Raw genomic sequence first — 109,591 nt, 5'->3', positions numbered from 1 at the left:
ATGGTGAAAGCGAGCCGAAAGTAAACTGTGGTGAGAATTGCACCGAAGAGGAATATGCGAAAAACAGAAGATCCGAATTCTTAATTGTTAAGAAATAAGATTCCTTCTTCATCAAATAAGAAAAGGGCGGTCATCTGGCCGCCCTTTTTATTGGATTAAAGCTGTTTTCCGGTAAAGGTGGGTAAATCTGTGGTCTTTTAAAAAAGCAGCCGTAAAAACGCTTAAAATAAAGCGCAGGCTTTGAAGGCCTGCCCGGTTAACTTTGTGCTGACCGTTGCGTTACGGCAATAAAAAAAGGGGCATTGTACAATGCCCCTTTTTGGTATCATTAAGATGCCTGCTTATTGCTGTGCACCGTAAACTTTAATGTTGTCAATCTGGTATGTTGAATTAATACCGGTTGATGAACCAACATAGCGGAAGGCGATATGAACGTTTCCGTTATATGACGAAATGTCTACCGGTCCTGAACTAACGAAGTCTGTTGGATAAGACTGCGTTTGTGGAGCCATAGTTGGATTCAATGGCGTCCATGTTGCCGCGTTAACAGCAGCAGCAGTTCCTGAACCATCATAGTTGGTCGAAATTAATACTGTAACCGCTACACCATTTGCAAAACCAATTTTAGAACCAAAAAGTAAAAGCTCATTAGTGGTGTTGTCCATGTTGATTGCCGGTGTGATTAACCAGGTATTCATGTTTGTTTCTCCGGAACCAAAAGCAGAAAGTTGTGCGTATTTGTTACTGCTGAAAATACGGGCTTCCCATTTTTTAGCACCATTGTTTAAAGAAACGTTAGACCATCCCGGTAAGTTGATGAACTGGTTAGCACCAGTAGCTGTGATGCTTTCGAAATCCTGGCTAAAGAAAGCCTGTAATCTTGGATTCTCGATTTTAACATCATTGATTGTTCTGATCATGAACTGGAAATCGTTGTTATATTTTGTCATAACACCTCTGATTTTTCCACTTCCTCTAGGAGTTACATCTGCAGCAAAAGTAGCAAATGAACTTACTCTAAGGATCAAAGAGTTTCCGTTGATATCAGTGATGTTGTGGTTAGTAGCACCACCTAAGCTGTTTAAGCTGGCATCATAATACATTTTCCCGTTTGAAGCATCCGAAAACTGAACACCATCCAACTCGATCAGCATGTTAAGATACTGATTGCTTTTTGCCTCATTAATCGTAAGGTGTTTTACAATCTGATCCTCGTTAACTTTAGTACAAGAAGCTTTCAGGATATTTTTATAGTCATTAGCAGAAATTCTACCTACTTTATCATCACTTGGATTATCAGGAGTATCATTGTTAAATAAAGAACCAATGATTGTAGAATTGAATTCCGTTGCATAATAACGGTCTTTCATGTTAACAAAAACTTTTCTTCCCGGTTCGTATCTGTTGTAAAGATTGTAGGCATCAATTGGCATACTGAATCCAACAGTTCCGTCTGTAGAAACCAATGAAATTGATTTGTAGAAGTTACCACCTTCGTCACTTGATGTTACATAAGCTTCGATAATATCGGCATCTTCATATTTTTTGTAGGCTGCTGTAGCATTTGAAGTAACAGCTGTAACGGGTTTTGTTGCTGTAAGATTAGAGCAATCTCCCGATAAATCCGGAGCAGAATAATGATCACCGTTCACGCAGCTTGTAGCAACTGCGAAAAGAACAGGGATAATAAAAATGCTTTTTATATTAAAATTTTTCATACGTATTAGTTTTCGTAAATTTTCACATTGTCAAGTTGAACGGTAGTTGTAATTCCATTTCGGCTTCCAACATATTTGAAAGCAACTCTAACATTAGAGTTACCAACATAAGAGCTTAAGTCCACAGGACCACTTGAAAGGAATACATCCGCCTGAGTACTACCTGGTAAAGTCGGGTTCAACTCTGTCCATGTAGCAGTAGCGATACCTGCCTGAGTACCGTCAAAATCTTTGGATACTAAAACAGTTAATGCAGCACCTTGCCAGAATCTTATTTTTGTTTCAAAGGCTAAAAAAGCAGCCGGAGAACTTGATAAGTCAATAGCCGGAGTAACTAACCAGATTTCATCATTCGGGTCTGTTGCCGCATTTGAATAGAAAGAAGAGAATTCAGCATATTTGTTACCGCTGAAAGCTCTGCTGTGCCATTTTCTTGATCCGTGAACAGCAAAATTTCCCCAACCTGGAAGAGCGATTGCATTTTCAACAGAACCACTACCCGGAGTAGTGCTTTCAAAGCTTTCGTAGAATAAAACCTCTTTTAAAGTAGGGATGTCAAACTCGTCATCTTTTACACAACTTGTGAAAACCCCTAAAAGAATAGTTAAAAACAATAATTGTTTGATTTTTATATTTTTCATATACTATTTTTTAGAAATTAAGATATACGTTTAAGAAATAAGTTCTTCCGTAACCGTAGAAATATTTAGAACCGAAAGAACGGATACCGCTTGCCATATCTTGTTGTTGGTCTGGGTAAGTAGCTTTTCTTGATTGCTCGAAACCACCAGTGATGTAGGTAACATCAAAAAGGTTGTTAACACTAGCAAAGAAACCTAAAGTGTTTCTGTTCTTTTTGCTGATTCTCCATGATTTTCCACCTGTTAAGTTAACCAATGTGAAATCATTGAATTTTTCCTGTTGTAACGCTTTTCTAACCGTTTCTTCGTTAGCACCAACATAAGATAAACCAGTAGAAGGATCAATTGTAAAGTTGTCTGTTCTTAAAACATTAGATACATCCATGTAGTTGTCTGCTAAGTAGTTTACGTTAGCACCAATCCACCAGAAATGAGGATCTCTATATTCTAAACCGAAAGAGTAAGCTTGTTGCGGCATACCCGGTTGTCTGTAATTTTTAAGATATGCTTTTCCGAAGTTAGTAACAGGGAAAGTGTTTGAAACAGAAGCCTGTGCATCGTCGTTAATTTTTACGTTAGGATTGTTATCATACGTATATTGACCGTAAGAAGCAGAAGCTGTTGCTTTAATTGTAGGCGTGATCTGGTACTCGATACCTAACTCCGCTCCGATGTTCTTTTTCGTTAATCCGGTTACGATTTCACTTACGAAAGAATCCTCATCTCCTTCTGCATCAGAAATGTTCTCAGCATAGTAAAATGATAATTCTGTTACGTTTTGAATTTTAGACATAAAACCGGTTAAACGTGCTTTTAATTTTGGTGTTCTTAAGATATAACTTGCATCAGCACTGAAAACTCTTTCACTCTCTAAATCAGGAGTAATGTTGTTGTTGTTACGGGCATTGGCAAAAGTATTTCTTAAGTTAGGCGCTTTAGTCATATAAGCTCCGTTAAAGTTCAGGGAATGTGCACCTGTTACACGGTATGTTAAACCTCCTTTGAAACCGAAGTTTTCAAAAGTTACTTTCTCACTTCTTCCGAAAGAGTTAGTCGAGTAGTTACCATTTTTGAATAAACCTTCTCTTTGGTATTCAGAACGGGAGAACGATTGTGCTAAGTAGAAATCAGCTTTTTTATAGTTGAATTTGAATTGTGTAAATCCGTCAACAACATTCGCTAATAATTTATAGTTGTAACCAAAGATACCACCTTCAGTAATGTGAGCATCCGGGTTGTTCAAGTCAAACTGACCTCTTGAACCAGGGTAGAATTTATCCACATTTAAAAGGTAATCACCACCTAATAAATCTACAACAGTAGCAAAATTATGAGACGTTAATTTTTTGAAATTAACGGCAGCGTTAAGGCTGATGTTTTCTGATAATTCTGAAGTTAAAATAGAGTTTGCTGTAAACTGTTTGTCATCTGTACGTTGCTCAGAAAGCGCGTAAGCACTTCTTCCGTCGGATGTATTCTGGTTAGCAGTATACATATCGTTCCAGTTGATCTGGCTGTTGTTCAGGAAGTTTTCTCTTGCAGCAGCTGCTTCAGTTCTGTTTGGTAACCATTGACCTGCTGAAGTGTGGTAATTTAAATAATAACTAGGTAAATTTCTGTAATACGTTGGATCTGGATTATTTCCACCCGGATATTCTAATCTGGTATTACCGATAGAACCCGATTGGTACGCTACGTTAGTGTTTAAAGTATTTTTGGAGTTAATTTTCCAATAGTGGCTTAACATCATCATTGGCTCATCAACATTTTTATCTCTGGAATTTCTTCTTTTTCCATTTTGCCATCCCCAGTATGAGTTATATTTATAACCCATTAAATCTGTAACTTCCTGAGTGTTAGGAGAGTTTTTTCCTCTGCTGTTTTGTGCATATATAGAGGTAAAGTTCAAACTGTGTTTTTCGTTGAATTTTTTCTCAACACTAACAAATAATGAGTTTGCAGCATAGTCAGTTCCTTCGAAAAAACCTTCTTTAGCCCATCTTCTTGAACCGGAAACCACAAATGCCCATCCGTCTTTTGTTAAACCGGAAGCATAAGTACCCATGGTTCTCCAGGAGTAGTTTGTGTTTGTTCCTGAGAAAGAGATTCTTGTTCCCGGACGGTAGAAAGAAGCTCTGGTATTGATTTCCTGAGTTCCTAAGATCCCTCCGAAAGTATAGTCAGAAGGGCCTGAACCCATCGTGAATTCTTGATTTCTTGTTGCATCGTTTAATCCACCCCAGTTACTCCATTGTGGTCTTCCGTCATATAGTTTATTCATAACGATACCATTAATCATTGTAGTACCGTACTCATTGTCTAAACCTCTGATTCTGAAACGTGCAAGTCCCCAGTTGAAAGCCGCAGCCTGTTGGTAAACGTCACGTGATGCCTGTAATAAACCTGAAGTACTTTCAGATCCACTGTTGTCATCACCCAAATCATTTTCTGTAATAGTGATTAAACTCAATTGTTGCTCAGAAGTAATGTCTTCTTCTAATACAACCATACCCATGTCAACGGTCTGGCCTTTAACAATTTCAATAGCAAAAGTTTGAGGAGTGTACCCCGTACTTGTTACCGATAGTGTTTGTTGTCCTTCTGCAAGAACTGGAAACTGGAATACACCTTCTGCGTTGGTGATAACAGATTGGTTGGTACTTTGGATAGTAGCAACAACATTTCGTAGTGGTTTTTGCGATTTCGAATCAACAACTTTTCCCCTTAGTGACGGGTTTTGTTGAGCCCAAACAAAAACTACTTGCAGTACAAATAAAATACTAAATACAAGTTTTTTCATAAATAAAATTAAGTTAATTTTTTGTTTGCGAAGTCTTAATAAAAACTTAACAGCCTGCAAATGTACATTTTTTAAGAATATTATTTACTTTTGACCCAGAGTTTGTATCAAACTTGATGTTAATTTAATATTCCATACATGAAAATTAGAAATTTCATTGCTCTGTTACTTTTATGTTTTACAGCTAACGGAGTTACCGCACAGAACAAAAAATTCAAAGTGCACACAATTGCTTTTTATAACCTCGAAAACCTTTTCGATACTATAAAAGGGCCGAATAATGATGAGGAATGGTTACCAAAAGGAGCCCAAAGCTGGACAAGACAGAAATACCAAAAAAAATTAGATAATCTGAGCCGTGTTCTTCCTGAAATCGGAACAGGCGAAAACCCGAATGCCCCTGTAATTATCGGTTGTGCCGAAGTAGAAAACAGAGGGGTACTGGAAGATTTGGTGAAACAGCCAAGAATGTTGGAAAAAGGATATGGCGTTATTCATTTTGATTCTCCGGACAAAAGGGGTATTGATGTGGGATTCCTGTATCAGAAAAAACACTTCCAGCCAACAAGCTATAAAAACATACCGTTATACATTTATGAAAATGAAGAAGGCCTGAACAAAAAAACAAAAAGTGACGGCGATGACAAGGCAGACGACAACGTAAATGTAGATGCTAAAACCAAAAGAGTTTATACCCGTGATCAGTTATTGGTAACCGGATTATTGGATGGTGAAGAGATCAGTGTTATTGTAAACCACTGGCCGTCACGTTCAGGCGGTGAGAAAAAAAGCAGCCCGTTCCGTGAAGCGGCAGGAGCGCTGAACAAAAAAATTATTGACTCGTTATACAAAATCAACCCGAATGCGAAAGTAATCACTATGGGAGATTTAAATGACGGACCTTATAATAAGAGCATTAAAGTGGCTTTAGGTGCAAAAGGTAAAAAAGAAGATGTAAAAGAGTTTGGCATGTTCAACCCTATGGAACAAATGTCTAAAGACGGATTGGGAACACTGGCTTATCGTGATGCCTGGGATATCTTTGACCAGATCATCGTTAGCGAACCGTTAATCCGTAAAGATTACTCTTCATTACGTTTTTGGAAAGCCGGTATTTTTAACAAACCGTATCTTATCCAGAAAACGGGTCAGTACCAGGGTTATCCTTTAAGAAATTCAAACGGAGAACCGGGCTTTAGTGACCACTTTCCGGTATACATCTACTTAATCAAAGAAGTGAAGTAATAATAAAAGGCAGGTTTTTTTACCTGCCTTTTTCATTTTTTGTACTTTAGTAAAAACATTTATTATGGCTGTCCAGAAACCTTTTAATCTCAACCAGTGGATTGATGAAAACCGGCATTTGTTAAAACCGCCGGTGGGTAATAAAAATATTTATGTAGATGCAGATGATTTTATTGTGATGATCGTTGCCGGACCCAATGCCCGAAAAGATTATCATTACAATGAAACGGAAGAACTTTTTTATCAGCTGGAAGGCGATATAAAAATTGTCATTCAGGAAGAAGGCGAACGCAAAGAAATGGCATTGAAAGCCGGTGACATGTATCTGCATCCTGCGCGTATGCCGCATTCGCCGGTTCGCAGTGAAGGATCCATCGGACTGGTTATAGAACGCAAAAGAGCCGGACGCGGATTTACAGACGGACTGCTTTGGCATTGTGACAACTGCAACCATAAACTATATGAAGTTTATTTTGAACTGCACGACATCGAAAAAGATTTCCTGCCGCATTTTCAGCACTTCTATAATTCGGAAGATTTGAGAACCTGCTCGAGCTGCGGCACCGTAATGGAATCAGATCCAAGATTTACCGCAAAAAAATAACCACACAATACGGGCATCATTGCTGTTTGGGTAAAGAAATCATAACATGCTAAAAAGTTAATGATTAAAAACCTTAAACAAAAAACAGTAACTTTGTGAAAAATAAAAACACAAGAAAATAACTTAGAATAATGGCAACAGTAATTGACCAATTCGGTATTCAGGAAGCACTGCAACAATTAGGGCTTAAAGAAATAAACGAAGGAACATCTACAGGTTCGAACTGGTTTTCAAACGGAAAAATCATCGAATCGTATTCTCCGGCTACCGGAGAGTTAATCGGAAAAGTGAAATCTTCAACAAAAGAAGACTACGAAACAGCAATGAAAGCTGCTGAAGAAGCATTCAAAGTTTGGAGACTGATCCCGGCACCAAAAAGAGGTGAGATTGTTCGTCAAATGGGAGAAGAACTAAGAAAATATAAAGAACCTCTTGGGAAACTTGTTTCTTACGAAATGGGAAAAAGCCTTCAGGAAGGTTTGGGAGAAGTTCAGGAAATGATCGACATCTGTGACTTTGCAGTAGGATTGTCCCGTCAGTTATACGGATTAACAATGCACTCCGAAAGACCAATGCACAGAATGTATGAGCAATGGCATCCGTTTGGAACTGTTGGGATCATTTCGGCATTTAACTTCCCGGTTGCTGTTTGGAGCTGGAACTCCATGCTGGCTTGGGTTTGTGGAGACGTTTGTATCTGGAAACCAAGTTCAAAAACACCTTTGTGTGCAGTAGCTTGTCAAAACATCATCACGACAGTACTTAAAAACAACAACGTTCCGGAAGGTGTAAGCTGTCTGGTTGTTGGAAACGAGTCTGGTGATTTAATCAACAATGACAAACGTATTCCTTTAGTATCGTTCACAGGTTCTACAAGAATCGGACGTCACGTATCGAAAACGGTTGCAGAACGTTTCGGAAATACCATCCTGGAATTGGGAGGAAACAACGCGATCATCGTTTCAGAACATGCTGATATCAGTATGGTATTGGTTGGAGCGGTATTCGGAGCGGTTGGAACAGCCGGACAACGTTGTACTTCTACAAGACGTTTAATCGTTCACGAAAGTGTTTACGACAAAACGATCAGTGTATTGCAAAACGCTTACGGACAATTGAAAATTGGTAACCCGTTGGATGCTAACAACCACGTAGGGCCGCTTATCGATAAAGGTGCCGTAAACGATTACTTAAACGCAATCGAAAAAGCCAAACAGGAAGGTGGGAAAATCCTTGTTGAAGGTGGTGTTTTAGAAGGAGAAGGATACGAAAGCGGATGTTATGTGAAACCATGTATCATTGAAGCTAAAAACGAATTCCATATCGTTCAGGAAGAAACTTTTGCACCAATCCTTTACGTAATGAAATACAGCACTATCGAAGAAGCAATCGCAATGCAAAACGGAGTGCCTCAGGGATTATCATCATCTATCTTCACGAACAGCATGAGAGAAATGGAATTATTCCTTTCACATGCTGGTTCTGACTGTGGAATTGCAAACGTAAACATCGGAACTTCAGGAGCTGAAATCGGTGGTGCATTTGGTGGTGAGAAAGAAACAGGAGGCGGACGTGAATCAGGTTCTGATGCATGGAAAGCTTACATGAGAAGACAAACCAATACCATCAACTACGGAAATGCGTTACCATTAGCGCAGGGAATCAAATTTGATTTATAGTAGTTGGTTATATCCAAATAAAAAACCCGATTCCTGCGAATCGGGTTTTTTTATATGTTTTTTTACGTTTTAGAAACGGTAACCGATGCTAACACCGGCATTCACTTCAACAGCACTAAAACGGTCGTTTACTTCCTCGCTGAAGTTTCTTGCAATATTAACATAAGGAGCAATGGCAAATTTGTCATTCCATGCCCATTTATAACCGGTACCCAAACCAACGATAAAACTGTTCATATCTGTTGTTTTGGTGATCTCAACATCGTTAACGGTTTCTTTTTCATTAAAATCACCGAAACGGTATTTTAAAAACGGAGAAACATAATAACCGGAATTACTTTGTCCGTCAGAACCGAAATAAAAATTATAAGAAGCTAAAATACTATTAGTTTTAAATTCTTTAGCACCGTTTTTCTTTTCTGTAGTGTATGAAAAACGATCATTGATCAGAAATTCAACACCAATGGACTGATCTTTATCAATGAAATGCTCATAACCCAATTCTACTGATGCCAGTACTATGGTGTTAAGGATATTCACTTTAACTTCGTTTTTAGTTTGTGCCTTTACAAACAAGCTGCATAATAATAAGCTAAAAAGAAAGATATGTTTTTTCATATTAAAAAAATTTTTGCAAAAGTATGCATTTGAAAATTATAAACTAATTCCGGCCTCTTTCATCGATATAAAGCTCATTTAACGGGTCGCTCTGCCAGAAATCTTTGGAATCGACATCCATAATGGTTAAACGGCCTTTAAACGCCGCTCCGGTATCTACATTCCACAGGTTGGCTTTGTTGACCGGCACAGTCGACCCGATTCGGGTTACCGGCGTGTGGCCAATGAATATTTCCGTGTACAATGTGAGCCGTTTGGGGTAAAACTGATCTTCCGGCGAAAGCGCTGGATTCAGCGACAGGGCTGTTTCCCAAAGCGTTCTGTCCCAGCAGAACATTCCGCGGAAGAACTCATAGTGCACCCCTTTCTGATTGGTAAAGCCGGCATGGATAAACAAACGGTTCTGTTCGTCTATATAAAAATCATTCAGGCGGTCCAGGAACGCAATGTGGCGGTCTTTGGTATGAATGTCCAGATCCCGGTAAGCATCCACTGTCGACTGTCCGCCATGAAAACGCCATTCGGCATTGTCATCCCCTGCGGATAACCAGCGGAAAACCATTTCTTCATGATTTCCCCGGATAAAAAAACACTGGTGGGATTGTTCCAGTTCAATCAGAAAGTCAATAACCTTCGGAGAATCGCTCCAGCCATCGACATAATCCCCTAAAAAAATCAATTTATCGTCCGGGCTGACTTTTGCTTTTTCAAGAACCTGATGCAAAGCTCTTAGTCCGCCGTGTATATCTCCAATAACTAATGTTCTACTCATTACTCATTCCGTATTTCATTTTTCTTAAAATGCGCATCGCTTCCTTGAACGAGATGTATACCGTTGGGTTCTCGTGTGCTTTTAAAAGAAGTTTTGCGTCAATCAATTTTTGTTTTGCCTCTTCAAATCCGTTTAAATAACAGATCATCAAGGTAGAAGGCAGGTTTTCCAGATCTTTGTTTTCCCTGTCGGACAAATGTAAACCTTTTTGCAATTTACTGATTAATGACAAATTGGAATTATAAATGTGATACAACATTTTCCGGTTAAATTCCGGCGGTTCAAAAAGCATCTGCGTATCCATTTTGTAATAACCGTTGTCATAAAAACTAATGCACATCCGTTCAAGCGGATAGTAGCTGGTTTTGTCATTTAACCCCAAAGGAAGGTATTCGGTAATGGTAAAACTATCGTCGGAATATTCCACCGTAACTTCGTCTAAAGCAGAATAAAACAATTTGACCTGTTCGTTGATCAGTTCAATATCAACCCTTGAAAAAAATGTTTTGTCGCGCACCTTCTTTTTGTTGCCGGCCCAGCAAACCACAAACAGCTCTTTGAAAACTTTATATTTGGGCGTCATGTCTTTATGACGGTTATTCATAAAATCGATCACGCCTTCCAGTGTGTGTTCAATGCTGTTCCGGGAATTGTTCTCGATGCTGATGACCGTTTCGGTATTGGAATAATTAAATTCCATATCGGTCGGGACATAATCCTGTTCTTCAACGGGAATGGAATTGCTGCCGCGCCTTACGAAGATCGTTTTGGCAGGAATCGTATAAATTCCCTTCTTAAAAGAAGAAACCTTATGTGCCGGTTTTATCGTCACCAGTCCGATAACCTTATCTTTAGGCAGATTCGGAAACGGAACATTTTCATACTGGATCCGGGGCGGATTATTCAGAAAAGCATTGACCAGATTCTGGATCCTGCTGTCGTCAAAAAAATCATCGCCCACAATTTCATTATCCTGGTCTTCCACACCCACAACAATATATGAATTGTTGGTCGGGTTTGAATTGGACAAAGCACAAATATGTTTTAAAAACTTCGCTTTGCCTTCTTTGGTATGCAGATTCAGTTGCCGTTTTTTATCATAAAAACTGCTCTCATCATTGTGAGCCAAAAGGTTTTTTACAAGCAGTCGTTTGTTAATCATCGGTTCAGAATCGCTATAAAAGGATTATAAATTTTTGTTTACAATGGTAGCCGAAGCCTGAGCGGTAGGCATCACGATCAGATCGGCAATATTCACATGATAGGGTCTTGAAACCACAAAGTGAATGATGTCGGCAATATCTTCGGCTAATAAAGGCTGGAAACCCTTATAAACATTCGCGGCACGTTCGGCATCACCTTTAAAACGGACTTCCGAAAAAGCGGTGTGTACCATGCCGGGATGAATACCGCCCACACGGATTCCGTAGGCATTCAAATCCATCCGCATACCCTGAGTGAGTGCGTCAACCGCATGTTTGCTGGCACAGTAAACATTGCCGTTAGGATAAACCTCTTTGGCAGCAGTAGAACCAATATTGATAATATGCCCTGATTTTCGGGCGATCATTTGCGGTATTATGGCTTTGGAAACATACAAAAGCCCTTTAACGTTAATGTCCAGCATCGCATCCCAATCGTCGGTATTGCCGTTTTGAATCGGATCCAGTCCGTGGGCATTTCCGGCATTGTTGATTAAAATGTCAATCGTTGAAAAGGCTTCCGGTAAAGAAGCAATCGCTTTAAAAACGTCTTCCCTGTTGATTACATCGAAGTTTAAAGTGGCAATTTGTGTATGTTTTGCTAAATCTCTTTTTAAATCGTCAAGAATTTCTTTTCTTCGCCCGCAAAGAATTAAACGGTAATTATGCTGTGCTAAAAGCTCGGCTGTAGCTTTCCCGATACCACTTGTGGCGCCGGTAATTAAGGCAGTTTTCATGATAATTAAATTTCAGTTCTTAAAAATATAAAAACAAAATCATAATTCAGGCTTAAAATGAAAGTGTTACCAAGACTTTTAACCAATTATTAACAACAAAACACTAAATAAATTTTCAATTTGCAGTGTTAAAATAACTTATTAATTTCACGGCTCAAAAAAATACACAAATGGAAGACACCACAACTACTTTAGACATTAGAGCAATTAATGAAAAAATAGAGAGAGAAAGTGCTTTTATTGACCTACTGACAATGGAGATGAACAAGGTGATTGTAGGTCAGAAACACATGGTTGAAAGATTATTGATCGGACTTTTAGGACAAGGACATATTTTATTGGAAGGGGTTCCCGGTTTAGCAAAAACGCTGGCCATTAATACCCTGTCGCAGGCGGTTCAGGGTTCTTTCAGCAGAATTCAGTTTACACCGGATTTATTACCTGCCGATGTTGTGGGAACCATGATTTACAATATCAAACAAAATGATTTCTCGATAAAAAAAGGACCTATTTTTGCCAACTTTGTACTGGCAGATGAGATTAACCGTGCTCCGGCGAAAGTACAATCGGCTTTACTGGAAGCGATGCAGGAAAAACAGGTAACCATTGGCGACGAGACTTTCAAACTGGACAAACCGTTTTTAGTAATGGCAACCCAAAACCCGGTAGAACAGGAAGGAACCTATCCGTTACCGGAAGCACAGGTAGACCGTTTTATGCTGAAAACCGTGATCGACTATCCGAAAATGGAAGACGAGCGCCTGGTAATCCGTCAAAACCTGAAAGGATCTTACGAAAAAGTAAACGCAGTAGTATCCGTAGAACAGATCAAACGCGCTCAGGAAGCCGTTCGTGAAGTTTACATGGATGAAAAAATTGAAAAATATATTCTGGATATCATCTTCGCAACCCGTTATCCGGAGAAATATAAATTAGCAGACCTGAAACCGTTGATCAGCTTTGGCGCTTCTCCGCGTGGAAGTATCAATCTGGCAACTGCTGCAAAATGTTATGCTTTTATCAAACGCCGCGGTTATGTAATTCCGGAAGATGTACGGGCTGTAGTACACGATGTATTGCGCCACAGAATCGGGATTACCTACGAAGCCGAAGCGGAAAACATCACTTCTGTAGAGATCATCAATAAAATTGTTAACGAAGTAGAAGTGCCTTAGTATATAGATTTCTGACTTCAGACTTGATTGAATCGAATCAAATTCCGGATCATTATTCTATAAGCAACAATCAGAATGGATACCAAAGAACTCTTAAAAAAAGTACGAAAAATAGAAATTAAAACCCGAAGATTGAGCGATCACATCTTTTCGGGAGAATATCACACGTCTTTTAAAGGAAGAGGAATGACTTTTTCGGAAGTGCGTCAATACCAGTTTGGTGATGATGTCCGTGCGATCGACTGGAATGTTACGGCACGTTACAACGAACCGTATATTAAAGTTTTTGAAGAAGAACGCGAACTGACCATGATGCTGATGGTGGATATAAGCGGCTCGGAAAGCTTCGGAACCAAAAACCAGCTCAAAAGCGATGTGGTTACCGAAATAGCGGCAACCCTGGCTTTTTCGGCAACCCAGAACAACGATAAGATAGGACTGATTTTATTCTCGGACCAGATCGAATTGTTTATTCCGCCCAAAAAAGGAAAATCACACGTGCTGCGCATTATCCGTGAACTCATTGAATTCACACCCAAAAGCAGGAAAACCGACTTTTCCCAGGCGCTGAAATTCCTTTCCGGGGTCATGAAAAAGAAAGCCATCGTTTTTGTTATTTCCGATTTTATGACTTCCGATTATGAACAGACCCTCAGAATAGCCGGTAAAAAACACGATGTTACCGGAATCCGGGTCTATGATATTCGTGAAGAAAAAATGCCTAACATCGGAATGGTACACATGGAAGATGCCGAAACGGGCGAAACACTATTAGTGAACACAAACGCAAAATCGGTTCGGATGGAATATGAAAAACACTATCAGGACAATGTGAAATATTTTAAAGAAACATTCTCCCGTTGTGGATCAGGAACGGTCAATACCCGTGTAGACGAATCGTATGTAACCAAATTACTGGGTTATTTTAAAGCAAGAACCTAAAAATGACAAAAAACAAATTTTACATAGTACTGTTTTTACTTTTCGGAGCGGTTGTTTTTGGTCAGCAAAAACCGGTACAGGTAACCGTTGATTCTACCAAAATTAAAATAGGATCACAGTTTAAACTGACGTTAAAAACCACTGTCGACAGTAGTGCACACGTCTTTTTTCCGGATAGTAAAACCTTTGGATTGTTTGAAGTACTGGAATCATATCCGGTTGATACCATTAAAAAAGATGCCCGGTACGAACTGATTAAAAGATACGGACTGACCCAGTTTGATTCCGGAAAATATGCCATACCGCAATTACCGGTAATCATCAACGGGCGCCAGTTCATTACCGATTCACTGCCTCCGGTAACGGTCACAAATGTTGTGGTAGATACGACCAAACAACAAATGTATGACATCAAAACCATCGTTACCGTAGATAAACCCATTAGTAACGTTTGGAAATACAGCCTGATACTGCTGCTGATTATCGGCATTGGCTTTTTGGTAAACTGGCTGCTTAAACGATACCAGAACAGGGATAAAAAAGAAGAAATTATCTATGCTTCTCCGATAGAAAAAGCAACCAGCCTGTTGCAAAATCTGGAGAAAAAAGAACTTTGGCAAAAAGGAGAAGTAAAAGACTATTACTCCGAAATGACCGATATTACCCGTACCTATATTGAAGAAACCATTCAGGTTCCGGCAATGGAAAGTACAACGGCCGAATTATTGACAGCACTGAAAGCCGCTGTGATTAAAAAGAAAATGGGGATTAAAAAAGATACTTTCGAAACCTTTGAAAGAATCCTGAAAAATGCCGATTTAGTGAAGTTTGCGAAATCAAAACCACTGGATTTTGAAATTGCAGACGACAGAAAGAACATCGAAAAAATTATATTCACAATAGAAAAGTCCATTCCGAAAGAAGTGGAGCAATCCATAGAAGACGAAAGACTGAAAAGAGAAAAACTGATTAAAAATCAGAAAGTACGACGTATCCTGATAGCTGTTGCAACCAGCGTTGTCCTGTTTATCGGAACATTTATGTACTACCTGTCTACAGACGGACTGGATTTTATAAAAGATAAATTTATAGGACACAGTACAAAAGACCTGCTAAATGGCGAATGGGTAAAAAGTGAATATGGAGAACCGTCCATTATTCTTGAAACACCAAAAGTGCTGAAACGTTTTCAGGAAGAAAAAATTCAGAACAACCTGCCGCCGAATGTCAGATCATCGCAGAAGTTTATCTACGGAAGCCTGATCGACAATTTCAATATTGTAATTAATACAACGGCATTTAAAGACTCTGTTGCGGCTAATAATGATGTCATCCTGAACGAGAACCTGGCGCGGTTTGAAAAAACGGTAGGAGCCAAAGGAATTATCGTTAAAACCGATGATTTTGAAATTAAAGATGGCTTTACCGGCAAGAGAGGTTACGGATCGATGACGATTTTTAACCCGGTAAAAAATGAAGACCAGCGAATGGCTTACCAGATGATTGTTTTCTCCCAGAAATTCGGAGTTCAGGAAATCGTTCTGGTATATCGCGACGAAGATGAAAAAGCAAAAGAAATAGCCGAAAGAATAATTAACTCTATTGAACTCAGAAAACTAGGCGAATAATGAAGAATGTTACGTTTTTACATCCCGAATTTTTTTGGCTGTTTTTGGCATTGCCAATAGCAATAGCCTGGTATTTCTGGAAAAGAAATAAGCAGACCGCAACATTAAAGATAAGTTCTGTAAAAGGATTTAAAGCGGCACCCTCGGTTTTGCCAAAGCTAAAACCGGTATTGTTTGTTTTGAGAATGCTGGCATTAAGCGCGATGATCGTAGCATTGGCAAGACCGCAGTCGACAGATGTGACCAATAAAACAAGAACCTCAAGAGGTATTGATATTGTTATGGCGATTGACGTTTCCGGAAGTATGCTGGCCAAAGATTTAAAGCCCAACCGTATGGAAGCGTTAAAACGGGTGGCTTCGGAATTTGTTGAAGAAAGACCAAACGACAGAATCGGACTGGTGGTTTATGCTGCCGAAAGTTATACCAAAACACCGGTAACGAGCGATAAAGCAGTGGTTTTAGAAGCGTTGAAAGGCGTTAAGTATGATAACGTTTTACAGGACGGTACCGGAATCGGTGTCGGACTGGCCACGGCGGTAAACCGTTTAAAAGACAGTAAAGCCAAAAGTAAAGTGGTGATCTTGCTGACAGACGGTGTGAACAATGCCGGATTTATTGATCCGAGAATGGCTTCTGAAATTGCAAAAGAATACGGAATCAGAGTTTATACTATCGGAATCGGGACAAACGGCATGGCCGAATTCCCGTATGCAATTGCACCAAACGGGCAATTCCTTTTCCGGATGATGCAGGTGGAAATTGACGAAAAGCTGATGAAAGAAATTGCCGCGACAACAAACGGGAAATATTTCAGAGCAACCAGCAATAAAAGCCTGGAGAATATTTATAATGAAATCAATAAATTGGAAAAAACCGAAATTGAAGAAATGAAATACTTCAACTACGACGAAAAATACAGACCGTTTGTATTCTTCGCACTGGGACTTCTGGTTTTGGAGATCTTATTGAGAAAAACTGTTTTTAGAAGCTTTATCTAGTTATGTGGGAATTTGAAGAACCGAAATATTTTTATCTGCTGGCAATATTACCCATATTGGTTTTGCTCTTTCTGATCAATCTGTATTGGAAACGAAAAAAACAAAAGCAGTTTGGCGACCTGGAACTAATTAAAAAACTGAGTCCGGAAAAATCGATATTCAAACCGGTTTTAAAACTGGTGGTGGTATTATTGGCTTTAGCCGGAATTGTACTCGCTTTGGTCAACCCGAAAATTGGAACCAAAATGGAAACCGTAAAACGTCAGGGAGTGGATATTGTTTTTGCAGTGGATATCTCTAAAAGTATGCTGGCGGAAGATATTGCACCTAACCGGCTTGAAAAAAGCAAACAGATCGTTTCCCAGATCATCAATCAGCTGGGGTCGGACAGAATCGGGATTGTAGGCTATGCAGGAAGTGCCTATCCGGTACTGCCGATAACAACAGACTACAGCGTTGCCAAAATGTACCTGCAAAGCATGAATACTGATATGGTCTCTTCGCAGGGAACCGCTTTGTCTGAAGCAATTAAACTGGCAACCTCTTATTTTGATGACCCGCAAACCAGCAAACTGATTGTACTGATCTCGGATGGTGAAGATCATGGTGAAGGATTTGAAGAAGCGGTAGAAGAAGCCAAAGAAAAAAGAATTAAGATACTGACAATAGGAGTAGGTACCGAAAAAGGAGGGCCGATTCCATTGAGAAGAAACGGGACTATTGAAGGATTTAAAAAAGATTCAAAAGGAGAAACGGTTGTAACCAAGCTTTATCCGGAAACCTTAAAAACCATCGCTAAAAACGCCAATGGCGGCTATGTGTTTGGAGGAAATACGAAAGAAGTGATCGAGTTTGTTAAAAACGGGCTGGACAATCTGGAAAAAACAGATTTTGAAAGCCAGCAAATGGCCGATTTCCAATCGCAATACCAATGGTTTTTAGGCATTGCTTTTGTATTGTTACTACTGGATGTGTTCTTCCTGGAAAGAAAAACCGCCTGGGTTAAGAAGTTGAATTTATTTAATGAAAAAGAATAATGAAGAAGTTGTTTAGCTATTATTTTTTACTATTCTCTTTTGCAGTACTGGGCCAGATTAAAGACCGGAACCTGCCAAGAGGGAATGAAGCCTTTGAAGAGAAAAGTTATTCCGAAGCGGAAGCAGATTACCGTATTTCTCATTCAAAAGTACCGGCAAGAGCAACGGCTTCTTACAATTTAGGAAACGCGATTTACAGACAAAACCAGCCTGGTGAAGCCAAATTTGCCTATATGAAAGCAATTGAAACGGCAAAAGGCAAAAGACAGAAACACAAAGCATTTCACAATATCGGAAATGTATTCATGCTGGAAAAAAACTATGAAGCGGCTGTGGAAGCCTATAAAAATGCGTTGCGAAACAACCCGTTTGATGAAGAAACGCGTTACAATTATGCTTTGGCAAAGAAAAAACTGAAAGAGAATCCGCCGAAGAAAAACGATAAAAACAAAGACAAGAATAAAGATAAAGACAAAAACAAGGATCAGCAGGATAAGGACAACAAAGGAAAAGGAGACGATAAGAAAGATCAGAACAAAGACAAAGGTCAGGATAAAAAAGATGATAAAGGCGATCCTAAAAATAAAGACAACAAAGACGGGAAAGGCGATAAAGACAAACAAAATGCCCCGCCACAGTCAGGCGGTGCTTCCAGACAAAGAATGGAAAACCTGCTGGATGCGGTAAATAATGAAGAGAAGAAAATACAGGACAAGGTAAAAGCCAGAGAAGTAAAAGGCAGTCCGGTTAAAAATGAAAAAGACTGGTAAGGGATTATAGAAATTAAGGGATTGACACACAGAAAAACATTGGGATTATAAAAAAATGAAGAAATATATTTTTCTACTATTATTAAGTTTTCAGGGATTACTCGCTCAGGTACAATTTGACGCCAGTGTGAGCAAAACTTCTTTGGGAATCAACGAGCGTTTACGGGTTGATTTTACGATGAATGAAGATGGTGATAATTTTAGTCCGCCTGCTTTTGAAGGCTTCAGAGTAGTGGGCGGCCCGAATCAGGCAGTGAGCTACTCCTGGATGAACGGAAAAAAATCCTTCAACAAATCCTTTTCGTATTTTTTGATGCCGCTAAAAAAAGGAACGCTGGTTATCAAACAGGCCTCCATTGAAATTGAAGGTAAAATTTACAAAACGGCACCCATTAAAGTAACGATCACCAATGCAGTTCAGGAAGAAGTAAACCCATACAACCCACAGCAAAAAATGGGTGAGGGAATCCATTTGGTGGCAGAAATATCCAAAACCAATCCGTACATAAACGAACCGATTACGGTTGTGTACAAGCTCTATGTGAGCAATACAGCCAGCGTGCGGAACTGGAGAGAAATGGCAAGTCCGAAATACAATGATTTCTGGAGCCAGAACATCGATATTAAAAAGCTGGTTGTCGAAAACGGAAAATACAACGGAGAAGATTATCGCTATGTGGTATTGCGCAAAACAGTGCTGTATCCGCAAAAAGCCGGAAAACTGGAAATAGAACCGCTTTCTCTGGACATCGAAGTTGATTTGCCTACAGGACGCCGCGATTTCTTCGGACGAATGGAATATGCCAGCGGGAATAAAACCGTTTCTGCCGGAGCAAAATCCATTAGTGTGCGATCCTTGCCCGAAGCCGGAAAACCGGTTGATTTCTCCGGAGCTGTTGGTGACTTTGACTTTAAAGTAACCCCATCGAAAACAACCTTAAAATCCGGGGAATCGCTGGATTTAGTAGTAAGTGTTTCCGGAAAAGGAAACCTGAAACTCTTTAACCTGCCCAAACCGGTAGTGCCAAGTGCGCTGGAAATGTATGATCCGGAACACAAGGAAAAAGTAAACACGCCGCTTTCCGGTATGCAGGGTGAAATTACCGATACCTATACGATTATACCGCAATACAAAGGAAATTACCAGATCAAACCAATGGTATTCTCCTATTTTGATTTGAGTGCCAATGCCTATAAAACCATTACGTCAAAAGAAATTATGGTAAATGTGCTGGACGGACCAATGCCAACATCGGGTGATCCTCAGGTTGCTTCGGCAGAAGGCAAACAAAATGTGGTGGCAAACGACCAGTTCCAGTTTATTAAACTGAAAACCAACCTTACGGCTGTTGCCCAAAAAGACTTTTTAGGCTCCGGGCTTTTCTATTCGCTTTTGCTGGCGCCGTTTTTAATCATCCCGGTAATCGTTCTGGCGAAGAAGAAAAAAGAAGCGATAGACGGTGATGTAGCCGGTAATAAAATCCGTCAGTCAAACAAACTGGCTAAGAAATTCCTGTCGGAAGCAAACAAACAACTGGGCAGTAAGGAAGCCTTTTATGTGGCAATGGAAAAAGCCTTACACAACTTCCTGAAAGCCAAACTGCACATTGAAACCTCCGAAATGAGTAAAGAAAACATCCGGGAATTACTGCTCTCTAAAAAAGCAGCACCGGATACTGTTCAAAACTTTATCGCCTTGATGGACAGCTGCGAATTTGCCCGTTATACTCCGGCATCTGTAGGAACCATGCAGCAGGATTATGACAAAGCAGTAACCGTAATTTCCGGATTGGAAAAACAAATCAATAATTAATCGCCATGAAAAAGTTATTATATATACTACTGTTGGTAACTCAGGTATTTTGGGGACAGTCTGCTTTTGAAAAAGGAAATGATAGTTATAAAAAAGAAAAATACGAAGAGGCGGTTGCACAGTATGATCAGGTGTTAAAATCCGGTAAACAATCGGCAGAACTGTATTTTAATCTGGCAAATTCCTATTATAAAATGCATCAGGTAGCACCGGCGATTTACAACTATGAAAAAGCGCTGCTGTTAAATCCTGACGATACAGACGTTCAGACCAATTTGAAGTTTGCTCAGAAAATGACGATTGATGAAATTAAAGTCGTTCCTAAAGTGGGCTTTTCTAAAATGATAGACGACTTGTTGGATGTGTTTCATTATGAAAGCTGGGCATGGCTTGCTGTTGGGGCATCCGTATTGTTCCTGCTGTTTTTTATAGGCTATTATTTTGCCCGTATCACCGTAGTGAAAAGAATCTTTTTCTTCGGGATGTTTGTTGTGCTGCTGGGCATGTTTATCAGCATTGCTGCTGCAATAGCAGAAAGAGATCACTATAAAAACGAAAGACCTGCCATTGTTTTTGCAGAAGTAGCTCCGGTGAAAAGCGAACCGAAAACGACGGCTTCCGATGCTTTTGTACTACACGAAGGAACCAAAGTTTTTGTGATCGAATCATTGGACAATTGGAGAAAAATTCAGCTGACCGATGATACCGAAGGCTGGATCGAAAAAGACGCGATTAAAGAACTGAAATAAATTATTGCGGCGCTGAAGAAACCGGTTCTTCCGGAGTATCCATGGTCTTAAAATCGTCATACCATTCTTTTACACTTGGAAAAATAAGCTTTGAAGTTTCCTGTATCGGATTGTAAAATAAAGATTTATCCATGGTTTCCTGAGAAAGGAAATAATGGTCAATATTGACCTTCTGGAAAAGATTTAGAAGAATACTCAGGATCAGTGCCATTTTCAGCGTACCAAAAACACCGCCGGCAATAGTGTTTAACCAGCCCATCTGGGCAAAACTGGCAATTCCGGTAAAGAGCTTTGCCAGTAAAATAATACCGACAACAACCAGGATAAAAGTGAGCCCGAAAGCAATCACTTCGATATATCTGGGATTCCACGAAACATGATTCTCAATAACGGAGCGTACCAGATGGGAACATTTTATAGCCAGAATAATACCGATAATTAGGGAAACGAATGAAGCTAGAGCTACAAAAAGACCCTGGCGGAAACCCTGGATAAAACCGTATACTAAAATGGCAGCTAAAATGATATCAAAGAAAGACATGTTATGCGGGCTTGAATTTGTTACTTTTGCAAAAAAATAAAAAAATAACTATAAAATGATGAAAAAAATACTTTTTGCGCTTTTACTGATTAATATTGTTGGATGTTCCAGTGATAACGAGGGGACAAATACAGATGGTTCTGGAGCAGGAATGAAAATAAAAAGCATTTCAGAAGTAGTTTATTACGGATCTTCAACCAGTACAAAAATTGGCAATTTTGCTTATGAAGGCAATAAACTGGTAAGTTTAACCGATCCGACAGCCAATGTTGTAACAAAATTCGTATACGCTAATAATAAGATCACGCAATTTAATGTATATCAGAACAATACTTTAGTAGCCACTCAGAATGTAAGCTATGATGGCGATAACTTAAAAACAGTTATTACCGGTTCCGGAAACACAAAAACCGAATATTTTTATGAAAATGGGATCCTGAAAGCAAAAAAAGAATCCACTTTATATGGCAATACCTGGACGGAAAATGCAGGAGAAGAATATCGTTTTGATCAAAATGGAAATGTGACGCAGGTGTTGAGTACTTCGCAATATTCCACATCGACGCTAAAGAGTAAATATTTTCACGATAACAGGAATAATCCGTTTAAAGGACAAAATCCGTATCTGAAATATTTACTGGATTTTGAATCTTTTAATGTGTTTGATGCCAATAATATACTTACACAGGAAAGATACAGCAATGCAGAAAGTACGGAACCTTATGGTACAACAACCTATGAAATACAATATAACGCCAATAATTATCCTGTTGAGATTAAAAAAATCAACAGTAGCAATAATGCATTGATTGCCAAAACGACAATAGTATACAACTAGTATAAACGATTGCTAATAATCAAAATATGTCAAGAGACGAACAACTAAAAGAGCGTTGGGAAACGCTGGTCAACATACTTTCAAACCGTTTTGCCGATGGCGAAATACTGGATTTGGATGCCATCATCTATTTAATCGGAGTACAAGAACTCGGACAGCTGAAAAGAAAATTCAAAAAAGACGAAAAGCTAAACCTGATGCATATCGCTATTTGTCGTTTGCTGGAACCATACGGCTATTATGAATTTGCTTTTTTTGACGAAGACGGATGGCCGCATTATAATGTAAAAGAACAATTACCGCCTTTAAAAGCCGGAGAACAATCGGTACTGATGAAAGAAGCGATTGTAAATTATTTCCTTGAAAAGGAATTGATAGATTAAAAATCACAGCGGCAAAAACATACAGAACGGACCTTTTGAAAAGAAATTTATATGCGAAAAGCTGTGGAATCTGATTTCAAAATCCGTAAATTTGCCCTTTATTGAAAGACCGATGATTGATAAGATAAAAGAATACATAGGCGAAGCGCAGGCTTTTACTACAGATAATAAAGAAACCCTCGAAACATTTCGAATCAAATTTTTAGGAAGCAAAGGACTTCTTAAAGATTTATTTGCGGAATTCAAAAACGTGCCAAACGACCAGAAAAAAGAATTTGGACAGGTGATCAACTTATTAAAGACTACTGCAGAGGATAAAGTAAAATCCATTCAGGACGCTTTGGAAAGTAAAGAAGAAGCAAAAGGAATGTATGGGGATTTATCACGTCCGGGAGAACCTTTGGTTATCGGATCGCGTCACCCTATTTCAATTGTAAAAAATCAAATCGTTGATATTTTCTCCAATATCGGATTCAATGTTTCCGAAGGACCGGAAATTGAAGACGACTGGCATAACTTTACCGCATTGAACCTTCCGGAATACCATCCGGCAAGAGACATGCAGGATACCTTCTTTATCCAGACAAACCCTGATATTTTGCTGCGCACGCACACCTCATCTGTTCAGGTACGTTATATGGAAGAAAACAAACCGCCGATCCGTACGATTTCACCGGGAAGAGTTTTCCGTAATGAAGCGGTTTCCTCCCGTTCCCACTGTATTTTTCACCAGGTGGAAGGATTGTATATTGACCAGAATGTATCTTTTGCCGATTTAAAGCAAACCTTGCTGTATTTCACAAAAGAGATGTTCGGAAAATCAAAGATCCGTTTGCGTCCGTCGTATTTCCCGTTTACCGAGCCAAGTGCTGAGGTGGATATTTACTGGGGACTGAAAACGGAAACCGATTACCGTATTACAAAAGGAACCGGATGGCTGGAAATTATGGGCTGCGGAATGGTAGACCCTAACGTATTGAAAAATTGCGGCATCGATGCCGATAAATATAACGGATTTGCTTTCGGTATGGGAATAGAACGTATTGCCATGTTGTTATACCAAATCGGAGATATTCGTATGTTCTATGAAAATGACGTACGATTCTTGGAGCAGTTTAAATCCAGTATTTAAAACACCATAATGACGAACAGCCTGTATTGCGGGCTGTTCGTTTTATTTTTTATTCACGTTCTTCTGACGCTCAGAAGCCTTTTATAGTATCCTTGCAATGAAAAAAGACATCACAATCCCAAAAGTAGAAAACGTTTATGTAGCCGCTATTCAGGAGTGGAATGACGACTTTATGGAAAATTCCTGGTATGCCTATTTAATCAATGACGGTGAGGCAACTTTAGAAATGGCAATAGTTGTTTCCAAAGCATACGGGCTGATCGATGGGGAAGAACGAAAAACAGGAACGTTTCGCCATGCTTTTAAGGAAGTATTGCCCAACTCGGCTGTAAAAATAGAATTGCTGGAAAACAACGTTTTGCAGCTCAACAATGAATTCATGCTTACCTTCTTTATCGGAGGTACACTTTACGATAAAAACTACGTTTTTAGAGCCAATACCATCGATAAAAGTGCTTTAACGGAATTGCCGGTGTTGACAAAACAAGGGATTTTAGGGAAGTAAATTGTTTTTATAATTGGTCTGTTCAGGAAAATTTCACAACTTTATAGAAATTTTACAGCACCATTATAATGAAAAAGCACGCTTTACTTTTCCTCTTTTTACTACAAACGCTTACCACTTTTTCTCAGAAAAACGATTACGCACAGTATGTGAATCCGTTTATAGGAACCGGCGGGCACGGACATTCCTTTCCCGGAGCAACTGTTCCGTTCGGAATGGTGCAGCTATCACCCGATACCCGTATTGACGGAAGCTGGGACGGCTGCGGCGGTTATCATTATTCCGATCCGGTGATCTACGGCTTTTCGCATACCCACCTTAACGGTACCGGAGTGTCCGATTTTGGCGATATCATGCTGATGCCTACGATGGGCGAACCGGCTTTGGAAAACAAAGATTATGCGTCGGCATTTTCACATAAAAACGAAAAAGCAACTGCCGGTTTTTATGCCGTAAAATTAGACAAACACAACATCAATGTGAGCCTGACCGCTGCGACTAGAGTCGGTTTCCATGAATACACCTTCAATCAGGCCGGTAAAGCCAATGTTATCCTGGACCTGAATCACCGCGACAAACTGCTGATGGGTGATGTCCGGATCATCAACAGCCATACGGTTGAGGTTTTGCGAAGAAGCGAAGCCTGGGCGACAGACCAATATGTTTTTGCGCGTATTGAATTCAGCCAGCCGATGCAGATTACCAAAGTCCGCAACAATGCCTTTGCTCCGGCAAAAATTACCGATACCTTTTTCGCCGGAAGCCAACTGGCGATCAGCTTTAGTAAAGACGTTAAAAAAGGAGAAAAAATATTGGTAAAAGTGGCGCTTTCGCCCACAAGCTACGAAGGTGCTGCCAAAAACATGACGGCAGAAATTCCGGACTGGGATTTCGGGAAAGTAAAAAAACAGGCAGAACAGCTCTGGAATAAAGAACTGTCCCGGATTGAAATAAGTACTTCCGACAAGGAAAAACAAACCATTTTCTATACGGCATTGTACCACACGATGATGCAGCCCAACATTGCGATGGACGTGGACGGCATGTACCGCGGACGTGACAATAAAATCCATAAAGCCGACGGCTTCGACTATTATACCGTTTTCTCCCTTTGGGATACCTTCCGCGGAGCGCATCCGTTGTATACCCTGATCGATAAAAAAAGAACCTCCGATTATATCAATACGTTCCTGAAACAATATGAACAGGGCGGACGGCTGCCGGTTTGGGAACTTGCTTCCAATGAAACCGACTGTATGATCGGATACCATTCCGTTTCGGTAATTGCCGATGCGATGGCAAAAGGAATAAGCGGTTTTGATTACAACAAAGCCTTTGAAGCGGCAAAACACAGCGCGATGCTCGACCATTTAGGACTGGATGCCTACAAGAAAAACGGATTTATCAGTATAGATGACGAACACGAAAGCGTTTCCAAAACACTGGAGTATGCCTACGACGACTGGTGTATTGCCCAAATGGCCATGCAGCTGAACAAACCGGATGACTACCGGTATTTTATGAAACGTTCCCAAAACTGGAAAAATATTTTTGACAGCCAGACAGGATTTATGCGTCCGAAGAAAAATGGCGGCTGGGACAAACCGTTTGACCCGAGGGAAGTGAATAACAATTTTACCGAAGGCAATAGCTGGCAGTACTCCTTTTTTGTGCCTCAGGACATCAGCGGTATGATTGAAGCTTATGGCGGAAAAGAAAAATTTGAAGCCAAACTCGATGAAATGTTTACCGCTCCGTCAGCAACTACCGGAAGAGAACAGGCCGATATTACCGGGCTTATCGGGCAGTATGCACACGGAAACGAACCGAGTCACCACATGGCCTATCTGTATAACTACATTGGCAAACCGGAAAAGACACAGCAAAAAGTACACTACATCCTGGATGAATTTTATAAGAACACACCGGACGGACTGATCGGGAATGAAGACTGCGGACAAATGAGTGCGTGGTATGTGCTGAGCAGTATGGGAATTTATGCGGTAACACCGGGAATGCCTTTGTGGAGTACGACCAGGCCGTATTTTGACAAAATCAAAATTAATTTTGAAGACGGAACGTCCAAAACAATTACGAAGGATACTCCGGCGGAAACATTAAAAAACATAGGACTAAACAAGGAAATTGTGGTGCTGAACTTAAATCCGAAAGATAAAATTGTTCCGGTTCCGGCAATTGAGGCAGAAGGTAAGGCCTTTAAAGACAAACTCACGATTGCCATAACCGCAGGCAGTAAAGATGCTAAAATATATTATTCCGACAGTTCTAAGCCGGGTACAGGCTTTAGTGTTTACACAAAACCGTTTGTCATTGAAAAATCGGCGGTGATCAAAGCCTATGCAGAAATTAAAGGACAAAAAAGCAATGTAGTGACCGCTTCCTATTTTAAAAAAGACAACAATTGGACAATAGCCCTTACATCAAAATACAATCCGCAATACCATGCCGGCGGACCGGAAGGACTGATCGATGGGATTTTAGGAACTGAAAACTGGCGAAAAGGCGACTGGCAGGGATATCAGGGACAGGATTTTGAAGCGGTTATCGATTTGAAAAAACAAAGACCGGTTTCTGCAATAACCGCCCGTTTTCTGCAGGACAGCCGCGCCTGGATTGTAATGCCTGTTAAAGTGGAATTCTATTTATCGGACGATAATGTAAACTTTAAACTGGCGGCAACGGTTGAAAATACGTTAAATCCAAAAGTAACCGACAATACGATCATTCCTTTTAAAGCGAACACAAAACAGGCAAAAGCCCGCTATGTGAAAATCATCGCCTACAATTATGGTAAACTGCCGGAATGGCATCAGGGAGCCGGAGGGGATGCCTATATTTTTATTGATGAAATACAAATACAATAATCAGCCTTAGGGTAAAAAAAAAGCAAGTCTTAAACGGACTTGCTTTTTTTATAGGCGGTTATTCTTTGACCGGGAATAAGAGCGATGCAATTACCGAAAGAATCAAAATACTGCCCACAATGAGCAGGGATACCGGTGACGATATGTGAAAGATCGGAGCGATAAGCATCTTGATACCGATAAAACTCAATATAATCGCTAATCCGTACTTCAAACGGCTAAACATATACATGAAGTTGGCTAAAAGAAAATAAAGCGCTCTAAGGCCTAAAATAGCGAATATGTTCGACGTGTAAAGGATAAACGGATCGTTTGGCGCAATGGCAAAAATGGCCGGAATACTGTCCACGGCAAAAATCAGGTCGGTAAACTCAATAACAGCCACAACAACCAGTAAAGGCGTTGCCATTTTAATACCGTTTTTAACGGTAAAGAATTTATCGCCGTCATAGTTTTCGCTTACTTTAAAAAAGCGGTGTATCAGTCTTGCACCCGGACTTTTGGTAAAATCTTTATCACCGTCGTCACTGTCTTCTGCAAACCAGGATTTGATTCCCGCATAAATAAGGAAAATACCAAAAACGGTCAGGATAACATTAATTTTTGCCGCATGTCCGAAAAGGATCATTTCCGGTAAATACGTCATGTTGATCAGCTCCACACCGGTGAAGATAAAGATAGCACGGAAAACCAATGCCCCGATAATCCCCCAAAACAGTACTTTGTGATGCAGTTCTTTGGGAACATTAAAAAATCCGAAAACGAGTATGAATACAAAGAGGTTGTCCACCGAAAGCGCTTTTTCAATCCAGTATGCCGACTGGAACTGGGTAAACTGCTCCAATCCCATATAGTAATAAATGACCCCACTGAATCCCATCGCGAGTGAAATCCATACGATGGACCATGCTAAAGCCTCTCTGTTAGAAACCACATGGCTGTTTTTGTTAAAAACGCCCAGGTCAAGTAAGAGCATTACAAGGATAATAATCGAAAAGGCGGTAAGAATTCCCGGATGGTTAATTAAGTGGTCCATAATGTTGTCTTTAATTTTGTGCGAAAATAAAACTTCTTTTTTTCTCCAAGGGAAAAGATTGTAAATATCTTGTAATCAGTATTTTGTAGTGCTGTTTTGATGAGGCTGTCAAAAAAGTACAGCACAAAAAAAAAGAATTTAATACATTGTAATCCAGTGTTTTAAATTCTTTTTTGGGGTCCGGAAACGGTAAAATCTCCGGTAACGTGAAAAATGAAAAAAATTAATCTAATTTTTCCGTTAGCTTTTTAAATACTTTTTTAGGCTCTTTTCCTTCATATAAAATGTCGTAAACCGCATCTATTATTGGGGTTTTGGCCTTATATTCCTCATTCAGCTTATACGCGCTTTTAGTGGCATAATAGCCTTCGGCTACCATGCTCATTTCCATCTGGGCAGATTTTACAGTATAGCCTTTCCCGATCATGTTCCCAAACATTCTGTTACGCGAGAAAACGGAATAACCGGTAACCAGCAAGTCACCCAGGTAAGCAGAATCGTTGATGTTGCGTTTCATTTTGTGAACCTTCTTGATGAATTTCTTCATCTCGCGGATAGCGTTGCTCATCAGTAACGCCTGGAAATTATCGCCATAGCCCAGACCATGTGCAATACCGGCAGCGATAGAATAGATATTTTTAAGCATTGCGGCATATTCCGTACCGACAATATCATCAGAAATTTTAGTTTTGATATAATGGCTGTTCAGGTTTTTAGCCATTACTTTTGCCGTTTTGGTATCTCCGCAGGCAATCGTTAAATAGGAAAGACGCTCCAATGCCACTTCTTCTGCATGGCAGGGACCGGTAATAACGCCAATATTATCATAAGGAATATCGTACACACTGTGAAAGTGTTCGCCAACGATTAAACTCGTTTCCGGTACGATACCTTTAATGGCCGAAAAAATAACTTTATCCTGCAGGCTAACCGTTAGTTTTTCCAGTTCACCGCTCAAAAAAGCCGATGGAATGGCAAAAATCACATAATCGGCATAGGCAACCGCCTCGTTAATATCGTCTGTTAAGATTAGTTTATTGGTATCGAATTCAACGGAACTCAAGTAATTCGGATTGTGTCTGTTTTGTTTGATATGTTCAATAGCATAGGTACTTCTCATGTACCAGGCTATTTCTGAAAGATTTACGCACAACATCTTTGCAATGGCCGTAGCCCAACTTCCCCCGCCTATTACTGCAAATTTCGGATTGTCACTCATTATCATTTTTGTTTGTGAATCCAAATGTACTTAAAAACATAGGAACAACAAAGTATCGATTGTAAAGAAATCAGAACGGAAAGAGAAAGCTAAAAAAATCAAAACCAAAAAAGTGGCACGCAAATTGGATATCGTTACTTAAATTAAAAAAGGAGACTTATGAAAACGATAAAATTACTCTTAGCCCTGCTAATGATACCGCTCACATTTTCATCTTGTACAGTGGCAGAATATGGTGATGATTATGTAGATGACGGTGCGACTTTACCGCAGTTAATGCAGCGATATGAATTGTGGTATGTGGATTATGAAAGAACAACAGGCCCCGGTGATATTCCTTTTTTATCAAGAGCGTTTACCCTTTCGCTGGTAAACGGAACCCTGTTTGCAAACAATAACCTTGTGGGGATCGGTTCCACCGGAAACGGCTTTGGTATCAATGTGGGATATTATGATTTTTATCCGGGTGAAGTGCGTTTCTTTCACAACGTTTACGGACAGTATAACTTAGAGGTTACCCGTTTGAGTGCCAATGAAATCCGGCTGTACAACCGCAACCTGAATACATCCTATTATCTGGTAGGCTATCAGCGCAACAGCTTTGATTACAACCGTTTGTTTTATGATAATATTACCTATTTCCTGCAGGAATATAAAGCCTGGGAAAAAGTATATACCAGTAACGTAGGGGCGCTGAACGATTTTGACCACGAAAACTTCGTACAGTTTTTATCCGGCGGGAATAATTTCCGTTCTTCACAGGATGCTCCCGGTACTCCGGTTAATAATATCTATTGGGATTTTACAGGGCTTTACGGGATTCAGCAAGTGCCCGGTAACCCGTATCAGAAAATTTTAACATTAGATTATGATTTCTGGGGCAATGAAGGCTTTAGATTGACCGTTATTAATGACAGCAGGATTCGATTGTTTCACCAGGCATCCGGTACTACTTATGAATTTCAGGGAAGAGGATTTATTCAATACCTGAAAGAAGGCGGGATGAAGAGAGTGAAGCAGCAGGACCTCAAGTTAAGTTAATTAAAATAGTTACTATTTTTTGTTTTTGGTGAAGAAAGGCGCTCTGAATATAATTCAGGAGCGCCTTTCGTTTTTAAGTCGTGTTATAAAAAAGCTTTAGTAGCTCATTTCCACAATTTCGCGGACTTTATCTAAAGTGATGTTCTGGCGTTCTCCCATGGCTTTCCAGCCTCTCTGGTCAAAACGTTCCACAATAAAATCGGCTGTTTTTTTATAATCCGGGGTATAATTGGAAATCTTGGTTTCCATACCCATTATATGGAAAAACTGAACTGTTTTTTCAATTGCCTGTAAGGCTTTTTCTTCAACGGTAGTACCGGTAACATTCCAGATGCGTTCGCCGTACTGTGCTAATTTTTCTTTTTTGGTTTCAAATAAGGCACGGTACAGATTCGGGCCAATGATGGCCAGTGTTCTGGCATGGTCAATTTCGTATAAAGCGGTTAACTCATGTCCGATCATGTGTGTGGCCCAGTCGGTTGGAACACCTTTCTGGATCAGACCGTTTAAAGCCATCGTACAGCTCCACATAAAATTGGAAGCCAGTTTGTAATCTGTCGGATTGTCCGCCACACCCGGACCAATTTCAATTAAAGTCTGCAGGATACCTTCGGCAATGCGGTCCTGTAAAAGCGCATCATGAGGATAGGTAAGGTATTGCTCCATCACGTGGGTATAGGCATCAATCACTCCGTTCTGCAATTGTCTTTTCGGTAAAGAAGCAATAACGGTAGGATCACAGATGGAAAATTTCGGAAACAGTGCCGAACCGCCAAACGACAGTTTTTCCTGTGTTTCATTGATCGTGATAACGGCTCCGGAATTCATTTCGCTTCCTGTTGCCGGTAAGGTCAATACCGTTCCAAACGGCATGGCGTTTTCCTTGATTAAAAGTCTTTTGTGAAGAATTTCCATAGGATTGCCTTCGAAGTTAACGGCTGCCGAAATGAATTTAACACCGTCAATCACAGATCCGCCGCCAACAGCCAGGATAAAATCCAGCTTCTGCTCTTTAATAACCGCAACAGCTTTCATTAATGTTTCATAACGGGGATTTGGTTCAATACCTCCGAATTCTACGATTTCAAAACCGCTTAAAGCCGTTTTTACCTGATCGTAAACACCGTTTTTGAAAATGCTGCCACCACCGTAAGCCAGTAATATTTTACTGTTTTGCGGAACCAGCTGGGCTAATTTTTCAGTTTGTCCTTTTCCAAAGACTAAATTGGTAGGATTATATAGTTCAAAATTTAACATAGCGATTTTGATTTGAATTATTTACAGTTCAAATTTAGGGAAGATTATTCCAATCACTTTTAAAACTATGTTAATAGAAAATAAAAAAATAACGCTGATTGTCAGCGTGTAAAGGTTATTTTTTATAGAAAATATTGTGGTCGATATACTCCCAAACCTTGCCGGGCAGCATGGGGGTAATGTTTTTTCCTTTTTTGATGTTCTCCCGGATAAAGGTAGAGGAAAGCTCAATGACCGGAGCACCGACTCTGTGGATTTTCGGGTGATTGATGAACTCGCCGGAAACAATTTCGGACGAAATTCTCGGATAGACATAAATGTTGTGATTGTTCAGGATCACTTCATAGTTTTTCCATTTGTGCAGCGAATTCAGATTGTCTTCACCCATAATCAGTGAAAATTCGTGCTGCGGATATTTTTCCTGCAAATGTGCCAGCGTATTAACCGTATAATTGGGCTGAGAGAGCTTAAACTCAATGTCGGAAGGCTTTATTTTGGGATATTCGGATGTTGCTAAAAAGACCATTTGCAGCCGATGGTGATCGTCCAGTAAGGTGTTTTTCTTTTTGTGGGGATTGTGTGGTGTTACAATCATCCAGATCTGATCCATATCGGTATTTTCTGCCATGTGATTGGCAATAATCAGGTGGCCGATATGGATGGGGTTGAACGTTCCGAAATAAAGCCCTATTTTCATTTGCAGCGTTATTTTATGAATGTATTCCGATAATAAAGGGAAACTATTTTACAAAATCTCTAACCAGTTCGTATGCTTCCTGTTTGGCAGTGTCCAGATCATAGTTTTTTATGATTTTGTCAAACTGCGGCGCTGTAGCCAGCTCAACAGATGCCTTGGCGATACGCATGTTGATCTTGTCTTCACTTTCGGTAGAACGTTTTTTCAAACGGATCTTTAATTCGTCAATACTCGGAGGTTTCACAAAAACCGCTAAGGTTTCGTCTGGAAACTTTTTCTTGATACGCAATCCGCCGGCAACGTCAATGTCGAAAATAACATTTTTGCCTTTGGCCCAGATGCGTTCCACTTCGGTTTTTAAAGTACCGTAAAAATTATCGCGGTAAACTTCTTCCCACTCTAAAAAATCTTCGGCTTTAATGTGTTGTTTGAAGCTTTCCAGCGAAATGAAATAATAATCGGTTCCGTTTATTTCTTCACCTCTTGGGGCGCGGGAAGTAGCCGAAATTGAAAATTCAAGGTTCAGATCTTCTTTGCCCAATAAGTGTCTTACAATTGTTGTTTTTCCGGAACCGGACGGTGCTGAAAAAACAATTAGTTTTCCTCCTGTATTCATGCTGTTGTATTGTGAAGTTTTAGCTGTTATAAAACATTTAAAACCTGTTCTTTAATTTTTTCTAATTCGTCTTTCATCTGAACGACCAGTTTCTGCATTCCGGCATGATTCGATTTGGAACCCATAGTGTTGATTTCACGTCCCATTTCCTGAGTGATGAATCCCAGTTTTCTACCGTTTGCTTCCTGCCCGGAAAGGGTTTCCAGGAAATAATCCAGATGGTTGGTCAGGCGGACTTTTTCTTCCGTGACATCTAATTTTTCAAGATAATATATAAGCTCCTGCTCAAATCGGTTTTCGTCAACATTGACCTGCAATTCCGAAATAGCATGCTGCAAACGTTCTTTGATTGCCTGGATTCTTTCCGGATCTAAAACCAGTGCCTGCTCCATAAAACTGCGGATGTTGGCAATTCTCAAACGGAATTCTTTTTCCAGTGAAGCGCCTTCATCTTTTCGGAAATTATTGATGTTAACCAATGCTTCCGTTACCACATTCTGGATGTGTTTCCATTCGTTTTCGTCAATTTCATCCCGTTCTGTTTTTAAGGCATCCGGCATCCGAACCGCCATTTTCATCAATTCGGTAATGTCGGCATCCGGAAGGATATCGCGCATCTGATTCATATACGCTTTTACAATCGGGGCGTTAACTTTTGTTGACGTTTCTTCTCCGGTAACTTCAATGTATAGGGAGAAATCAACTTTTCCGCGTTCCAGCTGTTGTGCAATCTGATTGCGAAGTCCCAATTCCATTTCGCGAAAAACAGAAGGCATACGAACGTTAAGGTCGAGCCCTTTACTGTTTAAAGACTTAATTTCTATAGTAATTTTTTTGGTTGGCAATTGCAAAGAAGCCTTGCCGAAACCAGTCATCGATTGTATCATATAAAAATGTAATAGCTACAAATGTACTAAAAAGAGTTCAGTATGTTAAAAAAGTTAAGTAATCCCTTTTTTGTCAGCTTGTTTCTCCTTTTTCTGCGTAACCAGATAAACGCCTAAAAAGATTAAAAGGGAGGAGCCTATTTTTACCCAGCTCAACTCGTCTTTGCCCAGGCTTATTGCAAAAATGGAAGCGAAAAAAGGCTGCAGGTAAATAAAAACCGCAACGGTTGTGGGTTTTAACTCTTTCATGGATAGCAAGTTGAGTAAATACGTCAGGAAGGTGGAAACCACAATCACAAAACCGATTTTCCAATAGACGCTAAGCGGCATACTGTGCCATTCGATTTGCTGGAACTCCTCCCATCCGAAAGGAATTACCATTATAAAACCAAAAAGATAAATCCATTTCACAAAGGTGTACGGACTGTATTTGTCCATTAATTTTTTAACCAGGATAAGGTAAAAACCATAAGAAACGGCATTTACAAAGACTAAAAAGTTACCCAGGGCGGCATTTGGGGCGTTAATCATCGACTTTCCGTAAAGAATCAAAAGTACCGTTCCGGCAAGTCCCAGGAAAATACCGGCTACTTTTTGCCGCTGCATGCGTTCCCGCATAATAATAGCCGACAAAACCAGAACGATCATGGGCGTGGTGACCATTAAAACGGCACCCATAATGGGAGAAGTATAGCTTAATCCCTTAAAAAAAGTAAGCATGTTAAACGCCACGCCAAAAAAGGCGGCAGCAATAATCCGGAAGAAATCCTTTTTGTCGATTTTTTGTTTTTTGGCAGGGTTGAGCCGGTTAATTCCTATCGAAGCCAGCCAGAACAATAAGGTTGAACCGCCTACGCGCATAAAAATAAAACCGAAAGCATCCACATAAGCAGGCATGACATCCTTGGCAATCGTAAAGGTCACCCCATAAATGATCGCTACCGTCCAGGCAGCCATCAAGGCATAAGTACGTTTGCTCATTTAGCCCAGGAATGCAATAGCTGCGGCAACCACTTTAGGGCTGTTTCCCACAAAAGCTTTTCCGTCAATAAGAATAACCGGACGGCTTAAAAAAGTATAATGCTCTAAAATATACCGTTTGTAATCGGCCTCTGTCAGGACTTCATCTTTTAAACCCATTTCTTTATACAGTTTGGCTCTTTTGCTGAAAAGCACTTCATAATTACCGGTAATGGTATGGATTTCTTCCAGTTGTTTTACCGTCATAGGAGCTTCTTTAATGTCCTGTAATTCGAAAGTGTCCAGATTTGGAAGGGATTTTAAAATGCGTTTGCAGGTATCGCAGGTTTTTAAATGGTATATTTTTCTCATGATAATTGTCAAAAAAATGTTGCTGCAAAAATAGTAAGAAACTTAACGAATATAAGCGAATCGGATTCATTTTTAGTTTCTGGAGAAACCGGCTCTTTTTTGAATTTATCTTTTGACTACATTAGCGGAAAAGAAAAGTATGAAAACAAGTTTTGATATTTCAAGAAACAGCAGGGATAAACTTTTAGCTGTTTTGGAAAGCCATTCTCTGGAACAACTCAATAAAGTACCGGCCGGATTTAGTAATAACCTGATCTGGAATATTGCCCATATTGTGGTGGTACAGCAAATGCTGGTATATAAATTATCCGGATTGCAGATGCAGGTATCGGATGAAATGGTGGAAAAATACAAACGCGGCACAAAACCGGAAGCAGATGTTACTGCGGCAGAAGTGGAAGCGGTTAAAAAACTGCTGCACACCACTATCGATACCACCGAAAAGGATTATAATACCGGGCTGTTTCAGGAGTATACCGAATTTAAAACGATGTCAGGTTTTGTGATTAAAAACGCTGCAGAAGCGATTGAATTCAATAATTACCATGAAGGTATTCATACGGGTATTATCATGAGCATCCGCAAGTTTATTTAAGGATCAGATAAGGTTCCAGCTCATCATAGGATAAGAGCAGTTCCCGCGGGCCGTCAACATAAGGAGCGATTTCGTAAGTGTTGTAGTAAAGGATCAGGCCTTTATCGGAGAAAACATACGTTTGCGGCAATTGAAAAACCTCGTCTTCAAACATCAGTCCGCCTTCGTTAATAGGTTTGTTTGCCGGTATTTTGAATTTCTCGCGGAACTTTTTCTCTGCAAAAGCGGTTAGTCCTTTTTTATCTTTTAAAAAGTCTTTTTCTGTAATGGTCTTTCCGGTTTCGGCATGAACAAGAATGGAGCGTAAACCGCTATATCCGTGGGCACCGCCGGTAAAGGTGTAATGTTTTAAAGTGATGTTGATAACCTTGTCCGAATGATAGGCTATTTGTCCGTCAATACTGGCTTCCCATACCGGCATGTGGTCATCCGGGAATTGGGTGGTCACATCCGTATACGATTTGATGAATAAATCCATCAGCTGGGTGTAGTTGGAAGCATTGTATGGTTTTTCGCCAAAATAGATAATCTCCCGTACCGTATTGAATACGGCATTGTTGATGCTGTCCTCAACTACAGGACTGTTTTCGGCTATAGGAACATTGATTTTTACCTGAGTACAGGAGGAATCACAAGGTGTTTTACTCTGTTTTTCATATACGATATTCTCGAATTGTATTTCTTTTTTTTGGCAGCTGACTGTTAAAAGTCCGATTAGAAGAAAATAAGCGATATGTTTCATGGTAAAAATGTGTTAATAATTCATAAAGGTACAATTTTCTATATTGTCAACAGAAAATAAAGGGTAAATTTGCTTAGTTTATTTGGTAAATAAAGAACAGATTTATGAGATTTAATACAAAAGCTATACATGGTGGTCAGCACCATGATCCCAGTACAGGGGCTGTAATGCCGCCTGTATATCAGACCTCTACGTATGTACAGACAAGTCCTGGTGTGCCTTTGAATGAGTACGAATACAGCCGTGCGGCGAATCCTACAAGAACGGCTTTGGAAAATGCCTTAGCCAGTATTGAAAACGGAACACGCGGTTTGGCTTTTTCTTCAGGTCTTGCGGCTACCGATTGCGTTTTGAGATCGTTAAAAGCAGGTGATGAGGTAATTGCAATGGACGATTTATACGGTGGAACATACAGAATGTTTACCCGTATCTATAAAGATTCCGGAATTGTTTTCCATTTTGTGGATATGAATGATCTGGAAAAATTCGAATCGTTGATTAATGCCAATACCAAATTGGTTTGGGTGGAAACACCAACGAATCCTTTGATGAAACTGGCCGATATTGCAGCTATTGCAACCATTACGCAAAAACATAAAATCATTTTTGCAGTCGATAATACGTTTGCAACACCTTATCTTCAAAAACCATTGGATCTGGGAGCGGATATTGTAATGCACTCGGCTACAAAATATTTAGGAGGACACTCCGATGTGATTGCCGGAGCGTTGATTGTGAAAGATAAAGCATTGGGTGACCAATTGCATTTTCAGCAATTTGCAACCGGAGCCACATTAGGACCACAGGATTCGTTCCTGGTACTAAGAGGAATTAAAACCCTGCATTTAAGAGTACAGAGACATTGTGAAAACGGTGCTAAAGTAGCGGAATTTTTAGTGAACCATCCTAAGGTTGAAAAAGTGTATTACCCTGGACTGGAATCACATCCTTTTCATGAAATTGCTAAAAAACAAATGATTGGCGGTTTTGGCGGAATGGTAACATTTACGTTCAAGTCCGGCAAGAAAGAAGATGCGATTGACTTCCTTGAAAAAGTGGCAGTATTCACTTTGGCGGAATCATTAGGCGGAGTAGAATCGTTAGCGAACCATCCGGCCTTAATGACGCATGCTTCGATACCGGAAGACAAACGTAAGGAAATTGGTATTTCGGATGATCTGGTACGTTTGAGCGTTGGGGTAGAGGATATCGATGATCTTATCGAAGACTTAAAACAGGCTTTAGCATAAGCGCCATTAAAATACAAGCACAAAAAAACCGGGAATCTCTCCCGGTTTTTTTATTGTTATCGTGTACTGTTAATTCAGGTAGTAGATATAACCTACGTTTAACCAGACTAACCAGTCGTTTGCTTTGTTTTCTGTGTAGATGTTCGGATCAGGATTTAAACCGTCAACCCAGTTGGAGAAATAATACTGGAAACGTAAATCAATCATTAAATCCGATAATTCCGTTAGTTTATAACGTGTTCCGACACTGGAAACGATTGACCATGCATTGCCACCGTCATTTTTCACAGCGCCCATATATTTTGTAGGCGTTACATTAGGATTGGTACCCAGGTTTGGCCCTAAAGTAGAATACGCTTCGGTATCGTAAAAGCTGAAATGTGCACCCAGACTCACAAACGGAGCCCATGCACCCGGAGTAACGGAGAAATCACGAATACTCAAAGGGAAATATTCCAGCTGCATTCCAACGTCGGTTACAGCAGTCGAACCTCGCATCCCTCTAAGCTGATTGGCCATAACAGACTGTTTGCTGTCCTGTACCCATTGCCCGAAATGTTTCAGTTTTGTTTTGCTGTATGATAATTCTGTACGAAGTTTGAAGTGATCGTTGAAATATGTTTCAGGAGTATAACAATTACACTCGGCGCGGTATGAAAAGTTGAGATAATGCACAATACCAACTCCAAAACCGGTATTACCGGCATCGGTTTTAAAATCGCTTCTTTCTCCATAATCAGACTGGAAAGCCACAGGACCGGCGATAACCCCAATTTCATGAGAAAAACCAAACTGAGCTTTTACGGAATAACTGGTTCCTAAAGCCAGAGCTAATAGGAGGTTTACAATTTTTCTAGGCATTTTCACTAAAAAATAATAACTTTTCTTGACAAATATATAAAAACATATTTCACCGTAATAAAAAAATGATAATATGTTGAAAATATAATGGATAAAACCAAAATGTTGCTTTGAGGTTAACAAAACAATCCTTCTTTTTAAAGATAGTGAATCTTTGTGATAAGAATTATACAAAAGAGAAAATAATTGCGTTTTAGTCTATATTTGTAAATCAATATTCCGTTAATGAAAAAAACACTTTATATTTTTTTAATACTGATTACCACTGTTAGTTCATTCGCCCAGCAAAATCAATTGTGGAGAGGTTTTTTTTCGTATGCGGAAGTAACTGATATTGCAGCAACTCCAATACGGGTTTTTACGTCTTCTGAAAATGCGGTTTTCTCGAAAAGCCTGATTACAAATGAACTGAAGACCACCACATCAATTAACGGACTTAAAGCCGAAACGATAACGGCTTTGCATTTTAGTGTCACGAAGAATAAAACATTTGTCGGGAATAATAACGGCTTGCTGCTGATTGTCAATGAAGCGGACGGCAGCATTTTTAATGTTGTGGATATTGTGAACAAGCCTTCAATAGCACCCAATAAGAAAAAAATAAACCACCTGTATGAAAGTGACGGAAAGCTTTATATTTCCTGCGATTTCGGAGTATGTGTGTACAATCTTGCCACTTCAGAGTTTGGTGATACCTATTTTATTGGTCCGGCCGGACAGGAAGTGGAAGTTTTGCAAACCACTATATTTAACGGTTTCATCTATGCCGTAACCCGGAATAATGGTATCCGTAGAGCAAGTGTGGGGAATCCCAATTTAGTGGATTTTGCACAATGGCAGGAATTTGATTCCGGAAGCTGGCTGGGAGCGGTGACCTTAAACAATAAATTATTCCTGGCGAATACCAATAACCGTATTTACAGTTATACCAATGCGGCCATCCAGGAAGTTTATACCACCGGACAACAGGCTGTCGATTTTAAGGCTGCCAATGATAAACTGGTGTATACCTCGGCAAATCATGTTTATGTTTTTGATAATGTAATGGTCTTGCAGGCGCATATTACCCAGATTCCGGATGTCGTAACAACCTTTACCTGTGCTGTTGCTGCCGGGAACAATATTTTTATCGGGACAAAAGACAGGGGAATGTTCAGTACAACGGTATTGAACCCGATGAGCTTTGAGAATAACACCCCGAACGGACCTTTTAAAAACAGGATCTTTTCACTGAAAAAAGCGCCGAGTGCTTTATGGGCAGTGTATGGAGATTATACCAGAACCTATAATCCGTATCCGTTGGATTCTTACGGGATCAGTAAGTTTGTGGACAATGTCGGCTGGTCGTTAATTCCCTATGAAAACCTGGCAGAGGCAAAATCACTGAGCCGTATTGCGGTTAACCCGAATAACGAGAACCAGGTTTTTGTAAGTTCCTTTTATTCCGGACTTTTAAAGATAGAAGGCAACAGTTTGTCCGCTCTTTACACCAATTTGAATACCGGAACAAACGGACTGGAATCATTGTTGCCGCCGCCGGTTAATGATGTAAGGGTAAACGGACCGGCTTTTGATAAAAAAGGAAACCTGTGGATGACAAACAGCAGGGTCAACAAAGGCTTAAAAGTTTTAAAGACCGATAACCAATGGGCTTCTTACGATTTGAGCAATGTAACGGTAGCGCCCAAAGACGATAGTTACAGTACTATTGTTGTAGATAAGAACAATACCAAATGGATCCCGTCTTTATATAATGGGGTGATTGCCTTTAATGAAAACTACGGGAACAAATTTATACTGATCAAAACAGGTGCCGATGAGGGAAATCTTCCGGATAATGATGTGAGAGCAGTGGCAATCGATACGAAGAACCAATTGTGGATCGGTACCTATAAAGGGTTGAGAATATTGCCGAGTGTCGATCGGTTTTTAACTGAAACAACACTAACAACAAATGCGATTATCATTCTGGAAGACAATCTGGCTCAGGAGCTTTTCTATCAGCAGAGTATCACGGATATTGCTGTGGACGGGTCCAATAATAAATGGATAGCGATTGCAGATGCCGGTGTTTTTCAGGTTTCTCCAAACGGACAAAGTGTACTGCACAAGTTTACAAAAGAAAACTCACCGTTGCCAAGTAACAATATCAACGATATTGAAATTGACGGCGTCACCGGAGAAGTGTTTTTTGCCACCGATAAAGGGCTGGTTTCTTTTAAAGGAACGGCAACAAAGGCCAATGATGACCTGAACAATGTATATGTGTTTCCTAACCCGGTACGTCCCGGATTTAGCGGCGAAGTAAACATCAGCGGATTGATTGACAAAGCCAATGTGAAAATCACCGATATTGAAGGAAACCTGGTTTTTGAAACCACTTCGCAGGGAGGAACGGTGATGTGGGATACTACGGCATTCGGAAAATATAAAGTAGCCTCCGGTGTTTACATGATTTTTATTGCTTCTGATGACGGTGCCGAAACAAAAGTGAAAAAAGTAATGATTATCCGTTAATGGCTTATTCCAATACAGTAAAAGATGCTTGTTAAAACAAAAGCAATCGTTCTGAGTGCCCTTAAATATCAGGAAAAAAGCCTGATCGTAAAATGCTTTACGGAATCGGACGGACTGAAATCCTATTTTGTGCAAAGTGCCTTTTCCGGTAAAAAGAGCAATCAGAAAATAGCCTATTTTCAGCCGCTGACACTATTGGAAATAGAAGCGAGTCATAAGAACAAAGGAACGTTGGAGCGTTTTAAGGAAATCAAACTTTCAACGCCGTATGCTTCCATTAATATTGATATTGTAAAAAGTACAATTGTCATGTTTCTTTCCGAGATGCTGCACAATACCATCAAGGAAGAAGAAAGAAACGGGAACCTTTTCTCCTTTCTGGAAACAGCCTTGCTATGGCTGGACAATCACGATGAGGTTGCTAACTTCCACCTGATGCTGTTGCTGGAAATGACCAAATTTTTAGGTTTTTATCCGGATACTTCGGATGACGGGCTGCCTTTTTTTGAAATGACCGAAGGCATGTTTGTGCCCTTTCACGGAATAAGCTGTCTTTCCGAACACGAAACCCGGCTTTTCAAAAAGCTCAAAGACCTGAAATTCGACAGCGATCAGAAGGTGTTTAACGGAATGGAAAGGCAAATACTACTTAGAATACTACTCGATTATTATACTTTTCATTTTGACGGTTTTAAAAAACCCCGGTCACTGGATGTGCTCAAAGAAGTTTTTTCCTAAAAAGGCTTTGCAAGCTGCTATTTTCTAATTGTCTTAACTAAGAATTATTCAAAAATCCGTACTTTCGCGAATTGATTAGAAAAAACGACAAAATGAGTACGAAATTTACTGAATACAAAGGACTTGATTTGCCAACAGTAGCATCTGAGGTGCTTGATTTTTGGAAAGAGCAAAACATCTTTGAAAAGAGTATCACTTCGCGTGAAGGAAACCAGCCATTCGTGTTTTTTGAAGGACCGCCTTCAGCAAACGGATTGCCGGGTATTCACCACGTGATGGCACGTTCCATTAAGGATATTTTTTGTCGTTATAAAACTCAAAAAGGATTCCAGGTAAAGCGTAAGGCGGGCTGGGATACTCACGGACTTCCGGTAGAGTTAGGAACGGAAAAAGAACTGGGAATCACGAAAGAAGATATCGGTACCAGGATTACCATTGCAGAATATAACGAAGCGTGTAAAAGAACCGTTATGCGTTATACAGACGTGTGGAATGACCTGACCGAAAAAATGGGCTACTGGGTAGATATGGAAGATCCGTATGTTACCTACAAATCCAAATATATGGAAAGCGTTTGGTGGCTGTTAAAGCAGATCTATGATAAAGAGCTGATGTACAAAGGCTATACCATCCAGCCGTACTCGCCAAAAGCAGGTACCGGACTGAGTTCCCATGAGGTTAACCAGCCGGGAAGTTACCGGGATATTACCGATACAACAATAGTAGCACAGTTTAAAGCAAAAGAAGAAACGTTACCGGACTTTTTAAAAGGTTTCGGAACGATCCATTTCCTGGCATGGACAACTACGCCATGGACGTTACCGTCCAATACCGCTTTAACGGTAGGTCCTAAAATTGATTATGTTTTAGTAAAAACCTTCAACCAGTATACGTTCGAACCGGTAAATGTCATCCTGGCAAAACCGCTGTTGGCAAAACAGTTTGCAGGGAAATATTTCCTGGCAGAAAGTGATGCCGATTTTGAAAACTACAAACAGGAAGATAAAAAGATCCCGTATGCAGTACTGGCAGAAGCAAAAGGAGCAGATTTAGTAGGAACGCAGTACGAACAATTGTTAGCCTATACATTACCGTATCAGCATCCGGAAAACGCTTTCCGCGTCATCCCAGGTGATTTTGTAACCACAGAAGATGGTACCGGTATTGTACATACGGCGCCTACATTTGGTGCGGATGATGCTAAAGTAGCAAAAGAAGCAGTGCCGGAAGTGCCGCCGATGTTAGTATTGGATGATGCCGGAAACCCGGTTCCACTGGTAGATTTACAAGGTAAATTTATCAAACAGATGGGAACCGAGATGGGCGGTAAATATGTAAAGAATGAATATTATAACGATGGTGAAGCTCCGGAACGTTCCGTTGATGTAGAGATTGCCATCATGCTGAAAGAAGCGAATAAAGCTTTTAAGGTAGAAAAATATGTCCATAGTTACCCGCATTGCTGGAGAACGGACAAACCTATTTTATACTATCCGTTGGATTCCTGGTTTATCAAGGTAACCGAAATCAAGGATAGAATGTTTGACCTTAACGAAACGATCAACTGGAAGCCGAAAGCAACCGGAGAAGGACGTTTTGGAAACTGGTTGAAAAATGCAAACGACTGGAACTTATCCCGTTCCCGATATTGGGGAATTCCGTTGCCTATCTGGAGAACGGAAGACAAATCGGAAGAGCTGATAATCGGTTCGGTAGCAGAATTATATGCGGAAATTGAAAAAGCAATAGCTGCAGGATTGCAAACGGAAAACCCGTTTAAAGGATTTGAAATCGATAATATGAGTGAAGAGAACTACGATTTGGTAGACCTTCATAAAAATATCGTGGATACGATCACGCTGGTTTCGCCAAACGGAAAACCGATGCAACGGGAAAGCGATCTTATCGACGTATGGTTCGATAGTGGTTCGATGCCGTATGCACAATGGCATTACCCGTTTGAAAACAAAGAACTGGTGGATAACAATATTGCTTTCCCGGCAGATTTTATTGCTGAGGGAGTAGACCAGACCAGAGGATGGTTTTATACCTTGCATGCCATCGCTACGCTGGTATTTGATAAAGTAGCCTATAAAAACGTAGTTTCTAACGGACTGGTATTGGATAAAAACGGACAGAAAATGTCCAAACGTTTAGGAAATGCCGTTGACCCGTTTGAAACCTTAAAAGAATATGGTCCGGATGCTACGCGTTGGTACATGATCTCGAATGCGAATCCTTGGGATAACCTGAAATTTGATATTGAAGGGGTGGCAGAAGTGCGACGTAAATTCTTCGGAACCCTTTATAATACCTATTCTTTCTTCTCTTTGTATGCGAACATTGACGGTTTCCAATACCAGGAAGCGGAAGTGCCGCTGGAAGAAAGACCGGAAATTGACCGTTGGATCCTGTCGGAACTGAATACATTGGTGAAGAATGTGGATGAGTTTTATGCAGACTATGAGCCTACAAAAGCGGCGCGGGCAATATCCGATTTCGTTCAGGAAAATCTGAGTAACTGGTATGTGCGTTTGTGCAGAAGACGTTTCTGGAAAGGAGAATATGCCCAGGATAAAATCGCGGCCTACCAAACCTTATACAGCTGTTTGTTAACCGTTTCGAAGCTGGGTGCGCCAATTGCTCCTTTCTTTATGGATAAACTTTACAGAGACTTAACGCAGGCAACACAGTCGGAACAATATGATAGTGTACATTTGGCCGAGTTTCCGCAATACGTTGAAAACTTTGTTAATAAATCGTTAGAAAGCAAAATGCAGAAAGCCCAAACGATTTCTTCACTGGTTTTATCCCTGCGTAAAAAGGAAATGATCAAAGTGCGTCAGCCATTGCAAAAGGTAATGATTCCGGTACTTGACGAAGAACAACGTTCTGAAATTGAGGCGGTTTCCGACCTGATTAAAGCGGAAGTAAACGTTAAGGAGATTGAGCTTTTAGACGATGCTTCAGGGGTATTGGTAAAACAAATCAAGCCTAATTTTAAAGTTTTAGGACCGCGCTTTGGTAAAGATATGGGATTGATTTCCAGTGAGATACAAAAATTCACTCAGGAGCAGATCAGTCAATTGGAGAAAGAAGGCAGCCTGGCGCTTGTTATCTCAGAAAAAAGTGTTAATTTAACAACTGAAGATGTAGAGATTTCTTCACAGGATATTGAGGGTTGGTTGGTAGCAAATTCCGGAGGGATTACAGTGGCATTAGATATTACCATATCTGATGAGTTAAGGAAAGAGGGAATCGCCAGAGAGTTAGTTAACCGTATCCAGAATATCAGAAAAGATTCGGGATTTGAAGTAACGGATAAAATTAAAGTTCATCTGCAAAAAAATGTGCAATTAGAAAATGCAATCTTGAGCAATGAGTCCTATATAAAGTCAGAAACGTTAACCGAAGCCTTAATTTTTGAAGAAAACATCAACAATGGTATAGAAATTGAGTTTGATGACATTAAAACAAGAGTATTAATTTCAAAATAAAAGAAATTATGGTGGATGAAAAAATAAGATATTCCGACGCTGATTTAGCTGAGTTCAAAGAATTAATCTTGAAAAAGATGGAAAAAGCAAAAGCGGATTTGGATTTGATTAAAAGCGCCTACATGAATGACCTTAATAATGGTACAGACGATACGTCACCAACCTTTAAAGCATTTGAAGAAGGTAGCGAAACCATGTCTAAAGAAGCGAATTCACAACTGGCTATCCGTCAGGAAAAATTTATCAGAGATTTAAAAAATGCGTTAATCCGTATTGAAAATAAAACGTATGGTATCTGTAAGGTAACCGGAAAATTAATAAACAAGGAAAGATTGAAATTAGTTCCGCATGCTACAATGAGTATTGAAGCGAAGAATTTACAACGTTAATCTTTTCAAAATCTTTTAAAACGCTCCGTATGGAGCGTTTTTTATATCAATAATTCTCTTATTTTTGTGCTCAAATTATAAAAAATGTCCTTAAGAAAATCCTATTTATTAGTCATATTGGTTTTGATCATTGATCAGCTGTCTAAAATCTATATCAAAACAAACTTTGTATTGAATGATGAGGTTTATGTTTTTGAATGGTTTAGAATTCATTTTATTGAAAATGAAGGTATGGCCTGGGGAGCTGAAATTCCGGGAACTTATGGGAAATTATTTCTGACACTTTTTAGAATTGTAGCAGTTTGCGGTATCGGATACTGGTTGTATGATTCTGTGAAAAAGAACAGTTCGAATTACCTGATTGTAGCGGTGGCTTTAATATTAGCCGGAGCTTTCGGGAATATTATTGACTCTGTTTTTTACGGCGTTATCTTTAACGACAGCTTCCATGAACCGGCATCATTATTTGCTTCCAACCCTTACGGAACGTGGTTTCACGGAAAAGTAGTAGACATGCTGTATTTCCCTATCTGGGAAGGTAACCTGCCCAAATGGCTGCCATTGTGGGGCGGTAAGCATTTCACATTCTTCAATGCTATTTTTAATGTAGCCGATATGGCAATATCGGTGGGAGTAGGGATTCTGATCGTATTTAATAAAAAAGCTTTCGGAAAATAGAAAAAAAGTAAGAATTTTATGTTTTATTAGGAGGATTTTTTATTTTTGGCACCTTAAATTTAAAATGAATTATTGTGAAAAAAATAATACTGTTTTCATTGTTTCTCTTAATCTTTATTGGGTGTAGTTCCGATTCTTCTGTAGGAAACCCGGGAAATCCTGAGCCAACGCCTGCTGTACCGCCTGTACTGGTTACATTGGCAACTACATTTCCCAGCGGAAATATTCAGTTTAATGCTACAGTGCAGTCATTAGGTGATGGTTACCACGAAAGAGGATTCTGTTGGGGGTATAATACTAATCCAACCAAGGATTTAACAAACTACATTGCAGCTGATGGATCCGGAACCGGAAATTTCTTTAAAATTACGCCATATACGGATATACTGGATCTTGGCGGACGTGTCTATAATGTGAGAGCCTATGCTGTTACCGGAACCGGAATAGTTTACGGAAATAATCTTACAATGACTACACCGCTCAAATATTCGCTGGCGACAACAGCTGTAAAGGAAATATATACTAACAGAGCTTCTTTTAACGGGAATGTCATTTCGAATGATTCGCATTATGGTAATGTGGCCGAAAAAGGCTTTTGTTACAGTACTTCGCCAAATCCAAGTTTGACAAACGGGACAAGTGTAAATATGACGGGTATGGTGACAGATCCTAATGCTTTGGGTGATTATTCGAGAGTAGTACAGGGATTGATCATGAATACAGTGTACTATGTGAGAAGTTATGGCAAAGATTATAATGGGGAAGTGTTCTATGGAAATGAAGTAAGTTTTAAAACGGCAGGTCAGATAGGTGCTTCAGGAGGTTATGTGTTTTATGATAAAGGAGAGACAACTAATGGATGGCGTTACCTGGAGGCAGCTCCGAATGATCTGACTTATAACGGATCCAATGTTATGGCCTGGGGATGTTATGGATCAATAATAGGACAGACACAGGCAATTGTGGGTTCCGGATTAGAGAATACGCTAAGAATCCTGTCGGTATGTACTAATAACGGTACGGCAGCAAAGGTTTGTGATGCCTATTCGGTAAACGGACTTAATGATTGGTTTTTACCATCTATTGAAGAATTAAAAATCTTTTATTTAAGTTCTGTCGGGGCATATACGATTCCAACGGCTTCACCAAGGGAATATTGGTCGTCTACGGAAAAAAACATGGATCAGGCGCAATCGTATGACACGCAATATTCCAGTATAAATGAGTGGGAGTATAAAAGCTACGGAAAAAAAGTAAGAGCAATCCGCAGGTATTAACGGGTTTGCAGATAATATAAAAAAGGGTGATTAAAGATCACCCTTTTTTATTGAGTATGTCTGATGAGGCGTAACGATATAATCCAGTTGCACATCCTGTGGAATGGTGTCAGGAATGATTGCTTCGGCCTCAAAAAAGGAAAGCCCTACTTTGATGATGTCTGTCCTGCATTCGGCTAAGAAAGTGTCGTAAAAGCCCTTTCCGTAGCCTACGCGGTGCCCGTTTGTGTCAAATGCCAAAAGCGGTACAAAAACCACATCTATTTTGGAAGAAGGCACTTCGATCCCGTCAACCGGTTCCGGAATATTGTACTCGTTTTTCCTGATCCGGGTATTGTCGGTTAGCAGGAAATGTGTCATTTTACGGGTTTCAAAATCCGATTTCGAAATAATGATGTCTTTGTCTTTTCCGGCCAGTATCTGCAGGATAAATTCGGTGTCAACTTCTTTGTGCTCGGTTATCGGCAGGAATAAATGATAATAAGTTTTATCCCAGATGTCCAGTTGCAGCAGCCTGTTGGCAATAGCCAGGCTTTGCTCTTCCACTTCATCCGGCGAAAGCTGCCGGCGTAATTCCTTATATTTTTTTCGAAGCGCTTTTTTATTCATTGCTGAGGGAAGTTGAAATATGATAAATAGCATCTCCCTGGTACACTATGGGAGCATCGTTTACATTGATGATATAGCCCGAATTGGGTGCTTTGAGCCTGTGCTCGATCTTGCCGTACGGATCGGAAATGGTTGCCAGTAAATCACCGCGTTCCACATAACGGCCCACTTTGGTATGACCGTGAAACATTCCGGAATATTTGGCGCGGATCCAGCTGGATTTATTAATGTAAATGCTCTTGTCTTCGGGTATATGCGTTTTCTTTCGTCCGTTGAGCATGTCAAAATGATGTAAAATCCTTTTGGCACCTTCAACGCCCTGTAAAGTAATTTCGTCATTAAAATCATTTGACTTTCCGCCTTCAAACAGTAACATCTTGACCCCTAATTTATGACAGGAATTGCGGAAAGAACCACTGATGTTTTTGGAATACAGCGTGAAAGGAGCATGAAACACATCGGCCAGGTCTTTTAACTCCTTGTTATCCGGAATGATCCGGATCTGTGCGGCATTAAAACGACTGGCGCCGCCGGCATGAAAATCAATAGCATAATCCACATGCGGGATGATCTCCTTTAGCAGGTAATAGGCAAAACGGCTGGCAAGCGAACCCATTTTACTGCCCGGAAATACGCGGTTCAGATCCCGCCCATCCGGAAACTCCCGGGTTTTGTTCACAAATCCGAAAACATTGATAATCGGAATACAGATAACCGTGCCGCTTTTCGGTTTGTTGATTTTCTGTATAATCAACTGCCGGACAATTTCCGTTCCGTTAATTTCATCGCCATGAAGGCCGGCCGTGAATAAAACGGTTGGACCGGGAACTTTGGAGCGTTCAACGATAATCGGGATTTTTAATTTTGTCATCGTGTGAAGTTTGGCAATTTCCATATTGATGGTCTTGCTTTCACCCGGTAAAACAGTCTCTTTTAGGATGGTAATATCCTTATGCTGGTAATTCATAATTGTAATCAAAAGATAAAAATATACAATTATAGCGTACCGGCGCTAAGTTGTGGGTTGTTTTTCGCTTTTCAGAAATGTTATTCGTAATTTTGAATTAAATTCCGATAAAACAGAACCGCATCAATGAGTATTCCTTCTTTAGAACTTCAAATACAAACATTACCCGATAGTCCCGGGGTATATCAATATTATGATAAAGACGGAAAAATATTATATGTCGGGAAGGCTAAAAACTTAAAGAAAAGAGTTTCCTCTTATTTTAATAAAATCCACGATACGGCAAAAACCAATGTACTGGTTAAAAAAATTGTATCGATCAAGCACATCGTTGTGCCTACGGAAACCGATGCGCTTTTATTGGAAAACAACCTGATTAAAAAATTACAGCCGCGGTATAACGTCCTGCTAAAAGACGATAAAACCTATCCCTGGATCTGTATCAAGAAAGAACCTTTTTCGAGAATATTTCCAACCCGTAACATGGTAAAGGACGGCTCGGAATACTTCGGTCCCTATACCAGTTTTAAAACGGTACATACGCTTCTGGAGCTAATCAAGGAATTATACCCGCTGCGAACCTGTAATTACGACCTGAGTAAAGCTAATATTGACAGCGGAAAATTTAAAGTCTGCCTGGAATACCATATCGGTAACTGTAAAGGACCCTGTGAAGGATATGAAACGCTGGAAAATTATCAGAAACATGTCAATGCCATTCGCGAAATTCTAAAAGGGAATTTTAAAGAAAGCTTAAAAGACTTTAAAAAACACATGACCGAACTGGCAATGGACATGCGGTTTGAAGAAGCTCAAAAAATAAAAGAGAAAATCGAAGTGCTGGAAAATTACCAGTCCAGATCGACGATCTTAAATCCGAAAATATCCAATATCGATGTTTTCTCCATCGTTTCCGATGAAAGTATGGCCTATATTAACTTTCTTCAGATTTCGCACGGGGCGATTGTCCGTTCGCACACGATGGAGCTGAAAAAGAAACTGGAAGAAACCGACCAGGAACTGCTGGAACTCGCTGTTGTGGAACTTCGCGAGCGTTTTCACCTCAATTCAAAAGAAATAATAGTGCCTTTTGAAATAGATATGGGCGAGGCCATCCGGGTAACGGTGCCGAAACTGGGCGATAAAAAACAGATTCTGGACCTGTCGGAACGCAACGCGAAATACTATCGTCTGGATCAGCTGAAACAAATTAAAATTGTAGATCCGGACCGCCATACCAACAGGATTATGGCGCAGATGCAGAAAGACCTGCGTTTGCCGGTGGAACCACGGCATATAGAATGTTTTGATAACTCCAATATCCAGGGAACGAATCCCGTTGCCGCCTGTGTGGTGTTTAAAGACGGAAAACCAAGTAAAAAAGATTACCGCCACTTCAATATCAAAACTGTGGAAGGACCCAATGACTTTGCTTCAATGGAAGAGGTGGTATACAGGCGGTATAAGCGCCTTTTGGACGAAAACGAACCGTTGCCGCAGCTAATCATCATTGATGGCGGTAAAGGGCAGCTGTCGTCGGCGTTAAAAAGTCTGGACGATTTGGGACTGAGAGGTAAAATTGCAATTATCGGCATAGCCAAAAGACTGGAAGAGATTTATTATCCGGGTGATTCGGTGCCTTTGTACCTGGATAAAAAGTCGGAAACACTAAAAACGATACAACATCTTAGAAATGAGGCGCATCGTTTCGGAATCACTTTTCACAGGGATAAAAGAAGCAAGAGTGCGCTGCAGACTTCGGTGGAAACCATTCCCGGAATTGGCGAGAAAACGATGATTGCGTTACTAAAACATTTTAAATCTGTTAAAAGATTGACTTTGGCAACGGAAAAAGAAATTTCTGACGTTGTGGGGCTTTCAAAAGCCAAAAAAATTACCGAATTTTACAAGGCAACCAATGCTACTAAGTAACATGAAAAATATATTACTGCTATTTTTAAGCTTTTGTTTAGTACAATCGGTGTTCTCACAGGAAAAAAGACCTAAAGTAGGGGTTGTTTTGAGTGGTGGCGGAGCAAAAGGCCTGGCACATATTGGTGTGTTGAAAGTGTTGGAAGAAGCCGGTGTTCAGGTTGACTATATCGGCGGAACCAGTATGGGGGCCATCATCGGCGGTCTGTATGCTTCCGGATATTCCGCCCGGCAATTGGATTCCATTTTTCGCGAAGTCGATTCCGACGCGCTGTTACAGGATTATATTCCCCGTTCCTCAAAGAGTTTTTTTGAAAAACGAAACGATGAAGTGTATGCTTTAGCCTTGCCCTTTAATAATTTCAAAGTAGGCGTACCGACAGCCCTTTCAAAAGGATTGTATAACTATAACCTCTTAACGCGGTTAACGAACCATGTGCGCCATATCCGGGACTTTAACGAACTGCCGATACCGTTTGTCTGTATCGCCACCGATATTGAAACCGGAGAAAAAATTGTGTTGCGAAAAGGTGTATTGCCGCAGGCTATTCTGGCAAGCGGTGCTTTTCCGTCGTTGTATTCTCCTGTGGAAATAGACGGAAGAATACTCGTAGACGGTGGTGTTGTAGACAATTACCCCGTTGAAGAACTGAAAAAAATGGGCGCCGATGTAATCATCGGAGTTGACGTTCAGGATGGTCTAAAAGACAGAACAACAATAGGCGGTGCCACCGGAGTGCTTTTGCAGATCACCAATTTTTCGATGATTGAAAAAATGGAAGCCAAAAAAAAGGCTACCGATATTTATATCAAGCCTAATATTCACGGGTATTCTGTAATTTCTTTCGATCAGGGAGGTGAGATTATCAAAAAAGGTGAAGAAGCGGCTTTTACCGTTTATGAAGATCTGGTTAAATTGGGCGCCATCGCCAGTAAGTCAAGGCTTTTTGAACCAAGACGATTAACAGATACCTTAAAAGTTGCCGATATACATGTAAAAGGACTGGAAGGCTATACCCGAGCCTATGTTTTAGGAAAACTGCGCTTTCATCCCAATTCAAAAATAACCTATGCCGCATTAGACAAAGGCATCAATACCCTGAATGCTACACAAAACTTTAGTACGATTTCCTATTCTTTTGATGAAGCCGAAAAAGGAGATAACCTGATCCTGACGCTTAAAGAAAATCCGATAAACCGCTATCTGAAATTCGGTCTGCACTATGATGAACTGTTTAAAAGTGCCTTATTGCTGAATGCGACCCAGAAAAAATTCATACTTAAAAATGATGTTATTGCCCTGGATGTTATTTTAGGGGATAATTTCAGGTATAATCTGAATTACTACATAGACAACGGTTTTTACTGGAGTTTCGGAGTGAACTCAAGATACTACAGGTTCAATAAAAATGTGGCCACCGATTTTAGCGACGGTCAGCTGCTTCGGGATCTGGGACTGAAATCGATTAATGTTGATTTTTCGGATTTTACCAATCAGATGTATTTTCAGACCGTTTTTGCGCAGAAGTTTCTGATCGGCGCCGGACTGGAGCACAAACATTTAAAGATCAGATCGTCCACGCTGGAAAATAATTCGCCGATTTTAACAAGTGATAACTATTTTTCCGCTTTTGGAAATTTAAAATACGATTCCTTCGATCAGAAGTACTTTCCGAAAAGAGGATGGTATTTCTTTGGCGATTTCAGAACGATTTTATACTCCGATAAAGGTGAAGACCATTTGAGCCAGTTTTCAATTGCCAAAGCCGATGCCGGAATCGTAAAGACATTCTTTAAAAAGCTTTCGCTGAAATTGCAATCGGAAGCCGGATTTACCATCGGTAACCGTTCCGTTCCGTATTTTGACTTTGTTCTGGGTGGTTACGGATATACGACCATCAATAATTTCAGGCATTTTTTAGGTTACGACTTCCTGAGTATTGCCGGGGATAGTTATATAAAAGGAAGCGGTACGCTCGATTATGAGTTCTATAAAAAGCATCATATTAACTTTACGGCCAACTATGCCAATGTGGGAACAAGGATTTTTCGTACAACTGACTGGTTTTTAAAGGCACAGTACTCCGGATATGCTTTGGGATACGGATTTGAAACCTTAATTGGCCCGATTGAGATAAAACACAGTTGGTCACCGGAAACGAAAGAAAATTACACTTGGTTTAGTGTAGGATTTTGGTTCTAAAATTGCAGGAAACGTTTAAAAAGCGACATTTTTTATATTAAATGGTATTTTATATGTGAATGTTTTTAAAAAATTCTATTTTTGAAAACTAAAAAAAACCAAAAAACTTATAATATGTCAATTTGGAAACGAAAACCTTTAGGACAATTGCTTGAAGAAGCATCCGAGTCTGAGAAGGGATTAAAGAAAACATTAACAGCCCCCGGATTAACTGCATTAGGAGTTGGGGCTATTATCGGAGCAGGACTTTTCTCTATTACAGGATTGGCAGCCGCTACAAATGCCGGCCCGGCCATTACAATTTCCTTTGTGGTAGCCGCTATAGGCTGTCTTTTTGCAGGATTGTGTTATGCTGAATTTTCATCGATGATTCCGGTTGCCGGTAGTGCCTATACGTATTCCTTTGCGACTATGGGTGAGTTTATCGCCTGGATTATCGGATGGGATTTAGTGTTGGAATATGCCGTTGGAGCAGCCACCGTTTCCATTAGCTGGTCGCGTTACCTCATTAAGTTTCTCGACGGTTATGGTATTCACCTCAGTGAGTCGTTAACACATTCCCCTTTTGAAGGCGGAATCATCAATATCCCGGCGGTTTTAATCGTAATGGTAATGTCTTTGGTTTTAATGAGAGGGACAAAAGAGTCTGCTTTGGTTAACGGAATCATTGTTTTACTAAAAGTGACTGTTGTTTTAGTGTTTATCGCATTAGGATGGCAGTATATCCGTCCGGAAAACTATACACCATACATTCCGACTAACACAGGGACATTCGGTGAATTTGGTTTTACGGGAATTATTCGTGCAGCAGCAATTGTATTCTTTGCCTATATTGGTTTTGATGCTGTTTCAACAGCCGCACAGGAAGCTAAAAACCCAAAAAGAGATATGCCAATCGGGATTTTATTATCCTTAACGATTTGTACCGTATTATATATTTTGTTTGCTCACGTAATGACGGGAGTGGTAAATTATTCCGCTTTTGCAGGTGCGGACGGTATTGCTCCGGTAGCAATTGCCATTGACCACATGGGAACAGCAGATGCTTCCGGAATGATTACTCCGGCTTTCCCATGGTTGAACAAAGCGATTATTTTAGCTATTCTTGCCGGATATGCTTCGGTAATTTTAGTAATGTTAATGGGGCAAAGCCGTGTTTTCTTCTCAATGAGTAAAGACGGATTAATGCCAAAAGTGTTTTCGGAAGTACATCCGAAATACAGAACACCAGCAAAAAACAACCTGTTATTCATGTTAATTGTGAGTTTGTTTGCAGCATTCGTACCGGCTAGAGTTGTTGGGGAAATGACGAGTATTGGTACCTTATTTGCCTTTATCCTGGTTTGTCTGGGTGTATTGGTAATGCGTAAAAAAATGCCGGATGCGCCAAGAGCATTTAAAACACCATTAGTGCCGTTAGTACCGATATTGGGGATTTTTGTATGCTTGTTCATGATGGTATTCTTACCATTGGATACCTGGATTCGTTTGATTGTATGGATGATGATTGGTTTTGACCTTTATCTTTTCTACGGAATGAAAAACAGTATTTTGAACAAGGGAACGTTTGATAAGAGCAGCTACAAAGTAGTAAGCCTGTCCGGAATCGGGATGGTTATCGCTTTGGTAATTGTGGCTTTTGTTCACCACTCGAACCCTGAAATTGACGATACCTTCCTTTTTTACTTCTCCCTGGTATTCTCAGCAATACATGCTGTGATATATGCATTGAGTTATAAAAAGAACAAATAAGAACGTTTTAGTTTAAAATTCCCAAAAAAATGTCAGTAATGCTTTTTTTGGGAATTTTTATTTTAAGGGATTGTGATTAATTCCGATATTTGTATGATTATGAGTTTACATTGGGAAGGCTTATTAGGACTGTTAAAATACCTCATTAAGAGAAATCCGGAATGAGTGTATTGGTTTATGCTAAAATATTTCAACAGCGCTGAGCGAAAATCAGGATGCTATAGTTTAAATTTTTTAAATTAAAAAAATATGCCATTTTATCATAAATTAGGACAAATTCCACCAAAAAGACATACGATTTTCCGTAAACCAAACGGAGACTTATACTACGAGCAGCTTTTTGGAACTGTTGGATTTGACGGTATGTCAACCAATATGTATCACGAACATCGTCCGACACAAGTAAAAGAAATCCGCAAGCAATACAATGTTGCTCCTAAGATTGCAAAAGATAATAACATCCAGTCATACCGGCTGAGAGGATTTCAGGTTCAACCTGAAAATGATTATCTGGAAAGCAGAAAGGCCGTTTTAACGAATAGTGACTGTACTATTATACTTGCTGCTCCAAAAGAATCGACTCGTGATTATTTCTATAAGAATACAGATGCGGATGAAATGATTTTTATCCACAGAGGTACCGGGAAATTAAGAACGATGCTGGGGAATCTTGATTTTAAATATGGTGATTACCTGATTGTTCCGCGAGGGATGATTTATAAAATCGATTTCGATACAGACGATAACCGTTTGTTCATTGTAGAGTCAAGAAGACCTATCTATACTCCAAAAAGATACCGCAACTGGTTTGGCCAGCTTTTAGAGCATTCTCCTTTTTGTGAAAGAGACATCCGTCGTCCGGAAGAACTGGAAACGTATAATGAAAAAGGCGACTTTGTAATCAAAGTAAAAAAGAAAGACGAGATTTTTGAAATGGTATATGCTACGCATCCTTTTGATGTAGTGGGATATGACGGATTCAACTATCCGTATGCTTTGTCTATTCATGATTTCGAACCGATTACAGGAAGAATTCACCAGCCGCCACCGGTACACCAGACTTTTGAAACGGATGCTTTCGTGGTTTGCTCTTTTGTACCCCGATTATATGATTATCACCCGGATGCAATACCGGCTCCTTACAATCACAGTAACATTGACAGTGATGAAGTGCTGTATTATGTGGATGGTGACTTTATGAGCCGAAACGATATTGAGGCAGGGCATATTTCATTACACCCGGCAGGAATCCCGCATGGACCGCACCCCGGAGCTGTTGAAAGAAGCATCGGTAAAACCGAAACGCAGGAATTGGCCGTAATGGTCGATACTTTCAAGCCGTTAATGGTTACCGAAGAAGCAATGAAAATTGCAGACGATAAGTACTACCAATCTTGGTTAGAGCACTAATTCTTAGAAATAAAAAACAAACAACAAACATTTGAGCTATTCGTTAATTAATTAAGGAATAGCCGCTTAAAATATTATTACAATGAGTAAAGAAGTAAAATCAGTAGAATACGGATTAGAAAAAATATTTGAGGGCGCTCAGGATTTTCTGCCGCTTTTAGGAACGGATTATGTAGAATTCTATGTAGGGAACGCAAAACAGGCAGCACACTATTATAAAACAGCATTCGGATACCAGTCATTGGCTTATGCAGGATTGGAAACCGGTGTTAGAGACCGAGCTTCTTATGTTTTGAAACAGGACAAAATCAGATTGGTACTGACAACGCCTTTAAATGCCGATTCGCCAATTAACGACCATATCGTTAAACACGGTGACGGAGTGAAAATTGTGGCACTTTGGGTTGAGGATGCAACAAAATCGTTCGAAGAAACTACAAAACGCGGTGCGCGTCCGTTTATGGAGCCAACAGTTGAAAAAGATGAGTTTGGTGAAGTAGTTCGTTCCGGAATCTATACTTATGGTGAAACGGTTCACATTTTTGTGGAACGTAAAAACTACAACGGTGTATTCTTACCGGGTTACAGAGCCTGGGAATCAGACTACAATCCGGAGTCGGTTGGATTAAAATACATCGATCACATGGTAGGAAATGTGGGATGGAATGAAATGAATACCTGGGTAAAATGGTATGAAGATGTGATGGGATTCGTAAACTTCCTTTCTTTCGATGACAAACAGATCCATACAGAATACTCCGCTTTGATGAGTAAAGTGATGTCTAACGGTAACGGACGTATTAAATTCCCGATCAACGAACCGGCTGAAGGTAAAAAACGTTCACAGATTGAAGAATATTTGGATTTTTATAACGGACCGGGTGTACAGCACATCGCTATTGCTACTGACGATATCATTTCGACAGTTTCCCAATTGAAAGCAAGAGGTGTTGAATTTTTATCGGCTCCGCCAAAATCATATTATGATGCTATTCCGGCAAGATTGGGTGAGCACATGGAAATGATGAAAGAAGATATTGCAGAACTGGAGAAGTTAGCCATCATGGTTGACGCGGATGAAGAAGGATATTTATTGCAGATCTTTACGAAGCCTGTTGAAGACAGACCAACGCTGTTTTATGAAATAATTCAGCGAATGGGAGCCAGAGGATTCGGTGCCGGTAACTTCAAAGCATTGTTCGAATCTATCGAAAGAGAGCAGGAATTAAGAGGAACTTTGTAAAAAAGGACTTTTAACTGAGAATATTTCAAAAACAACGCTTCAAAAAGGCTGTTTTTTGCTAATATTGTGTTAAAGTTAAAAATTGATTTGTAAATCAACAAAAACTGTATACCTTTGCACTCGCAAAAATGAGGCGTCATAATCCTCAGATTTGTGAAATAAATTTTCATAATTTATAGTTTTTTGGTTGGTTAATAGCATAAAAACTCAGTCATTCTTTTGGCTGAGTTTTTTTGTTTCTTATTTTTGGAACAGAAATTGTAACTTGTTATTTCGAATGTTAAAAAATGAGCCTCATGAAAAAAACGGTAATATTATTTTTCCTCCTGATAACGGCAGTTACTTTTGCTCAAAAAGACAGTGCTTACGCCGCCGGTGAATGGTTTAAGTTTAGGATTCATTACGGGATCGTAAATGCAGGTTATGCCACCATGGAAGTTCAGGAAGCAGTAAGAAATAATAAAAAAGTTTTCCATATTCTGGGAAATGGCTACACTACAGGAATGACAAAATTCTTCTTCAAGGTTGAAGACGATTATCAAAGTTATATAGACAAAGAAACCGGGAGACCGTACCAGTTTATTCGGAAAATAGACGAAGGCGGCTATAAGAAAAACCAGGAAGGCTTTTTTAATCAAACAAAAAAAACAGTTTTTGTTAAAGATTATGAAAAGAACACTGAAAAAACATTTTCAGTGCCGGAAAACGTGCAAGATATTGTATCTTCATTCTATTATTTGAGAAATCATCCCAAAATAGACAAGTTAAAAGAAGGCGAAGCCATCGTGATCGACATGTTTTTTGATGATGAAACATTTAAATTTAAGCTAAAATTTATCGGTAGAGAAGATATAAAAACTAAATTTGGGACCATTTCCACGATGGTATTCCGACCTTATGTTCAAGCTGGACGCGTTTTTAAAGAGCAGGAGAGTTTAACAGTTTGGATATCAGACGATGACAATCGTTTGCCGATCAGAGTGAAGGCGAGCTTGGCAGTGGGTTCACTCAAAGCGGATTTGGATGGATTCAAAGGACTTAAAAATTCTTTCAAAATTAAAGTTAACCAATAATGAAAATTACCCCGGAGATTCAAAATAAAATTGATGAAATAGATGCGAAATATCAGGCTATAAACCAAAAGACCGAAACCCATTTGGAAGGGATGCTTTGGTCTAAGCCGATAACGTATTGGGATTATATACAAACAGACCCGCTTTTGAGTCTGCAGGTTCAAAGAACCACGCTGCCTGATGAGATGGTTTTTATCATGTACCACCAGGTAAACGAATTGCTTTTCAAAATGATCCTATGGGAAATCAACCAGGTATCCCACTGCGAAAAGCTTACTACTTCGCTGTTTACAGACAAACTGATGCGCATTAGCCGTTATTTTGATATGTTAACCACTTCTTTCGATATCATGAAAGAAGGTATGGCAGTCGAACAATATTTAAAATTCAGAAACACCCTGACGCCGGCCAGCGGTTTTCAGAGTGCACAATACCGTTTGATAGAATTTGCTTCAACAGATCTGATAAACCTTATCGATCACCGTTTCAGAGCAACAATAGACCGAAACACGCCATACGAGCATGCTTTTGAGCATTTGTACTGGCAGGCTGCCGGAAAAGACTATAAAACAGGTGAAAAGTCCTATCTGATCAAAGAGTTTGAAAAGAAATACAAAAAGAGTTTCCTGGAACATATGGAGGAATTCAACACCATTAACCTTTGGAAAAAATTCAAACAGCTGCCGGAAAAAGACCAGCAAAACGAAGAACTGATACAGGCAATGCGTCATTATGACAAAACCGTAAACATTACCTGGGTAATGGGTCACTATAATGCCGCTGTTAAATATATTGAGAGTGTGCCGGGAACGCAGGAAGCTACCGGAGGAAGTGATTGGAAAAAATATATGTTGCCAAAATATCAAAGAAGGATATTTTTCCCGGAACTTTGGTCGAATATAGAATTGGAAAAATGGGGAGAATAAAAGAATAACCACAAAACCTACAAGAATTGAAGTATATTGCCATCATATTATTATTAACAACATTATTCGCCTGTAATAAAAAAGAGGAAAAGCAAGTTAAAGAAACAAAAGTAAAAAAAGAGAAAATCCTGGTAGAATACGGTTTTACTCTTAATGATTTTAAAGTCGTAAACGATACGATAAAATCAGGAGACAGTTTCGGAAAGATTTTGGGTGCCCAAAACTTTGACGCCGCTAAGATTCATGAAATTACAGAAAAAGTAAAAGACAGCTTTAATGTTCGCGATATTAGAATTGGGAAGCCATATACGCTACTGCAAAACAAAACGGCTCCGCATGATTTAAAGGTTTTTATCTATCAGCCGGATAGAATGACCTATTATGTGGTGGATCTGCGGGATTCTATTGCTGTGCACAAAAAACAACGTCCGGTTACGATAAAACGAAGAACGATTGCTGCGGCAATAGACGGATCGGTGTCCGAAACCTTGAAAAGAGCAGGAGTGGACGCTTCACTGGCACCACAGTTATCCCGGATTTATGCCTGGTCTATTGACTTCTTTAAAATTCAGAAAGGCGATAAATTTGCAGTAACCATTAACGAAAAATACATCAGCGATACCATTTATGCCGGAGTAGAAAGCATTGATGCTTCCTATTTTGAATACAAAGGAAAAAAAGTATATGCCTTTCCGTTTAAGCAGGACCCGAATTCAAAGCGGGTGGACTATTTTGATGAAGAAGGAAAAGTGCTGAAAAATATGTTTTTGAAAGCGCCTTTGAAATTCGTGAATATTACCTCGCGTTTTACCAAAAGCCGTTTTCATCCGGTGCAGTTAAAATGGAAAGCCCATAACGGAACGGATTATGCAGCACCTACCGGAACACCAATCATGACAACCGCTTCCGGAGTGGTGGAACGAACAGGATATACGGCAGGAAACGGTAACTTTGTAAAAGTAAAACACAACGGAACCTTTGCCACACAATATTTACACATGTCGAAAATTTTAGTACGACAGGGACAACGGGTACAGCAGGGAGATGTGATTGGAAGAGTAGGAAGTACCGGACTGGCAACCGGCCCGCACGTGTGCTACCGTTTCTGGAAAAACGGGATACAGGTAGATCCGTTACGCCAGAAACTACCCAATTCCGAGCCTATGAGCTCAAAATACAAAGCGCGGTATATGGAATATATCAAGCCACTTAAAAAAGAATTAGACAGCGTTTCAATAGCTAAGTTTGGAGAATAAATGTTAGAAAATACGAATCCGACCGGAACAGTTGCATGGCAAAAATTGCGCGAGCATTTTCAGGACATGCAATTTGTGAAAATGCAGGAACTTTTTGCGAACGATGCCCAAAGAACGGAGAAATTCCATATTCTATGGAACGATTTTCTATTGGATTATTCTAAAAACAGGATTGAAAAAAAAACGCTTGACCTTTTAACAGCCCTGGCGGAAGAAGCCGGGCTGAAAAATGCCATCGCTAAATATTTTTCAGGAGATAAGATCAACTTTACAGAAAACAGAGCAGTATTGCATACGGCTTTGCGGTCTGCCGAAAAAGAAATACTTGTTGACGGGCAAAATATTATACCGGAAATTCATGCGGTAAAAAACAAGATTCAGCTTTTCTCGGAGCAAATTATTAACGGCGAAAAGAAAGGATTTACCGGTAAGGCTTTTACCGATATTGTCAATATTGGCATTGGCGGTTCCGACTTAGGGCCGGACATGGTTGTAGAAGCTTTAAAATTCTATAAAAATCACCTTACGTTACACTTTGTTTCGAACATTGATGGCGATCATGTTGCCGAAAAAATAAAAAACCTGAATCCGGAAACCACACTATTTGTGATTGTTTCCAAAACATTCTCTACGCAGGAAACGCTTACCAATGCCGAAACCATAAAAGAATGGTTTTTAAATTATGGCCAGCCGGAAGCTATTGCAAGCCACTTTGTAGCGGTTTCGTCAAATCTTGACAAGGTAGCCGGATTTGGAATTGCGGCTGAGAATGTCTTTCCGATGTGGGACTGGGTAGGCGGCCGATTCTCGCTGTGGAGCGCCGTTGGCTTATCGATTAGTCTTGCTGTAGGGTATCCAAATTTTGAAAAACTATTAAAAGGTGCCAATGAAATGGATCTGCATTTCAAAACGGCGGCTTTCGATCGCAATATTCCGGTTGTTTTAGGATTGCTGAGTATCTGGTACAATAACTTTTTTGAAGCAGAAACGGAAGCGATTATACCGTATTCCCATTACCTGCAAAAGCTGGTACCGTATCTGCAGCAGGCATTTATGGAAAGCAACGGAAAACAGATTAACAGAGAAGGCTATCCGGTGAACTATCAAACCGGAACAGTTGTCTGGGGCGAACCGGGCAGTAACTCCCAGCATGCTTTTTTTCAGTTAATTCATCAGGGAACAAAACTGATTCCTGCTGATTTTATCGGTTTTGTAAACTCGCTGCACGGCAATAAAGACCATCATGACAAATTGATGTCCAACTTTTTTGCACAAACGGAAGCACTTCTTAACGGTAAAACGGAAGAAACGGTGAAAAAGGAAACTAATGTTCCGGAATTTCTGGTGCCTTTCAAAGCATTTGACGGTAACAGACCTACGAATACACTGTTAATTAATGCGCTGACTCCCGAATCTTTAGGAAGCCTGATAGCGATGTATGAACATAAAATATTTGTTCAGGGCGTGATCTGGAATATATTCAGTTACGACCAGTTTGGCGTTGAATACGGGAAGTCATTAGCCACTACAATACTGAAGGAAGTGACTGAAAATAAAATAGATAGTCATGATTCGTCTACAAAATTTCTCTTAAAGCATTATTTGAAATAGGGTTTTACTATTTTTTGGAGTAAAAAAATCAATAGTCTTTATTTTTAAGGTTAAATTAAAGTTAAAAAATGAATTATTCTCTTTTGGCGAGTGAATAATTGATAATACTTCAAAGTATTAACGTTTATTAACATTAATATAACTTTAGGAATCAATAAAACTTTGAACTTTGCGGAAAATTTAAAAACACAACTGCAACATGAGAACTCTGAAAAATTGGCTACTGCTTGCGCTAATAACGTTAGTGTCAACAGTTTCTTTTTCACAAACAAAAATTACAGGTACTATCATTGATGGAGAACTAAAAGGCACTTTACCGGGAGCCAGCGTTCTTATCAAAGGAACTACTGAAGGAACTACTTCTGATTTCGACGGGAAATTTACACTAAGCACTACAGCAACAAACGGAGAAATCGTTATTTCTTTTATAGGATATGCAACAAAAACGGTTGCTTTTAAAGCGGAAGCCGGCAAAACAGTAAATCTTGGGAATATCGTAGTACAATCGGACTCCAATACTTTAGAAGATATCGTTGTTAAAGCGGGTGTTGCCGATATCGCAAAAGACAGAAAAACACCGGTTGCCGTTTCTACAATTAAGGCAGCTGAAATTCAGGAAAAATTAGGAAATAAAGAATTTCCGGAAATCTTAAACAGTACACCATCGGTTTATACTTCAAAACAAGGTGGTGGTTTTGGTGACTCAAAAATCAATATTCGTGGTTTCGACCAGCGTAATATTGCCGTTATGGTAAATGGTATGCCGGTTAACGACATGGAAAACAGTTCTGTTTACTGGTCAAACTGGGCAGGACTTTCCGATGTAACGTCTGCTATGCAGGTACAAAGAGGTTTAGGATCTTCTAAACTGGCGATTTCTTCTGTGGGAGGAACGATCAACGTATTGACAAAAACATCCGACTTAAAAGAAGGTGGTTCAGTGTCGTCAATGGTAGGAAACAATAATAATCTGAAATTACTGGCAACCTATTCTACCGGAAAAATGAAAAACGGTCTTTCTGCAGCAGTGCTATTCAGCAGAACAAGCGGTGACGGTTATGTAGATGCAACCAAATATGAAGGATACAATTATTTCATTGGTTTAGGCTATGAAATAAACGACAAACACGATATTCAGTTCACTTTTACAGGTGCACCGCAATGGCACGATCAACGTAGTAATGCACCAACAATTGCAGACTACCAGAAATATAGCAAAGACGGTGATCCTAACATTCGTTACAATGGTGACTGGGGTTATCTGAACGGGAAAGAATATTCATTCAGAACCAACTACTATCACAAACCGGTAGCGTCTATTAACTGGGATTGGAAAATCTCTGATAATATGAAATTATCCTCGGTATTCTACGGTTCATGGGGACGTGGAGGAGGATCTACAGTAACTGGAGGGGTTAATAAATTCCGATACAATGCTAACGAATTGAGAAATGCAGACGGATCAATCAATGTTGATAATATTTATGCATACAATTCCGGACAGACCATTTATGTAAATGGTATGCCTTACACCAGAACTATGATTAACGGACAATACCAGAATGATTCCAGTACACCGGGAGCAACCAATACCTCAAACGGTATTTCTAAAATATCCTCTGTTAACTCTCACAACTGGTACGGAAGTATCATTAAATTGAATACAAAATTCGACGAGAAATGGTCAATGGATTTTGGGGTTGATTTAAGAATGTACAAAGGAATGCACTACCAGGTATTGAATGATTTATTAGGAGGTGATGTATTCAACAACAGAACTTCAGATATCAACAATCCGCAGAAATTATTCACAACAGTATACAATACAAGACCAAACGGAAATCCTTTTTCGGATACCAGCTACCAGCAGGCAATTAACTTCAACAATGATGGTGATGTAAACTGGTACGGTGCTTTTGCTCAGGTGGAGTATAATGTGGAAAACTTCTCTGCTTTTGTTCAGGGAGCGATTTCAAACCAGGGCTTTAAGAGAGTAGATTACTTCAAATATCTGTCATCAGATCCGTTATCGTCAACACCGTATGAAAACATATTGGGAGGAAACGTTAAAGCAGGTGCCAACTATAACATTAACGAGCAGCACAATGTGTTTGTAAATGCAGGTTATTACTCAAAACAACCATTCTTTAACGCGGTTTATCCGGGTAATGCGAGTCTTGTAAACCCGCTTTTAACAAACGAGAAAATTACAGGTTTTGAAGCAGGTTACGGTTTCCGTTCTTCAATCTTCAATGCAAACGTAAACGTGTACCATACAACCTGGAAAGACAGAAACCTGAGATCAACAGATTTCAGTACAAGCAACCCTGGCGGATATTATGATTTTACAGGACTTACAGAAGTTCACATGGGTGCTGAATTGGATTTCACGGTTAAAGCTACCGATAAATTAAAAGTGAACGGTATGTTCTCTTACGGAGACTGGTTCTACAAAGGAAACAGCGCCAGTAAAAACTACGATGTTAGCAATAACCAGGTAGGAGCAGACGGAATCGTATATCTGGATAAAGTAAAAGTGGGTGATGCTGCACAGATCACAGCGAGCTTAGGTGCTTCTTATGAAGTAGTAGAACGCTTAAAAGTGGATGCAAACTACAGATATGTAGATAAATTGTATGCTGCTATCGATCCTACAGCTTTCTCTAAGGAAAACAATAAAGGATCTTTGGAATTGCCATCTTTCGGATTAGTAGACACAGGATTGTCTTATAAAATGTTAGTAGGCAAAGACAAAGCAAACTCGGTTAACTTCAGAGTAAATGTAGATAACTTATTTGACAAAATATACATCGCTGAATCAAGAACAAATATCCATGCTACGGATAATGTGAGTTCTGCTGCAGGTGCGCCTACATATCAGGCTGCCGGAAGAACCTATCAGGGTGTAGCAGATGCGAACCAGGTATTCTTCGGATTTGGAAGAACATGGAACGTATCTATTCGTTACGACTTTTAATTCGCAATCGTTCATAATGAAAAAAAACCTCCCGGTCGCAAGATCGGGAGGTTTTTGATTTTATAAAAAGTACGAAACGCTTAAAATTGGTTTTCTTCCTGAAAAACGCCCTGTAAGGTCTCTAAAAAATGTTCGGCAGGCTGAGCGCCCTTAACGGCATATTTGTTGTTTAAAACGAAATAGGGAACCGAATTGATGCCGTATTCGTATGCCTGCTCCTGATCGGCTTTTACTTCCTCGGCAAATAAGCCGTTATCATAAACATTCTGGATATCGGAAGCCGACAGTCCAAAACGTGTTCCGATAGCAATCAGCTCCGGAATGGCATCGATATTTTTTCCTTCTGTAAAGTAAGCGCTGAATAGTGCGCCTTCAACCTCGTTCTGAACCCCTTTCGTTTTGGCGAAAGCAGAAAGCTGATGTGCGCGGAAACTGTTGGCAGGAACGGCTTTTTCAAAATGAAAATCCAGTCTGGCATCTTTGGCAATGGCCGTTGCATGGTCATGCATCCTTTCGGATTCTTCCACGCTGATTCCTTTTCTGTTTGCCATACTTTCGGCAGCAGAAATAGTAGTATCGGTAACCGCTTCCGGATCCAGCTGAAAAGCCCTCCAGATTACCGTTACCTTGTCTTTGTGCTCAAACTGAGCCAGTGCCTTTTCAAATTTTGTTTTTCCGATATAACAAAAGGGACAGCGAATGTCACTCCATATTTCTATTTTCATAAATTTCCTTTTTTTAATTCATCATTTCCATTAACTCCAGGGCGCGTTTAATGGATTTTACATTTTCAAAAGTCAATAACAGTCGCAAACCGTTTTTCGTTTCCTTTTCTTTCATTTTGCACAAATTGCCCTGCTGCTGTACAAATCGCAGTACATTGTGAAAACGTGCCGACTGGTAGAAATCCGATTGCTGGTCGGCAACAAAATAACCCACCATCTTGCCTTGCTTTAAGATGAGCTTCTCAATACCCATTTTTGTAGCGATCCATTTTATGCGGATGCTGTTCAGTAAGGCAACAGCCTGTTTCGGCAATGGTCCGAAACGGTCAATTAACTTTTGTTCATATACTTTCAGGTCTTCCTCCGTTTTAATAACACTCAGTTCGTTATACAGGTTCAGACGCTCCGAAATATTGTTGATATATTCATCCGGGAATAAAAGCTCGAAATCGGTATCAATCTGGATATCTTTTACATAGTCTTTGGTCTCGATATCATTCTCTTCCGGATACAGATCCTTAAATTCGTTTTCTTTTAATTCCTCGATGGCTTCATTCATAATTTTCTGATAGGTATCAAAACCGATCTCATTGATAAAACCGCTTTGCTCACCACCCAGTAAATCGCCGGCACCACGGATTTCAAGATCTTTCATCGCAATATTGAAACCGCTCCCCAGTTCGCTGAACTGTTCCAGTGCCTGGATACGCTTCCGGGCTTCCTCCGTCATGGCAGAATAAGGCGGGCAGATAAAGTAACAGAACGCTTTTTTATTGCTTCGTCCAACGCGTCCGCGCATCTGGTGTAAATCCGACAATCCGAAATTATTGGCATTGTTAATGAAAATAGTATTTGCATTCGGCACATCCAGTCCGCTTTCAATGATGGTTGTAGCAACCAGGACGTCAAACTCGCCATCCATAAAGGCAAGCATCAGCTCTTCCAGTTTTTTACCGTCCATCTGGCCGTGTCCTACGCCAACTTTGGCTCCGGGAACCAGACGCTGGATCATTCCGGCAACCTCCTTGATATTCTCAATACGGTTGTTGATAAAATAAACCTGTCCGCCGCGTTCAATTTCATAGGAAACAGCATCGCGTATTATTTCTTCATTAAAACCAACAACATTGGTTTCTATAGGGTAACGGTTGGGCGGAGGTGTCGTAATAACCGATAAATCCCTTGCCGCCATTAAGGAAAATTGTAAGGTTCTCGGGATAGGCGTCGCGGTTAACGTCAACGTATCGACATTCTGGGCAATCGTTTTTAATTTGTCCTTAACGGCTACCCCAAACTTTTGCTCCTCATCAATAATCAGCAAGCCCAGGTCTTTAAAAACAACATTTTTATTAACCAGTTGGTGGGTTCCGATGATGATATCGAGTTTACCGCTTTCCAGATTTTTAAGAATCTCCGTTTTTTGCTTGGCAGTACGGAAACGATTCACATAGCTCACGTTAACCGGCATGTCTTTTAACCGATCGCGGAAAGTTTTGTAATGCTGGAAAGCCAGGATTGTTGTGGGTACCAGGATGGCAACCTGTTTGCCGTTGTCTACCGCTTTAAATGCGGCACGAATGGCGACTTCCGTTTTTCCGAAACCAACATCACCGCAAACCAGACGGTCCATCGGTCTGTCGTTTTCCATATCGGCTTTCACTTCCTGTGTGGCTTTAGACTGGTCCGGCGTGTCTTCATAAATAAAAGAACTTTCCAGTTCCGCCTGCAGGTAACTGTCGGGCGCAAAGGCAAAACCTTTATCCAGTCGGCGTTTGGCGTATAATTGTATCAGGTTGAAGGCGATATGTTTAACACGTGCCTTCGTTTTCTGTTTTAAAGTCTTCCATGCAGAAGAACCTAATTTGTATATTTTGGGCGGCGCACCGTCTTTTCCGTTGTATTTGGAAATTTTATGCAGCGAGTGAATGCTCACATACACGATGTCGTTATCGGCATAAACCAGTTTTATCGCTTCCTGTGTTTTGCCTTCCACCTGGATTTTCTGCAAACCGCCGAATTTCCCGATGCCGTGGTCAATATGCGTTACATAATCGCCTACCGATAGTGTGGTAAGCTCTTTTAACGTGATATTCTGTTTTTTCGAATAACCGTTTTTAAGATTGAATTTATGATAACGCTCAAAAATCTGATGATCGGTATAACAGGCAATCTGGTTTTCTTCGTCTATAAAACCCTGGTATAACGGAGCAACGATGGTTTTATACTGCTTCCGGATGTTTTCGTGATTCGCCTCATCAAGGGTCTCGAAAATATCGTGGAAACGTTTTGCCTGGCCTTCATTGGAACAGAAAAGATAATTCTTGTAACCGTTAAAATGATTGTCGTTCAGGTTGTTTAAAAGCAAATCGAACTGCTTGTTAAACGAAGGCTGCGGCTGGGTGTGGAATTCCACCGTTTTCTGCGTTCTGAAAATGGGTTTTGAAGCAAACTCCACTATGGTAAAATCCAAAGCCTTCTTAACGAAAGAAGTCTGGTTTAAAAACATGGTTTCCGGAGTGGCATGCTGGATCTCTTTCGATAATTTTTCGAAAGCCTCATTGGCCTTGTCAAACAACTTGTCCAGTTTGCTCAGCAGCAAATCGGTATTCTGGATAAAAATAACGGTTTGCGGATTGATATAGTCTAAAAAGCTTTCGCGGTTTTCCTTCAGGAATTTGTTTTCCACATTCGGAATGATCGTGATCTTTTTCTGCTTTTCAATAGAAAGCTGTGTTTCTACGTCGAACGTACGGATACTGTCCACTTCGTTTCCAAAGAACTCCATACGATACGGATTGTCGTTGGAAAAAGAGAACACGTCAATAATACCACCCCGAACCGAAAATTCTCCGGGTTCGGCCACAAAATCAACTCTTTTAAAATTGTATTCGAAAAGCACCTCGTTGATAAAATCAATCGAGATATTGTCGCCGGTAGCCACTTTCAGCGTGTTTTTGTCCAGTTCCTTCCGCGTAACCACCTTTTCAAAAATCGCATCCGGATAGGACACAATTATGGAAGGCTTTTTACGGGAATTGATGCGGTTCAGCACTTCGGCACGAAGGAGAACATTCGCATTGTCGGTTTCTTCAATCTGGTACGGACGGCGATACGAACCGGGATAGAACAAAACGTCCTGGTCGTTTATCAGGTTTTCCAGATCATTTAAATAGTAAGCCGCTTCTTCTTTATCCTGAAAAAGAAGCAGAAATGGCAGGTCGCTTTTTGAAAAAAGGGATTGTACCACAAAAGACAGGGAAGAACCAACCAATCCTTTCAGATGCAGTTTGTTTTCTCTTTTTTGCAGCTGGTCTGCCAAAAGACTCACTTTTGAAGACTTTTCGTATATGTTTACTATATCGGGTTTCAAAAAATAGATGGTTTAAAGTTGATGGGAAATAAATCCCAGCAGTTTATTTTTTAGGCTCTGAAAAATTTGCTCTGGCACGGCGCACGGTGTCAAGCGCCTGTAACATTTCCGTTTCTCCAATTTCTTTAGGAATTTCCATTTTATAAAGAATTTCATCCATTTGGGTTTGTACGGACATTACTTCTTCCGAAACTTCATGAATTAATGAAATCACTTTTTTAGTCGGGATATAATCCAGGGAAATAAAGGTTTCCAGCGATTTAACTTTGGTGTTCAAAGTCGACAGACGGCTTTTTACCGCAGGTGTATTGAAAATCACCGGGATATTATTGGTTAGCGAATCCGATTTTTTAACCAGGGTGATCGTCTTTAACTTAAAAGCATTCAGGGTGCTTTTCGGTTTCTGAGCCAGTTCCTGTTTGAACTGGCGCCATTCTTCCCAATTCTGGATTTTGCTTTGTACTTTCGGACTTACGGCCGGAATGTCGAATTTCCAGTTGGAATTGATAATGGCAAAAACGGAGTCCCTTTGCTGTAACGATTTTTGATATTCGATCTCACGTTCATCCTTGTTGTTGCATGAAAAAAGAAAAAGAGAAAAACCCGCTAAAACCGCTACTATATATTTCATTTGTTTACTTAAAACGTTTGTATTAAACAACAAATTTACAAATGTTATCCAAAACTTCTTTTTTTATGGGAATTTGTTAACTAAAATTAATTGTCCGGTGAAATAATAGGGTCGGAAAGTAGCCTGTAGATTTCCTTGAATGCGCTATCTTTGTCAAAAATATAGCTACGCAAATAAATATGAATACAACAATTTTAATTATTGGTGCTTGTGGTCAGATCGGGTCTGAACTTACCGTGAAATTGCGCCAGATATACGGAAATGATAATGTAATTGCTTCCGATATCAGAAAAGGGACACAGGATTTTGTCGCTACAGGACCTTTCGAAGTGGTAAACGCAATGGACTTTAATCAGATTGAAGAAGTTGTTGAAAAATATAAAGTAGACGAAGTGTATTTAATGGCAGCATTGCTTTCGGCTACAGCCGAAAAAAATCCTGCTTTTGCATGGGACCTGAATATGAATTCGTTGTTTCATGTTTTAAATCTGGCGAAAGCTGAAAAAATTAAAAAAGTATTCTGGCCATCCAGTATTGCAGTTTTCGGACCGACTACGCCAAGAATCGATACACCGCAGTATACGGTTATGGAACCGTCTACCGTTTATGGAATTTCAAAGCAAACGGGAGAAAGATGGTGTGAATATTACCACCAGAAATATGGTGTGGATGTGAGAAGCATCCGTTACCCGGGCTTGATTTCGTGGACCACACCACCCGGTGGAGGCACTACAGATTATGCGGTGGATATTTACTACAAAGCCCTGGAAAATAAAAGCTATACCTGTTTCCTTTCGGAAGAAACCGCTTTGCCAATGATGTATATGGACGATGCGATAAAAGCAACGATCAGCATTATGCAGGCTCCGGCAGCAGACGTGAAAGTGCGTTCTTCCTACAACCTTTCGGCGATGAGCTTTACACCAAAAGAAATTGCCGCTTCGATACAAAAACACATCCCGGAATTTACAATTGATTACAATCCTGATTTCCGTCAGGCAATTGCAGACAGCTGGCCGGCAAGTATTGACGATAGTTACGCCAGAAAAGACTGGGGTTGGCAACACGACTTCGACCTGGAAAAAATGACAGCCGTAATGCTGGAAAACCTTGCTAAAAAATAATAAAAAAACGCTACCGGAATAAGGTAGCGTTTTTCATTTAAAACAAACTTACTGTTGCACTACCTGCGGTCGTAGTGACTCTAAAACGACCCCAACCTCACCAATAAGGTCGTTGGGAACGCTGTTCTTTTGTGCACCAATCACAACATCGCCAATAAATTTGTCCATGTCGGCATTGTTAGCCTTCATTGCCATTCTCGGGTTTGTTGCCGGATTGTGTGCGTCTGTCATGTTTAAACCGGTATAAGAGAAATTTTTGGCACCTGTGCCCACGCAAAAGAAATCGGTTAGATTTTTACTCAGTATCGCCAGATTGGTTGTATTTCCGGAACCAACTTCCGAAAGTAATGTGGCAAAATAAGGCTGTAATTGCGGATCGGCAGCAATTACAAAAATTGTACTGTCCACTACAGAGCGCAATCCCAAACGGCCCTGTTCGATCATTTGCCCGGAGTTTCTCGGATCGGCAACCATGGTTGTCCCTCCTAATTTTTGATAAAGCGTTGGTGGTGTAACGGGTGTAGGCGTATCATCATTATCGTTACTACAGGCATAGAAAGCCGATAGGCCAACCAGAAGAAGCCCTGCTAATGTTAGTTTTGAATAGATTTTCATAATAATTTATTTTATAGTTAATTAAAAAGTTTTTGTATTCCATGTGAAAAACGATAAGAGAAAGAATTGCGGTCCATAACAGGGCAGCCGGAATTTTTCATTTGATCCGTAACAACAAAGCGTTCTGCTTTATAATTTCCTTTTTCCAGAAGGGCATCAAAAGCTTTCTGAGAATCAACTTTATTCAGGTTGTGGGTATATACCAGTATGCCGTCCTTAATGTTGAAATAGGTGTTTTCAACACCATCAATACTTCGCAGCTGGGCATTGATAACTTTGGCTTTTGCCGAATCAATGGGTTCTTTAAAATCAATACGGCTTAACTGTAAACTCATATTGTCATAGCTTTTTGGAGTAACCATCAGGATGTGGACTACCAGTGTGATAAAAAGCAGTGCAATAATCCCGAATAAGCAGCCTGCTATCCATTTAACTTTTTTGTTGATTTTCATAGCGCAGTTCGTTTATAAGTTTGTTAGGTTTATGTACGGGAAAAAAAGGACTATGGTTTTAAAAAAAATGAAATAAAAAAAACCGGACACTTTTATCGGTGTCCGGTTGGTTGTATCGGGATGTTTTTCTGAGCTATTCTATTTCAAATATTGCCTGGATTTCAACAGCTGAATTTACAGGCAAAGAGGCTGCGCCAATGGTTGCCCGGGCATGTTTGCCTTTTTCTCCGAAAACCGTTGCTGTAAGATCGGAAGCAGCATTCATGATGGCAGCATGCTGTGTATATTCGGGAGTGGTATTGAAAAAACCGGTTAATTGCACACATTGTTTTACCCTGTTCAAATCACCGCCGCAGGCATCTTTAAGCACAGCAATAACATTCAGCATTGTTTGGTATGTGGCTTCTTTAGCCTGTTCTTCGGTTACTGTCACGCCAATTTTTCCGGGATTTACGATTTTCCCGTCTTTCAGTGCCACCTGATTAATGTAAACTTTATGATCGGAAATTACATAAGGCACATAATTGCCTACCGGTTTTGGTGCTTCGGGTATGCTGATTTTATTTTCTCTCAGGGTTTTGTTCACATCCGGAGCGGTATTGCCGGAAGTGGCAGGCTGTTTTTTAACGGAAGTAAAAACTTTTAAGGCGCTTGCTGTTTTGGCTAAGGCCAGTCCCTGTTCTTTAGCCAAAGCCAGTTCGCTTGCCGAAGGACGGGTTCCGTTTGCACCGCTTAAGGATGACGCACCGAAAGGAGTATTTCCCTGCGGAACGGTTTTGTCTGTTTTATCGGAAGCCATTAATCCGGTTGGGATAATTACCATGCCGTGCATCGACAGGATGTTCCAGAAAGACTGAATGGCGGCTTCCCTGCCCGATCCGGATCCGGCAGACATGAATACCGTTGCCGGTTTGCCTTCCAGACTTCTGTCGGTCCATATCGGGATGCTTTTGCTGAAAAAGTAGCTCATATCGGCACTTACATTAGCAAAATGCACCGGACTTCCAAATGCGATTCCGTCATAAGCCGGAAGTTCGTCAATGGCAGCAACCGCTAATCTGGCTACTTCCGGACTTAGTTTCGCTTTTTCATCAATTGAAGGAACTCTTTTTATCGTCACCTTTGTATCCGGAAAGGATTTGGCCCCTTCGGCTATGGTTTGTGCCAGTTTGTAGGTTCCTCCGTTCTGGGAATGAATTAAAACCAGGATGTTTGTTTCTTTAGTTTGTGCATTCATTTTTATCGGGTTTAAAACCATTGTGAAAGCCATACAGATAAAAAAGATGTTCTTCATGATAGATAAATAAAAGAGCACCAAAAACAAGACCGGATGCCGGATACCATTATCCGGTGTAACGCTGTTTGCATGCTCTGGTTTGAGGATGCAAAATTAAATTTTAAAAAAAGGAAAATAGTTATTGTTTTCTTAATTGATTGACCAGTTTGTCCTCAAGAGCACTTTTAGCCTTTACCACTTCGGTAATGTTGTCATTAGGTACGGTCATGGACAGTACATAGTGTTTGATTTTCCATTGCCCTTCGGTTTTAACCATAACACCGGAGCCCCTGCATATCTTCATTTGCGTGTCCAGCAGCTCATCAAACCAGGCTAACGAAAGGTCTTCGTTAAAATAAATATGGCGTTCCAATGGCGTAAAATTCCAGGCTTTTCCTCTTTCAAAAAACGGTTTGGCAAATTTCTGAAAAGCGGTTTTGTCCCAGTTCTCGGTAGCATCGGTACCGATAAATATGGCATCGTCCGTTAATTCATTGAAATAATCGTCATAATTGGCTTCTGCCGCTGCTTTGTGCCAATCGTCGAGTGTGGTGCCGATTTCCTGTTTTTCTTCGTTAACGGTTTCCTCGCTGGGTTTCATGCAGGAGGTGAAAAGAGCGGTAGCCGCCAGTATTGTTATTACTTTTTGCATGGTTTAATTATTTATAAGTACTGTTTTGATGTTTACAAATTCCCGTATTCCCTCTTCGGAAAGTTCCCTTCCGTAACCGGATTTTTTGACACCGCCAAACGGTAACCGCGGGTCGGATTTTATCATCTCGTTAAGGAATACGGCACCTTCTTCAAAAGCGGGTATTTTGGTTTTGATAAAAGGGATGTTCTGTGTGAAAACGGAGACGCCCAGCCCGAACCGGGAGTTGTTGCTGATTTTTATAGCGTCTTCAATCGTATCGAAAGTGATTATGGCCGCGACAGGTCCGAATACTTCTTCGTTAAAAACCGGCATCTCTGCTGTGATGTTGGTCACTATGGTCGGTTCAAAATAGGCATCATTGCGATGACCGCCCAAGACTACTTTGGCACCCATGGCAATGGATCGGTTAAGCTGTTCTTCCACTTCCTGTGCTAAATCGGCTCTGGCCATCGGACCCACCTGTGTTGCGGGATCCATCGGGTCGCCCATTTTTAGCTGGCTCACAGCAAGGATATATTTTTCTAAAAAGGATTCGTAGATGTTTTTTTGGATCAGGAAACGTTTTCCGGCAATACAGCTTTGTCCGGCATTTTGCATGCGGGCATTTACCGCAATACTAACCGCTTTGTCCAGATTGGCATCTTCACAAACAATAAAAGCGTTGCTTCCGCCTAATTCCAGTAATGATTTTTTCAGGTGTTTCGCCGCTTCCGTGGCAACGGAAATTCCGGCGTTTTCACTTCCGGTTAAGGAAACCGCTTTAACATGCGGGTTGGCAATAACTGCGGCAACTTCCTTGCTGGAAATAGGCAGGTTCTGATAGATGCCAACCGGGAAGTTGCTTTTGGTGAAAAGTGTTTCGAGCAGCTGTGCCGTTTCCGGAACGTTGCTGGCGTGTTTTAAAACAATCGTATTTCCGGCAATTATGGACGGAACGGCAAACCGGAAAACCTGCCAGAAAGGAAAGTTCCAGGGCATTACGCCAAGTAGCACGCCTAAGGGTTCATAGGTTGCATAACTTTCTGTGGCTTCTGTTTTTATAATCCTGTCCTGCAAAAAAGCAGCTGCATTTTCTATATAGTAATCACATAGTACCCCGCATTTTTCTACTTCGGCAACCGCCTGCGTAATGGGTTTGCCCATTTCTGCCGTGATCATTTCGGCATATTGACGCTTGTTTTCCAAAAGGGTTGTTTTCAGTTGCCGGATACAGGCTATGCGTTCGGTTATGTTTACCGTTTTCCAGTGTGAGAATGCCTGTGCTGCAGCATTTATTTTTTCAGAAGTGATTTCAGAAGTCATCCGTATCTTTAATTATGGTCTATTAGTAAAGATACTTATTTTGAAAAGAATGTGGTGTTAAAAATAGCAGGTGTGTTTTAATATTTCCTGTTTTAGAAAGCATTTCCAAAAGATATTGCTGCGGTTTAAGACTTCAGTTTCCGGGTGTTAGTTTTGAAAAAGGAATAAATGGGACAAAAATTAATTACACCCGTAAGCAGTAAAAACAGCCCGATGGCTAACAGTATATAGCCAAAAGTTCCGGTTACGATTTCTGTGGAAACCAGTAAGGACAGGATAATGGCAACGGTGATGCGGATGATTTTGTCGATGTTACCGATATTTTTTTTCATGGTTATAAAGGTTTAGGGGGCTTAACTTTTATGAGAATTGATAACGGAAATAAGCGCATCTTTTGTGATTATTCCGGAATGCCGCCAAAGCTGCCTGCCTTCTTTGAAGAGCAGCATGGTCGGGACGCTTTTTATCTGGTATTTTGCAGCGAGGTCCTGATTTTTATCAATATCGATCTTGAGGATATGAGCGGTATCGCCCAATACAACTTTTGCTTCTTTTAACACCGGGGCTAATGCGGTACAAGGCTGGCACCAGGTTGCAAAAAAGTCAATTAAAACAGGTTCTTTCCTATTGGTTATTTCAGAAAAAGTGCTCATAAATCATCTTTTTTAATTAAGCATTGCGTGTTAACGTTATTGTTTTCTCCTTTTGTATGGAAGGGTGCAATATTGCGACTGGCATCCGAAATTAAATAATGCCTGGAACAGGAAGAAAAGCGCAAACAACCCGAATATCCAATGGTTGCTGTCATAAGCAGTATAGCCTAAAAACAAGGCAATGGCAAGACGGAAGAACCGCATAAAATGCCAGTTCTGGAATGTGTTTTTCATGATAAATGTTCCTTTTGACTTATAAATTTACGAAAAAAAAACGGAGATAGGATGTAACTTTTGTTACATAAATGAAGTTAGCCGAAATAAAACAAGGTTATTTCGGCTAACTTTTATAGCTGATCCGGGCATCCGGACCTATCTTTTCATGGCAAAATGGGAGCGGAATTCCTTCTCTTCCCCATTTTCAATGTATTTTACTGAAAACCAATAATCGGTTGAAGGAAGCGGTGCGCCATTATAAGTCCCGTCCCATCCTTTTCCTCCCGGAAAGAGCTGTTTCAGGAATTTTCCATAGCGGTCAAAGATGTACACTTTAGCGTTTGGCTGCCCTTTAATTCCGGCGATATGCCAGGTGTCATTATAGCCGTCGCCGTTCGGGGTGAAAAATTTGTCATAATCGAGGACTACCACTTCTATTCGGGTAGGATTACAGCCGTTATTGTCATGAACGAGTAGGGTATGTGTTCCGGCAGCTACATTCTCAAAAACTGGCGAAGCCTGTATCGGTTCCTCGTTTAGCTGATAGCTGTAATTTCCGGCACCCGTAGCGTGGATAATGATGTTGATAATGTCATTAAAAGAATATTCCACCCGTGCGGTCGCGATAGCCGGTTCCGAATGTCCGACTACGGCTTCTGCCGGAACCGATTCGCATCCTGTTGCGGTATGTGTGGCCACTACAAAATAATGACCGGGCTGTGTTACTTCCAGCGCGGTGCCGGTTTGACCGGGTATTAGTACGGTTCCGTTGTACCACTCAAAAGTATGGGTTGTGGCACTCAATCCTGAATGGATAATATGGCTGCTCAGAACGGCTCCGGTAACCGGATTGTAGCACACAAAACCACCATTTGGCACCGGTTCGGGCAGGCGGTTGACTTTTATATTAAAGCTTGTTTCGGCGGCACATTTCCCGACCGTATTTTCATGAATGACCCTTACATATATTATCTGCGGATTGGATTCGTTTTCAAAAGCAGCCGGATTGCTAATCGGGATATTGGCATTGAGGTTTGCCAAATCGGAGTAATAATGAATCGAATAATCCGGATTGTTTGCCTGATACGGACCTAAGATCACCGGATCTAATGCGGTTAAATCAAAAACGGTGTGACCATTGTTAGTACCATCGGTATCGCATACGGTTGTAGCATGAACGGGCGGTTTTGTAGCCGTTGGACTGGTTTCGGCAATCAGCTGTAATGTTGTGGTGCTGATACAGCCGGTCAGGTTGTTTTGAATGCTTACCCAAAGTAACCGGCTCGTGCTTATAAAAATTGCAGGCAGCGGATTTACTGCCAGTGCCGCATCACTTTCCGCAAGGTGATAGTTCACGGTAAACGTATTTGGGTTTTGTCCGGCTAAAGCGGCTTCATCTTTTGTATGTAAGGTAAAAGTGGCTTTTCCGTCATTGGTATTGATACAGCTGTAATAATCGCTGATGCTGCCGGCTGCCGGTAAAGGATGTACAATGAGCTTTTGCTCGATAATAACAGCACAATCGGTAAGTGTACTCACCGGATTTGTGGTAACCCTGATCCAGATACTTGCGGTGGTCGTTTCATGGCTTGTTGGATTGACGATGCTGTTGGAACCGTCAATGGCGTCACTTTCGGTGAGGTGATAGGTGATCAGGTCGGTACTGCCGTTTAAAACATAAGCGGCATTTGTAGTCAGATCAAAAACTTCTTTCAGATCCCCGGGATTATTATCGTCGCAGGATTCCAGCGGAACGGGATGAGTGTTCGGATTGGGAAGCGGGATAATGTGTGCCGTTAAGGATGTTACGGAAAAGCAACCGTGGCTGTCTTCAAAGCGAACCCATATTGTTTGCTGCGGTTGCGTTAGCAGGTATGCAGTTGCGGATAGCTGATCGGCAATTAACGCGGCATTGGCGCCAGCCTCGGAGGCATAACAGCTGATGGTATAGCCGGACGGATTGCTGTGCAGCAGGTTGTAATAGTCCGATATGCTGATGACTTCCGTGCCATTCCTGTCGAAATCACAGCGGCTTATTGTTTGAGGAGTCAGTATAATGGCTGGCGGATTGATAAAATGAAGTTCTTTTATAAGGCTGCATCCGGTTGCAATATTCCTGATTTTTACGAAAAGCGGTGTCGCAAAATTTGAAAATATATAATGCTGCGGATCGGCTATGCTGTTTGTACCGGCGTTGGCATCCGAAGAAGACAGATAGAACTCGAGTGCCAAAGCCGCTGGATCATAGGCAGGAAGCAGGTCGTAGATGGTCTGGGTTAAGTCAACCTGTTCTGTTCCGTCGGCATTGTTGTCGCAAAGCGTTATCGGATTGGGTAAAGAATATTCTTCGTAAAACGGATTTAAGGTTATGGTTGCCCAATTGTCGCAATGGGTGTTTGGCGCAGACAGCCTTACATAGACCGGATTCGAATTGGGTAGCGGATTCGGGTAGGCGCCGGGATTGGCAATCGGGTTGGTATTCGACTGCAAATCGGCAATAGCAGAAAAATACTGGAATTGAATTCCCGGCTGGGCAGTGATAAGCCCTTCAGCTGTTGTTAAATCAAAGGCTTCTATACCGTTGTTATCCGTATCACATTCTGTAAGGATTACGGTATCTGTTAACAATGGTACTTCCGGTTTGTGTTCCAGCGTTACCGTTTTTGTTTTACTGCAATTATTGCTGTTGGTACCTTTTACATAAATGATTTCAGGAAAATCATTTGGATTAATAGTATAGTTGGTAATATTCGTAATGGCATTGCTATTGCTGGCAGCATCGGCTGCATTTAAGAAATACTGGAAGCTGTAAGGCAGCGGATTTTCGACTACAGTGGCATTAAGCAAGGTTAAATCAATGGTGTACAAGCCATCTAAATTATCATCACAGACATCGTAGGTGCTGTTCACGAATTTTGGCAGGTTGTAAATCTGAAGTTCCAGCGTTTTAACCGTGTAGCAGCTGGTGGCAAGGTCTTCGAACCGGACATATACAAAAGAGGTCTGGCTGGCAGTTACCGGATATATATCTGGGGTTGCAATAGGATTTGCACCTGTAGCGGCATTGGCAGGAGTGTTGTGAAAACTAATGGTATAACCGGAAGGATTGGTAATCATGTCCGGTATGGAAGCGGGTAAATTAAAAATACCGCTAAGCTCGTTTGTGACCGAAATATCACAGGCCGACTGAATGGTATCATTGGCAATTATTAGATATCTTCTTTGAAAAACAATCGTTGTGATGGCAAAACAATGGGTAATGGTATTGGTGACTCTCACAAATACAGGAGGGGAAAAATTGTTTGCGTCGAATGAGGAAACGGTAAAGTTTGTCGTACTCAAATTTGGAATGGGATTCAGTTCCTGTAAGGCATCGCTATATAAATTGTAAAATGTAAAAGAAGTATTTGCAGGATTACTGATAAGCTGGTCCTGGTAGCTGTTAAGGTTAACGGCCTCGCTTCCGTCTCCGAGGTTATCACAGATAACAGCCGTTACCGGGGTTACCACCGGAGCAGGGATTAATTGAATGGCAACAGGTACTATGCGGGCACAGGCAGCGTTTGTGCCATTGGTTATTTTTACATAAATGGTATCGTTATGCTGAATGGTGAAATCAGCCGGAATTTCGGGTGCTCCTGCCAGGGCATCGGCCATGTTTCCGAAATACTGATAGGTGTAGAGCAGGTAATTGGAAGTGATCTGAGCGTTAAAAACAGCCATGTCGGCAATGGTTTCGCTGTTGTCGTTTTCGAAATCACAGGTAGTGACCACAGAATTGACCGTTAGCGGGAACGACAGTATGGCAACGTTGATCGGGACGATTCTTTCGCAGCCGGTAACCGTGTTCTTTAAATAGAGGTAAATACTGCCGGTAACACCTAAAATAGAAGTGTCGTAAACAAAAGTATCCCAGTCGGGTAAAATTTCGTAAACCGGATCGTTGTTTTGAGCAGCGGTCAGGCTGGTGTATAATTTTTTGATAATAGGTTCCAAAGGGTTTTCGATAATAACGGAAGCAATAACCTGATTCAGGTTGTCAAAAAGAACCTGTCCGTCATTGTCGGTATCGCAAATTTCAACCACGCCAATTGGGTTGGTAGCCACAGAATTAAAGAAGCCGAAATTTACCTGCTGTATGGTCGGGCATTCATTCGGAGCCGTTGCCGGATCTTCTTCAATTCTTACCCATACAACGGTCATTGGGTTTATCGGATAGTTTGCCGGGGAATTGATGAGGTTGGTCTGGTTAAAAGCACCGGCTGAGGTGGTGTGGAAGCTCACTAACGGGCTGTTAAATCCGGAGGTAAGTCCCGGAATCATCGTTGTCAGGTCGTAAAGTTCGGTGCCGTCTGCCCCGATATCGCAAACCTGCCGGTTAACGGGAGTTCCGATGTTAAAAGGGGTCAGGATAAAATTCAGGTCATAATTAGAGCTACAATTATAGGACTTTACTTTTACGTATACAATCGTATTGGGGGAAGAAACCGTGATGCTGGTAATCGGGTTGGTGCCGGCGTTATAATCGGTTATGTTTGCAAAACAGCTAACGGTTTCCCCGGGATTTTCCAGTTGTATCTGGGTGATATAAGGCAGCAGGTTAACCGTTTCGTGTCCGTCGTTTAAGAGGTCACAAATGGTATAATCCTGGTTGACATGTTTGATAAACTTAACCGGAATGACCAGCTTTATAATGCCGACAACCCCATTAACGTCGACATAGCGTACCCATACTGCGGAAAGCGGTACAACCGGAAAAAAGCTGCTGATCTGGGTGCTGGTTAATGCTGTTGCGGGATCTTCGGTCTGGGCACCGTTTAAAGTGGTATAAAAGCCTAACGGAACAGGAAGCGGTACAATCGCGCTCATCGTACTGTTGTAAACTACATTCAGGTCATAGGAAGGAATGGGTTCGCCAGTTTCCAGACAGGCACCAAAGTCGCCTCCGCCGCCAGTTCCACCACCGCCTCCGCCACCGCTTCCACCGCCACCCATGGCTTCGCAAAAGCGGATCGTTGCCGGTACTATCGTGCTGCAATAACCGGATGCATTGATCGTCATATAAAGGGTTGTTTCCGTATGCGGTGACGGAATGCTTACCAGATAATTGTTCGGATTGGCAATCGGACTGATGCCGTTCTGTGCATTATACAGCGAGGTATAATACTGGATGGTCAGCGCATTTGTATTTGCAGGACCGGTTATTATGGTTACCGGAATTGAAGTTAAGTCGAATAATTCGTGTAAATCAAAATTCGGATCGTTAATGCAGAACGGGGTAATCGGAGCCAATTCCAGTTTCGGCATTATTCTCAAGGTGATTTTACGTACTGTAAAACAGCTGGGATTATTGGCGTTCACGACTCTGATGTACACGTCATAAAAGCCAGGAGGATTGTTTACGGTTATACTGGTTACAGGATTGATCCCGGCATTGGCATTGGGCAGATTATGGTAGTACGAAACAGTCATGCCGGGCAGATAGCCGCTAATCTGGCTTGTTAAACCGGGTAAAGAAACCGGTTCTGTACCGTCATTATTGGTGTCGCAGATGCGGATTTCCTGATCGGCTATTTGAGGTGTCTGAAATAATTTTACAGTAATCTTGCCGGTGGCATAACAGCTTCCTTTGGTTACTCTGTAATAAAAGGTGCGGGTAGTGGTGGTCATGTGAAAGGTGTCCATGCCGGGCAAAGCATTTGCGTTGGCATCGGCTTCCGCCTGGGTATTGTGTATTGTTTTGATAATTCCGGCTTCCGCAGGCAGTAAGCCGGCAATGTCTACGATTTCATCGGGGAAAGGATTGGCGGTATCGCAAAAATTTGCAGAAATGTCCGGTGCAACGGGATAATCCAGGTCGTAGTTAATCACGATGGTATTTTCCATAGTAACGGGCGAGCAGGTGTTGTACAGCACTTTTGCATTGTAAAAAGTAGAATAGTTGGGCGGTATTATTTCTATTGGGTTGGCATTTCCTAGGTAGCTGCCGGCAGCATTGTACCAGGACAAGGTAGTACTGCTGGCACCACTGGGTAGAAATTGATAGGATTCATTTTGGGCGGCCCAGGTGCCGGTGTTTCTTTGCGGCGGTGCGATTCCTTTTGTGCCATTGGAATTGTTAAGCCCTATCAGTGAATTTCCGTTTCCGTTGGCGCTGATATTTCCGGTACAGGTCAAAGGTTTGTCTTTTACATTCACCTCAACGATATTGGTTGTTTCGTTCAGGATGATCTGAAATGTGGATTTCCGGGTATTCGTACCATAACAGTTAAAATGGTTAACGGCATTAAAATTTACGATAAATTTTCTGAAAGGGGCTGTTCCGGTGGTCAGGTAGGTAACCGTGCCGCAGTTTTCTCCTGTGGCACAGCCAAATCCTGCCGGAATGTTGAGCATGTCCTGAAACCCGCCAAAAATGGCATTTCTGACCAATGATGGGTTGGGAGTAGTATTGATTATCGATGAAAAAGCACCTTCGGGAACGCTGCTGTCGTACCCGAAACGGACGATGCCATTATCGCCTACGGTAACCGAATTATAGTTGTTGTTGTAGAAACAAAAGGTAAAACCCATTGGGATGGTGCTGCTCCAGGTGTCGTCTCCGCTAAATACGATAGGCGTTCCATCGGCAAAACTGCCGGTTTGGTTGAACGGAACGCTTTCAACGGTATATTCTGTGGTACTTTTTAAATCGGGAAAGGTTGCTGTCAGCCTGACTTTTTTGGGCGGAATAAAGTTGTAATCACAATCAATAGTTATCGTGCCGGTGGTATTGTTATGATCGGATATAATCAACTCCGGAACCTGACCGTATAGGCTTTTGGAAATAAAGCTGATAAAAATAAAAAGGAAGGTAATTGTTCTGATTTTCATTTTTGGAGTGGCTTAAAATAATGTATAGGGCTAAAGGTGTTGCAAATGTAAAGAAATGTACCCGGGAAGTGTTGGATTTTAAACAAGTGTATGAGAAATATAACTTTTTTGAGTGAAGGTGAGGGTGGTAGATATCGTTTTGTGAGGATAATTGTTTTTATTTTTCCGTTGTGAATTTAGGATGTCTCTTTTTTTATGATCTAAGAGAGTCTTTTGAGGATTGTTTGTAAATGGTGTTGGAATTTTTTGAAAGTTGTAAAAGCGAAAAGTCTTTGGATGTTCAATATAAAATAATTTAGCTTTAATGCTGATTATGAGTTCACTTAATGATTTTTTGATATATTAGCTAAATAAAATTGTGTGTAAAATAGTGTAAAAAATAAGTTAATTTTTTATGTCAGATAAGATTAAGATAGGGATCCTTTTATTTTTCATTTGTACAATGGGAAATTCTCAGAATTTTTATGTTTCGCCTTCCGGTAGTGATAGTAACTCTGGGACATCAACAGGTGCTGCGTTTAAAACAATAAACAGAGCGAAGGAGAAAGCAAGGGAAATAATTGCTGTAGGAATGACTCAGGATATTAACATTAATATTATGTCTGGAGAATATGTTCTGAATCAAACTTTGGAATTTACAGCTTTGGATAGCGGACATGGTGCGTATTATGTGAATTACAAGGCGTATGATCCGGGAATGCCAAAGCCGATAATAAGCGGAGGTGTAAAAGTTACCGGGTGGGCAATACACGATCAATCCAGGAATATATGGAAGGCTAATATCGGAGAGTTGTATTCACGGCAACTTTACATAAATAAAAAGAGGGCTGTTAGAGCCAGGACTCAAAATGCAAATGGAGTTCTGGAAACAGCATTAGGGTATTTTTATACGTGTAATGACTTGGATTTTGTAAATATGCAGAACATTAAAGATGTTGAAGTTGTTTCAAATATACATTTTAGAAATAACCGTATACCTGTTAAGTCTGTTTGCGGCAAGCAGATAGTAATTGATACTGAATTTTGGAAAAGAATACACAATCAAAAAACATTTGAAAAAGCACCGGCAGACTGGATAGAAAATTCATTAGCGTTTTTAGATGCAGAGCAAGAATGGTATATTGATAAACAGTCGAATACGCTGTATTTAAAGCCGTCTAATAGTGTGACTACTTTAGCGGCGGTTAATAATCTTGATGTGGTAATTCCTAAACTGGAGAAACTCATAACCGGAGAAAATGTCAGGAATATAAGGTTTAAAGATGTGGTGTTTTGTTATTCAACTTGGAATAAACCTTCTGAATTCAATGTTAACAGGGATTCTAATTTTGGTTTTTTTGCAAATCAGGCAGATGATTTGCTTGATGAGAACGGAGTTCATAATGTGTTGCCGGCTTCTGTATCTTTCATTAATAGTCATGGACTGGTGTTCCAGAATAATGTGTTTGAACATATTGGTTCCACAGGATTATCCATAGGTATTAGTTCAAGGAACAGTATTATTTGTAATAACCAATTTTTAGATATTTCAGGAAGTGCCCTACATGTGGGGGATATTAATAATGCTCAAAATCCATGTTTGAGCCCAAATTTAGATATTGATTATTATAATTCAACATGTTTACCAAATGATTATTCCTATTTACTGGTGGCGGATAGTTATATTAATAATAACTATATCAATAATGTTGCTAATGAATATTCCGGATGTGTTGCGATATTAGTGTCTTTCGCAAGAAATACTGTTATTAAGCATAATACGATATCTGGTTTTCCGTACACAGGGATATCTGTCGGATGGGGGTGGAATAATAAAATTGAGAATGGAGTAAATGAAATAGCGTATAATAAAATTGACTGTTCTTCGCAAACAATGGCAGATGGAGGCGGTATTTACACTCTTAGTTCACTGGGGTCAAATAATAACAGATCTTCGGTACATCATAATTATATCCTGAATCAAACAATTAATTTGGGAGCAATTTATTTAGATCAGGGTTCCAGTAATGTTAATATATATGATAATTTAATAGATATACAGCCAGGAGTTGTGATTCCGGAATCTATTGATTGTATCGATAATGGAAAAAACGGAAACGTCAGAGGAATCATGTGTTATAATAATTCTGTAAATGTCACTGTTGAAAGAAATCTTTATAATAAACGGTATAATGATCCTTTATTGTCAGGAGAGTGCTGGAGTTGCTCTAATATAGTTTATGATCAGAATAGTAATTTTGTGAATTTTTTTGAAACACATAGTATTATTGATGGAGCAGGTCAGCAAAGTTCAAATATTTGTAATTAATAGTTTATCATATGAAAGTAAAATCGTTTAATTTTTATTGTGTATTGTTTCTAACGTCTGTTTCATTTCATTTTTCGTATGCACAATGTCCGATAACGTTTCCTAAGTCGGACGAATTGGGAACAGGTGGGGGATTTTGTTTGGAAGGATCACCGTTAGCATCTTCATTAGACAGGAATATATGTTTTGAAAACTATGAAGGGAACCTGAATATGATTTTTAATAATGATTATAGTAAAAAAGTATTTACCTTTTTTAAGAGCGGCGATTTTAGAATGGGAAATATTAGTAATAATTCCTATTCAAAGCTTGTTATACAAGGGCCAAATATGCCAACGGATGTTAATAGTAAAAGGGATATCTCTTTTGAGTTTAACGCTGCTGGAAGCGCTAAGATCAGATCGTATAGAGGTACTTCTCAAGGAACATATCTGGAATTTTTGACGAACCCGAATAACGCGGTTAGTGACAATCCTGAAGTTAGGATGCATATTCATGATGATGGAAATGTTGGATTGGGAACGGTTGCGCCAAAGGCAAAATTAGAGGTGGTTGGAAATGCTATTATAGGGACTGTTCCAGTGGGTAAAATGCCTTCGGGATATAGTCTGTATGTTGAGAAAGGAATATTGGCAGAGAAAGTAAAAGTGGCTGTATTGAGTTCTTCTAATTGGGCAGACCATGTTTTTGAAAAAGATTATAAATTAATGCCTTTGGAGGAGGTTAAGAACTATATAGAAGAAAATAAGCATTTGCCGGATATTCCTTCATCTCAGGAATTGGTAAAAAATGGTTTGGACTTGGCAGAGATGCAGGCAAAGCAAATGCAAAAAATCGAAGAACTGACATTGTATATGTTGGAGTTAAAAAAACAGGTTGACAATTTAAAGCAGGAGAACGAGAGTTTAAAAGCGGTTATTAATAAAAAGAAATAAGCAATGAAAAGATTTTATTATTTGAGTCTTTTATTTGTTGCTAATGTGTTTGGACAAAGTTGTCCTTTAACTGTGACAATAACGACCCCGGATTATGCTGTGGGATTGACGCAATCGAATACCTGGATTAAAGGGAGTTCTAATATTTTGAATACAGCAAGTGTAAAGTTTGATGCGAGTCCTGCTTTTGGTTATATAGAATTGAATCCTGGTTTTTTAGCGAATCCAAGTACCGGGGTTTTTATAGCCCAGCCTTTGGATGGATGTGGAGCTTTAATTCCTGCTAAACAAAATGCTGAAGAAGGAAATGTAACGGAATTAACAGGAGATGTGGTGACTTTGGTGCCAAATCCTAATAATGGTATTTTTGCTCTTGAGTTGACAGGAATAGGAAATGGTGTGGTTGAGGTTTTTGATTTAACAGGAAAAAGAGTTTATGAACGGAATTTCATAAAAGAGAATAAGGAAGAAAATCTTAAAATAGAGATAGATATTCAAATGAACGAAAGAGGTGTTTATTTGGTCAAAGTAGTTTCTGATTCCGGGGTATTTACCCGGAAAGTTATAAAGCTATAGTTTTTATAAAAGACTATTGAAAAATAATCCTGATAGCAATATCAGGATTGTTTTTTTGTGATTTGTAAGTAGCTGTAAAGACCAGCCTGCTTATTCTATAAGGATAATTGATTTATTTTTTATAAATTTCCGTTTAATATGAATGCAATGAGCCAGAAAAATACGATTACCGGAAAGACAGTGGATATAGTGGAAATTTGTCCGGCACAGGAACTTTTAAAATTGCTTTCCGGTAAATGGAAACCTGAAATATTTCAATTGGCAATCACATCCGATTTGCGGTTCAATAAGCTGTTACGTCAGATAGAAGGAACGAATAAGCAGTCACTGGCAATTGCTTTAAAAGAATTGGTCGCGGCTGGTTTGCTGGATAAGGTTGTGGTTCGGCAGAAGCCGCTGCATATAACCTATACCCTGACGGAAAAAGGAAAATCGTTAATACCGGTCTTCAGGCAATTAGAGCAGATTGCGGTAACACTGTAATTTGAAATTGTCTTTATAGAAACGGAAACGTTGTAAACGAAAAAATCCCGGTATTGCTACCAGGATTTCTATTTTAGCTCCCCCTCTTGGGCTCGAACCAAGGACCCTCTGATTAACAGTCAGATGCTCTAACCAACTGAGCTAAGGAGGAAACTGTGTTTTTTTTGTCAAAAAAAGAACTTATTGTTAGATATAAAAAGCCAGCGTTGAACTGGCTTTTATTTTGCTCCCCCTCTTGGGCTCGAACCAAGGACCCTCTGATTAACAGTCAGATGCTCTAACCAACTGAGCTAAGGAGGAAGGTGTGTTACCTTTATTGCGGTGCAAATATAAGTCGAAATTTTAATCTCGCAAATAAAAAATGCAAAAAATTAGAAAAATTTATCGGCAATTAACTGGTAAATATCTTTGCCGAAAGTTAAAGCCATTAAGCTCAATAAGATAATCATTCCGAAGGTCTGTACATACCCCATCGATTTTTCACTTAATTTTTTACCGGTAATCATTTCAGCAATGGTAAACAGGGCATGTCCGCCATCTAATCCCGGGATTGGCAACAAATTCATAAACGCCAAACCGATGGAAAATAGTGCGGTAAAGTTCCAGATAAACTCCCAGTTCCATTGATCCGGTAAAGCTCTTGCAATTCCAACCGGGCTTTTTACATGCTTGTAGGCTTCCGTTTTCGGACGTAAAATCAATTTGAACTGTTTTACATTGTAAACCAAAAGCTCGTAGGACTCTTTTACAGCTTCCGGAATTGCCTGGAACAACGTTAATTTATTGATAACCTCATAGTCCAGTTTATCTTTAAAAGCCGGGATAAAGCCTATTTTTCCGTCTTTGTCAACCAAAGTTTTTAGCGTAACCTTTTCGTTGTTACGGATAACGGTAATGCTAACCGAATCGTTTTTGTGAGCGCTCAGGCTTTCTTTTAATTCATCAAAGAATCGGAAATCTTTATTGTCAATGGCAACCAGGTGGTCCCCTTTTTTGAATCCTGCTTTAAAAGCTTCCGATTTTGGCGCAATAGAATCGACTACAACGCTGGAAAGACGCGGCTGGATAAAATCACGGCCTTCTTTACCGATGATCTCTGCTTTTTGCGGATCGGTCAGGACGATGGTTTTCTTTTCTCCGTTTCTTTCCACTTCGATTTTATCACCCAATAAGATATCTAAAGTCATACGGTTAAAACGATCCTGGTATTTTCCGTCAACAGCAAGGATTTTGTCGCCGTTTTTAAAACCTACATTGATTCCGGTCTCGCCAAAAGCCAGTCCGTTTTTCTGAATAACTTCTGTAGCAATATATTTCTGCCCGTAAGTAACATACACCATTGTGTAGATAAACCAGGCCAGAAGAATGTTTACAATAATACCACCCAGCATAATGATTAAACGCTGCCAGGCCGGTTTAGAACGGAATTCCCAGGGCTGAGGCTCCTGTTTCATCTGATCCATATCCATACTTTCGTCTACCATTCCGGAAAGTTTTACATATCCGCCAATAGGCAACCATCCGATTCCCCATTCTGTTTCTCCGATTTTCTTTTTTAATAAAGAGAATCCGGCATCCATGAAAAGATAGAATTTCTCTACTCTCACTTTGAACATCTTAGCAGTAATATAATGACCGAATTCATGAAGAATAACCAATACGGATAATATGAAAAGGATTTGCCCTAATTGTATCATTTTTGAAAAACTTTTTTTATTATAAACGACAAAAGTAAGGTTTTCACCTTACTTTTTATCATGTTATTACAGATTGCCTATTTTTTTATAAAATTTTTATGAAAGACACCTTCGGAAGTACTGATTTTTAGGATATGGATGCCTTTAGCCAGTTGGCTAACGTTAATATCGCTGCCTTTTTCGGTGCTGATCAGCTGTCCTAAAGTATTGTAAATCGCTACGTTTTCCAGCTGAATATCGGTTGGCAACTGTATCGTGATCCGATCGCTGGACGGATTCGGGTACACCGCGATTGTCTGCGCAATATCGAATGAGGCGTTTCCTAAAGTAGCCGTGTTATTCTTGGAAATGATGTTTTTCTCAGGATCAAATTCAAGAGCGGTAACACTAAACGGAACCGGAACAATAAACTCCTGCCCGTTAGTAGTATTGTTTACGACTACATCGTGTGTTTGTGTTCCGTTTTTCAGGCGGATCGGAAGCGGCATTTCAAAAAAGCTCACGGAAGCATGTGATTGTGTTTGTGTCACTTTGATTTTTACCTGGCCGGCACCCCAGTTCTGAGCTGTAATAGTATAGGAAGGATAACCTTGGTTGTAAACCCAGTCGTTAAAGAACTCGGTAAGATTCATTCCGGAAGCTGTTTCAAGATGTGCCTGTAACTGAGAGGTTACCGCATAACCGTAAGCCAGTGCCGGGTCATTTAAATAATTGCGTAACGCCTGGAAAAAAACGGTATCGCCTAATTTGAAGCGCAGCATGTTGGTTACCATGGAGCCTTTGTTGTACGTAAGCCGGCTGCTGAAAATACGGTTTACATTGCTTAACTGATCGTCTGTCAGGTATAAATTACCGTCAGGCTGAGCCGTGATACTGCTGATCTTATTGTCTTTCCAGGTGATGAAATCTGCGGTACTGTCCAGATTTTCCACAACCAGTCCGGCCATATATTCGGTTAAACCTTCATTCAGCCAGACATCTTTCCAGGTGCCACAGGTGATTTTGTCGCCAAACCATTGGTGTGCCATTTCGTGTGCAATCAGGCTGCGGCTGAAACCGCCCATAAAAGAAACGGTCGTGTGTTCCATTCCGCCGCCCCATCCGAACTGTGCGTGTCCGTACTTTTCATTTCGGAAAGGATAAGGCCCGATAAGGGTTTCGTATAGGTTGATGATCGTTGGTGTTGGTGCTAAATTAGCCTGAACAGCAGTAGCGCTTTCCGGATAAATATAATTTACAATCGGGAAAGTGTTTGGTGCAATACCGCCAAGCTGATTGTATATCTGATAATTGGTTACCGCAATGGCAATCAAGTAGGCTGGAATAGGGTAGCTGTGGTGAAAATGCGTTGTTTTGGTTCCGCCGGTATTGGTTGTGCTGGAAACCTGTAGTCCGTTTGATACGCTCACATATTGGGAAGGAGCGGTGATATACACGTCAATGCTGTTGGCTTTGTCGTTAAGATCCTGCTTGCAGGGCCACCAGTCTTTGGCGCCGTAAGGTTCGGATAAGGTCCATAAAATAGGTGTGCCGGAATGGGAACTGGTTGTAAAAGCAGCATTCTCACCGGATGGTGCGCCGGAATAGGTTATTTTTACGGAACTTGCAGCACCGGTAGCCAGTGTGGACGGTAACGTAATTACCAGTTCGTCGTTTGCATTTTGTGTAAAGGCTAAGGTTGTATTTCCTTGTTTAACGCTGCTCACGGTTAATTCATTCGTTAAATCAAAAGTGATGGTATTCATGTTTTGCTTGGCAATAAAATCGGTAGTGACTACTCCCGAAATAAAATAATTGGCAGGATTAACGGTGAATTCCAGCTTATGATAGGTAATGTCATAGTTTTGAGTATTGGCATTAGCGGCAAAGCTCATCGTGCTGGAAGCGGCTTTCATTTCGGCTTCCACCATGCTGGAGAACACTTCTTCTTCGGTTTGGGCAAAAGAAAATGTGGTTGCTAATAATGCAAAAATTAAGAGGTGTTTTTTCATATACTTTAGTAAAATTTGCCAAAGTTAAGGAATAATCTAAAATAGGGGCTCGTTTTTTTCGAATAATGCGCTGATAATTAACAGGGACGGGGAAAGAAGAAAGGCTTTGTGAAATTGCATTCTTTTTTATAAAAAACAATTCCTTAAATTTGCTGACCTTAAAATCATTATAGTATGTTACAGATAGCATTTATTAGAGAAAACCAAGAAAAAGTAATCCAGGCTTTGGCGAAACGTAATTTAGACGCAAAAGCAATGGTTGAAGAAGTGGTGGCTTTAGATGAAAAGCGCCGCGCAACTCAGGTGGAATTAGACAACACTTTGGCAGAATCGAACAAGCTATCCAAAGACATCGGAGAGTTAATGAAGAGCGGTGAGAAAGCCAAAGCGGAAATCTTAAAAGAAAAAACAACCATCTTAAAAGAGAAAAGCAAGGAATTAACAGATGTGTTAAATGCGGTTTCTGATGAATTAACGCAGGAACTGTATAAATTGCCAAACCTTCCTGCCGATGTTGTTCCGGAAGGAAAAACACCGGAAGATAACGAAACCGTTTTTGAAGAAGGAACCATTCCGGTATTGCATGAAGGTGCTATGCCACACTGGGAATTGGTGAAAAAATATGACATTATCGATTTCGAATTAGGAACCAAAATTTCAGGTGCCGGATTCCCGGTTTATAAAGGGAAAGGAGCGCGTTTGCAACGTGCATTGATCGCTTACTTTTTAGATAAAAATACCGAAGCCGGTTATAAAGAATACCAGGTTCCGCATTTAATCAACGAAGCATCAGGATACGGAACAGGACAGCTGCCGGATAAAGAAGGGCAGATGTACCACGTGGGAATTGACGATTTATACTTAATCCCTACGGCAGAAGTTCCGGTTACCAATTTATTCCGTGATGTGATCTTGCAGGAAAATGAACTGCCGGTTTTATGTACGGGTTACACACCGTGTTTCCGTCGTGAAGCAGGTTCATACGGAGCGCACGTTCGCGGATTAAACCGTTTGCACCAGTTTGATAAAGTGGAGATCGTTAGAATCGAGCATCCTGAAAAATCATACGAAGCCCTGGAAGGAATGGTAGAGCATGTGAAAACATTGCTTCAGGAATTGAAACTGCCATACCGAATCCTGCGTTTGTGTGGAGGTGATATGGGATTCACTTCGGCATTAACCTATGACTTTGAAGTGTTCTCAACAGCACAGGACCGTTGGCTGGAAATCAGCTCGGTATCTAACTTTGAGACTTTTCAGGCAAACCGTCTGAAACTGCGTTTCAGAGATAAAGACGGTAAAAACCACCTGGCACACACGTTAAACGGAAGTTCATTGGCGTTGCCGCGTGTATTGGCAGGAATCCTGGAAAATTATCAAACGCCGGAAGGAATCGTAATTCCTGAAGTATTACGTCCTTACACCGGATTTGATATCATAAATTAATAAAATCTTATACTTTAATAATGTACTAATTAGCTAAAAAAAGCTACATTAGTACATTGTTTTTTTATGACAGTTGTGGAATGAAAAACCTTCTTCTTTATATCGTTTTGCTTAGCTCGATGTTTGTTTTCTCGCAAAATGAACAGCTGGCGCAAAACTATTTTGACAGAGGAGAGTTCGATAAAGCAATTGTGATCTATGAAGGCCTGTTAAAAACACAGCCCAATAACTACCTCTACTTTCAGAAACAGATTGCCTGCTACCAGCAGCTGAAAGACTATCCCAAAGCAGAAGAACTGATTAAATTCCGTATCGATAAATTCAGACAAACGAGTCTTTATGTCGAATTGGGGTATAATTACCAGTTGCAGAAGGATACGGATAAAGCCAATAAAAACTATCAGAAAGCATTGGACGTTATCAAAGAGAACCCGAATAATGTTTACGGTATTGCAAGTGCTTTTGAACAAAAAGTATTATTGGAACAAGCTTTAAAAGCCTACGAACTAGGCGTAGCGGGAAATCCGAACCTGAACTTTGATTACCAGATTGCCTTATTGCAGGGACAACTGGGAAATCTGGAACTGATGATTGAAAAATTACTGGACTATTCCTACCGGAACCAGCCCAATCTGGCTTTGGTGCAAAATCAGCTGGCGCGCTTTATGATGGAAGACACTCAGGAAACCTTTAATGGCAACCTGCGAAAAGCCCTGTTGATCAGAACCCAGAAAACACAGGACATTTTCTGGAACCAGTTTTTAAGCTGGTTTTTTGTACAGCAAAAAGAATACGGAAAAGCCTTTATTCAGGAAAAAGCCATCTTTAAACGCAACCCGGAAAACCTGTTCAATATTATCAGCCTGGCAAGACTGGCCGTTCAGGAAGGCGAAAACGATACGGCAAAAGAAATCCTGGATTTTATACTGCTAAACACCCAAGATATGGAATTGCAGATGGAAGCACATTATCAGCTTGTTTCGATGGATATCGATAAAGCAACGGTAAAAGACTATCCGGTAATTCAGGAAAAACTGTCCGGATTACTCAAACAATACGGGGTATCCCCATATTCGCTGCACCTGCAAATCTTAAAAGCACATTTTGATGCCTTTAACCTGAAACAGTTTGAAGCAGCAAAAACAACACTCACCAAATCCTTAGAATTACCATTAAACAATTACCAGAAAGCGGAAGTAAAAATGGAACTGGCAGACGTTTTGCTGCTGGATGAAAAATTCAATCAGGCGATCATTTATTATGCACAAATAGAAGACGACCTGAAAAATGATGAAATAGGACACGAAGCCAGCTTTAAAATGGCAAAAGCCAGTTACTTTAAAGGCGACTTCGACTGGGCACAGCAGCAATTTAAAGTCCTTAAAGCATCGTCGTCACAACTCATTGCAAACGATGCGCTGGAGCTATTCCTGTTAATCAGCGATCATACTGTTCAGGACAGTACACAGGTTGCCTTAAAGAAATTTGCAAAAGCGGATTTCCTGTTGTACCAGAACAAAACCAATGAAGCCTTAAGCGGATTCCAGTCCCTTTTGAGCGAACAGAAAGGGAAAAGTATCGAAGACGAAACCCTGCTGAAAATCGGGCAGATCCTGGAGCAGAAAAAAGACTATACCGGGGCCTTAAAAACCTATCAGGAAATTATAGAAAAACATGCGGAAGGTGTCTATGTCGATGAAGCCTTGTTTTTCTCGGCAGAGATATACCGGAAATATTTGCTGGATGTTGAAAAAGCCAAAGCACTTTATGAAAAAGTGATCTTCAGCCATCAGGACAGTATCTATTATGTGGATGCCCGAAACAACTACAGAAAATTAAGAGGAGATAATAATTTATAAACGCAAAGCGTTCCGGTTACTCCCAATACAATAACAATTAAGATTCCTAAAAAATGATAATTTACAACGTAACGATTAATATACACGAAAGTGTGCATGATGCCTGGATGAAATGGATGCAGGAAAAGCACATTGCCGATGTTCTGGCAACGGGGAAATTTACTTCGGCCCGTATGGTAAGAGTGCTGATTGAAGAAGAAATGGGCGGTGTTACCTATTCCATTCAGTACACGACAGACAGCAAAGAAACCCTGCAAAAATACTATGATGAAGATGCCCCTCGTTTAAGAGCGGAAGGATTTGCTTTGTTTGGGGATAAAATGCTGGCTTTCAGAACCGAATTACAGCTCATCAGTGATCATTAATAACAAACAGCACAGCGGTAGAATCTTTAAAAGACCAAAAAATGGATAAGGTAAGAGCAAAAAAACATTTGGGACAACACTTTCTGAATGATGAGAATATTGCAAAAAAAATTGCAGATTCGCTGGTATTGGAAGGCTATAAAAAAGTATTGGAAATTGGTCCCGGAATGGGCGTGCTCACGAAGTATCTTTTGGAGAAACCCATAGAAACCTATGTGATCGAGATCGATACCGAGTCGGTGGAATACCTGCAAACGCATTACCTGCAGCTGAGCAACCGTATTATTTCCAAAGACTTTTTAAAATACAATATTAAAGAAGTCTTTGGCGACGAACCTTTTGCCATTATTGGTAATTTCCCGTACAATATTTCTTCACAAATCGTATTCCGCGCACTGGAACTGAGAGATCAGATTCCGGAATTTTCCGGGATGTTTCAAAAAGAAGTAGCCGAGCGTATCTGTGAAAAAAAAGGCACCAAAGCCTATGGGATACTTTCCGTACTGGTACAGGCTTTTTATGATACAGAATACCTGTTTACAGTATCGGAAAACGTTTTTACACCGCCGCCAAAAGTGAAGTCGGGAGTGATGCGCATGCGTAGAAAAGAAAACTACAAACTGCCGTGTGATGAGAAAATGTTTTTTAATGTGGTGAAAACCGCATTTAACCAACGCAGAAAAACACTGCGAAATAGCTTAAAAGTTTTTCAGCTATCGGATAATTTAAGAGAAGATAGTATCTTTGACCTCCGCCCGGAGCAAATCTCGGTAGAACAATTTATAGAACTCACTCAAAAAATAGCCGCCGATGGAGTTTAAAATCAGCAGAGACTTTATTGCTCAGATTGAGCAACTAATCAGTGAAAACAAAGGACAGGAACTCGAAATTCTGCTCCAGGACGTTCACTATGCTGATATTGCCGAAATCATGGAGGAACTCGATGATGCAGAGGCAAGCTATCTTTTTAAAATCCTTGACAGTGAAAAAACGGCCGAAATTCTTCTTGAACTAGACGAAGAAGTCCGTGAAAAAATCCTTCGAAACCTTTCTGCAAAAGAAATTGCGGAAGAGCTGGATGAGTTAAATACCGATGATGCTGCCGACATTATCGCCGAATTGCCACAGTCTAAAAAAGAAGAGGTAATCTCCGAGCTGGAAGACGTGGAACACGCAAAAGACATTGTGGACTTATTGCGTTATGACGAAGATACTGCCGGTGGACTAATGGGGAAAGAGCTGGTAAAAGTGAATGAAAACTGGAATGTGCTCACCTGTGTTAAAGAAATGCGGCAACAGGCAGAGAATGTTTCCCGCGTGCATTCCATTTATGTAGTGGACGATGAAGAACGCCTGAAAGGCCGTTTGTCCCTGAAAGACTTGCTGACTACTTCTACCAAAACGCCAATCAGTGAGGTATACATCAAAAAAGTAGACTATGTAAAAGTCGATACCAAAGATGTTGAAGTGGCGCGTATCATGCAGAAATATGACCTGGAAGCCATTCCGGTTGTAGACGAAATGGGGCGCCTGGTAGGACGTATTACCATTGACGATATCGTTGACGTTATTAAAGAAGAAGCCGATAAGGATTACCAGTTGGCTGCCGGTATCTCGCAGGATGTTGAGGCAGATGACAGTATCCTTGAATTAACCCGTGCGCGTTTGCCATGGCTGGTTCTGGCACTATTGGGCGGATTCATCAGCGTTAAGGTATTAGGCCTTTTTGACGGCGCGATGGAAAACCATCCGGAATTGTTTTTCTTTACACCGTTGATCGCTGCAATGGCAGGAAACGTTGGAGTACAATCCTCTGCAATTATTGTTCAGGGTTTGGCAAACAACACCTTAAGCGGTTCTTTGTGGAACCGGTTACTGAAAGAAGTCAGCCTTAGCCTGCTAAACGGATTTATATTAGCCATTATTTTATTAATCGGAAGCCATTTCCTTTTAGGTGTAAGCCCTATGCTGGGTATCACCGTAACCGTAGCCTTACTTTCGGTAATTGTTACCGCTTCCGTTTTGGGTACTTTTATCCCCATGACCCTAAACCGTTATGGTATTGACCCCGCTTTGGCCACCGGGCCATTTATTACCACCAGTAATGACATTTGCGGGATCCTGATTTACTTTTCCATAGCCAAACTGATATTGGGCTTTTAATCATAAAAAAACTGTTCTTATGAAAATTGTAGTGATTGGTGGTGGTAATTTAGGTACCTCCATCGCTTTGGGCATTGCTAAATTTACCGAAGGTAACACCTTAGTGGTTACCAGGAGAAATTTGGAAACAATTCGTTTTTTGGAAGATAGCGGCATACAGTTGTCTTCTGATAACAATGATGCGGTTACTAACGCCGATGTGGTCATTTTAGCCGTAAAACCCTTTCAGGTAACCAATATCATTACAGCCTTACGACCCCATTTAAAACAGAAAATTGTTGCCTCAGCGGTTAGCGGACTTTCAATGGAAAGCCTGCAGGAGCAATTGGATGCGACTTCGGTTGCCATCCGTATTATGCCGAATATTGCCATCCGGTTTGGTGCTTCGGCAACCTGTGTGACCCTGCGGGAAGACGATAGCAATACCGTACAGCCCTTTTTAAACATTTTGGCCCAGTTGGGTTCCGTAGAGGTCATTGAAGAAAAAATGATGGATGCGGCAACGGTTCTGGGAGCCTGTGGAACGGCGTATGCACTGCGCTATATCCGGGCAGCTATGCAGGCCGGAATTGAGATCGGTTTTGATGCCCAGACGGCATTGGCAATCGCCTCGCAAACGGTGAAAGGCGCTGCCGAAATGGCATTGCAGGAAAAAGTGCACCCGGAACAACTTATAGACCGGGTTACAACGCCAAAAGGTTGTACCATCGCCGGACTCAATGAAATGGAACATCAGGGATTCAGTTCGTCACTGATTAAAGGAATAAAAACATCATTAGACAATATAAAAGGGACATGAATCAGGACGTAAAAATACTTCATATCGATAGTAACCACCCTATATTATGGGCACAGCTGGAAGCAGCAGGATTTGTTAATCATGAAGATTTTAAATCCTCCAAAGAAGCGGTGGAAGCTAAAATTCAGGATTATAACGGTATAGTGATCCGAAGCCGTTTTAAAATAGACAAAGCCTTTCTGGATAAGGCTGTAAACCTGCAGTTTATTGCAAGAGTAGGTGCAGGACTGGAAAGCATCGACTGTGACTATGCAACAGCAAAAGGGGTGCATTTAATAGCGGCACCGGAAGGAAATCGCAATGCGGTTGGGGAACATGCTTTGGGCATGCTGCTGTCCTTGTTTAACAAGCTTAACAAAGCCGACAGGGAAGTGCGGAGCGGACACTGGAACCGGGAACCGAATCGCGGCCACGAGCTGGACGGTAAAACGGTTGGGATTATCGGTTACGGAAATATGGGGAAATCCTTTGCCAAAAAGCTGCGGGGATTTGATGTGGAAGTACTGTGTTATGATATCCTGGATAATGTAGGCGACGGAAATGCACGCCAGGTTTCATTGCTCGAATTGCAGAAAAGAGCCGATGTGCTGAGTTTGCATACGCCCTGGACGCCGGAAACAGATAAGATGATCAATGCTGATTTTATCGATGCCTTTTCAAAACCGTTCTGGTTTATCAATACCGCAAGAGGAAACAGTGTGGTTACCGCTGATTTGGTTACCGCCATGAAAACGGGTAAAATTCTGGGAGCCGGATTAGACGTGCTGGAATATGAAAAATTATCTTTCGAAAACCTGTTTACCGATGGGCAAACGCCGGATGCTTTTCAGTATTTACTGGAATCGGAAAATGTATTGTTAACACCGCATATTGCCGGATGGACGGTGGAAAGTAAAGAAAAACTGGCACAGGTGATCGTTGATAAGATTGTTAAACACTATAAACATGAATAAGATAGCCTATTATTTAGTGATTCTTGTTGGAGTCATTACCTGTCTGAGCTTCTTTCCGCATGCGTTTTTAGGAATGAAAGCGGTGATGGAGCATATTGCCAAAGGAGAAATACAGGAGCCGGCTGCGAACGGAATGCGGATGATCTGGTTTTATTCGTCTGTAATGATGCTGCTAAGCGGGATGTGGATGCTTTTTTTGGCAAAACCCATAAAAGAAGGGCAGTTCCAGGCCAGGGTACAAATGTTGCTGCTGGGTTTGGGATTGAGTATCTTTGGATTGGGATGTACGTATATTTCGGGAGAAATAGATCATATGTTTTTATTTACTATTGAAGGAATATTGCTGTTGCTGGCAGTGACCTTGTTTTTTAAAAATCAGAACCATGGATAAAAAAGAAATTAAAAGAGTTACCGGATTAGGAGGTTTTTTCTTTAAGAGTGAAAACCCGGATGGAATTAAGGAATGGTATAAAGATCGTTTGGGACTTCCTGTCGATGCTTATGGCTGTTCGTTTCAGTGGAAAGACAAAGATGGCAATGACGGTTCTACGCAATGGTCGCCGTTTTCAAAAGATACTAATTATTTCAAACCCAGTGAAAAACAGTTTATGATGAATTTCAGGGTGGATAATCTGGTGGCCTTGCTGGAGGTGTTGCGGGAAGAAGGAGTTACGATTGTTGGTGAGATGGAGGAGTACGAATACGGGAAATTTGGCTGGATTATGGATCCGGAAGGAAACAAAATTGAACTTTGGGAGCCGAATGATGATGCTTTTCTATAAAAAGTACTATATTCGCTACATAATCAATCTAATCAAAACAAAAAATGGAAGTAAAAAGTTCAATGTCAGAGGATTGGAATAATCCTCAAATCCCGGAATTTAAGGTCGATCCGATCATGGTTTTAGTCTTCGGATTTCTAACGTGCGGGTTATACCTTATCTACTGGAATATTAAAGTTGCAGAAGTTTTAAATGCTGTAGCCGGGAAACAAATCATTTCACAGCCGGTTGCTATTTTTTCCGGATGTTGTATGCCTGTTAACTTGTATTATTACTACATAGCAGGTAAAGAAGGTTTACCAAAAGTATATGAGAAAATTGGTGAGCCAAACAAAGACCAATCGGTTCTTTTATTAGTGTTAGGTTTTATTTTTCCAATGGTGGCAGCAATGATTGTACAAGGTGATATCAATAAGCTTTACAAATAATAAAAAGAAACAACTCAAAGTATATGGAATTATCGGGGCATTAATTACCCTGATAATTCCTTTTTTGCTTACGTTTCAAAACGAGCACAATCATCTGGATACGGCACAATCGCTTTGTCCTTTTAAAATGCTCACAGGCTTTCCGTGTCCCGGATGCGGGATTACGAAGTCCTTGGTATATATTTATGAAGGAGATTTGTACAGAAGCCTTTATTTTCATTTATTCGGGCCGTTAGTGTTTGTATTCTGTATCCTGACGGTAATTGTTTTAACAATAGAACTGATAACCGATAAAAGCTATTTCAGGGATATTTTTTACAGCCGTAAAATAGCCTATATTTTAGGAGTTATACTGGTCGTGTATCATTTAATCCGACTGTATTATTTTATTTCCGATAATACTTTCGACGATATACTCCGGCAGTCTGTATGGAGATAAAAAAAGCGCCCTGATCATCTCAGGGCGCTTTTTTTATCATTATTATATTTCTTATTCTCCTTTTTCATTGAGTTTTCTTTCCAGTTCAGCCTGGAATTCTTCCATAACCGGTTTAACGGTGCTTTCCGGTAAATCGGCAATTCGGATGTACATTAAGCCGTCTACAGCGTTATTAAACAGCGGATCTACATTAAAGGCTACTACGCGTGCATTCTGTTTGATGTATTTTTTGATCAGTACCGGTAAACGAAGGCTTCCCGGTTCTACCTCATCAATGATCTTGTCAAATTTGTTCAAATCGGCTTCCGTTTCGTTAAAAACAAAATCTTTGTCGGCGTCTTTTAGTTTAACCTTGTATTCTTTCTTAGGGTGGATGTACTGGGCAATATACGGGTCGTAATAATGCGACTTCATAAACTCAATCATCAGCGATTTGGAAAAATCGGAAAACTGGTTGCTGATACTCACGCCGCCAATCAGGAATTTGTGTTCCGGGTGACGTAAAGTAGTGTGTACAATTCCTTTCCACAACAGGAATAAAGGCATTGGTTTTTGCTGGTACTCCTTAATGATAAAAGCACGTCCCATTTCGATAGATTTAGACATCATATCATATAATTCCGGTTCGAAGCGGAACAGTTCGTGCAGGTAAAACCCGTTAATACCGAATTTTTTATAAATCTCGGAGCCCAATCCCATACGGTAAGCTCCGGCGATACGTTTTGCATCATCATCCCATAAAAACATGTGGTGATAATATTTGTCGTATTGGTCTAAGTCTAAAGACTCGTTGGTACCTTCTCCTACTTCTCTAAAAGTAATTTCTCTCAAACGGCCCACTTCGTGCAGGATATTCGGGATCTTATCGGCAGTCACTAAGAAAACTTCGTAGTTCTTGCTTTGTAAAAGACGGTAATCGCCTTTTCGCAATTCGGTTACTTCCTGTAAGATCTTTTCGTTATTGGCAGGATTGGCAATTTGCTTCGGACTGCTTTTAGGAAGTTGTAATTTTAAACTTGGAGGGGACAGTAATTTGCTTTCCGCTTCAAAAGAATTGGCAAGCATGTATGTTTTACGACGTAAGAATTCGGAATAAGCCTCAATGCTTTCATATTCGCACTGCTCGTTAACAGAGATCGGTTTCCCGATACGGACTTTTATTACCCTTTTTTTCTGTGTCAGTAATTCCGATGGTAATTTAGCCGTACGCAGTGTAGGGCTGATTTTGGATAACAAATAAAATAAACGGCTGTTTTTTGCGTGGAAATAAATAGGCACTACCGGAACATTCGCTTTTTTGATAAGCTTTAATGCGCCTTCTTCCCAGGGTTTGTCCACAACAAGCTCATCGTCTTTATAGGTAGAAACTTCACCGGCCGGAAAAATACCCAATGGTTTTCCGTCACTTAAATGTCTGAGTGTTTCTTTAATGCCTACTACGCTGGATTTGGCATCCTTGTGATTTTCAAAAGGATTAACCGGCATAACATAAGGCTTTAACGGTTCGATGCGGTGTAATAAAAAGTTGGCAATAATTTTGAAATTCGGTTCTTTTTCAAGCATTAATTTCAATAGCAATATACCATCGATCCCACCTAAAGGATGATTGGAAATCGTAATATAAGCACCTTCTTTTGGTAATCTTTTAAGATCTTCTTCGGGAATTTCAAATTTTATCTGGAATTCGTCCAGAATTGCATTGAGAAATTCTACATCACTAAGATGTTTGTTTCTGTTATAAATCTTGTTAAGAGTAGAAATTTTCAATACCTTCATCAGTAACCAGCCTGAAAAAGTTCCTAAAAACCCGTATTTATCAGTGTTTATTGCCTTGGCAACTTCTTTAGCGGTAACTAAACCCATTTAATTTCGTTTTGAGCGAAAAACAAAGATAATAAATCTCATCTAACGCAAAAAGGCTTTGGTCTATTATTACGTTTTTTTTAATGAAGAATATAATTAGGTATTTGATTGTGAATGATTTGTTCTATTTCCATAATTCTTGTTTTAATTCTATTGGTTTTTACCTATTTTTGGAGAAAATGAAACAGTAACGATGAAAATTATCTCTTATAATGTCAACGGAATCCGTGCGGCAATCACTAAAGGGTTTTTAGATTGGCTGAAAAGTGCTGATCCTGATGTAATTTGCCTTCAGGAAATTAAAGCCACACAGGAACAGATTCCGTTATTGGATATAGAATTAGCCGGGTATCCGTATCATTATTGGTTCCCAGCGGAGAAAAAAGGCTATAGCGGTGTCGCGGTCTTATCGAAGATAAAACCGAATAATGTTGTTTTCGGAACCGGAATTCCGCACATGGATAAAGAAGGCAGAAACCTTAGGGTAGACTTTGATGATGTTTCGGTCATGAGTCTGTACCTGCCATCGGGAACAAACATCGACCGTCTGGATCATAAATTTATGTATATGGGCGATTTTCAGAACTATATCAACGAACTGAAAAAAGAGGTTCCGAATTTGATTATCTGCGGCGATTATAATATTTGTCACGAGGCAATTGATATCCATGATCCTATCCGAAATGCAAAAGTTTCCGGATTCCTGCCGGCAGAACGGGCATGGCTGGATGCTTTTATGAAAAGCGGCTTTGTGGACAGTTTCCGTCATTTTAACAAAGAACCGCATCACTACAGCTGGTGGAGCTACAGGGCAAATGCAAGAGCGAATAACAAAGGCTGGAGAATTGACTATAACCTGGTGAGCGAACCTTTAAAAGAAAGAATGAAGCGCGCGGTTATTTTACCGGAAGCCAAACATTCTGACCACTGCCCGGTTTTATTAGAAATAGAATAATCAAAATACCACTAAAGATGATTAAAAAAATGTCTATTGGAGTTTTGGCTTTAGCCTTATCAACTTCATGTGTTTCTAAAAAAATATACACGGATTTAGAAACGAAATTTGCCGATTTAAAGAAAGAAAACCGTCAGTTATCCGATGAAAATACGGCTTTAAGCAAGGATAAAAATCAATTGGACCTGTTGTCAAAAGATTTACAGGCACAATTGGACAAGCTGAAAGCAGAGCGTGACAAACTGGCTTCCGACTATGCAGCATCCAAAAACAGCCTGAACACATTACAGTCTTCTTATAAGGCATTGGAAAAAAACAGTGATGATGCTTTACAGAGCAATATGAACAAAAACCGTGAACTTTTAGCACAGCTGGAAGCCAAAGAAAAAGCTTTGGCAGCGGAAAGAGACCGTCTGGAAAAACTGAAGAACGATTTAAAAGACCGTTCGGACAGGGTTAACGAGCTGGAAAGCATGATTGCCGAAAAAGAGGCGAGTATGAAAAAACTGAAAGAAACCCTTTCCAAAGCCTTAAATGCATTTGAAGGAAAAGGATTAACAGTGGAGCATAAAAACGGAAAAGTTTACGTTTCGATGGAGAATAAATTGTTATTCGGAACCGGAAGCTGGGCTGTAGGTACAGAAGGAAGAAAAGCAGTTGTAGCTGTTGGTAAGGTATTGGGTGACAACCCGGAAATCACTGTGCTGATTGAAGGCCACACGGATAATGATAAATTTGCAGGAGCTGTTGGACAAATCGAAAACAACTGGGATCTGTCTACAAAAAGAGCTACGGCAATTGTGAACATCCTGGCGGAGAACAAAGCGATCGACAAGAAAAACCTGACCGCGGCCGGTAGAGGAGAATATGCTCCGATAGCGACGAATGATACCGCAGAAGGAAAATCGAAAAACCGTAGAATTGAAATTATTCTGACGCCAAAACTGGATGAAATTTCTAAAATGCTGAATGATATTAACTAAGCATTGTTAAACATAAAAAAGAGAGGTTCAGTATGTAAATGCTGAACCTTTATTTTTGCGTACTTTTGAAACCCATAATTTTCGATACATTTTACAAAATGAAATATACGACATTACCCCATACCGATGTGAAAGTCAGTAGCATCTGCCTGGGAACCATGACTTTTGGCGAACAGAACACCGAAGCGGAAGCTCATGAACAACTGGATTTTGCCCTGGATAAGGGAATCAATTTTCTGGATACTGCCGAAATGTATCCGGTAGCCGCACGCCAGGAAACAACCGGAAGAACGGAACGTTATATCGGAAGCTGGCTGCAAAAAAACGGAAACCGCGATAAAGTAGTGATTGCAACCAAAATTGCCGGTCCAAACCGCGGCATGGAATACCTGAGAGATGATCTGAGTTTTACTGCTGCAAATATCCGGCAGGCTTTGGAGAAAAGCCTGACCCAGCTGCGAACGGATTATATTGATTTGTACCAGCTGCATTGGCCGGAACGGAAATCGAATATGTTCGGACAACGGGGTTTTACCATTCAGGACGATGCCTGGGAAGATAATTTTAAGGCTGTTCTGGAAACATTTGATGCTTTGATCAAAGAAGGGAAGATCCGCCATATCGGAGTGTCTAACGAAACACCGTGGGGCGTAATGCGTTTTCTGGAAGAAAGCAAGCAGCATGGCTTACCGCGTATTAAAACGATACAAAATCCGTATTCCTTACTGAACCGGACGTTCGAAGTAGGCTTGTCGGAAACCTGTTATCGCGAAAAAGTAGGTTTGTTGGCCTATTCTCCTTTGGGATTCGGAACGCTGACCGGGAAGTTTTTAACCGGGGAACATCCGAATGCACGAATTAAGTTATTCCCGCGATTCTCGCGTTATTCCAGTGCGCAATCCACAAATGCGGTACGAAAATACCAGGAAGTTGCGCATTCCTTTGGGCTGACGCTAACCGAAATGGCTCTGGCTTTTGTGCAGCAGCAACAATTTGTGACAGCAACCATTATAGGAGCGACGAATTTGGAACAACTGGATGAAAATATTAAAACGCATAGCATTACCCTTACGGATGAAATGATCAAAGCGATTAACTATATTCAGGAGCTAATTCCAAATCCGGCGCCGTAAAAATTACTCTACAGCCAATTTATGGGTGGCGGTGTTGCCGTTATTATCCATAATGTGTAAAAGATACAAACCTGTAGCCAGATGCGATGTTTTAATCGTGTTTAGCTCCGGGTTTTGTGTTTTCTGGAAGGCAACCTGTTTTCCGTTCATGTCAAAAACCGTTACTTCCGTTGGGAAATTGCTTCCGGATGATTTGATGTTTATTTCGGCTCTGGCCGGATTAGGATAAACGGTAAAAGCCGTTTTGCTGAAATCGGATGTGCCTAAAGAACTGTCTTTGATTTTATAGATGGTTCCGTTGTTGATGGAGCCCACATACAATTCACCGTTATTATCCTCACCAAAAGTCACAAAGCTGTTTCCGCTGAAATTGGCCGAATATGTGATGTTCCCGGAGTTGTCGACCATTCCTATTTTGGATGCGCAGTAATCCGTGAAAAAATACTTGTTCTGGAAGTTCGGATACGTGGTTCCGGTATAGACATAACCACCCGTTATCGAGCAGTTTCCGGCAGAGTGTGTGGTTACCGCTAACGGGAAAGTCATCGTGGATTGTGCTGCACAACCGGTGGCATTATAAGCGGCGTTGCCTTCATAACAGCGCCAGCCGTAATTTAATCCGGCCTGAGTGGAACTTACTTTGTTGATTTCTTCAAAATTATTCTGACCTACATCGGCAATCCACAAATCGCCATTGCTTCGGTTAAACGAAAATTTCCATGGATTTCGGACACCTATTGCCCAGATCTCGTCGGCACCGGCAATACCCACATAAGGATTGTTCGCCGGGATGCCATAAGGCGTGCCGTTGTTAACGTCAATGCGAAGCATTTTTCCTAATAATTCATTGATGTTCTGTGCGCGGTTTTCCGGATCACCGCCGCTTCCGCCATCGCCCATACCGATATAGAGGTATCCGTCCGGACCAAATTTAACAGAACCGCCATTGTGGTTGGAATACGGCTGTGTAATCGTCAGCAGTATGCTGGCACTCGAAGTATTGGCAACATCGGGATTACCACTGTTCACGCTATAACGGGAAATAACCGTATTGCCAGTCGTGTTCGTATAATTCACATAGAAAAACCCGTTCGTGCTGTAATTCGGGTGAAAGGCAAGTCCTAACAGTCCGCGTTCGCCGCCGGAACTAATAATGCCGGAAAGATTAAGGAAAGGCGTTGGGTTAACGGTTCCGTTAGCATTTAATATTTTAATGGCACCGCCTCTTTCTACGACAAAGAGACGGGTGTCACCGGCATGGGTGATTTCTACAGGGCTTGAAAATCCGGTTCCGAAACTTTCCAGAGCGACCGTTTGGGAAAAACAGATGCCCGTGACAAGTAACATAAGGGGAAGTAATGCTTTTTTCATAGGTTATGTTGTTAAGTTGGTTGTAGTAAATTTAGTAAAAAATAATTAGGAAGCTGTGCAACTGTTTAATTTTGAGTGTTGTAATTAGAATGCTATGGTCGGTAATTGTTGGCTGTTCATCGGATTTCAGGAGCTTTATCGGTATATCAACGGGGTTACTTTTTTTAGGTTATTGCAAAAAAATAAACAAATGGTTATAGGATAAAACTAAGGTGTTTTTTTAAACAAAAAGTTGTATAGTGTTGTTTTTTAATGTTTTATGCTTGTTTTTTAAAAGTGTTTTATTTATGTTTACAGAATAGATGCCCTCCAAGTAATAATTTTAAAGCAGGTTTGTAGCATTACGAATTGCTTTATAAAACTTTAAAATATACGCCATGTTACAGAAAATGAAAGAATTAGGAGTACTCTTCTCCTTGTGTTTTGTATGTGTCTTTTCCGGATGTGAAAAAGATACTTTTGAGGAAACCTTTGAAAAGAAAGGAAACCCGCTTACGATTAAAAAACTACCTTTTGAATCGTTGAAAAACAATCCCGCCCTATTGCATAAACTGGAGCAGCTCAATGCAAAAAAAGCTGCTTTTTTTGGAAAAATGGTAACCGACCCGATCCATAATTTTTCCTTTGATACCGAAGACGTAACGTATATTGAAAATGGAAGCCACCATTCGTATACATTCCCGATTGTAAGAACGGTACCCGGTTTATATGTGGAAAATCTGGTGTTAAACAGGGAAGAAGACGGTGTTTACCATGCTTATATTACAACATATAAACTAAGCCGGGAGCAGGTATTGCGGCTGGGGACTGTTGGCAGCCTGAATGATAAAATGACAATCCGGGCCTTACCGGATTTTGATATGGCTGTTTTAGGGAAAGGTAAATTAAAACCCTGCCATACATTGATAACGGTTCCGGTGGCCTGGAACGAACAAGGGCAGGTTACCCATAGCGAGCTTATTGAATTAATCGATAAGGATTGTATCGACCAGCTCAATAGCGGCGGACAAACAAGTACCGGTGATGGGAATTCCGGTAATGGAGGCGCTTCAGATGGCGGTTGGGGCGGCTGGATGGGAACCGGCTATGACACCGGTGTTTATAATCCGCCGGGAACTGATACCGGTAATGATACCGGAGCTGAAGGAAATGTTGGCCATGTAGGGGGAGGTGGTGCTGCTTATGGAGATGGTTCACCCGTTATTACCACTCCGGTAGTACCGATGACATTTACATCATTTATAAAAAATTTTAAACAGGGAGTGAGCCAGCTGGTTCCGGATCATCAATGGTGGAATACAACAAACGGGAAAAAGATAGTTCAATATTTACAGCATAATTTTAATACCCAAACAGGATCCGTTGATTTTCAGGTGTCGGAGTTTGTGACTTGGGCTGTTACCTACTTAATAAATAATCCAAGTATTACATTTGATCATTTATTATATAATAGAGTAACATTAGAAAATGATACGGGAGATTATGAAAATAATTCTGAAGGGAATTATGATAATACTATTTATGAAGATTTCAATCCACAGCAAAATTCTTGGCCAGATATACCAAGTGTTATTCCGGTAAACCAATTTATAGGATGGGGAACACCCAATATTAAGAGAAATTGTATGGATTATGCTAAAGCTCAAATTGCTAAAAAAGGATACAGTATTTCGAATTATTATGATTTAGGTCAAACATTTCAAATTTATACAGAACAGAGTGGAGTAAATCATAATCAATTGTCAAAAGGACTAAGTTATTTAAAATACGCTCTTTCTAATGGAATTCCTGTAATTGTTGGGATTGACAATTATTTGGGTAATCCAGGAAACCCAGATCAGACAACTGACCATTTTGTTGTTATTGTAGGTATGGGATCTAATACAAATGGGAATTACTTCCAATTTTATGATAATGCATCTGGTGATTCTGCTTCTGGAGCAAATCCATTAAATTTGTTGTATTACCATGCATCTACAGGAATTATTTCCGGTAACTCGCAGACCAGTTATGCACAAACGCCAAGCTTACATAAGTATATAATAACACAAATTAGAAAAAGTAAATAAAAGAGTATTATGAAAAAAATAAAAATAATATTGTTTTTTGCATTCCTGCTAACGAGCTTGAGTACTTTTAAGATGGCAGCCCAGATTATTGACAAGGA

The 109,591-nt window shown here is 40.4% G+C and carries 91 protein-coding genes and 2 tRNA genes; 55 read left to right on the top strand and 38 right to left on the bottom strand.

Features of this window, described 5'->3' with window-relative positions; translation table 11 throughout:
- Nucleotides 1-341 precede the first annotated feature (341 nt).
- Genes B3394_RS14690 through B3394_RS14680 form a run of 3 tightly spaced genes read right to left on the bottom strand, consistent with a single transcriptional unit; the run spans nucleotide 342 to nucleotide 5,159 of the window.
- Nucleotides 342-1,718, bottom strand: coding sequence for a DUF5689 domain-containing protein (locus B3394_RS14690; RefSeq protein ID WP_177731045.1), 1,377 nt, complete (start codon nucleotides 1,716-1,718; stop codon nucleotides 342-344).
- A gap of 5 nt (nucleotides 1,719-1,723) precedes the next feature.
- Nucleotides 1,724-2,359 (bottom strand): choice-of-anchor J domain-containing protein, encoded by a 636-nt coding sequence (locus tag B3394_RS14685; protein WP_177731047.1) that lies wholly within the window; start codon nucleotides 2,357-2,359, stop codon nucleotides 1,724-1,726.
- 10 nt (nucleotides 2,360-2,369) lie between these two features.
- Entirely contained in the window at nucleotides 2,370-5,159 is a 2,790-nt protein-coding gene (locus B3394_RS14680) for a TonB-dependent receptor (RefSeq protein ID WP_286925993.1), read from the bottom strand.
- Between the two features lie 138 nt (nucleotides 5,160-5,297).
- Here B3394_RS14680 and B3394_RS14675 point away from each other — a divergent pair, with 138 nt between their 5' ends.
- The 3 genes from B3394_RS14675 (at nucleotide 5,298) to B3394_RS14665 (ending at nucleotide 8,687) form a co-directional block, all read left to right on the top strand.
- On the top strand, nucleotides 5,298-6,404 hold the full coding sequence (locus tag B3394_RS14675) for an endonuclease/exonuclease/phosphatase family protein (protein WP_177731051.1): 1,107 nt from the start codon (nucleotides 5,298-5,300) through the stop codon (nucleotides 6,402-6,404).
- Nucleotides 6,405-6,468: 64 nt separating this feature from the next.
- Nucleotides 6,469-7,008 carry a 3-hydroxyanthranilate 3,4-dioxygenase gene (locus tag B3394_RS14670; RefSeq protein WP_177731053.1) on the top strand — a complete coding sequence of 180 codons (540 nt, stop codon included), beginning with the start codon at nucleotides 6,469-6,471 and terminating at the stop codon, nucleotides 7,006-7,008.
- A gap of 131 nt (nucleotides 7,009-7,139) precedes the next feature.
- Complete coding sequence (locus B3394_RS14665) at nucleotides 7,140-8,687, top strand: aldehyde dehydrogenase family protein (protein ID WP_273245943.1); 1,548 nt, start codon at nucleotides 7,140-7,142, stop codon at nucleotides 8,685-8,687.
- Between the two features lie 69 nt (nucleotides 8,688-8,756).
- Here the strand turns inward: B3394_RS14665 and B3394_RS14660 are convergent, their stop codons facing one another.
- From B3394_RS14660 to B3394_RS14645, 4 genes are read right to left on the bottom strand one after another with little or no spacing between them, the layout of a single operon-like run.
- A complete protein-coding gene (locus B3394_RS14660) occupies nucleotides 8,757-9,305 on the bottom strand; it encodes a DUF3575 domain-containing protein (RefSeq protein ID WP_177731057.1) in 549 nt (182 codons plus the stop codon).
- Nucleotides 9,306-9,348: 43 nt separating this feature from the next.
- A complete protein-coding gene (locus B3394_RS14655; RefSeq protein ID WP_177731059.1) occupies nucleotides 9,349-10,077 on the bottom strand; it encodes a metallophosphoesterase family protein in 729 nt (242 codons plus the stop codon).
- Nucleotides 10,070-11,239, bottom strand: coding sequence for an ATP-binding protein (locus B3394_RS14650; protein WP_177731061.1), 1,170 nt, complete (start codon nucleotides 11,237-11,239; stop codon nucleotides 10,070-10,072). The genes B3394_RS14655 and B3394_RS14650 overlap by 8 nt, the downstream gene beginning before the upstream one ends.
- Nucleotides 11,240-11,263: 24 nt before the next feature.
- Nucleotides 11,264-12,019 (bottom strand): SDR family NAD(P)-dependent oxidoreductase, encoded by a 756-nt coding sequence (locus B3394_RS14645; protein WP_177736163.1) that lies wholly within the window; start codon nucleotides 12,017-12,019, stop codon nucleotides 11,264-11,266.
- A gap of 167 nt (nucleotides 12,020-12,186) precedes the next feature.
- On the opposite strand from B3394_RS14645, the gene B3394_RS14640 reads away from it, so the two are divergent.
- From B3394_RS14640 to B3394_RS14605, 8 genes are all read left to right on the top strand, one after another.
- The gene (locus tag B3394_RS14640) at nucleotides 12,187-13,191 is read left to right on the top strand and encodes an AAA family ATPase (RefSeq protein WP_177731063.1); all 1,005 of its coding nucleotides are present in this window, start codon (nucleotides 12,187-12,189) and stop codon (nucleotides 13,189-13,191) included.
- Between the two features lie 75 nt (nucleotides 13,192-13,266).
- Entirely contained in the window at nucleotides 13,267-14,133 is an 867-nt protein-coding gene (locus tag B3394_RS14635) for a DUF58 domain-containing protein (protein ID WP_177731065.1), read from the top strand.
- 2 nt (nucleotides 14,134-14,135) lie between these two features.
- On the top strand, nucleotides 14,136-15,761 hold the full coding sequence (locus B3394_RS14630; protein ID WP_286925968.1) for a hypothetical protein: 1,626 nt from the start codon (nucleotides 14,136-14,138) through the stop codon (nucleotides 15,759-15,761).
- Nucleotides 15,761-16,762 carry a vWA domain-containing protein gene (locus tag B3394_RS14625; protein ID WP_177731068.1) on the top strand — a complete coding sequence of 334 codons (1,002 nt, stop codon included), beginning with the start codon at nucleotides 15,761-15,763 and terminating at the stop codon, nucleotides 16,760-16,762. The genes B3394_RS14630 and B3394_RS14625 overlap by 1 nt, the downstream gene beginning before the upstream one ends.
- Before the next feature lie 2 nt (nucleotides 16,763-16,764).
- The gene (locus tag B3394_RS14620) at nucleotides 16,765-17,799 is read left to right on the top strand and encodes a VWA domain-containing protein (protein WP_286925966.1); all 1,035 of its coding nucleotides are present in this window, start codon (nucleotides 16,765-16,767) and stop codon (nucleotides 17,797-17,799) included.
- Entirely contained in the window at nucleotides 17,799-18,569 is a 771-nt protein-coding gene (locus B3394_RS14615; RefSeq protein ID WP_273245951.1) for a tetratricopeptide repeat protein, read from the top strand. The genes B3394_RS14620 and B3394_RS14615 overlap by 1 nt, the downstream gene beginning before the upstream one ends.
- Before the next feature lie 55 nt (nucleotides 18,570-18,624).
- Nucleotides 18,625-20,382 carry a BatD family protein gene (locus B3394_RS14610; protein WP_286925964.1) on the top strand — a complete coding sequence of 586 codons (1,758 nt, stop codon included), beginning with the start codon at nucleotides 18,625-18,627 and terminating at the stop codon, nucleotides 20,380-20,382.
- Between the two features lie 5 nt (nucleotides 20,383-20,387).
- Nucleotides 20,388-21,131 (top strand): tetratricopeptide repeat protein, encoded by a 744-nt coding sequence (locus tag B3394_RS14605; protein WP_286925962.1) that lies wholly within the window; start codon nucleotides 20,388-20,390, stop codon nucleotides 21,129-21,131.
- Nucleotide 21,132: 1 nt separating this feature from the next.
- On the opposite strand, the gene B3394_RS14600 is transcribed toward B3394_RS14605, so the two are convergent.
- Nucleotides 21,133-21,672, bottom strand: coding sequence for a CvpA family protein (locus B3394_RS14600; protein ID WP_177731078.1), 540 nt, complete (start codon nucleotides 21,670-21,672; stop codon nucleotides 21,133-21,135).
- 55 nt (nucleotides 21,673-21,727) lie between these two features.
- Here B3394_RS14600 and B3394_RS14595 point away from each other — a divergent pair, with 55 nt between their 5' ends.
- The 5 genes from B3394_RS14595 to B3394_RS14575 all read left to right on the top strand — a co-directional run bounded on the left by B3394_RS14595 (nucleotide 21,728) and on the right by B3394_RS14575 (nucleotide 27,415).
- Nucleotides 21,728-22,510, top strand: a complete 783-nt coding sequence (locus B3394_RS14595; RefSeq protein ID WP_286925959.1) for a hypothetical protein — start codon at nucleotides 21,728-21,730, stop codon at nucleotides 22,508-22,510.
- 26 nt (nucleotides 22,511-22,536) lie between these two features.
- Nucleotides 22,537-22,893: a hypothetical protein gene (locus B3394_RS14590; RefSeq protein ID WP_177731080.1), complete on the top strand. Its 357-nt coding sequence runs from the start codon at nucleotides 22,537-22,539 to the stop codon at nucleotides 22,891-22,893.
- A gap of 112 nt (nucleotides 22,894-23,005) precedes the next feature.
- The gene (gene pheS, locus B3394_RS14585; protein WP_177736166.1) at nucleotides 23,006-24,025 is read left to right on the top strand and encodes a phenylalanine--tRNA ligase subunit alpha; all 1,020 of its coding nucleotides are present in this window, start codon (nucleotides 23,006-23,008) and stop codon (nucleotides 24,023-24,025) included.
- A gap of 97 nt (nucleotides 24,026-24,122) precedes the next feature.
- Nucleotides 24,123-24,530: a hypothetical protein gene (locus B3394_RS14580; RefSeq protein ID WP_273245961.1), complete on the top strand. Its 408-nt coding sequence runs from the start codon at nucleotides 24,123-24,125 to the stop codon at nucleotides 24,528-24,530.
- A 68-nt stretch (nucleotides 24,531-24,598) separates the two neighbouring features.
- On the top strand, nucleotides 24,599-27,415 hold the full coding sequence (locus B3394_RS14575; protein WP_286925957.1) for a GH92 family glycosyl hydrolase: 2,817 nt from the start codon (nucleotides 24,599-24,601) through the stop codon (nucleotides 27,413-27,415).
- Nucleotides 27,416-27,473: 58 nt separating this feature from the next.
- Here the strand turns inward: B3394_RS14575 and B3394_RS14570 are convergent, their stop codons facing one another.
- Both B3394_RS14570 and B3394_RS14565 read right to left on the bottom strand, forming a co-directional pair.
- The gene (locus B3394_RS14570) at nucleotides 27,474-28,451 is read right to left on the bottom strand and encodes a TerC/Alx family metal homeostasis membrane protein (protein ID WP_177731093.1); all 978 of its coding nucleotides are present in this window, start codon (nucleotides 28,449-28,451) and stop codon (nucleotides 27,474-27,476) included.
- 223 nt (nucleotides 28,452-28,674) lie between these two features.
- Nucleotides 28,675-29,670, bottom strand: coding sequence for an NAD(P)H-dependent glycerol-3-phosphate dehydrogenase (locus B3394_RS14565; RefSeq protein ID WP_177731095.1), 996 nt, complete (start codon nucleotides 29,668-29,670; stop codon nucleotides 28,675-28,677).
- A 159-nt stretch (nucleotides 29,671-29,829) separates the two neighbouring features.
- Here B3394_RS14565 and B3394_RS14560 point away from each other — a divergent pair, with 159 nt between their 5' ends.
- Nucleotides 29,830-30,711, top strand: a complete 882-nt coding sequence (locus B3394_RS14560) for a nicotinic acid mononucleotide adenyltransferase (protein ID WP_177731097.1) — start codon at nucleotides 29,830-29,832, stop codon at nucleotides 30,709-30,711.
- A gap of 96 nt (nucleotides 30,712-30,807) precedes the next feature.
- Here the strand turns inward: B3394_RS14560 and B3394_RS14555 are convergent, their stop codons facing one another.
- The 6 genes from B3394_RS14555 to B3394_RS14530 form a co-directional block, all read right to left on the bottom strand.
- Complete coding sequence (locus B3394_RS14555; RefSeq protein ID WP_286925952.1) at nucleotides 30,808-31,968, bottom strand: iron-containing alcohol dehydrogenase; 1,161 nt, start codon at nucleotides 31,966-31,968, stop codon at nucleotides 30,808-30,810.
- 115 nt (nucleotides 31,969-32,083) lie between these two features.
- The gene (nadD, locus tag B3394_RS14550) at nucleotides 32,084-32,665 is read right to left on the bottom strand and encodes a nicotinate (nicotinamide) nucleotide adenylyltransferase (protein ID WP_286925950.1); all 582 of its coding nucleotides are present in this window, start codon (nucleotides 32,663-32,665) and stop codon (nucleotides 32,084-32,086) included.
- Between the two features lie 43 nt (nucleotides 32,666-32,708).
- Nucleotides 32,709-33,281 carry a guanylate kinase gene (gene gmk, locus B3394_RS14545; RefSeq protein ID WP_273245966.1) on the bottom strand — a complete coding sequence of 191 codons (573 nt, stop codon included), beginning with the start codon at nucleotides 33,279-33,281 and terminating at the stop codon, nucleotides 32,709-32,711.
- 26 nt (nucleotides 33,282-33,307) lie between these two features.
- Nucleotides 33,308-34,168 (bottom strand): YicC/YloC family endoribonuclease, encoded by an 861-nt coding sequence (locus B3394_RS14540; protein ID WP_177731105.1) that lies wholly within the window; start codon nucleotides 34,166-34,168, stop codon nucleotides 33,308-33,310.
- 54 nt (nucleotides 34,169-34,222) lie between these two features.
- The gene (locus B3394_RS14535) at nucleotides 34,223-35,149 is read right to left on the bottom strand and encodes a DMT family transporter (RefSeq protein ID WP_286925949.1); all 927 of its coding nucleotides are present in this window, start codon (nucleotides 35,147-35,149) and stop codon (nucleotides 34,223-34,225) included.
- A complete protein-coding gene (locus tag B3394_RS14530; RefSeq protein ID WP_286925947.1) occupies nucleotides 35,150-35,500 on the bottom strand; it encodes an arsenate reductase family protein in 351 nt (116 codons plus the stop codon).
- A gap of 139 nt (nucleotides 35,501-35,639) precedes the next feature.
- Between B3394_RS14530 and B3394_RS14525 the strand changes: the two genes are divergently transcribed.
- Nucleotides 35,640-36,095: a DinB family protein gene (locus tag B3394_RS14525; protein ID WP_273245970.1), complete on the top strand. Its 456-nt coding sequence runs from the start codon at nucleotides 35,640-35,642 to the stop codon at nucleotides 36,093-36,095.
- On the opposite strand, the gene B3394_RS14520 is transcribed toward B3394_RS14525, so the two are convergent.
- Entirely contained in the window at nucleotides 36,088-36,837 is a 750-nt protein-coding gene (locus tag B3394_RS14520; RefSeq protein WP_286925945.1) for a DUF3298 and DUF4163 domain-containing protein, read from the bottom strand. The genes B3394_RS14525 and B3394_RS14520 overlap by 8 nt on opposite strands.
- 104 nt (nucleotides 36,838-36,941) lie before the next feature.
- On the opposite strand from B3394_RS14520, the gene B3394_RS14515 reads away from it, so the two are divergent.
- A complete protein-coding gene (locus B3394_RS14515; protein ID WP_286925944.1) occupies nucleotides 36,942-38,087 on the top strand; it encodes a cystathionine gamma-synthase in 1,146 nt (381 codons plus the stop codon).
- 69 nt (nucleotides 38,088-38,156) lie between these two features.
- Here the strand turns inward: B3394_RS14515 and B3394_RS14510 are convergent, their stop codons facing one another.
- Nucleotides 38,157-38,948: a THC0290_0291 family protein gene (locus B3394_RS14510; RefSeq protein WP_177731115.1), complete on the bottom strand. Its 792-nt coding sequence runs from the start codon at nucleotides 38,946-38,948 to the stop codon at nucleotides 38,157-38,159.
- A gap of 225 nt (nucleotides 38,949-39,173) precedes the next feature.
- On the opposite strand from B3394_RS14510, the gene B3394_RS14505 reads away from it, so the two are divergent.
- The 6 genes from B3394_RS14505 (at nucleotide 39,174) to B3394_RS14480 (ending at nucleotide 48,044) form a co-directional block, all read left to right on the top strand.
- Entirely contained in the window at nucleotides 39,174-41,465 is a 2,292-nt protein-coding gene (locus tag B3394_RS14505; RefSeq protein WP_286925942.1) for a two-component regulator propeller domain-containing protein, read from the top strand.
- A 24-nt stretch (nucleotides 41,466-41,489) separates the two neighbouring features.
- Entirely contained in the window at nucleotides 41,490-42,203 is a 714-nt protein-coding gene (recO, locus tag B3394_RS14500) for a DNA repair protein RecO (protein WP_273245974.1), read from the top strand.
- Nucleotides 42,204-42,295: 92 nt separating this feature from the next.
- Entirely contained in the window at nucleotides 42,296-45,700 is a 3,405-nt protein-coding gene (gene ileS / locus B3394_RS14495; protein ID WP_286925940.1) for an isoleucine--tRNA ligase, read from the top strand.
- 8 nt (nucleotides 45,701-45,708) lie between these two features.
- Entirely contained in the window at nucleotides 45,709-46,089 is a 381-nt protein-coding gene (locus tag B3394_RS14490; protein WP_177731123.1) for a TraR/DksA family transcriptional regulator, read from the top strand.
- 84 nt (nucleotides 46,090-46,173) lie between these two features.
- Nucleotides 46,174-46,767 (top strand): lipoprotein signal peptidase, encoded by a 594-nt coding sequence (locus B3394_RS14485; protein WP_177731125.1) that lies wholly within the window; start codon nucleotides 46,174-46,176, stop codon nucleotides 46,765-46,767.
- A 74-nt stretch (nucleotides 46,768-46,841) separates the two neighbouring features.
- Complete coding sequence (locus B3394_RS14480) at nucleotides 46,842-48,044, top strand: hypothetical protein (protein ID WP_286925930.1); 1,203 nt, start codon at nucleotides 46,842-46,844, stop codon at nucleotides 48,042-48,044.
- A gap of 30 nt (nucleotides 48,045-48,074) precedes the next feature.
- On the opposite strand, the gene B3394_RS14475 is transcribed toward B3394_RS14480, so the two are convergent.
- Both B3394_RS14475 and B3394_RS14470 read right to left on the bottom strand, forming a co-directional pair.
- Complete coding sequence (locus B3394_RS14475; protein WP_286925928.1) at nucleotides 48,075-48,653, bottom strand: 5-formyltetrahydrofolate cyclo-ligase; 579 nt, start codon at nucleotides 48,651-48,653, stop codon at nucleotides 48,075-48,077.
- Nucleotides 48,646-49,620, bottom strand: a complete 975-nt coding sequence (locus B3394_RS14470) for a succinylglutamate desuccinylase/aspartoacylase family protein (protein ID WP_273245984.1) — start codon at nucleotides 49,618-49,620, stop codon at nucleotides 48,646-48,648. The genes B3394_RS14475 and B3394_RS14470 overlap by 8 nt, the downstream gene beginning before the upstream one ends.
- Nucleotides 49,621-49,746: 126 nt before the next feature.
- On the opposite strand from B3394_RS14470, the gene uvrC reads away from it, so the two are divergent.
- The 10 genes from uvrC to B3394_RS14420 all read left to right on the top strand — a co-directional run bounded on the left by uvrC (nucleotide 49,747) and on the right by B3394_RS14420 (nucleotide 66,003).
- Nucleotides 49,747-51,552, top strand: coding sequence for an excinuclease ABC subunit UvrC (gene uvrC, locus B3394_RS14465; RefSeq protein WP_273245985.1), 1,806 nt, complete (start codon nucleotides 49,747-49,749; stop codon nucleotides 51,550-51,552).
- Between the two features lies 1 nt (nucleotide 51,553).
- Nucleotides 51,554-53,755 carry a patatin-like phospholipase family protein gene (locus B3394_RS14460; RefSeq protein ID WP_177731133.1) on the top strand — a complete coding sequence of 734 codons (2,202 nt, stop codon included), beginning with the start codon at nucleotides 51,554-51,556 and terminating at the stop codon, nucleotides 53,753-53,755.
- Between the two features lie 114 nt (nucleotides 53,756-53,869).
- Nucleotides 53,870-55,507 carry an amino acid permease gene (locus B3394_RS14455; protein WP_286925920.1) on the top strand — a complete coding sequence of 546 codons (1,638 nt, stop codon included), beginning with the start codon at nucleotides 53,870-53,872 and terminating at the stop codon, nucleotides 55,505-55,507.
- A gap of 249 nt (nucleotides 55,508-55,756) precedes the next feature.
- Nucleotides 55,757-56,917 (top strand): homogentisate 1,2-dioxygenase, encoded by a 1,161-nt coding sequence (locus tag B3394_RS14450; protein WP_177731137.1) that lies wholly within the window; start codon nucleotides 55,757-55,759, stop codon nucleotides 56,915-56,917.
- Between the two features lie 82 nt (nucleotides 56,918-56,999).
- Complete coding sequence (gene hppD, locus B3394_RS14445; RefSeq protein ID WP_177731140.1) at nucleotides 57,000-58,160, top strand: 4-hydroxyphenylpyruvate dioxygenase; 1,161 nt, start codon at nucleotides 57,000-57,002, stop codon at nucleotides 58,158-58,160.
- Nucleotides 58,161-58,456: 296 nt separating this feature from the next.
- Nucleotides 58,457-59,233, top strand: a complete 777-nt coding sequence (locus B3394_RS14440; protein WP_177731142.1) for a DUF3108 domain-containing protein — start codon at nucleotides 58,457-58,459, stop codon at nucleotides 59,231-59,233.
- On the top strand, nucleotides 59,233-60,159 hold the full coding sequence (locus tag B3394_RS14435) for a tryptophan 2,3-dioxygenase family protein (RefSeq protein ID WP_286925918.1): 927 nt from the start codon (nucleotides 59,233-59,235) through the stop codon (nucleotides 60,157-60,159). The genes B3394_RS14440 and B3394_RS14435 overlap by 1 nt, the downstream gene beginning before the upstream one ends.
- A gap of 26 nt (nucleotides 60,160-60,185) precedes the next feature.
- Nucleotides 60,186-61,415, top strand: coding sequence for a M23 family metallopeptidase (locus B3394_RS14430; RefSeq protein ID WP_177731146.1), 1,230 nt, complete (start codon nucleotides 60,186-60,188; stop codon nucleotides 61,413-61,415).
- Nucleotides 61,416-63,026 (top strand): glucose-6-phosphate isomerase, encoded by a 1,611-nt coding sequence (pgi, locus tag B3394_RS14425; RefSeq protein WP_286925916.1) that lies wholly within the window; start codon nucleotides 61,416-61,418, stop codon nucleotides 63,024-63,026.
- A 199-nt stretch (nucleotides 63,027-63,225) separates the two neighbouring features.
- Nucleotides 63,226-66,003 (top strand): TonB-dependent receptor, encoded by a 2,778-nt coding sequence (locus B3394_RS14420; protein WP_286925915.1) that lies wholly within the window; start codon nucleotides 63,226-63,228, stop codon nucleotides 66,001-66,003.
- Between the two features lie 80 nt (nucleotides 66,004-66,083).
- On the opposite strand, the gene B3394_RS14415 is transcribed toward B3394_RS14420, so the two are convergent.
- The 3 genes from B3394_RS14415 to B3394_RS14405 form a co-directional block, all read right to left on the bottom strand.
- Nucleotides 66,084-66,728: a DsbA family oxidoreductase gene (locus B3394_RS14415; RefSeq protein ID WP_286925914.1), complete on the bottom strand. Its 645-nt coding sequence runs from the start codon at nucleotides 66,726-66,728 to the stop codon at nucleotides 66,084-66,086.
- A 13-nt stretch (nucleotides 66,729-66,741) separates the two neighbouring features.
- Nucleotides 66,742-70,056: a transcription-repair coupling factor gene (gene mfd / locus B3394_RS14410; protein WP_394353042.1), complete on the bottom strand. Its 3,315-nt coding sequence runs from the start codon at nucleotides 70,054-70,056 to the stop codon at nucleotides 66,742-66,744.
- Between the two features lie 85 nt (nucleotides 70,057-70,141).
- Nucleotides 70,142-70,729, bottom strand: a complete 588-nt coding sequence (locus B3394_RS14405) for a hypothetical protein (RefSeq protein ID WP_177731156.1) — start codon at nucleotides 70,727-70,729, stop codon at nucleotides 70,142-70,144.
- 179 nt (nucleotides 70,730-70,908) lie between these two features.
- On the opposite strand from B3394_RS14405, the gene B3394_RS14400 reads away from it, so the two are divergent.
- Nucleotides 70,909-71,853 carry an L-threonine 3-dehydrogenase gene (locus tag B3394_RS14400; protein WP_177731157.1) on the top strand — a complete coding sequence of 315 codons (945 nt, stop codon included), beginning with the start codon at nucleotides 70,909-70,911 and terminating at the stop codon, nucleotides 71,851-71,853.
- Nucleotides 71,854-71,901: 48 nt separating this feature from the next.
- Here B3394_RS14400 and B3394_RS14395 read toward each other — a convergent pair whose 3' ends face one another.
- From B3394_RS14395 to B3394_RS14355, 9 genes are all read right to left on the bottom strand, one after another.
- On the bottom strand, nucleotides 71,902-72,468 hold the full coding sequence (locus B3394_RS14395; protein ID WP_177731159.1) for a group 1 truncated hemoglobin: 567 nt from the start codon (nucleotides 72,466-72,468) through the stop codon (nucleotides 71,902-71,904).
- A 17-nt stretch (nucleotides 72,469-72,485) separates the two neighbouring features.
- Nucleotides 72,486-72,920: a hypothetical protein gene (locus B3394_RS14390; protein WP_286925825.1), complete on the bottom strand. Its 435-nt coding sequence runs from the start codon at nucleotides 72,918-72,920 to the stop codon at nucleotides 72,486-72,488.
- A 133-nt stretch (nucleotides 72,921-73,053) separates the two neighbouring features.
- A complete protein-coding gene (locus B3394_RS14385; protein ID WP_414654275.1) occupies nucleotides 73,054-74,214 on the bottom strand; it encodes an Atu1372/SO_1960 family protein in 1,161 nt (386 codons plus the stop codon).
- Between the two features lie 121 nt (nucleotides 74,215-74,335).
- The gene (locus B3394_RS14380) at nucleotides 74,336-74,848 is read right to left on the bottom strand and encodes a nuclear transport factor 2 family protein (protein ID WP_177731165.1); all 513 of its coding nucleotides are present in this window, start codon (nucleotides 74,846-74,848) and stop codon (nucleotides 74,336-74,338) included.
- A 3-nt stretch (nucleotides 74,849-74,851) separates the two neighbouring features.
- Nucleotides 74,852-76,153: an NAD-dependent succinate-semialdehyde dehydrogenase gene (locus B3394_RS14375; protein WP_286925823.1), complete on the bottom strand. Its 1,302-nt coding sequence runs from the start codon at nucleotides 76,151-76,153 to the stop codon at nucleotides 74,852-74,854.
- Nucleotides 76,154-76,278: 125 nt separating this feature from the next.
- The gene (locus B3394_RS14370) at nucleotides 76,279-76,485 is read right to left on the bottom strand and encodes a YgaP family membrane protein (protein ID WP_177731169.1); all 207 of its coding nucleotides are present in this window, start codon (nucleotides 76,483-76,485) and stop codon (nucleotides 76,279-76,281) included.
- Nucleotides 76,486-76,506: 21 nt separating this feature from the next.
- On the bottom strand, nucleotides 76,507-76,806 hold the full coding sequence (trxA, locus tag B3394_RS14365) for a thioredoxin (RefSeq protein WP_286925821.1): 300 nt from the start codon (nucleotides 76,804-76,806) through the stop codon (nucleotides 76,507-76,509).
- 36 nt (nucleotides 76,807-76,842) lie between these two features.
- Nucleotides 76,843-77,040: a hypothetical protein gene (locus B3394_RS14360; protein WP_177731173.1), complete on the bottom strand. Its 198-nt coding sequence runs from the start codon at nucleotides 77,038-77,040 to the stop codon at nucleotides 76,843-76,845.
- Between the two features lie 138 nt (nucleotides 77,041-77,178).
- Nucleotides 77,179-83,895 carry a T9SS type B sorting domain-containing protein gene (locus B3394_RS14355; protein WP_286925819.1) on the bottom strand — a complete coding sequence of 2,239 codons (6,717 nt, stop codon included), beginning with the start codon at nucleotides 83,893-83,895 and terminating at the stop codon, nucleotides 77,179-77,181.
- A 394-nt stretch (nucleotides 83,896-84,289) separates the two neighbouring features.
- On the opposite strand from B3394_RS14355, the gene B3394_RS14350 reads away from it, so the two are divergent.
- From B3394_RS14350 to B3394_RS14335, 4 genes are all read left to right on the top strand, one after another.
- Nucleotides 84,290-86,203 (top strand): hypothetical protein, encoded by a 1,914-nt coding sequence (locus tag B3394_RS14350; protein WP_286925817.1) that lies wholly within the window; start codon nucleotides 84,290-84,292, stop codon nucleotides 86,201-86,203.
- An 11-nt stretch (nucleotides 86,204-86,214) separates the two neighbouring features.
- Entirely contained in the window at nucleotides 86,215-87,138 is a 924-nt protein-coding gene (locus tag B3394_RS14345) for a hypothetical protein (RefSeq protein WP_286925815.1), read from the top strand.
- Between the two features lie 3 nt (nucleotides 87,139-87,141).
- On the top strand, nucleotides 87,142-87,714 hold the full coding sequence (locus tag B3394_RS14340) for a T9SS type A sorting domain-containing protein (RefSeq protein ID WP_286925813.1): 573 nt from the start codon (nucleotides 87,142-87,144) through the stop codon (nucleotides 87,712-87,714).
- Between the two features lie 147 nt (nucleotides 87,715-87,861).
- Complete coding sequence (locus B3394_RS14335; RefSeq protein WP_286925811.1) at nucleotides 87,862-88,197, top strand: winged helix-turn-helix transcriptional regulator; 336 nt, start codon at nucleotides 87,862-87,864, stop codon at nucleotides 88,195-88,197.
- A 77-nt stretch (nucleotides 88,198-88,274) separates the two neighbouring features.
- Here the strand turns inward: B3394_RS14335 and B3394_RS14330 are convergent.
- The 4 genes from B3394_RS14330 to B3394_RS14315 all read right to left on the bottom strand — a co-directional run bounded on the left by B3394_RS14330 (nucleotide 88,275) and on the right by B3394_RS14315 (nucleotide 91,885).
- Nucleotides 88,275-88,348, bottom strand: a tRNA-Asn gene (locus B3394_RS14330).
- Nucleotides 88,349-88,423: 75 nt separating this feature from the next.
- Nucleotides 88,424-88,497 (bottom strand) — tRNA-Asn (locus B3394_RS14325).
- Nucleotides 88,498-88,568: 71 nt separating this feature from the next.
- Nucleotides 88,569-89,894 carry an RIP metalloprotease RseP gene (gene rseP, locus B3394_RS14320; protein ID WP_286925809.1) on the bottom strand — a complete coding sequence of 442 codons (1,326 nt, stop codon included), beginning with the start codon at nucleotides 89,892-89,894 and terminating at the stop codon, nucleotides 88,569-88,571.
- A gap of 77 nt (nucleotides 89,895-89,971) precedes the next feature.
- Entirely contained in the window at nucleotides 89,972-91,885 is a 1,914-nt protein-coding gene (locus B3394_RS14315) for a M1 family aminopeptidase (protein WP_286925803.1), read from the bottom strand.
- Between the two features lie 174 nt (nucleotides 91,886-92,059).
- Here B3394_RS14315 and serS point away from each other — a divergent pair, with 174 nt between their 5' ends.
- The 11 genes from serS (at nucleotide 92,060) to B3394_RS14260 (ending at nucleotide 101,119) form a co-directional block, all read left to right on the top strand.
- The gene (gene serS / locus B3394_RS14310) at nucleotides 92,060-93,331 is read left to right on the top strand and encodes a serine--tRNA ligase (protein ID WP_273245999.1); all 1,272 of its coding nucleotides are present in this window, start codon (nucleotides 92,060-92,062) and stop codon (nucleotides 93,329-93,331) included.
- Between the two features lie 80 nt (nucleotides 93,332-93,411).
- A complete protein-coding gene (locus B3394_RS14305) occupies nucleotides 93,412-95,190 on the top strand; it encodes a tetratricopeptide repeat protein (protein ID WP_286925802.1) in 1,779 nt (592 codons plus the stop codon).
- Nucleotides 95,191-95,243: 53 nt separating this feature from the next.
- Complete coding sequence (locus tag B3394_RS14300; protein ID WP_177731188.1) at nucleotides 95,244-95,555, top strand: DUF4286 family protein; 312 nt, start codon at nucleotides 95,244-95,246, stop codon at nucleotides 95,553-95,555.
- A 41-nt stretch (nucleotides 95,556-95,596) separates the two neighbouring features.
- Complete coding sequence (gene rsmA / locus B3394_RS14295; protein ID WP_177731190.1) at nucleotides 95,597-96,376, top strand: 16S rRNA (adenine(1518)-N(6)/adenine(1519)-N(6))-dimethyltransferase RsmA; 780 nt, start codon at nucleotides 95,597-95,599, stop codon at nucleotides 96,374-96,376.
- Nucleotides 96,366-97,718 (top strand): magnesium transporter, encoded by a 1,353-nt coding sequence (gene mgtE, locus B3394_RS14290; protein WP_177731192.1) that lies wholly within the window; start codon nucleotides 96,366-96,368, stop codon nucleotides 97,716-97,718. Before rsmA ends, mgtE begins: the two co-directional genes overlap by 11 nt.
- A 19-nt stretch (nucleotides 97,719-97,737) precedes the next feature.
- Nucleotides 97,738-98,517: a pyrroline-5-carboxylate reductase gene (proC, locus tag B3394_RS14285; protein ID WP_286925800.1), complete on the top strand. Its 780-nt coding sequence runs from the start codon at nucleotides 97,738-97,740 to the stop codon at nucleotides 98,515-98,517.
- Nucleotides 98,514-99,470, top strand: a complete 957-nt coding sequence (locus B3394_RS14280) for a 2-hydroxyacid dehydrogenase (RefSeq protein WP_273246002.1) — start codon at nucleotides 98,514-98,516, stop codon at nucleotides 99,468-99,470. The genes proC and B3394_RS14280 overlap by 4 nt, the downstream gene beginning before the upstream one ends.
- Nucleotides 99,463-99,861, top strand: a complete 399-nt coding sequence (locus B3394_RS14275) for a hypothetical protein (protein WP_286925798.1) — start codon at nucleotides 99,463-99,465, stop codon at nucleotides 99,859-99,861. Before B3394_RS14280 ends, B3394_RS14275 begins: the two co-directional genes overlap by 8 nt.
- On the top strand, nucleotides 99,854-100,252 hold the full coding sequence (locus B3394_RS14270; RefSeq protein ID WP_286925796.1) for a VOC family protein: 399 nt from the start codon (nucleotides 99,854-99,856) through the stop codon (nucleotides 100,250-100,252). The genes B3394_RS14275 and B3394_RS14270 overlap by 8 nt, the downstream gene beginning before the upstream one ends.
- Before the next feature lie 44 nt (nucleotides 100,253-100,296).
- Nucleotides 100,297-100,680 (top strand): DUF4234 domain-containing protein, encoded by a 384-nt coding sequence (locus B3394_RS14265; protein ID WP_246297033.1) that lies wholly within the window; start codon nucleotides 100,297-100,299, stop codon nucleotides 100,678-100,680.
- Nucleotides 100,655-101,119, top strand: coding sequence for a DUF2752 domain-containing protein (locus B3394_RS14260; protein ID WP_286925790.1), 465 nt, complete (start codon nucleotides 100,655-100,657; stop codon nucleotides 101,117-101,119). The genes B3394_RS14265 and B3394_RS14260 overlap by 26 nt, the downstream gene beginning before the upstream one ends.
- Before the next feature lie 51 nt (nucleotides 101,120-101,170).
- Here B3394_RS14260 and B3394_RS14255 read toward each other — a convergent pair whose 3' ends face one another.
- The gene (locus B3394_RS14255) at nucleotides 101,171-102,982 is read right to left on the bottom strand and encodes a GNAT family N-acyltransferase (RefSeq protein WP_177731204.1); all 1,812 of its coding nucleotides are present in this window, start codon (nucleotides 102,980-102,982) and stop codon (nucleotides 101,171-101,173) included.
- A 193-nt stretch (nucleotides 102,983-103,175) separates the two neighbouring features.
- Here B3394_RS14255 and B3394_RS14250 point away from each other — a divergent pair, with 193 nt between their 5' ends.
- From B3394_RS14250 to B3394_RS14240, 3 genes are all read left to right on the top strand, one after another.
- Nucleotides 103,176-103,937, top strand: a complete 762-nt coding sequence (locus tag B3394_RS14250) for an exodeoxyribonuclease III (protein WP_286925788.1) — start codon at nucleotides 103,176-103,178, stop codon at nucleotides 103,935-103,937.
- Nucleotides 103,938-103,954: 17 nt separating this feature from the next.
- Nucleotides 103,955-104,920, top strand: a complete 966-nt coding sequence (locus tag B3394_RS14245) for an OmpA family protein (RefSeq protein WP_286925786.1) — start codon at nucleotides 103,955-103,957, stop codon at nucleotides 104,918-104,920.
- Between the two features lie 98 nt (nucleotides 104,921-105,018).
- Nucleotides 105,019-106,053, top strand: coding sequence for an NADP(H)-dependent aldo-keto reductase (locus tag B3394_RS14240; protein WP_286925784.1), 1,035 nt, complete (start codon nucleotides 105,019-105,021; stop codon nucleotides 106,051-106,053).
- Between the two features lie 3 nt (nucleotides 106,054-106,056).
- Here B3394_RS14240 and B3394_RS14235 read toward each other — a convergent pair whose 3' ends face one another.
- Nucleotides 106,057-107,424 (bottom strand): PQQ-dependent sugar dehydrogenase, encoded by a 1,368-nt coding sequence (locus B3394_RS14235; RefSeq protein WP_286925782.1) that lies wholly within the window; start codon nucleotides 107,422-107,424, stop codon nucleotides 106,057-106,059.
- Nucleotides 107,425-107,801: 377 nt separating this feature from the next.
- Here B3394_RS14235 and B3394_RS14230 point away from each other — a divergent pair, with 377 nt between their 5' ends.
- Nucleotides 107,802-109,493 carry a hypothetical protein gene (locus tag B3394_RS14230; RefSeq protein WP_286925688.1) on the top strand — a complete coding sequence of 564 codons (1,692 nt, stop codon included), beginning with the start codon at nucleotides 107,802-107,804 and terminating at the stop codon, nucleotides 109,491-109,493.
- The last annotated feature ends 98 nt before the right edge of the window (nucleotides 109,494-109,591 follow it).

This window comes from Flavobacterium sp. UBA4197, from assembly GCF_002379575.1.
GTDB classification, from domain to species: domain Bacteria; phylum Bacteroidota; class Bacteroidia; order Flavobacteriales; family Flavobacteriaceae; genus Flavobacterium; species Flavobacterium inviolabile.
This window is presented reverse-complemented; position numbering and strand designations above follow the sequence as displayed.

Excerpts from the sequence above, each read along its gene's own strand:
- B3394_RS14270 (WP_286925796.1), top strand. The coding sequence starts at position 99,854 with ATGGATAAAAAAGAAATTAAAAGAGTTACCGGATTAGGAGGTTTTTTC.
- hppD (WP_177731140.1), top strand. The coding sequence starts at position 57,000 with ATGAGTAAAGAAGTAAAATCAGTAGAATACGGATTAGAAAAAATATTT.
- B3394_RS14340 (WP_286925813.1), top strand. The coding sequence starts at position 87,142 with ATGAAAAGATTTTATTATTTGAGTCTTTTATTTGTTGCTAATGTGTTT.
- B3394_RS14570 (WP_177731093.1), bottom strand. The coding sequence starts at position 28,451 with ATGGACCACTTAATTAACCATCCGGGAATTCTTACCGCCTTTTCGATT.
- B3394_RS14600 (WP_177731078.1), bottom strand. The coding sequence starts at position 21,672 with ATGTCTTTCTTTGATATCATTTTAGCTGCCATTTTAGTATACGGTTTT.
- B3394_RS14490 (WP_177731123.1), top strand. The coding sequence starts at position 45,709 with ATGGTGGATGAAAAAATAAGATATTCCGACGCTGATTTAGCTGAGTTC.
- B3394_RS14350 (WP_286925817.1), top strand. The coding sequence starts at position 84,290 with ATGTCAGATAAGATTAAGATAGGGATCCTTTTATTTTTCATTTGTACA.
- B3394_RS14505 (WP_286925942.1), top strand. The coding sequence starts at position 39,174 with ATGAAAAAAACACTTTATATTTTTTTAATACTGATTACCACTGTTAGT.
- B3394_RS14400 (WP_177731157.1), top strand. The coding sequence starts at position 70,909 with ATGAATACAACAATTTTAATTATTGGTGCTTGTGGTCAGATCGGGTCT.
- B3394_RS14440 (WP_177731142.1), top strand. The coding sequence starts at position 58,457 with ATGAAAAAAACGGTAATATTATTTTTCCTCCTGATAACGGCAGTTACT.
- B3394_RS14420 (WP_286925915.1), top strand. The coding sequence starts at position 63,226 with ATGAGAACTCTGAAAAATTGGCTACTGCTTGCGCTAATAACGTTAGTG.
- proC (WP_286925800.1), top strand. The coding sequence starts at position 97,738 with ATGAAAATTGTAGTGATTGGTGGTGGTAATTTAGGTACCTCCATCGCT.
- B3394_RS14335 (WP_286925811.1), top strand. The coding sequence starts at position 87,862 with ATGAGCCAGAAAAATACGATTACCGGAAAGACAGTGGATATAGTGGAA.
- B3394_RS14560 (WP_177731097.1), top strand. The coding sequence starts at position 29,830 with ATGAAAACGATAAAATTACTCTTAGCCCTGCTAATGATACCGCTCACA.
- B3394_RS14485 (WP_177731125.1), top strand. The coding sequence starts at position 46,174 with ATGTCCTTAAGAAAATCCTATTTATTAGTCATATTGGTTTTGATCATT.
- B3394_RS14470 (WP_273245984.1), bottom strand. The coding sequence starts at position 49,620 with ATGAATTACCAGCATAAGGATATTACCATCCTAAAAGAGACTGTTTTA.
- B3394_RS14300 (WP_177731188.1), top strand. The coding sequence starts at position 95,244 with ATGATAATTTACAACGTAACGATTAATATACACGAAAGTGTGCATGAT.
- B3394_RS14665 (WP_273245943.1), top strand. The coding sequence starts at position 7,140 with ATGGCAACAGTAATTGACCAATTCGGTATTCAGGAAGCACTGCAACAA.
- B3394_RS14520 (WP_286925945.1), bottom strand. The coding sequence starts at position 36,837 with ATGAAACATATCGCTTATTTTCTTCTAATCGGACTTTTAACAGTCAGC.
- uvrC (WP_273245985.1), top strand. The coding sequence starts at position 49,747 with ATGAGTATTCCTTCTTTAGAACTTCAAATACAAACATTACCCGATAGT.
- ileS (WP_286925940.1), top strand. The coding sequence starts at position 42,296 with ATGAGTACGAAATTTACTGAATACAAAGGACTTGATTTGCCAACAGTA.
- nadD (WP_286925950.1), bottom strand. The coding sequence starts at position 32,665 with ATGAAAATAGGGCTTTATTTCGGAACGTTCAACCCCATCCATATCGGC.
- B3394_RS14530 (WP_286925947.1), bottom strand. The coding sequence starts at position 35,500 with ATGAGAAAAATATACCATTTAAAAACCTGCGATACCTGCAAACGCATT.
- B3394_RS14255 (WP_177731204.1), bottom strand. The coding sequence starts at position 102,982 with ATGGGTTTAGTTACCGCTAAAGAAGTTGCCAAGGCAATAAACACTGAT.
- B3394_RS14670 (WP_177731053.1), top strand. The coding sequence starts at position 6,469 with ATGGCTGTCCAGAAACCTTTTAATCTCAACCAGTGGATTGATGAAAAC.
- B3394_RS14515 (WP_286925944.1), top strand. The coding sequence starts at position 36,942 with ATGAGATTTAATACAAAAGCTATACATGGTGGTCAGCACCATGATCCC.
- B3394_RS14355 (WP_286925819.1), bottom strand. The coding sequence starts at position 83,895 with ATGAAAATCAGAACAATTACCTTCCTTTTTATTTTTATCAGCTTTATT.
- mgtE (WP_177731192.1), top strand. The coding sequence starts at position 96,366 with ATGGAGTTTAAAATCAGCAGAGACTTTATTGCTCAGATTGAGCAACTA.
- pheS (WP_177736166.1), top strand. The coding sequence starts at position 23,006 with ATGATTGATAAGATAAAAGAATACATAGGCGAAGCGCAGGCTTTTACT.
- B3394_RS14605 (WP_286925962.1), top strand. The coding sequence starts at position 20,388 with ATGAAAAAGTTATTATATATACTACTGTTGGTAACTCAGGTATTTTGG.
- pgi (WP_286925916.1), top strand. The coding sequence starts at position 61,416 with ATGTTAGAAAATACGAATCCGACCGGAACAGTTGCATGGCAAAAATTG.
- B3394_RS14690 (WP_177731045.1), bottom strand. The coding sequence starts at position 1,718 with ATGAAAAATTTTAATATAAAAAGCATTTTTATTATCCCTGTTCTTTTC.
- B3394_RS14360 (WP_177731173.1), bottom strand. The coding sequence starts at position 77,040 with ATGAAAAACACATTCCAGAACTGGCATTTTATGCGGTTCTTCCGTCTT.
- B3394_RS14625 (WP_177731068.1), top strand. The coding sequence starts at position 15,761 with ATGAAGAATGTTACGTTTTTACATCCCGAATTTTTTTGGCTGTTTTTG.
- B3394_RS14595 (WP_286925959.1), top strand. The coding sequence starts at position 21,728 with ATGATGAAAAAAATACTTTTTGCGCTTTTACTGATTAATATTGTTGGA.
- B3394_RS14650 (WP_177731061.1), bottom strand. The coding sequence starts at position 11,239 with ATGATTAACAAACGACTGCTTGTAAAAAACCTTTTGGCTCACAATGAT.
- B3394_RS14565 (WP_177731095.1), bottom strand. The coding sequence starts at position 29,670 with ATGAGTGACAATCCGAAATTTGCAGTAATAGGCGGGGGAAGTTGGGCT.
- B3394_RS14390 (WP_286925825.1), bottom strand. The coding sequence starts at position 72,920 with ATGAAAATCAACAAAAAAGTTAAATGGATAGCAGGCTGCTTATTCGGG.
- B3394_RS14535 (WP_286925949.1), bottom strand. The coding sequence starts at position 35,149 with ATGAGCAAACGTACTTATGCCTTGATGGCTGCCTGGACGGTAGCGATC.
- B3394_RS14345 (WP_286925815.1), top strand. The coding sequence starts at position 86,215 with ATGAAAGTAAAATCGTTTAATTTTTATTGTGTATTGTTTCTAACGTCT.
- B3394_RS14685 (WP_177731047.1), bottom strand. The coding sequence starts at position 2,359 with ATGAAAAATATAAAAATCAAACAATTATTGTTTTTAACTATTCTTTTA.
- B3394_RS14640 (WP_177731063.1), top strand. The coding sequence starts at position 12,187 with ATGGAAGACACCACAACTACTTTAGACATTAGAGCAATTAATGAAAAA.
- B3394_RS14235 (WP_286925782.1), bottom strand. The coding sequence starts at position 107,424 with ATGAAAAAAGCATTACTTCCCCTTATGTTACTTGTCACGGGCATCTGT.
- B3394_RS14610 (WP_286925964.1), top strand. The coding sequence starts at position 18,625 with ATGAAGAAATATATTTTTCTACTATTATTAAGTTTTCAGGGATTACTC.
- B3394_RS14475 (WP_286925928.1), bottom strand. The coding sequence starts at position 48,653 with ATGAATAAAAAAGCGCTTCGAAAAAAATATAAGGAATTACGCCGGCAG.
- B3394_RS14395 (WP_177731159.1), bottom strand. The coding sequence starts at position 72,468 with ATGAAAATCTATTCAAAACTAACATTAGCAGGGCTTCTTCTGGTTGGC.
- B3394_RS14590 (WP_177731080.1), top strand. The coding sequence starts at position 22,537 with ATGTCAAGAGACGAACAACTAAAAGAGCGTTGGGAAACGCTGGTCAAC.
- B3394_RS14680 (WP_286925993.1), bottom strand. The coding sequence starts at position 5,159 with ATGAAAAAACTTGTATTTAGTATTTTATTTGTACTGCAAGTAGTTTTT.
- rseP (WP_286925809.1), bottom strand. The coding sequence starts at position 89,894 with ATGATACAATTAGGGCAAATCCTTTTCATATTATCCGTATTGGTTATT.
- B3394_RS14280 (WP_273246002.1), top strand. The coding sequence starts at position 98,514 with ATGAATCAGGACGTAAAAATACTTCATATCGATAGTAACCACCCTATA.
- B3394_RS14510 (WP_177731115.1), bottom strand. The coding sequence starts at position 38,948 with ATGCCTAGAAAAATTGTAAACCTCCTATTAGCTCTGGCTTTAGGAACC.
- B3394_RS14305 (WP_286925802.1), top strand. The coding sequence starts at position 93,412 with ATGAAAAACCTTCTTCTTTATATCGTTTTGCTTAGCTCGATGTTTGTT.
- B3394_RS14630 (WP_286925968.1), top strand. The coding sequence starts at position 14,136 with ATGACAAAAAACAAATTTTACATAGTACTGTTTTTACTTTTCGGAGCG.
- B3394_RS14375 (WP_286925823.1), bottom strand. The coding sequence starts at position 76,153 with ATGACTTCTGAAATCACTTCTGAAAAAATAAATGCTGCAGCACAGGCA.
- B3394_RS14460 (WP_177731133.1), top strand. The coding sequence starts at position 51,554 with ATGAAAAATATATTACTGCTATTTTTAAGCTTTTGTTTAGTACAATCG.
- B3394_RS14265 (WP_246297033.1), top strand. The coding sequence starts at position 100,297 with ATGGAAGTAAAAAGTTCAATGTCAGAGGATTGGAATAATCCTCAAATC.
- B3394_RS14555 (WP_286925952.1), bottom strand. The coding sequence starts at position 31,968 with ATGTTAAATTTTGAACTATATAATCCTACCAATTTAGTCTTTGGAAAA.
- B3394_RS14230 (WP_286925688.1), top strand. The coding sequence starts at position 107,802 with ATGTTACAGAAAATGAAAGAATTAGGAGTACTCTTCTCCTTGTGTTTT.
- B3394_RS14620 (WP_286925966.1), top strand. The coding sequence starts at position 16,765 with ATGTGGGAATTTGAAGAACCGAAATATTTTTATCTGCTGGCAATATTA.
- serS (WP_273245999.1), top strand. The coding sequence starts at position 92,060 with ATGTTACAGATAGCATTTATTAGAGAAAACCAAGAAAAAGTAATCCAG.
- B3394_RS14275 (WP_286925798.1), top strand. The coding sequence starts at position 99,463 with ATGAATAAGATAGCCTATTATTTAGTGATTCTTGTTGGAGTCATTACC.
- B3394_RS14615 (WP_273245951.1), top strand. The coding sequence starts at position 17,799 with ATGAAGAAGTTGTTTAGCTATTATTTTTTACTATTCTCTTTTGCAGTA.
- B3394_RS14405 (WP_177731156.1), bottom strand. The coding sequence starts at position 70,729 with ATGAAATATATAGTAGCGGTTTTAGCGGGTTTTTCTCTTTTTCTTTTT.
- B3394_RS14635 (WP_177731065.1), top strand. The coding sequence starts at position 13,267 with ATGGATACCAAAGAACTCTTAAAAAAAGTACGAAAAATAGAAATTAAA.
- gmk (WP_273245966.1), bottom strand. The coding sequence starts at position 33,281 with ATGAATACAGGAGGAAAACTAATTGTTTTTTCAGCACCGTCCGGTTCC.
- B3394_RS14385 (WP_414654275.1), bottom strand. The coding sequence starts at position 74,214 with ATGAAGAACATCTTTTTTATCTGTATGGCTTTCACAATGGTTTTAAAC.
- B3394_RS14575 (WP_286925957.1), top strand. The coding sequence starts at position 24,599 with ATGAAAAAGCACGCTTTACTTTTCCTCTTTTTACTACAAACGCTTACC.
- B3394_RS14450 (WP_177731137.1), top strand. The coding sequence starts at position 55,757 with ATGCCATTTTATCATAAATTAGGACAAATTCCACCAAAAAGACATACG.
- B3394_RS14675 (WP_177731051.1), top strand. The coding sequence starts at position 5,298 with ATGAAAATTAGAAATTTCATTGCTCTGTTACTTTTATGTTTTACAGCT.
- B3394_RS14655 (WP_177731059.1), bottom strand. The coding sequence starts at position 10,077 with ATGAGTAGAACATTAGTTATTGGAGATATACACGGCGGACTAAGAGCT.
- B3394_RS14540 (WP_177731105.1), bottom strand. The coding sequence starts at position 34,168 with ATGATACAATCGATGACTGGTTTCGGCAAGGCTTCTTTGCAATTGCCA.
- B3394_RS14455 (WP_286925920.1), top strand. The coding sequence starts at position 53,870 with ATGTCAATTTGGAAACGAAAACCTTTAGGACAATTGCTTGAAGAAGCA.
- B3394_RS14660 (WP_177731057.1), bottom strand. The coding sequence starts at position 9,305 with ATGAAAAAACATATCTTTCTTTTTAGCTTATTATTATGCAGCTTGTTT.
- B3394_RS14250 (WP_286925788.1), top strand. The coding sequence starts at position 103,176 with ATGAAAATTATCTCTTATAATGTCAACGGAATCCGTGCGGCAATCACT.
- B3394_RS14315 (WP_286925803.1), bottom strand. The coding sequence starts at position 91,885 with ATGAAAAAACACCTCTTAATTTTTGCATTATTAGCAACCACATTTTCT.
- B3394_RS14240 (WP_286925784.1), top strand. The coding sequence starts at position 105,019 with ATGAAATATACGACATTACCCCATACCGATGTGAAAGTCAGTAGCATC.
- B3394_RS14370 (WP_177731169.1), bottom strand. The coding sequence starts at position 76,485 with ATGAAAAAAAATATCGGTAACATCGACAAAATCATCCGCATCACCGTT.
- trxA (WP_286925821.1), bottom strand. The coding sequence starts at position 76,806 with ATGAGCACTTTTTCTGAAATAACCAATAGGAAAGAACCTGTTTTAATT.
- B3394_RS14435 (WP_286925918.1), top strand. The coding sequence starts at position 59,233 with ATGAAAATTACCCCGGAGATTCAAAATAAAATTGATGAAATAGATGCG.
- B3394_RS14380 (WP_177731165.1), bottom strand. The coding sequence starts at position 74,848 with ATGCAAAAAGTAATAACAATACTGGCGGCTACCGCTCTTTTCACCTCC.
- B3394_RS14245 (WP_286925786.1), top strand. The coding sequence starts at position 103,955 with ATGATTAAAAAAATGTCTATTGGAGTTTTGGCTTTAGCCTTATCAACT.
- B3394_RS14415 (WP_286925914.1), bottom strand. The coding sequence starts at position 66,728 with ATGAAAATAGAAATATGGAGTGACATTCGCTGTCCCTTTTGTTATATC.
- B3394_RS14525 (WP_273245970.1), top strand. The coding sequence starts at position 35,640 with ATGAAAACAAGTTTTGATATTTCAAGAAACAGCAGGGATAAACTTTTA.
- B3394_RS14580 (WP_273245961.1), top strand. The coding sequence starts at position 24,123 with ATGAAAAAAGACATCACAATCCCAAAAGTAGAAAACGTTTATGTAGCC.
- rsmA (WP_177731190.1), top strand. The coding sequence starts at position 95,597 with ATGGATAAGGTAAGAGCAAAAAAACATTTGGGACAACACTTTCTGAAT.
- recO (WP_273245974.1), top strand. The coding sequence starts at position 41,490 with ATGCTTGTTAAAACAAAAGCAATCGTTCTGAGTGCCCTTAAATATCAG.